Origin of the sequence: Pseudomonas sp. MWU13-2105 (assembly GCF_023242315.1) — a bacterium.
Classification (GTDB): domain Bacteria; phylum Pseudomonadota; class Gammaproteobacteria; order Pseudomonadales; family Pseudomonadaceae; genus Aquipseudomonas.
Genome location: NZ_JALLIY010000001.1, coordinates 397,012 through 508,544, shown reverse-complemented (window position 1 = coordinate 508,544; position 111,533 = coordinate 397,012). Strand labels below are relative to the sequence as shown.

General features: G+C 62.8%; 110 protein-coding genes, 1 tRNA gene and 2 pseudogenes (1 of these 113 running past the window's edge). 54 read left to right on the top strand and 59 right to left on the bottom strand.

The genetic code is table 11. From position 1 onward, the window contains the following. Positions 1 to 155: the 3' portion of a GGDEF domain-containing protein gene (locus M5B96_RS02400; RefSeq protein WP_248794894.1), read on the top strand. Its footprint begins 895 nt before the window's first position; 155 of the gene's 1,050 nt are visible here — the last part of the coding sequence; its start codon lies beyond the left edge, outside the window; the stop codon is at positions 153 to 155. Between the two features lie 94 nt (positions 156 to 249). Here M5B96_RS02400 and M5B96_RS02395 read toward each other — a convergent pair whose 3' ends face one another. The 3 genes and pseudogenes from M5B96_RS02395 to M5B96_RS02385 form a co-directional block, all read right to left on the bottom strand. Beyond that, positions 250 to 456 (bottom strand): hypothetical protein, encoded by a 207-nt coding sequence (locus M5B96_RS02395; RefSeq protein WP_248794893.1) that lies wholly within the window; start codon positions 454 to 456, stop codon positions 250 to 252. Next, positions 453 to 1,076: a Fic family protein gene (locus M5B96_RS02390; RefSeq protein ID WP_248794892.1), complete on the bottom strand. Its 624-nt coding sequence runs from the start codon at positions 1,074 to 1,076 to the stop codon at positions 453 to 455. The genes M5B96_RS02395 and M5B96_RS02390 overlap by 4 nt, the downstream gene beginning before the upstream one ends. Before the next feature lie 403 nt (positions 1,077 to 1,479). Continuing rightward, positions 1,480 to 1,611: pseudogene (locus M5B96_RS02385) on the bottom strand (DUF3077 domain-containing protein); the annotation flags it as partial. Positions 1,612 to 1,715: 104 nt separating this feature from the next. Between M5B96_RS02385 and M5B96_RS02380 the strand changes: the two are divergent. Further along, positions 1,716 to 2,159: a DUF3592 domain-containing protein gene (locus tag M5B96_RS02380; RefSeq protein ID WP_248794891.1), complete on the top strand. Its 444-nt coding sequence runs from the start codon at positions 1,716 to 1,718 to the stop codon at positions 2,157 to 2,159. A 3-nt stretch (positions 2,160 to 2,162) separates the two neighbouring features. Further along, a complete protein-coding gene (locus M5B96_RS02375) occupies positions 2,163 to 2,750 on the top strand; it encodes a hypothetical protein (RefSeq protein WP_248794890.1) in 588 nt (195 codons plus the stop codon). Positions 2,751 to 2,823: 73 nt separating this feature from the next. On the opposite strand, the gene ychF is transcribed toward M5B96_RS02375, so the two are convergent. From ychF to M5B96_RS02335, 8 genes are all read right to left on the bottom strand, one after another. Then, on the bottom strand, positions 2,824 to 3,924 hold the full coding sequence (gene ychF / locus M5B96_RS02370; RefSeq protein ID WP_248794889.1) for a redox-regulated ATPase YchF: 1,101 nt from the start codon (positions 3,922 to 3,924) through the stop codon (positions 2,824 to 2,826). Positions 3,925 to 3,946: 22 nt separating this feature from the next. After that, entirely contained in the window at positions 3,947 to 4,531 is a 585-nt protein-coding gene (pth, locus tag M5B96_RS02365) for an aminoacyl-tRNA hydrolase (RefSeq protein ID WP_100942297.1), read from the bottom strand. A 169-nt stretch (positions 4,532 to 4,700) separates the two neighbouring features. Continuing rightward, positions 4,701 to 5,294, bottom strand: a complete 594-nt coding sequence (locus tag M5B96_RS02360; RefSeq protein WP_248794888.1) for a 50S ribosomal protein L25/general stress protein Ctc — start codon at positions 5,292 to 5,294, stop codon at positions 4,701 to 4,703. Positions 5,295 to 5,432: 138 nt separating this feature from the next. Continuing rightward, positions 5,433 to 6,374 carry a ribose-phosphate pyrophosphokinase gene (locus tag M5B96_RS02355; RefSeq protein WP_003171603.1) on the bottom strand — a complete coding sequence of 314 codons (942 nt, stop codon included), beginning with the start codon at positions 6,372 to 6,374 and terminating at the stop codon, positions 5,433 to 5,435. 46 nt (positions 6,375 to 6,420) lie between these two features. Next, a tRNA-Gln gene (locus M5B96_RS02350) sits at positions 6,421 to 6,495 on the bottom strand. Positions 6,496 to 6,529: 34 nt separating this feature from the next. Beyond that, on the bottom strand, positions 6,530 to 7,381 hold the full coding sequence (gene ispE / locus M5B96_RS02345) for a 4-(cytidine 5'-diphospho)-2-C-methyl-D-erythritol kinase (protein WP_248794887.1): 852 nt from the start codon (positions 7,379 to 7,381) through the stop codon (positions 6,530 to 6,532). A gap of 1 nt (position 7,382) precedes the next feature. Then, positions 7,383 to 8,000, bottom strand: a complete 618-nt coding sequence (gene lolB / locus M5B96_RS02340; protein WP_248794886.1) for a lipoprotein insertase outer membrane protein LolB — start codon at positions 7,998 to 8,000, stop codon at positions 7,383 to 7,385. A 4-nt stretch (positions 8,001 to 8,004) separates the two neighbouring features. Next, positions 8,005 to 9,729 (bottom strand): tetratricopeptide repeat protein, encoded by a 1,725-nt coding sequence (locus M5B96_RS02335; RefSeq protein ID WP_248794885.1) that lies wholly within the window; start codon positions 9,727 to 9,729, stop codon positions 8,005 to 8,007. 184 nt (positions 9,730 to 9,913) lie between these two features. Here M5B96_RS02335 and hemA point away from each other — a divergent pair, with 184 nt between their 5' ends. The 6 genes from hemA (at position 9,914) to M5B96_RS02305 (ending at position 15,274) form a co-directional block, all read left to right on the top strand. Then, entirely contained in the window at positions 9,914 to 11,203 is a 1,290-nt protein-coding gene (gene hemA, locus M5B96_RS02330; RefSeq protein ID WP_248794884.1) for a glutamyl-tRNA reductase, read from the top strand. Next, on the top strand, positions 11,200 to 12,282 hold the full coding sequence (gene prfA, locus M5B96_RS02325; RefSeq protein ID WP_248794883.1) for a peptide chain release factor 1: 1,083 nt from the start codon (positions 11,200 to 11,202) through the stop codon (positions 12,280 to 12,282). Before hemA ends, prfA begins: the two co-directional genes overlap by 4 nt. Beyond that, a complete protein-coding gene (gene prmC / locus M5B96_RS02320) occupies positions 12,283 to 13,113 on the top strand; it encodes a peptide chain release factor N(5)-glutamine methyltransferase (protein WP_248794882.1) in 831 nt (276 codons plus the stop codon). Further along, positions 13,107 to 13,862, top strand: coding sequence for a molybdopterin-synthase adenylyltransferase MoeB (locus tag M5B96_RS02315; RefSeq protein ID WP_248794881.1), 756 nt, complete (start codon positions 13,107 to 13,109; stop codon positions 13,860 to 13,862). Before prmC ends, M5B96_RS02315 begins: the two co-directional genes overlap by 7 nt. After that, on the top strand, positions 13,855 to 14,646 hold the full coding sequence (gene murI, locus M5B96_RS02310) for a glutamate racemase (RefSeq protein ID WP_248794880.1): 792 nt from the start codon (positions 13,855 to 13,857) through the stop codon (positions 14,644 to 14,646). The genes M5B96_RS02315 and murI overlap by 8 nt, the downstream gene beginning before the upstream one ends. Positions 14,647 to 14,755: 109 nt before the next feature. Further along, complete coding sequence (locus M5B96_RS02305; RefSeq protein ID WP_248794879.1) at positions 14,756 to 15,274, top strand: acyloxyacyl hydrolase; 519 nt, start codon at positions 14,756 to 14,758, stop codon at positions 15,272 to 15,274. A gap of 17 nt (positions 15,275 to 15,291) precedes the next feature. Here M5B96_RS02305 and M5B96_RS02300 read toward each other — a convergent pair whose 3' ends face one another. The 12 genes from M5B96_RS02300 to M5B96_RS02245 form a co-directional block, all read right to left on the bottom strand. Continuing rightward, positions 15,292 to 21,474, bottom strand: coding sequence for a TcdA/TcdB pore-forming domain-containing protein (locus M5B96_RS02300; RefSeq protein ID WP_248794878.1), 6,183 nt, complete (start codon positions 21,472 to 21,474; stop codon positions 15,292 to 15,294). A gap of 262 nt (positions 21,475 to 21,736) precedes the next feature. After that, positions 21,737 to 22,042 (bottom strand): YkgJ family cysteine cluster protein, encoded by a 306-nt coding sequence (locus tag M5B96_RS02295; RefSeq protein WP_248794877.1) that lies wholly within the window; start codon positions 22,040 to 22,042, stop codon positions 21,737 to 21,739. 135 nt (positions 22,043 to 22,177) lie between these two features. Further along, positions 22,178 to 23,449: an SAM-dependent methyltransferase gene (locus M5B96_RS02290; RefSeq protein ID WP_248794962.1), complete on the bottom strand. Its 1,272-nt coding sequence runs from the start codon at positions 23,447 to 23,449 to the stop codon at positions 22,178 to 22,180. Then, positions 23,436 to 24,248: a DUF1365 domain-containing protein gene (locus M5B96_RS02285; protein WP_248794875.1), complete on the bottom strand. Its 813-nt coding sequence runs from the start codon at positions 24,246 to 24,248 to the stop codon at positions 23,436 to 23,438. The genes M5B96_RS02290 and M5B96_RS02285 overlap by 14 nt, the downstream gene beginning before the upstream one ends. Further along, complete coding sequence (locus M5B96_RS02280) at positions 24,245 to 25,492, bottom strand: NAD(P)/FAD-dependent oxidoreductase (RefSeq protein ID WP_248794874.1); 1,248 nt, start codon at positions 25,490 to 25,492, stop codon at positions 24,245 to 24,247. The genes M5B96_RS02285 and M5B96_RS02280 overlap by 4 nt, the downstream gene beginning before the upstream one ends. Further along, complete coding sequence (locus M5B96_RS02275; RefSeq protein ID WP_248794873.1) at positions 25,489 to 26,271, bottom strand: SDR family NAD(P)-dependent oxidoreductase; 783 nt, start codon at positions 26,269 to 26,271, stop codon at positions 25,489 to 25,491. The genes M5B96_RS02280 and M5B96_RS02275 overlap by 4 nt, the downstream gene beginning before the upstream one ends. Then, complete coding sequence (locus tag M5B96_RS02270; protein WP_248794872.1) at positions 26,268 to 26,690, bottom strand: nuclear transport factor 2 family protein; 423 nt, start codon at positions 26,688 to 26,690, stop codon at positions 26,268 to 26,270. The genes M5B96_RS02275 and M5B96_RS02270 overlap by 4 nt, the downstream gene beginning before the upstream one ends. Continuing rightward, entirely contained in the window at positions 26,683 to 28,128 is a 1,446-nt protein-coding gene (gene phrB, locus M5B96_RS02265; RefSeq protein WP_248794871.1) for a deoxyribodipyrimidine photo-lyase, read from the bottom strand. Before phrB ends, M5B96_RS02270 begins: the two co-directional genes overlap by 8 nt. A 29-nt stretch (positions 28,129 to 28,157) precedes the next feature. Then, positions 28,158 to 29,081: a MerR family transcriptional regulator gene (locus tag M5B96_RS02260; RefSeq protein ID WP_248794870.1), complete on the bottom strand. Its 924-nt coding sequence runs from the start codon at positions 29,079 to 29,081 to the stop codon at positions 28,158 to 28,160. 1 nt (position 29,082) lies between these two features. Next, positions 29,083 to 30,048 (bottom strand): YbgA family protein, encoded by a 966-nt coding sequence (locus tag M5B96_RS02255; RefSeq protein ID WP_248794869.1) that lies wholly within the window; start codon positions 30,046 to 30,048, stop codon positions 29,083 to 29,085. 115 nt (positions 30,049 to 30,163) lie between these two features. Continuing rightward, positions 30,164 to 30,379, bottom strand: coding sequence for a TIGR02450 family Trp-rich protein (locus tag M5B96_RS02250; protein ID WP_248794868.1), 216 nt, complete (start codon positions 30,377 to 30,379; stop codon positions 30,164 to 30,166). Beyond that, complete coding sequence (locus M5B96_RS02245) at positions 30,376 to 31,362, bottom strand: NAD(P)/FAD-dependent oxidoreductase (protein WP_248794867.1); 987 nt, start codon at positions 31,360 to 31,362, stop codon at positions 30,376 to 30,378. Before M5B96_RS02245 ends, M5B96_RS02250 begins: the two co-directional genes overlap by 4 nt. 195 nt (positions 31,363 to 31,557) lie before the next feature. On the opposite strand from M5B96_RS02245, the gene M5B96_RS02240 reads away from it, so the two are divergent. After that, a complete protein-coding gene (locus M5B96_RS02240) occupies positions 31,558 to 32,460 on the top strand; it encodes a TIGR01777 family oxidoreductase (protein ID WP_248794866.1) in 903 nt (300 codons plus the stop codon). 13 nt (positions 32,461 to 32,473) lie between these two features. Then, on the top strand, positions 32,474 to 33,499 hold the full coding sequence (gene hemH, locus M5B96_RS02235; protein WP_248794865.1) for a ferrochelatase: 1,026 nt from the start codon (positions 32,474 to 32,476) through the stop codon (positions 33,497 to 33,499). A 209-nt stretch (positions 33,500 to 33,708) separates the two neighbouring features. Here the strand turns inward: hemH and M5B96_RS02230 are convergent, their stop codons facing one another. After that, on the bottom strand, positions 33,709 to 34,983 hold the full coding sequence (locus tag M5B96_RS02230) for a uracil-xanthine permease family protein (protein ID WP_103496445.1): 1,275 nt from the start codon (positions 34,981 to 34,983) through the stop codon (positions 33,709 to 33,711). A gap of 1 nt (position 34,984) precedes the next feature. Beyond that, positions 34,985 to 35,623: a uracil phosphoribosyltransferase gene (upp, locus tag M5B96_RS02225; protein WP_248794864.1), complete on the bottom strand. Its 639-nt coding sequence runs from the start codon at positions 35,621 to 35,623 to the stop codon at positions 34,985 to 34,987. A gap of 162 nt (positions 35,624 to 35,785) precedes the next feature. On the opposite strand from upp, the gene M5B96_RS02220 reads away from it, so the two are divergent. From M5B96_RS02220 to M5B96_RS02210, 3 genes are all read left to right on the top strand, one after another. Continuing rightward, positions 35,786 to 36,343, top strand: a complete 558-nt coding sequence (locus tag M5B96_RS02220) for a hypoxanthine-guanine phosphoribosyltransferase (protein ID WP_248794863.1) — start codon at positions 35,786 to 35,788, stop codon at positions 36,341 to 36,343. Positions 36,344 to 36,346: 3 nt separating this feature from the next. Next, positions 36,347 to 36,820: a WbuC family cupin fold metalloprotein gene (locus tag M5B96_RS02215; protein ID WP_248794862.1), complete on the top strand. Its 474-nt coding sequence runs from the start codon at positions 36,347 to 36,349 to the stop codon at positions 36,818 to 36,820. A gap of 95 nt (positions 36,821 to 36,915) precedes the next feature. Then, positions 36,916 to 37,857 (top strand): AEC family transporter, encoded by a 942-nt coding sequence (locus tag M5B96_RS02210; RefSeq protein WP_248794861.1) that lies wholly within the window; start codon positions 36,916 to 36,918, stop codon positions 37,855 to 37,857. Between the two features lie 191 nt (positions 37,858 to 38,048). Here M5B96_RS02210 and M5B96_RS02205 read toward each other — a convergent pair whose 3' ends face one another. The 6 genes from M5B96_RS02205 to gatC form a co-directional block, all read right to left on the bottom strand. Beyond that, a complete protein-coding gene (locus M5B96_RS02205; RefSeq protein WP_040064245.1) occupies positions 38,049 to 38,429 on the bottom strand; it encodes a carboxymuconolactone decarboxylase family protein in 381 nt (126 codons plus the stop codon). Positions 38,430 to 38,440: 11 nt separating this feature from the next. Then, complete coding sequence (locus tag M5B96_RS02200) at positions 38,441 to 39,478, bottom strand: calcium/sodium antiporter (RefSeq protein WP_412548573.1); 1,038 nt, start codon at positions 39,476 to 39,478, stop codon at positions 38,441 to 38,443. A 52-nt stretch (positions 39,479 to 39,530) separates the two neighbouring features. Continuing rightward, on the bottom strand, positions 39,531 to 39,902 hold the full coding sequence (locus tag M5B96_RS02195) for a septal ring lytic transglycosylase RlpA family protein (RefSeq protein WP_248794860.1): 372 nt from the start codon (positions 39,900 to 39,902) through the stop codon (positions 39,531 to 39,533). Positions 39,903 to 40,076: 174 nt separating this feature from the next. Further along, a complete protein-coding gene (gene gatB, locus M5B96_RS02190; protein WP_248794859.1) occupies positions 40,077 to 41,522 on the bottom strand; it encodes an Asp-tRNA(Asn)/Glu-tRNA(Gln) amidotransferase subunit GatB in 1,446 nt (481 codons plus the stop codon). Positions 41,523 to 41,532: 10 nt separating this feature from the next. Further along, complete coding sequence (gene gatA / locus M5B96_RS02185; protein ID WP_248794858.1) at positions 41,533 to 42,984, bottom strand: Asp-tRNA(Asn)/Glu-tRNA(Gln) amidotransferase subunit GatA; 1,452 nt, start codon at positions 42,982 to 42,984, stop codon at positions 41,533 to 41,535. A 16-nt stretch (positions 42,985 to 43,000) separates the two neighbouring features. Then, the gene (gene gatC / locus M5B96_RS02180) at positions 43,001 to 43,288 is read right to left on the bottom strand and encodes an Asp-tRNA(Asn)/Glu-tRNA(Gln) amidotransferase subunit GatC (protein WP_191485694.1); all 288 of its coding nucleotides are present in this window, start codon (positions 43,286 to 43,288) and stop codon (positions 43,001 to 43,003) included. A 256-nt stretch (positions 43,289 to 43,544) separates the two neighbouring features. Here gatC and mreB point away from each other — a divergent pair, with 256 nt between their 5' ends. From mreB to tldD, 8 genes are all read left to right on the top strand, one after another. Then, positions 43,545 to 44,582, top strand: a complete 1,038-nt coding sequence (gene mreB, locus M5B96_RS02175) for a rod shape-determining protein MreB (RefSeq protein WP_002555108.1) — start codon at positions 43,545 to 43,547, stop codon at positions 44,580 to 44,582. 278 nt (positions 44,583 to 44,860) lie between these two features. After that, entirely contained in the window at positions 44,861 to 45,949 is a 1,089-nt protein-coding gene (mreC, locus tag M5B96_RS02170; RefSeq protein WP_318654823.1) for a rod shape-determining protein MreC, read from the top strand. Next, on the top strand, positions 45,949 to 46,437 hold the full coding sequence (mreD, locus tag M5B96_RS02165) for a rod shape-determining protein MreD (protein ID WP_218223558.1): 489 nt from the start codon (positions 45,949 to 45,951) through the stop codon (positions 46,435 to 46,437). Before mreC ends, mreD begins: the two co-directional genes overlap by 1 nt. An 83-nt stretch (positions 46,438 to 46,520) precedes the next feature. Next, positions 46,521 to 47,126: a Maf family protein gene (locus tag M5B96_RS02160; protein ID WP_248794856.1), complete on the top strand. Its 606-nt coding sequence runs from the start codon at positions 46,521 to 46,523 to the stop codon at positions 47,124 to 47,126. Positions 47,127 to 47,185: 59 nt separating this feature from the next. Further along, positions 47,186 to 48,643 (top strand): ribonuclease G, encoded by a 1,458-nt coding sequence (rng, locus tag M5B96_RS02155; protein WP_248794855.1) that lies wholly within the window; start codon positions 47,186 to 47,188, stop codon positions 48,641 to 48,643. A 76-nt stretch (positions 48,644 to 48,719) separates the two neighbouring features. Continuing rightward, positions 48,720 to 52,535: a YhdP family protein gene (locus M5B96_RS02150; RefSeq protein WP_248794854.1), complete on the top strand. Its 3,816-nt coding sequence runs from the start codon at positions 48,720 to 48,722 to the stop codon at positions 52,533 to 52,535. A gap of 92 nt (positions 52,536 to 52,627) precedes the next feature. Next, on the top strand, positions 52,628 to 53,473 hold the full coding sequence (locus M5B96_RS02145; RefSeq protein WP_248794853.1) for a carbon-nitrogen hydrolase family protein: 846 nt from the start codon (positions 52,628 to 52,630) through the stop codon (positions 53,471 to 53,473). Positions 53,474 to 53,492: 19 nt separating this feature from the next. Continuing rightward, positions 53,493 to 54,935 carry a metalloprotease TldD gene (gene tldD, locus M5B96_RS02140; RefSeq protein ID WP_100942256.1) on the top strand — a complete coding sequence of 481 codons (1,443 nt, stop codon included), beginning with the start codon at positions 53,493 to 53,495 and terminating at the stop codon, positions 54,933 to 54,935. Positions 54,936 to 54,986: 51 nt separating this feature from the next. Here tldD and yjgA read toward each other — a convergent pair whose 3' ends face one another. Further along, entirely contained in the window at positions 54,987 to 55,508 is a 522-nt protein-coding gene (gene yjgA / locus M5B96_RS02135; RefSeq protein ID WP_248794852.1) for a ribosome biogenesis factor YjgA, read from the bottom strand. A 108-nt stretch (positions 55,509 to 55,616) separates the two neighbouring features. Here yjgA and pmbA point away from each other — a divergent pair, with 108 nt between their 5' ends. Continuing rightward, the gene (gene pmbA / locus M5B96_RS02130) at positions 55,617 to 56,963 is read left to right on the top strand and encodes a metalloprotease PmbA (RefSeq protein WP_248794851.1); all 1,347 of its coding nucleotides are present in this window, start codon (positions 55,617 to 55,619) and stop codon (positions 56,961 to 56,963) included. Between the two features lie 74 nt (positions 56,964 to 57,037). On the opposite strand, the gene M5B96_RS02125 is transcribed toward pmbA, so the two are convergent. The 10 genes from M5B96_RS02125 to M5B96_RS02080 form a co-directional block, all read right to left on the bottom strand. After that, positions 57,038 to 57,310 carry an HPr family phosphocarrier protein gene (locus tag M5B96_RS02125; RefSeq protein ID WP_248794850.1) on the bottom strand — a complete coding sequence of 91 codons (273 nt, stop codon included), beginning with the start codon at positions 57,308 to 57,310 and terminating at the stop codon, positions 57,038 to 57,040. Positions 57,311 to 57,326: 16 nt separating this feature from the next. Beyond that, positions 57,327 to 58,184 carry an RNase adapter RapZ gene (gene rapZ / locus M5B96_RS02120; protein WP_248794849.1) on the bottom strand — a complete coding sequence of 286 codons (858 nt, stop codon included), beginning with the start codon at positions 58,182 to 58,184 and terminating at the stop codon, positions 57,327 to 57,329. A gap of 2 nt (positions 58,185 to 58,186) precedes the next feature. Continuing rightward, positions 58,187 to 58,651 (bottom strand): PTS IIA-like nitrogen regulatory protein PtsN, encoded by a 465-nt coding sequence (ptsN, locus tag M5B96_RS02115; protein WP_248794848.1) that lies wholly within the window; start codon positions 58,649 to 58,651, stop codon positions 58,187 to 58,189. Between the two features lie 9 nt (positions 58,652 to 58,660). Continuing rightward, complete coding sequence (gene hpf / locus M5B96_RS02110; RefSeq protein WP_017126531.1) at positions 58,661 to 58,966, bottom strand: ribosome hibernation-promoting factor, HPF/YfiA family; 306 nt, start codon at positions 58,964 to 58,966, stop codon at positions 58,661 to 58,663. A gap of 117 nt (positions 58,967 to 59,083) precedes the next feature. After that, positions 59,084 to 60,580 carry an RNA polymerase factor sigma-54 gene (locus tag M5B96_RS02105; protein ID WP_248794847.1) on the bottom strand — a complete coding sequence of 499 codons (1,497 nt, stop codon included), beginning with the start codon at positions 60,578 to 60,580 and terminating at the stop codon, positions 59,084 to 59,086. A 187-nt stretch (positions 60,581 to 60,767) separates the two neighbouring features. After that, the gene (gene lptB, locus M5B96_RS02100; RefSeq protein WP_248794846.1) at positions 60,768 to 61,493 is read right to left on the bottom strand and encodes an LPS export ABC transporter ATP-binding protein; all 726 of its coding nucleotides are present in this window, start codon (positions 61,491 to 61,493) and stop codon (positions 60,768 to 60,770) included. Next, complete coding sequence (gene lptA, locus M5B96_RS02095) at positions 61,493 to 62,038, bottom strand: lipopolysaccharide transport periplasmic protein LptA (RefSeq protein ID WP_248794845.1); 546 nt, start codon at positions 62,036 to 62,038, stop codon at positions 61,493 to 61,495. The genes lptB and lptA overlap by 1 nt, the downstream gene beginning before the upstream one ends. Further along, positions 62,025 to 62,597: an LPS export ABC transporter periplasmic protein LptC gene (gene lptC, locus M5B96_RS02090; RefSeq protein WP_248794844.1), complete on the bottom strand. Its 573-nt coding sequence runs from the start codon at positions 62,595 to 62,597 to the stop codon at positions 62,025 to 62,027. The genes lptA and lptC overlap by 14 nt, the downstream gene beginning before the upstream one ends. Before the next feature lie 8 nt (positions 62,598 to 62,605). Further along, on the bottom strand, positions 62,606 to 63,130 hold the full coding sequence (locus tag M5B96_RS02085) for a KdsC family phosphatase (protein ID WP_248794843.1): 525 nt from the start codon (positions 63,128 to 63,130) through the stop codon (positions 62,606 to 62,608). Then, entirely contained in the window at positions 63,131 to 64,105 is a 975-nt protein-coding gene (locus M5B96_RS02080) for a KpsF/GutQ family sugar-phosphate isomerase (RefSeq protein WP_248794842.1), read from the bottom strand. 290 nt (positions 64,106 to 64,395) lie between these two features. Here M5B96_RS02080 and M5B96_RS02075 point away from each other — a divergent pair, with 290 nt between their 5' ends. The 12 genes from M5B96_RS02075 (at position 64,396) to M5B96_RS02020 (ending at position 73,533) form a co-directional block, all read left to right on the top strand. Then, a complete protein-coding gene (locus M5B96_RS02075; RefSeq protein WP_248794841.1) occupies positions 64,396 to 65,205 on the top strand; it encodes an ATP-binding cassette domain-containing protein in 810 nt (269 codons plus the stop codon). 2 nt (positions 65,206 to 65,207) lie between these two features. After that, entirely contained in the window at positions 65,208 to 66,005 is a 798-nt protein-coding gene (gene mlaE, locus M5B96_RS02070; protein WP_248794840.1) for a lipid asymmetry maintenance ABC transporter permease subunit MlaE, read from the top strand. Beyond that, complete coding sequence (gene mlaD / locus M5B96_RS02065; protein ID WP_177093199.1) at positions 66,005 to 66,472, top strand: outer membrane lipid asymmetry maintenance protein MlaD; 468 nt, start codon at positions 66,005 to 66,007, stop codon at positions 66,470 to 66,472. Before mlaE ends, mlaD begins: the two co-directional genes overlap by 1 nt. A gap of 11 nt (positions 66,473 to 66,483) precedes the next feature. Beyond that, the gene (locus M5B96_RS02060; protein WP_248794839.1) at positions 66,484 to 67,143 is read left to right on the top strand and encodes a phospholipid-binding protein MlaC; all 660 of its coding nucleotides are present in this window, start codon (positions 66,484 to 66,486) and stop codon (positions 67,141 to 67,143) included. Next, positions 67,136 to 67,441, top strand: coding sequence for a lipid asymmetry maintenance protein MlaB (locus tag M5B96_RS02055; RefSeq protein ID WP_248794838.1), 306 nt, complete (start codon positions 67,136 to 67,138; stop codon positions 67,439 to 67,441). Before M5B96_RS02060 ends, M5B96_RS02055 begins: the two co-directional genes overlap by 8 nt. A 116-nt stretch (positions 67,442 to 67,557) precedes the next feature. Continuing rightward, positions 67,558 to 67,809: a BolA family protein gene (locus M5B96_RS02050; RefSeq protein ID WP_248794837.1), complete on the top strand. Its 252-nt coding sequence runs from the start codon at positions 67,558 to 67,560 to the stop codon at positions 67,807 to 67,809. A 24-nt stretch (positions 67,810 to 67,833) separates the two neighbouring features. Beyond that, positions 67,834 to 69,099 carry a UDP-N-acetylglucosamine 1-carboxyvinyltransferase gene (gene murA, locus M5B96_RS02045; RefSeq protein WP_191485670.1) on the top strand — a complete coding sequence of 422 codons (1,266 nt, stop codon included), beginning with the start codon at positions 67,834 to 67,836 and terminating at the stop codon, positions 69,097 to 69,099. Between the two features lie 88 nt (positions 69,100 to 69,187). Continuing rightward, positions 69,188 to 69,823, top strand: a complete 636-nt coding sequence (gene hisG, locus M5B96_RS02040) for an ATP phosphoribosyltransferase (RefSeq protein ID WP_248794836.1) — start codon at positions 69,188 to 69,190, stop codon at positions 69,821 to 69,823. A 173-nt stretch (positions 69,824 to 69,996) separates the two neighbouring features. After that, on the top strand, positions 69,997 to 71,331 hold the full coding sequence (gene hisD, locus M5B96_RS02035; RefSeq protein ID WP_248794835.1) for a histidinol dehydrogenase: 1,335 nt from the start codon (positions 69,997 to 69,999) through the stop codon (positions 71,329 to 71,331). Next, entirely contained in the window at positions 71,328 to 72,380 is a 1,053-nt protein-coding gene (hisC, locus tag M5B96_RS02030) for a histidinol-phosphate transaminase (RefSeq protein ID WP_248794834.1), read from the top strand. Before hisD ends, hisC begins: the two co-directional genes overlap by 4 nt. 118 nt (positions 72,381 to 72,498) lie before the next feature. Continuing rightward, positions 72,499 to 72,654 (top strand): hypothetical protein, encoded by a 156-nt coding sequence (locus tag M5B96_RS02025; RefSeq protein ID WP_248794833.1) that lies wholly within the window; start codon positions 72,499 to 72,501, stop codon positions 72,652 to 72,654. 63 nt (positions 72,655 to 72,717) lie between these two features. Next, the gene (locus M5B96_RS02020) at positions 72,718 to 73,533 is read left to right on the top strand and encodes a hypothetical protein (protein ID WP_248794832.1); all 816 of its coding nucleotides are present in this window, start codon (positions 72,718 to 72,720) and stop codon (positions 73,531 to 73,533) included. A gap of 133 nt (positions 73,534 to 73,666) precedes the next feature. Here the strand turns inward: M5B96_RS02020 and algW are convergent, their stop codons facing one another. Continuing rightward, positions 73,667 to 74,824, bottom strand: coding sequence for a Do family serine endopeptidase AlgW (gene algW, locus M5B96_RS02015; RefSeq protein WP_248794831.1), 1,158 nt, complete (start codon positions 74,822 to 74,824; stop codon positions 73,667 to 73,669). Positions 74,825 to 74,926: 102 nt separating this feature from the next. On the opposite strand from algW, the gene M5B96_RS02010 reads away from it, so the two are divergent. The 3 genes from M5B96_RS02010 (at position 74,927) to cysN (ending at position 78,768) form a co-directional block, all read left to right on the top strand. Continuing rightward, positions 74,927 to 75,685 carry a Nif3-like dinuclear metal center hexameric protein gene (locus M5B96_RS02010; RefSeq protein ID WP_248794830.1) on the top strand — a complete coding sequence of 253 codons (759 nt, stop codon included), beginning with the start codon at positions 74,927 to 74,929 and terminating at the stop codon, positions 75,683 to 75,685. Between the two features lie 253 nt (positions 75,686 to 75,938). After that, positions 75,939 to 76,856 carry a sulfate adenylyltransferase subunit CysD gene (gene cysD, locus M5B96_RS02005; RefSeq protein ID WP_248794828.1) on the top strand — a complete coding sequence of 306 codons (918 nt, stop codon included), beginning with the start codon at positions 75,939 to 75,941 and terminating at the stop codon, positions 76,854 to 76,856. Between the two features lie 13 nt (positions 76,857 to 76,869). After that, entirely contained in the window at positions 76,870 to 78,768 is a 1,899-nt protein-coding gene (cysN, locus tag M5B96_RS02000) for a sulfate adenylyltransferase subunit CysN (RefSeq protein ID WP_248794827.1), read from the top strand. A 223-nt stretch (positions 78,769 to 78,991) separates the two neighbouring features. Here cysN and M5B96_RS01995 read toward each other — a convergent pair whose 3' ends face one another. From M5B96_RS01995 to M5B96_RS01985, 3 genes and pseudogenes are all read right to left on the bottom strand, one after another. Then, complete coding sequence (locus tag M5B96_RS01995) at positions 78,992 to 79,897, bottom strand: acyltransferase (protein ID WP_248794826.1); 906 nt, start codon at positions 79,895 to 79,897, stop codon at positions 78,992 to 78,994. Further along, positions 79,898 to 81,997, bottom strand: coding sequence for a phosphate acetyltransferase (pta, locus tag M5B96_RS01990; protein WP_248794825.1), 2,100 nt, complete (start codon positions 81,995 to 81,997; stop codon positions 79,898 to 79,900). 57 nt (positions 81,998 to 82,054) lie between these two features. Then, positions 82,055 to 82,394: pseudogene (locus tag M5B96_RS01985) on the bottom strand (DUF3565 domain-containing protein). Between M5B96_RS01985 and M5B96_RS01980 the strand changes: the two are divergent. The 3 genes from M5B96_RS01980 to M5B96_RS01970 all read left to right on the top strand — a co-directional run bounded on the left by M5B96_RS01980 (position 82,369) and on the right by M5B96_RS01970 (position 84,885). Next, positions 82,369 to 82,848, top strand: a complete 480-nt coding sequence (locus M5B96_RS01980) for an FKBP-type peptidyl-prolyl cis-trans isomerase (protein ID WP_248794960.1) — start codon at positions 82,369 to 82,371, stop codon at positions 82,846 to 82,848. The pseudogene M5B96_RS01985 and the gene M5B96_RS01980 overlap by 26 nt on opposite strands. 137 nt (positions 82,849 to 82,985) lie before the next feature. Further along, the gene (locus M5B96_RS01975) at positions 82,986 to 83,468 is read left to right on the top strand and encodes a glutathione peroxidase (RefSeq protein WP_248794824.1); all 483 of its coding nucleotides are present in this window, start codon (positions 82,986 to 82,988) and stop codon (positions 83,466 to 83,468) included. A gap of 313 nt (positions 83,469 to 83,781) precedes the next feature. Continuing rightward, on the top strand, positions 83,782 to 84,885 hold the full coding sequence (locus M5B96_RS01970; RefSeq protein WP_248794823.1) for an NADH:flavin oxidoreductase: 1,104 nt from the start codon (positions 83,782 to 83,784) through the stop codon (positions 84,883 to 84,885). 174 nt (positions 84,886 to 85,059) lie between these two features. Here the strand turns inward: M5B96_RS01970 and M5B96_RS01965 are convergent, their stop codons facing one another. Both M5B96_RS01965 and cysZ read right to left on the bottom strand, forming a co-directional pair. Beyond that, positions 85,060 to 86,283, bottom strand: coding sequence for a glycosyltransferase family 4 protein (locus tag M5B96_RS01965; RefSeq protein ID WP_248794822.1), 1,224 nt, complete (start codon positions 86,281 to 86,283; stop codon positions 85,060 to 85,062). Positions 86,284 to 86,362: 79 nt separating this feature from the next. After that, positions 86,363 to 87,118, bottom strand: coding sequence for a sulfate transporter CysZ (gene cysZ, locus M5B96_RS01960; RefSeq protein WP_247263312.1), 756 nt, complete (start codon positions 87,116 to 87,118; stop codon positions 86,363 to 86,365). Positions 87,119 to 87,419: 301 nt separating this feature from the next. On the opposite strand from cysZ, the gene trxB reads away from it, so the two are divergent. Then, positions 87,420 to 88,376, top strand: a complete 957-nt coding sequence (trxB, locus tag M5B96_RS01955; RefSeq protein WP_248794821.1) for a thioredoxin-disulfide reductase — start codon at positions 87,420 to 87,422, stop codon at positions 88,374 to 88,376. A gap of 159 nt (positions 88,377 to 88,535) precedes the next feature. Here trxB and M5B96_RS01950 read toward each other — a convergent pair whose 3' ends face one another. The 7 genes from M5B96_RS01950 to M5B96_RS01920 form a co-directional block, all read right to left on the bottom strand. Further along, positions 88,536 to 89,786, bottom strand: a complete 1,251-nt coding sequence (locus M5B96_RS01950; protein ID WP_248794820.1) for an aspartate aminotransferase family protein — start codon at positions 89,784 to 89,786, stop codon at positions 88,536 to 88,538. A gap of 123 nt (positions 89,787 to 89,909) precedes the next feature. Further along, positions 89,910 to 90,248, bottom strand: coding sequence for a HopJ type III effector protein (locus M5B96_RS01945; protein WP_248794819.1), 339 nt, complete (start codon positions 90,246 to 90,248; stop codon positions 89,910 to 89,912). Further along, positions 90,241 to 90,537: a DUF1244 domain-containing protein gene (locus M5B96_RS01940; RefSeq protein ID WP_248794818.1), complete on the bottom strand. Its 297-nt coding sequence runs from the start codon at positions 90,535 to 90,537 to the stop codon at positions 90,241 to 90,243. Before M5B96_RS01940 ends, M5B96_RS01945 begins: the two co-directional genes overlap by 8 nt. Before the next feature lie 74 nt (positions 90,538 to 90,611). Then, on the bottom strand, positions 90,612 to 90,983 hold the full coding sequence (gene folX, locus M5B96_RS01935) for a dihydroneopterin triphosphate 2'-epimerase (RefSeq protein WP_248794817.1): 372 nt from the start codon (positions 90,981 to 90,983) through the stop codon (positions 90,612 to 90,614). Between the two features lie 2 nt (positions 90,984 to 90,985). Beyond that, entirely contained in the window at positions 90,986 to 91,546 is a 561-nt protein-coding gene (folE, locus tag M5B96_RS01930) for a GTP cyclohydrolase I FolE (protein ID WP_248794816.1), read from the bottom strand. Between the two features lie 24 nt (positions 91,547 to 91,570). Further along, positions 91,571 to 92,281: a dihydromonapterin reductase gene (folM, locus tag M5B96_RS01925; RefSeq protein WP_248794815.1), complete on the bottom strand. Its 711-nt coding sequence runs from the start codon at positions 92,279 to 92,281 to the stop codon at positions 91,571 to 91,573. Positions 92,282 to 92,509: 228 nt separating this feature from the next. Then, positions 92,510 to 93,079, bottom strand: a complete 570-nt coding sequence (locus tag M5B96_RS01920; RefSeq protein WP_248794814.1) for an antibiotic biosynthesis monooxygenase — start codon at positions 93,077 to 93,079, stop codon at positions 92,510 to 92,512. Positions 93,080 to 93,290: 211 nt separating this feature from the next. On the opposite strand from M5B96_RS01920, the gene M5B96_RS01915 reads away from it, so the two are divergent. Beyond that, positions 93,291 to 94,262, top strand: coding sequence for a MerR family transcriptional regulator (locus M5B96_RS01915; RefSeq protein ID WP_248794813.1), 972 nt, complete (start codon positions 93,291 to 93,293; stop codon positions 94,260 to 94,262). A 46-nt stretch (positions 94,263 to 94,308) separates the two neighbouring features. On the opposite strand, the gene M5B96_RS01910 is transcribed toward M5B96_RS01915, so the two are convergent. Beyond that, positions 94,309 to 94,773, bottom strand: coding sequence for a PAS domain-containing protein (locus M5B96_RS01910; protein ID WP_248794812.1), 465 nt, complete (start codon positions 94,771 to 94,773; stop codon positions 94,309 to 94,311). 157 nt (positions 94,774 to 94,930) lie between these two features. Here M5B96_RS01910 and M5B96_RS01905 point away from each other — a divergent pair, with 157 nt between their 5' ends. Further along, positions 94,931 to 95,383: a flavodoxin gene (locus M5B96_RS01905; RefSeq protein ID WP_248794811.1), complete on the top strand. Its 453-nt coding sequence runs from the start codon at positions 94,931 to 94,933 to the stop codon at positions 95,381 to 95,383. Here the strand turns inward: M5B96_RS01905 and M5B96_RS01900 are convergent. Beyond that, positions 95,367 to 96,263 carry a LysR family transcriptional regulator gene (locus M5B96_RS01900; RefSeq protein ID WP_248794810.1) on the bottom strand — a complete coding sequence of 299 codons (897 nt, stop codon included), beginning with the start codon at positions 96,261 to 96,263 and terminating at the stop codon, positions 95,367 to 95,369. The two genes, M5B96_RS01905 and M5B96_RS01900, sit on opposite strands and share 17 nt — an antisense overlap. 97 nt (positions 96,264 to 96,360) lie before the next feature. On the opposite strand from M5B96_RS01900, the gene M5B96_RS01895 reads away from it, so the two are divergent. The 7 genes from M5B96_RS01895 to M5B96_RS01865 all read left to right on the top strand — a co-directional run bounded on the left by M5B96_RS01895 (position 96,361) and on the right by M5B96_RS01865 (position 106,144). Next, positions 96,361 to 96,747: a CidA/LrgA family protein gene (locus tag M5B96_RS01895; RefSeq protein WP_248794809.1), complete on the top strand. Its 387-nt coding sequence runs from the start codon at positions 96,361 to 96,363 to the stop codon at positions 96,745 to 96,747. Next, the gene (locus tag M5B96_RS01890; protein WP_248794808.1) at positions 96,737 to 97,423 is read left to right on the top strand and encodes an LrgB family protein; all 687 of its coding nucleotides are present in this window, start codon (positions 96,737 to 96,739) and stop codon (positions 97,421 to 97,423) included. Before M5B96_RS01895 ends, M5B96_RS01890 begins: the two co-directional genes overlap by 11 nt. A gap of 131 nt (positions 97,424 to 97,554) precedes the next feature. Continuing rightward, positions 97,555 to 98,337 (top strand): class II aldolase/adducin family protein, encoded by a 783-nt coding sequence (locus M5B96_RS01885; protein ID WP_248794807.1) that lies wholly within the window; start codon positions 97,555 to 97,557, stop codon positions 98,335 to 98,337. Between the two features lie 175 nt (positions 98,338 to 98,512). After that, the gene (locus M5B96_RS01880) at positions 98,513 to 99,424 is read left to right on the top strand and encodes an SDR family oxidoreductase (RefSeq protein ID WP_248794806.1); all 912 of its coding nucleotides are present in this window, start codon (positions 98,513 to 98,515) and stop codon (positions 99,422 to 99,424) included. A 746-nt stretch (positions 99,425 to 100,170) separates the two neighbouring features. Beyond that, positions 100,171 to 101,964 (top strand): DUF1302 domain-containing protein, encoded by a 1,794-nt coding sequence (locus M5B96_RS01875; RefSeq protein WP_248794805.1) that lies wholly within the window; start codon positions 100,171 to 100,173, stop codon positions 101,962 to 101,964. A 24-nt stretch (positions 101,965 to 101,988) separates the two neighbouring features. After that, positions 101,989 to 103,356 (top strand): DUF1329 domain-containing protein, encoded by a 1,368-nt coding sequence (locus M5B96_RS01870; RefSeq protein ID WP_248794804.1) that lies wholly within the window; start codon positions 101,989 to 101,991, stop codon positions 103,354 to 103,356. A 238-nt stretch (positions 103,357 to 103,594) separates the two neighbouring features. Beyond that, the gene (locus M5B96_RS01865; RefSeq protein WP_248794803.1) at positions 103,595 to 106,144 is read left to right on the top strand and encodes a LuxR C-terminal-related transcriptional regulator; all 2,550 of its coding nucleotides are present in this window, start codon (positions 103,595 to 103,597) and stop codon (positions 106,142 to 106,144) included. A 179-nt stretch (positions 106,145 to 106,323) separates the two neighbouring features. On the opposite strand, the gene M5B96_RS01860 is transcribed toward M5B96_RS01865, so the two are convergent. Then, the gene (locus M5B96_RS01860; RefSeq protein WP_248794802.1) at positions 106,324 to 107,121 is read right to left on the bottom strand and encodes an IclR family transcriptional regulator; all 798 of its coding nucleotides are present in this window, start codon (positions 107,119 to 107,121) and stop codon (positions 106,324 to 106,326) included. 185 nt (positions 107,122 to 107,306) lie between these two features. Between M5B96_RS01860 and hmgA the strand changes: the two genes are divergently transcribed. Genes hmgA through maiA form a run of 3 tightly spaced genes read left to right on the top strand, consistent with a single transcriptional unit; the run spans position 107,307 to position 110,564 of the window. After that, complete coding sequence (gene hmgA, locus M5B96_RS01855) at positions 107,307 to 108,605, top strand: homogentisate 1,2-dioxygenase (protein WP_248794801.1); 1,299 nt, start codon at positions 107,307 to 107,309, stop codon at positions 108,603 to 108,605. Positions 108,606 to 108,608: 3 nt separating this feature from the next. Then, complete coding sequence (gene fahA, locus M5B96_RS01850; RefSeq protein ID WP_248794800.1) at positions 108,609 to 109,913, top strand: fumarylacetoacetase; 1,305 nt, start codon at positions 108,609 to 108,611, stop codon at positions 109,911 to 109,913. Positions 109,914 to 109,925: 12 nt separating this feature from the next. Beyond that, positions 109,926 to 110,564: a maleylacetoacetate isomerase gene (maiA, locus tag M5B96_RS01845; RefSeq protein ID WP_248794799.1), complete on the top strand. Its 639-nt coding sequence runs from the start codon at positions 109,926 to 109,928 to the stop codon at positions 110,562 to 110,564. A gap of 162 nt (positions 110,565 to 110,726) precedes the next feature. On the opposite strand, the gene M5B96_RS01840 is transcribed toward maiA, so the two are convergent. Continuing rightward, positions 110,727 to 111,530, bottom strand: coding sequence for a SirB1 family protein (locus M5B96_RS01840; RefSeq protein WP_248794798.1), 804 nt, complete (start codon positions 111,528 to 111,530; stop codon positions 110,727 to 110,729). Positions 111,531 to 111,533 lie beyond the last annotated feature (3 nt).

The following is a 111,533-nucleotide window of genomic DNA, read 5'->3' as shown; positions in this document are numbered from 1 at the left end:
ACAGTGACGAGCATAAAGTCAGCGTGACCCTGTCCATCGGCATTACGCAGTATCGCGCTCAAGAGGCGCTCAGTAACGCCATTGCCCGGGCCGATCGGGCGCTCTACGAGGGCAAGTCGGCCGGGCGCAACAGGGTGGAAGTGGCGTTGGCGTAATGGCGTCGGTTACGCCGACTGGTGGGGGGGGCGGATCGCGCTATGTATGCTGGTCCGTGCAACTGGCCGATCTCACTGGCTTGCGAGCTCGTCGTTACAAGGGGCGGCCGGCATTGATCCAGTTCTCGGTCTGCTTCATCGTGAACCGGTAGCGCGCGCAGTTGAAGACACCGAGCACCTTGAGTTCGTCCATCAGCAGCGGACGGAGTAGTTGCAGCTGATCAGGGGGCAGCGACAAGTCGGTGATTGCCTCTTCGCAAGTCTTGCCGTCACGCACAATGGCGCCAATGGATTCGTTCAACGCTTCCCTGAATTGCACCCTGACGGGGTCGGGCCTGCCCATGGCTTCCAGGGTCGCTTCGTATTTCCTGATCGAGCGGCGATAAACCCACTCGAACAGATCCGCGGCCAGTGATACTCCAGGTGTTCATAGACTCCCATCATGGTGTGCGCATAATCCGCCACATCCACATCCAGAAAGGACAATGGCGCGTTGTTGTACAGCATCAGCGGGACGTTGGCCGCCAGACGGCTGGTGCGTTTGTTGCCGTCGTCGAAAGGTTGCAGATAGGCCAGGTTGACCCACAGGAAGAAGGCGGACTCGACCGGGTTCTTGATTTGCCGGGCCTTCTCCAGGATGGATTCGAGCATTTCGCCGAGGGGGGAAGGGACCTGGCTGGGCAGGTAGGTGGTATCGCTGATATTGACGACTTTCTGGCGAATGCTGCCCAGGCTGCTGGAGTCGGCCAGCAGATCCTGCATCAGCAGTGCGTGCAGGTTCTGGATCACCGGAGTGGTCAAGCCGTAGGCGGGGACCGCATCGACCATGAACTCGATGGCTGTCTTGTGGTTGAGCAGCATCACGGCATCCAGGTCGCCACCGGTGGCGCCACTCTTGAACAGCTCCTCGGTGGCGAGCAATGAGTAGCGGTTGCCCTCCAGGCGCGAAGAGGACCAGGACAGCTCGATAAGCAGGGGTTCCAGGACCTTGCGCGCCTAGGTGCCTGCAGGTTGCTGGCCGCGCATGCGTCCTTCTTCCATCAGGGTCGTGGCGAGTGAGGTTGGTAGCAACGAGGTCTGGGAGCTGATCCAGGGATTGCGGCCTTGAAGGACAGCGATGAGATCGTCGGATGCGTTGGCCATGTGGGAGGTTCTGATATCAGCTCATAATGAGCTCATTTCAGCTAGCTACCAAACTATTCTGTCAGCGGTTATTCACGGTCACAGGGCGCCTGTTGGAAAGCACGTTCTCTGCGGTTGAAGTGGGCGCTGCGAGCCTGCCAACCCCCACCGCAAAACCGGCGCCATCCGGGATATCACCTGTTTACATTGACGCTCCGCGTAGCATTCCCTGTGTCAAGTCATCGATCAGCGCCTTGCCCATCTCACCCAGATAATGCGATGCCCAGGCGTAGCGTTCGCCATCGCTTTCCAACGCGGCATCAAGGGTGATGGCGTTATCGTCCGTACCGGGCGCATCGGTAAGTGGGGCAAAGCACTTACCCGAGCTTTCTTGCTATCCTGATCGCCCTCTTTCATGGACGAATACCGAGACAAGCCATGGCTAACCTCACCCCGTCACGCCTCGGGCAGATACTCCAGGGGCTGCTTTTTGCCCTGATTGGTATTGTCTTGTTGGGCATTGCCGTCAATCTCACGCTTGATCGACGCGTATTCCTCGCCCACGCACAGACCGCCGTTGGCATCGTCAGCCACTTGAATGCCGGTGGTTCGCATCCTGAGATCGCCTTCGCTACCCGCAGTGGGGAAAAGATTTCCTATCCCCAGGGCGGCTTTATCTTCGGCTATCAGAAGGATCAGCCGGTGCGGGTGTATTACCTGCCCGAGCAGCCGGCCAGTAGCGCCGTCGTCGATGACCCGGCCGCATTGTGGGCCACTCCCGGGGTACTGGGTGGTATCGGTCTGGTGTTCGTCATTGCCGGTCTGATGAGAGGCATCCGTCCGCGCGGTCGCGGCGCAGTTCATTTACAGAAAGGACTTTGAACGATGAGCTATAACATCCCGATTCCGCTCAATGAAAGTCGCTGGCAGTACCAGACCGCCAGCGGCGGCGGCCTGACCGTGGCCCTGGTGGCGGGCAGTGGCGGTTCGATCATCCTGCGTTCGCCCCAGGGCAAGGACGTCAGCTACCGCTACGGAGGCGTCGGGGTGGGTGTCGGATTTGGCGCGCGCCTGCCGCGCTTCGGCAAGATCAATATCCAGCTCAAGGGCAAGAGCGTGGGGGCAGCCGGTGCGGCGGAGGCTTTTCCCAGTACCGGCAAGGTGTTTGTCAGCGACGCCTTGCTCAGTCGTGACCTGACCGATGACGATATCACCGGGCCTTGCCTGTATACCGAGGTGGCGGCGGGTCTGGTGGTCGGCGGTTCGGCCACGGCCCTGCTGTTCGGGCTTGATCCCAAGCTGCTGGCATTGGCGGCGGTTCTGAGCGCCAACCCGGCAACCTCGTTCATTGCCTCCTCCACGGTCAACCGGCAGTTGCTGCAGTCGGCCAAGGGCGCGGTGGTCATGGCCGGCATGAACGCCGGGGTGCAGGCCGGTGGTGGTGCCGCGATCTACATGGGCTATCTGTTCTAGTCGAGTATGGCGGGTCGATATCAGACCCATAAAAAGCCGCGAATCAACGCGGCTTTTTCGATTCCATCAACGCTTACACGTTGAAACGGAAGTGCATCACATCACCGTCTTTAACGATGTATTCCTTGCCTTCCAGGCGCCATTTACCGGCTTCCTTGGTCCCGGCTTCGCCCTTGTACTGGATGAAGTCGTTGTAGGCGATCACTTCGGCGCGGATAAAGCCTTTCTCGAAGTCAGTGTGGATCACTCCGGCGGCCTGTGGCGCGGTCGCCCCGACACGCACGGTCCAGGCGCGGACTTCCTCGACACCGGCAGTGAAGTAGGTCTGCAGGTTGAGCATTTCGTAACCGGCGCGGATCACGCGGTTCAAGCCAGGCTCTTCAAGACCCAGGGCTTCAAGGAACATGTCCTTTTCTTCACCGTCGTCGAGCTCGGCGATTTCCGCTTCGATCTTGTTGCACACCGGCACCACGAACGCGCCTTCTTCCTCGGCAATGGCCTTGACCACGTCCAGCAGCGGGTTGTTCTCGAAGCCGTCTTCGGCGACGTTGGCGATGTACATCACCGGTTTGGTGGTCAGCAGGTGGAAACCACGGATCACCGCTTTTTCGTCGTCGCTCATGCTCTTCATCAGGCTGCGCGCCGGCTTGCCTTCGGTGAAGTGGGCAATCAACTGCTCCAGCAGGCCCTTTTGCACCACGGCGTCCTTGTCACCGCCCTTGGCGTTACGGGTGACTTTCTGCAGTTGCTTCTCGCAGCTGTCGAGGTCGGCGAAGATCAGTTCCAGGTCGATGATCTCGATGTCGCGCTTGGGGTCGACGCTGTTGGAGACGTGAATCACGTTCTCGTCTTCGAAGCAGCGGACCACGTGGGCGATGGCATCGGTTTCGCGGATGTTGGCGAGGAACTTGTTGCCCAGGCCTTCACCCTTCGAGGCGCCGGCGACGAGGCCGGCGATGTCGACGAATTCCATGGTGGTCGGCAGGATGCGCTTGGGCTTGACGATCTCGGCCAGGGCCTGCAGGCGCGGGTCGGGCATCGGCACGATACCGCTGTTCGGCTCGATGGTGCAGAAGGGGAAGTTCTCCGCCGCGATACCGGATTTGGTCAGGGCGTTGAACAAGGTGGATTTGCCGACGTTGGGCAGGCCGACGATGCCGCAGTTGAATCCCATGGTGTTTCCCCTCGGGTAAGAGTCAGGCCTTCTGGCTGTGCAGGTTTTTCATCGCGCGGTTCCATTCCCCGGCGAGGATATCCGGCAGCACGCCGAGGGCAAAATCGATGCTGGCATCGAGCTTTTCCTGTTCGGCGCGTGGCGCACGACCCAGGACGAAATTTGAAACCATACTGGCAACGCCCGGGTGGCCAATGCCAAGCCGCAGGCGGTGAAAGGTATTCTGGTTGCCGAGCTGCGCGATGATGTCGCGCAGGCCGTTGTGCCCGCCGTGTCCGCCACCCTGTTTAAGCTTGGCGACGCCGGGAGGCAAGTCCAGTTCGTCGTGGGCCACCAGGATTTCTTCAGGCGTGATGCGGAAGAATCCAGCCAATGCCGACACAGCCTGGCCGCTACGGTTCATGTAGGTGGTGGGGATCAACAGACGAACATCCTGACCCTGGTGACTGAAGCGCCCGGTCAGGCCGAAATATTTGCGATCGGCCACCAGGTTGACACCTTGGGCGTGGGCGATGCGCTCAACAAAAAGGGCCCCCGCGTTATGCCGGGTCTGTTCGTATTCGGTGCCTGGATTTCCCAGGCCAACGATCAGTTTGATGGCAGTCACGACAGGGGCCCTTCCTAGGAGTTGTGGATAACATCGCGGCTATTGAGGTCGCGGCGAAAGTGGACGAAACGCGCTCATTTACATGATGCAAACTTCGCGATCCCGCCCGCTTTACTCGCTACTTGCCAGCTCGCGATGTTTCCATGACTCCAACGTTACGGAGTAAATATTACTCGGCAGCGTCAGCTTCCGGTGCAACACGTGGCGCGTGAACGTTGGCAACAGCCAGGTCGTTACCGTGAGCCAGTGCAACGAACTCAACGCCTTTTGGCGCCTTGAGGTCCGACAGGTGAACGATCGAACCGACTTCGGCGTCAGCCAGGTCGACTTCGATGAACTCAGGCAGATCTTTCGGCAGGCAGCTGACTTCTACTTCAGCCACAACGTGGGAGATCTCGCCGCCTTTCTTGATCGCTGCGGCTTCGTTGACGAAGTGCACCGGTACGTGAGCGGACAGTTTCTGACCGGCAACCACGCGGACGAAGTCAGCGTGCATCACGTGGCCTTTGGACGGGTGACGTTGCAGCGCCTTGATGATCACGTTTTGCTTGTTGCCGCCAACGTTCAGCTCGATGATGTGGCTGTAAGCCGCTTCGTTTTCGAGCAGTTTGGCAACTTCCTTGGCCAGCATGCTGATGGATTCAGGGGCTTTTTCGCCACCGTAAACTACAGCTGGAACCAGGCTTGCGAGACGACGCAGGCGGCGGCTCGCACCTTTCCCCAGGTCGGAACGCAGTTCAGCATTCAAAGTAAATTCGTTCATGTTGACTCTCCAAATTAACCACATCCACCCCAGCGTTTGCGACCAGCGCTAAAGGCGGTATGGGCAAAAAAGCCCCGCCCCAACATGTGTTGGGGCGGGGCGCTTTTCGTCAGCGAGACATCCGAAAGGGCAGGGCCCTCAGCGGAACATCGCGCTGATCGATTCTTCGTTGCTGATGCGGCGAACCGCTTCGGCGACTACCGGTGCGATATCCAGTTGACGGATACGCGCACAGGCTTGTGCTGCAGCGGACAGCGGGATGGTGTTGGTCACCACCAGCTCGTCCAGCACGGAATTTTCAATGTTCTCGATCGCGCGACCCGACAGCACAGGGTGTGTGCAGTAGGCAAAGACCTTGGCAGCGCCATGTTCCTTGAGGGCTTTCGCCGCGTGGCACAGGGTGCCGGCGGTGTCGACCATGTCATCGACGAGAATACAGGTGCGGCCTTCGACGTCACCGATGATGTGCATCACTTCGGAGTGGTTGGCCTTCTCACGACGTTTGTCGATGATGCCCAGATCCACGCCCAGCGACTTGGCAACGGCCCGTGCACGCACGACGCCACCAATGTCCGGAGACACGATCATCAGATTTTCGAAGCGTTGGTCTTCGATGTCATCCACCAGTACGGGGGAGCCGTAGATGTTATCTACCGGAATATCGAAGAAGCCCTGGATTTGGTCTGCGTGCAGGTCAACCGTGAGAACACGGTCGATGCCGACGACGGTGAGCATGTCAGCGACGACTTTCGCGCTGATAGCCACACGCGCGGAACGCGGACGGCGATCCTGGCGGGCATAACCAAAGTAAGGGATCACCGCAGTGATTCGAGTGGCTGAGGAACGGCGGAAGGCATCAGCCATCACGACGAGTTCCATCAGGTTATCGTTGGTCGGAGCGCAAGTCGGCTGAATGATGAAGACGTCTTTACCGCGGACGTTTTCATTAATCTCAGCGGTAATTTCGCCGTCGGAAAACTTGCCGACAGAGATGTCACCGAGTGGGATATGCAGCTGACGTACGACACGTCGAGCCAGATCGGGGTTGGCGTTCCCCGTAAAGACCATCATCTTGGACACGCGCAGTACCTGAAGGCTGAGGGTAACCTGGATGAGTATAGGAAAATGGCAGGGGCGGCTGGATTCGAACCAACGCATGGCAGGATCAAAACCTGCTGCCTTACCGCTTGGCGACGCCCCTGTATCTGTTGCAACGAGTACCCAGTACTCGATTCCTAGAGCAGACTCTGCAGCTTGCGATGCAACATCGAAACGTTGCTTCCCTTTGCCACAAACCCTGTTTGGGTCTCTGTAAGAAGGGCCGAGACTTTATCAGCTTCAGCTTTGTTTGGGAAGGCCCCAAACACACAACTTCCAGTTCCGGTTAACTTTGCTTCGGTAAATTTACCTAACAAATTCAAAGCGTTACGTACCTCTGGATAACGCCTTGCGACAACCGGCAAGCAGTCATTACGACTGTTTCCCTTGGGAACGGGGCGCACTTTAATGGGCGCGGAGTCACGTGTCAACAGCGGATCCGAAAAAATTTCTGCTGTACTAACAGAGACTTGCGGAACCAGCACGACATACCAGGGTTCTTCGGGGTCTACCGGGGTGAGTTTTTCCCCGACGCCCTCGGCGAAAGCCGCGTGGCCACGGACGAAAACCGGCACGTCGGCGCCCAGTGTCAGGCCCAGCGCGGCCAGGCGATCCTCGTCCCAATCCAGTTGCCAGAGGTGGTTGAGGCCGAGCAGGGTGGTCGCGGCATTCGAGCTGCCGCCACCGATGCCACCGCCCATGGGCAGGATTTTCTCAATCCAGATATCCACGCCCAGCGGGCAACCCGATTGTTCCTGGAGTTTTTTTGCGGCGCGCACGATCAGGTTGCTGTCGTGGGGCACACCATCGAACTCGGTATGCAACTGGATTACGCCGTCGTCACGCACGGCGAAGCTCAGCTCGTCGCCGTAGTCGAGAAACTGAAACAGCGTCTGCAACTCGTGATAGCCGTCTTCACGGCGACCGAGGATATGCAACATCAGGTTGAGCTTGGCCGGCGAGGGCAGCGTCAGGCGGGCGGCGCTCATCTCACTGCCCCAGCTGGCGCGGCTGCCAGTCCTTGATCACCAGGGTCACGTCGAGGTCGCGACCGTGCAGCTTGAGGCGCTCGGGCAGCCAGTAACCGTTCTGCTCGCTGTAGCTCAGGTATTCGACCTGCCAGCCATCCTGTTCCAGGGACGCCAGGCGGCTGTCGCTGTCCAGGCTCAGGCGGCTCTTGCTGTCCGGCGCGGGGAGGCCACGGACCCACCAGACCAGATGGGACACCGGCAGCTCCCAGCCCAGTTGCTCCTGGAGCAGGGCCTCGGGGCTGGTGGCGGCATAGCGGCCCTGGTTGGCGACCTCCAGGCTCACCTGGCCGGGACGCCCGGTCAGGCGCGCGGCACCGCGACCCAGCGGGCCGGACAGGCGAATGTCGTAGTAATCCTGGCGTTGCAGCCAGAACAGGGTACCGCTGCCGGAATCCTTCGGCGCGCGGATACCGACCTTGCCATTGATCTGCCAGCCGTCGAGGCTGCTCAATTGCTGTTTGTGCTTGGCCCAGAGGGCCGGGTCGCCGTGGCCTTCGACGGACTCACGGGCGCCGAAGCCCGCGCAACCGGCGAGCAGGGCGATCAGGCTGAAAACAACGAGGTGGCGCAAAAACATAAGCTTAAAGAGTCTCGGAACCGGTCAGGCGCTTGATGGTGCTGCGCAGGAGTGGGCTGTCGGGCTGGTCCTTGAGGAACTTGCCCCAGATTTGCTTGGCTTCGCGTTGCTTGCCATTGGCCCACAGGACTTCGCCCAGGTGCGCCGCGACTTCCTGGTCGGGGAAGCGTTCCAGGGCCTGGCGCAGCAGGCGTTCGGCTTCGTCGAGGTGGCCCAGGCGGAAGTTCACCCAGCCGAGACTGTCGAGCACGGCAGGATCTTCCGGATTCAGCTGGTGGGCCTTCTCGATCAGTTCCTTGGCTTCGGCATAGCGGGTGGTGCGGTCCGACAAGGTGTAGCCGAGGGCGTTCAGCGCCATGGCATTGTCCGGTTCGCGCTTGAGGATGGCGCGCAGGTCTTTCTCCATTTGCGCCAGGTCGTCGCGCTTTTCCGCCTGCATGGCACGGGTATAAAGCAGGTTCAGGTCGTCCGGGAACTGCAACAGGGCCTGCTGCAGGACACTCCAGGCGCGATCGCCCTGATGGTTGGCGGAGAGGATCTCAGCCTCGATCAGATAGAGCTGGATCGCGTAGTCCGGCTGCTCGTCGCGGGCGGTCTTGAGTTTGCTCGAAGCCTCGGCGCCGCGCCCGGTGGTGACCAGGATATCGGTCTGGCGCAGTTGCGCCGGCAGGTAATCGTTACCCGGCCCGACTTGCCCGTATTCATCCAGGGCGGCCTGCAGGTCGTTGTGCTCTTCGGCGATGCGGCCCAGGTTCAGGTGCGCCGAGTCGACGTGGCTGTCGCGGGCGATCAGTTCTTCCAGGTAGCCCTTGGCTTCATCCCAGGCCTTGGCCTCAAGGCAGACGAGTGCCAGGGAGAAGCGCAGTTCGTCATCTTCCGGGTATTGCTGCACCAGGCTGGAGAACTGGGTCTTGGCATCGGCCATGCGGTCCTGTTCCACCAGCATGCGCGCATAGGTCAGGCGCAGACGCTTGTCGTCCGGGTACTGCTTGATGCTTTTTTCCAGGATCGGCAAGGCTTCCTTGCCGCGGTTCAGCGCTTGCAGCAAGCGCGCGCGCAGCAGGATCGGGGCGATTTCGCCGTCTTCCGGCGGATTTTTCTCCAGCAGTGTCAAGGCGCCCTGGGTGTCGCCATCCTGTTGCAGCAACAGGGCCTTGCCGAAAATCAGCTGGCTGTTCTTCGGGTGCTTGAGCAACAGGCGATCAAAACTTTTCTTCAGGCCGTTGCGGGTGTCCTGGTCGGTGTCGGCGGCCGACAGGGCGAGAAAGTCGAAATGGGTGTCGCCCTTGCCTTGCAGGACCTTCTCCATATAGACCATGGAGTCGTCATAACGCCCGCCGCGGGCCAGCTGGATCGCCGCCGCGCGTTGCGCCTCGAGGTCGGTCGGGGCGTTTTTCGCCCAGATCAGCGAGGTGTCGAGGGCGGCCTGGTCGGCCCCCAGGTACTCGGCAATACGGAAGGCCCGCTCGGAAATCCCCGGATCCTGGGTGTTGATCGCCTGGGTCACGTAGTTGTCCAGCGCGATATCGAAACGATTTCGCTGTCCGGCGAGCTCCGCGCTCAACAGGCTGAACACCGTATCTTCGGTGAACGAGCTGTAGACCTTGGGCTTTTCCGGGGCCGGGGTGGTGTCTTCAGCCGGCGGCGTACGCCCCGGCGACACGGGTGCCAAGGCCTGGCAGCCGCTGAGGAAGACAAAAGCGAGGAGCAACGCGGAGGATCTATTCATATAGGAGAAGGACGACTTACCTGCGGGTCGGGGCATCATGACACAAGCGACGGGCAGAACCATACCCGAGACGCTCACCAGACACTTATAGCAACGTTACATTGGGACAATAGTCGGCAATGGTTGTTCTGAATCAGTCTAAGGTGGACAATTGTCGGCTTCTCGACATCATCAGCGACCCTGAATGGCCTTCCTCGCACTCGGCATCAACCACAAGACGGCGTCCGTAGACGTGCGCGAGCGCGTGGCTTTTACCCCCGAGCAATTGGTGGAGGCCCTGCAGCAGCTGTGTCGCCTCACCGACAGCCGTGAAGCCGCGATCCTCTCGACCTGCAACCGCAGTGAACTGTATATCGAGCAAGACCACATTACCGCGGACTCGGTCCTGCGCTGGCTGGCCGATTATCACCACCTGAGCCTCGAAGAACTGCGCGCTTGCGCCTATGTGCATGAAGACGATGCCGCCGTTCGTCATATGATGCGCGTGGCCTCGGGGCTGGATTCGCTGGTCCTGGGCGAGCCGCAGATTCTCGGCCAGATGAAATCGGCCTATGCCGTGGCGCGCGAGGCGGGAACCATCGGTCCGTTGCTCGGACGCCTGTTCCAGGCCACGTTCAGCGCCGCCAAGCAGGTGCGCACTGACACCGCCATCGGTGAAAACCCGGTGTCGGTGGCCTTTGCCGCCGTCAGCCTGGCGAAACAGATTTTCAGCGATCTGCAGCGCAGCAGCGCGTTGCTGATCGGTGCCGGCGAAACCATCACCCTGGTTGCCCGCCACCTGCACGAGCAGGGCGTCAAGCGTATCGTGGTGGCCAACCGGACCCTGGAGCGGGCCAAGATCCTCGCCGAAGAGTTCGGTGCCCATGCGGTATTGTTGTCCGACATCCCCCAGGAGCTGGTGCACAGCGACATCGTCATCAGTTCCACCGCGAGCCAGTTGCCGATCCTCGGCAAGGGCGCGGTGGAAAGTGCCTTGAAGCTGCGCAAGCACAAGCCGATCTTCATGGTGGACATTGCCGTTCCCCGGGATATCGAGCCGGAAGTCGGCGAGTTGGACGACGTTTACCTCTATAGCGTCGACGATCTCCACGAAGTGGTCGCCGAGAACCTGAAGAGCCGCCAGGGCGCCGCGCAAGCCGCCGAAGAACTGGTGAGCAGCGGTGTCGACGACTTTATGGCGCGCCTGCGCGAGCTGGCCGCGGTGGATGTATTGCGCGCCTACCGCCAGCAGAGCGAGCGCCTGCGCGACGAAGAATTGCAAAAGGCCCAGCGTCTGCTGGCCAACGGCGGCAGCGCCGAAGAGGTGCTGGTGCAACTGGCCCGCGGCCTGACCAACAAGTTGATGCATGCGCCCAGCGTGCAACTGAAAAAGTTGTCCGCCGAAGGCCGCCTCGATGCGTTGGCCATGGCCCAGGAACTTTTTGCCCTCAGTGAGGGCTCATCGGATAGCTTTTCGGATAAGAAACCGCAATGAAAGCGTCACTGCTCAATAAGCTGGACATCCTCCAGGACCGTTTCGAGGAACTGACCGCCTTGCTTGGCGACGGTGAAGTCATTTCCGATCAGCACAAGTTCCGCGCCTATTCCAAGGAGTATGCCGAAGTAGAGCCGATTGTCGCGGCCTACAAGCTGGTGTTGAAGGTCCAGTCCGATCTCGAGGGCGCCCAGGCGCTGCTCAAGGACAGCGACCCGGACATGCGTGAAATGGCTGTCGAGGAAGTCCGCGAGGCCAAGGAACAACTGGTCGAACTTGAGGGCAACCTGCAACGCATGCTGCTACCCAAGGATCCCAACGACGGCCGCAACGTGTTTCTCGAAATCCGCGCCGGCACTGGCGGCGACGAGGCGGCGATCTTCTCCGGCGACCTGTTCCGCATGTATTCGCGCTATGCCGAGCGGCGCGGCTGGCGCCTGGAGATCCTCTCGGAAAACGTCGGTGAGCATGGCGGCTATAAAGAAGTCATTGCCCGGGTCGAAGGCGACAACGTCTACGGCAAGCTGAAGTTCGAATCCGGTGCCCACCGTGTCCAGCGCGTGCCGGCCACCGAATCCCAGGGCCGTATCCACACCTCGGCGTGCACGGTCGCGGTGTTGCCCGAGCCGGACGAACAGGAAGCCATCGAGATCAACCCGGCGGACCTGCGCATCGACACCTACCGCTCCTCCGGCGCCGGTGGCCAGCACGTGAACAAGACCGATTCGGCGATCCGCATCACCCACTTGCCTTCGGGGATCGTGGTCGAATGCCAGGAAGAGCGTTCCCAGCACAAGAACCGCGCGCGTGCCATGTCCTGGCTGTCGGCCAAGCTCAACGACCAGCAGGCCAGCGCCGCGGCCAATGCCATCGCCAGCGAGCGCAAGCTGCTGGTCGGCTCGGGCGACCGTTCCGAACGTATCCGTACCTACAACTTCCCCCAGGGCCGGGTCACCGACCATCGGGTCAACCTGACCCTGTATTCCCTGGATGAAGTCCTGGCCGGGGGGGTGGAAGCCGTTATCGAACCGCTGTTGGCCGAATACCAGGCCGATCAACTGGCCGCCTTGGGTGATTGAATGACCATTATTGCCAGTCTGCTACGCGCCGCCGAACTGCCTGACTCGCCGACCGCGCGCCTGGACGCTGAACTGCTGTTGGCGGCGGCCCTGGGCAAGTCCCGCAGCTACCTGCACACCTGGCCGGAAAAGATTGTCAGCAGCGAGGCCGCGCTGGCCTTTTCCGACTTCCTGCTGCGCCGCCGTGGTGGCGAGCCGGTGGCTTACATTCTCGGCCAACAGGGCTTCTGGAAGCTGGACCTGGAGGTCGCGCCGCATACCCTGATTCCCCGTCCGGACACCGAGCTGCTGGTGGAGGCCGCCCTTGAGCTGCTGCCGGCGACCCCGGCCCGGGTGCTCGACCTGGGCACCGGCAGCGGCGCGATTGCCCTGGCCCTGGCCAACGAGCGCCCGGCCTGGCAAGTCACGGCGGTGGACCGCGTGCCGGAAGCCGTGGCCCTGGCCGAGCGCAATCGCCAGCGCCTGGGCCTGGACAACGCCACGGTATTGAGCAGCCATTGGTTCAGCGCCGTGGACGCTCAGCGTTTCCAGCTGATCATCAGCAACCCGCCATACATTGCCGCGAGCGACCCGCACCTGGCCCAGGGCGATGTGCGTTTCGAACCCGCCAGTGCCCTGGTGGCCGGTGCCGATGGCCTGGACGACCTGCGCCTGATCATCGCCCAGGCGCCGGCACACCTGGAGGCCGATGGCTGGTTGATGCTCGAACACGGTTACGACCAGGCCGAAGCCGTCCGCGAGCTGCTCTCGGCGCAAGGTTTCAGCGACGTTCACAGCCGCACTGACCTGGGCGGCCATCAACGCATCAGTCTGGGGCGCCTATCGTGCTGAGCGACCAGGAGCTGTTGCGCTATAGCCGGCAGATCCTGTTGCAACAGGTCGATATCGACGGCCAGTTGCGCCTGAAAAACAGCCGGGTGCTGATCGTCGGTCTTGGTGGCCTCGGCGCTCCGGTGGCGCTTTACCTGGCGGCTGCCGGGGTCGGCGAACTGCACCTGGCGGATTTCGACAGGGTCGAGCTGACCAACCTGCAACGCCAGATCATCCACGACACTGCCAGCATCGGTACGAGCAAGGTCGATTCGGCACTGCGGCGGTTGGCGGCGATCAATCCTGAAGTGACCCTGGTCGCCCATCGCCAGGCCCTCGACGCCGACTCCCTTGGTCTTGCGGTGGCGGCGGTGGACCTGGTGCTCGATTGCAGCGACAACTTCAGTACCCGCGAGGCGGTCAACGCCGCCTGTGTCGCCGCCGGCAAGCCGTTGGTCAGCGGCGCGGCGATTCGTCTCGAAGGGCAACTCTCGGTGTTCGACCCGCGTCGCCCGGAAAGCCCTTGCTACCACTGCTTGTACGGACACGGCAGCGAAGCCGAACTGACCTGTAGTGAAGCCGGCGTCATCGGTCCGCTGGTGGGCCTGGTCGGTAGCCTGCAAGCCCTTGAAGCCTTGAAGCTGCTGGCCGGTTTCGGCGAGCCGCTGGTGGGCCGCTTGCTGCTGATCGATGCCCTGGGTACAAAGTTCCGCGAGCTGCGGGTCAAGCGCGATCCGCAATGCCGCGTCTGTGGAGGTGGCGATGCGTGATGCGCCGGTCGCGGTAATCGACTCTGGCGTCGGCGGCTTGTCGGTGCTCAAGGAGATCCAGGCCCTGCTGCCCAATGAGTCGCTGTTCTATGTCGCCGACTGCGGGCATATCCCCTACGGCGAAAAAAGCCCGGAGTACATTCGCCAGCGCTGCGCGGTGATCTCCGACTTCTGTCGCGAGCAAGGCGCCAAGGCGCTGGTGATTGCCTGTAATACCGCCACCGTGGCCGCAGCCGCCGATTTGCGCCAGCGTTACCCGGACTGGCCGCTGGTGGCCATGGAGCCGGCGGTCAAACCCGCGGCGGCGGCCACCCGCAGCGGTGTGGTCGGCGTGCTGGCGACCACCGGGACCTTGCAAAGCGCCAAGTTCGCCGCCTTGCTCGACCGTTTTGCCAACGATGTGCAGGTGATCACCCAGCCTTGTCCCGGGCTGGTGGAAATGATCGAAGACGGCGATTTGCACAGCGACGCCTTGCGCCAGTTGCTGCGCAGCTATGTCGACCCTTTGCTGGCGGCGGGCTGCGACACCATTATCCTCGGCTGCACCCACTATCCCTTCCTCAAGCCGCTGTTGCTGGAGATGATTCCGGCATCCATCAGCCTGATCGACACCGGTGCCGCCGTGGCCCGGCAGCTCCAACGGCTGCTGGAAGCGCGCGATCTGCTGTCCGCGGGACCGGCGCGTGATGCGCAGTTCTGGACCAGTGCCGATCCGGATCATTTCAGGAAAATTCTGCCGATGCTCTGGCAGAAGTCCGGGATTGTGCAAAGCTTCAAAGGGTAAACGTCGTCTTAGAACGGCGAATCCTCGTGAACTCAGGTTTGACGCCAGGCTCCTCTTGCGGGGAGCTGTTGGGTCGCGCCTGAAATGCATTGGAAATAGGATATTTCTCATGAAGCGAATGTTCTGCTTGGCTGCGCTTGCGGCCGTCACCCTGGGGTATGGCGCCATGGCGCAAGCGACCGGCGTCGAATTCTCCGTTGGCCAGACCAGCGACTCGACCCGCAGCTATCGCCTGGGCCTGCAATCGAACTGGGACAAGAGCTGGCTGCAAAGCGATGTGGGTCGCCTTACCGGCTACTGGAGCGGTGCCTACACCTACTGGGAAGGCGACAAGAGCCCGAGCAATCACAGCTTGTCGTTCTCCCCTGTGTTCGTCTACGAGTTTTCCGGGGCATCGATCAAGCCCTATATCGAGGCGGGGATCGGTGTCGCGCTGTTTGCCCACACCGAAGTGGAAGGCAACAAGCTGGGTTCGGCCTTCCTCTTCGAGGACCGCGTGGGCTTCGGCCTGCGCTTCGCCGGCGGACAGGAAGTGGGTGTTCGCGCCTCCCACTACTCCAACGCCGGTATCCGCACGCCGAACGAAGGCATCGAAAGCTACGCCCTGCACTACACGATGCCGTTGTAATAGCCGTTCGCCGAGTGTCAGCCGCCTTCGCTGCGGCGTTTGAGGCTGGCCAGGGCGGCAAAAACATCCTCGTCAGCGATGGGGCTGCGGTCGATCTGGATCAGGCTCCAGTCGCCACTGTCGCCGATCTTTTCCAGGGCTTCGTCGGTTCCCATATAGCCCCAGAGCGCACTGTGGTTGCTGGCGCGGTAGCGGCGCGGGAAGTGTTCCCGCAGCGCCTGGCGTGTTGCATCTGCGGCAGCCAACCGTTGCACGCAGGCCTTGAGGTCGCTGACACCATTGCACACGGTCAATGCCGGCTTTGACTCCGGTACGTACAACAGCAGCGTTCCCTGCCGTGGATCGCCGAGGATCAGCACATCGTCGGCGGGGTAGCCGTTGATGTTGAGCCGGTGCACCGCGACCAGCCGTTTGCCCTGGGACGAGCGGTCTCGTTCGGGGTCGGGCAGCAATTGCAGCATCATCTGGCAGGCGCTGTCGGCGTAGCCACTGCTGTGCAGGCGCGCGCGCTGGACCTCCAGGCGATATTGCGCGCGCAAGAAATCACCATAGAACTTCTCGTTGCCGGGCAGCCCCTCGGCGGGATGAGCGCTCCAGAATCCCGCCGAACGCCCGCCGAACTGCTGATATTGGGCGTTCATGTAGACGCGCATGGCGGCCAGTGTCGCTGCGGCCTCCTGGATCTTCTCGCGCTGCGGGCTGGGGAGGATGACCAATGCTTCGCCCGGCAGCGGGATCTGGTAAAGCTCCTGGCCGTGATCTTCGCCGTCCACGGGAATGGCCACGAAGCCGCCGTCGGCGGGTCGATAGTAAATACCGCGGCCCGGGTGATCGGGCGTCGACAGGTCTTCGATGTGCACCGAGGCGTCCAGTCGTTGTCGGCCCCGCAGTGCTTGCAAGTGCTGCACCAGCGCGCCGACGTTCTCGTAATCCCCGGCAGCCAGCGTCACCAGCGTGTACCGGCCGGCGGCCGGATCCAGCCGGTACGCCTCGCTGGCCCGGTTGACCACATACACGGTCGCCTTGTCCTCGACCTGCACCACCACGCCCCCGATCGTCAGCCGGCCGGCCTCGAACCGGATATCCTCCGGGCGACTCAGGTGATCGCTGTGCAGCACCCAGGTACTGGGCCGCGAGGTGGTGCAACTGGACAGATTGAGCCGGGCGCCCTCGTTCAGATAAAGGTCGTATCGGCTGCCCTGGCCTTCGATGTCATAGCTCAGGTACTGGCCCAGCTCGCCCAGTGCATCCATGACCAGAGGCGGCGCCTCGAGCCCCAGGCTGACCCGGATGCGCGTGGGGTGGTAGCGAGGCAGCAGTTTTTCCACGACCTTCTGGAACACCGCGATCCATTCGGCCTCGATGAACCGGCCCTGGGTCTTTTGTTCGAGCACCTTGAACAGCTGCAATTGCGCGTCATTGCGCTGGGTGGCACCGACCAGCCAGGCGTATTGCGGCAGGTAACTGTGCTCGGGCGTGGCCGGTAGATAGAGGGCACGGGCGGTGTTCGAAACGGGCAGCGTCATTTGCCTGGGAAGTTCCAGTACCTGGCCGACATCAATCGCCTGGCGTTCATCGACTATCACTTGGGGATCGCCCGAATGCGAATTGTCGACGGCGTAGATCTTCGGGCTGCCCAGATAGACCTGGCCGTTGCGCTGATCCAGATGGGTGACGATCACCGGACCGCTCATCTGCAGTCCATGGGTTTCAGGATCCTCGACATAACCGCTGCGATAGGCCTGGATCTCCCGGGTGAAGTGTTCGCCCGTGGCGAGGACCTTGTGGGCCTTGGCAAAGAACACCGACACCAGGCTGCTGACGCCCAGGCCCAGGCCGGCCAGGGGGATCGACAGCGGCCCGAGGAATTCGGCACCCTCGGCGAAACCGGCCAGCACCGTGCCCAGCGCGAGGCTGTCGAGCCCCACGTTGGTGCCGTAGACGGCCTTGTCCTCGGCGGTCCGGGCATGGGCGAGCAGGTAGCTGTCGAGCCCCAGGCTGGCCAGGACCAGCAGGGCGCTGCCGGCGGCCAAGAGTCCGCCCAGGGTCAGTGTCTTGCTCCCCAGGGTGATACCTCGGCCGGCCTTGTCCAGCAGGCGGATCGTCTCCGTGCCCAGGTGCCCGGCATCCTTCAGGCCGAGGTAAATCGCCTGGGCCAGTATTTTCGCATCGATCGCCACGCCGATGATCACCAGGGCCAGTTGGGTTTGGAACTGCACCTGGACCGCACTGGCCAGCTCCGCTGACAAGGCGGAGTGCTTGGCGCTACTGAGCAACAACAGCGCGAAGCCGGTATTCAGGCTGTTCAGGCCATCGAGTTGGGCCAGGCCATGGATCACCTCGTGGTGGGTTACGCCCGGACGTGGCAGCAGTTGACCGTTCTCGAACGCGAAGTGCTGGTGGACTGCGCTGATGGTCGCGCGGATGCGTGTCGAGAGCCTGGCCAGGGCGCTGGATTTCTCCAGTGTCAGGTGTTGTTGTGGTGCGCCGTTCGCGTCGATGAGTGGCATCGTGTAGCCGTTGGGGGTGGCTTCGATGGCGTTCAGATCGGCGACCCGAGTGGACACGGCCGGGTCTGCGCCGAGTTGTTGCCACTCTTGTTGCGCGGCCTGGCCCAGGCTGGCGAATTCGTCGCGTTGCGCCCGGGATTGCTCGGCAATGGAAGGCCGGGGCCGGCGCACATCGCCGCCGAGGCCCGGGGCGTCCATCAGTTGCCAGGTACCATCGGCACGGCGTCGCACTTCATAGGTCACGCGCCTGAAACCGTCGATGGCATGGACGATCCGGATCCGATTGCCGAAACTGCGGACCTCGTAGTGCAGGCCTTCGTAGACGATGCATAGCTTGCCGTCCGGGGCCTGATAGAAGCCTCGCGCATCCGGTCCCGAGAGTGCCGGTGTCGAACCGCCGGGCAGCTCGTACCCTCTCAGATAGGCCGGTTGTGGGCGTGTCGGGGTGGCGCTTGCGGCTTGTGCCGAAGTGCTCGGAAGCTCCTCGCTCAGCGCCATGTCCAGCCGCAGCAGGCTGCCGAGGGCCTGACGCGGATCGGCAAGAGCGCGTCGAACCCTGGCTTCGTCAAAGATCGCACTGGTCAGCCGTCGCCACATATTGGCGGCCACTCGACCCGAGCGTTGCCTGAGCAAGTTGAACAGCCTGGGGGTATCGAGCAGCAGTTTGAGCCTGGCATTGGCGAGTGCGGCCGATTGAAACTGGTGCGGATTCCATGAGTAAGTCTGGACTTCGAATGGGATCAGCATGGACCTGATGTCCTGGGGACCCATGTGCACCGCCAGTGCTTGCAGTTGCTGTCGATGTTCAAGAAGCTGGTACACCACTTCATCGCTCAGTGACCTGATCGTGTCGGCGTTGTCGAGCAGGTTGATCCGGACGATGCCCGCGTCCGCGCAACGGGCGATCAGGCGCAATCTGGTCGTTGAAATGTGTGGATCGCGCAGCAGGTTGGCGATTTGATTGACGTTGAGTCCATCGCCCATGGGCGGGGTCAAGGTCGCCGAGCTGAAAATGATGTCGAGCCGCTCAAGCAGGGCCGGGAAGCGCTCGATCACCGCCCTCAGCAAGTCACGTCGCGCGGTGATCTGATTGCCCGCGTGCTGGGTTGCGTATTGGCGCAACTGGGCGGCTGTCACCCCATACTCCAGCGTCATATGCCGGATGTTGTGATCAAACAGGAAGGTCCGATCGACCAGGTAGTCGATGTCCGCTGCTTGTGAGGGCCCCACCAGCAGTGTCTCCAGCAGTGCCCTGCGGTTGGCGCGGTCGACCAGCAGGGACAATGTCGGCCGCGGCGCCGCGTCAATGTAACCATCGATGATCTCGCGTATTTCCGCGGGTAGCGCGCGCAGCCCATGGGTCTCATAGACGCTATTGAATACTTGATCGACAGCGTTGCCGAGCCTCGGCAAGTGGGACGGCAGGGTCGCATCCAGGTAACGGATGGCCGGCTGGAAGAGGCCGTACGGGTTGGGCGTGCCCTTGAGGATGGCCGTCAACTCCCGAAAGACGTCATCGCCCAGCCAGATATTCAGTTCCGTGCAATGCTCAAGCGCCCGGGCATAGAGGGGCAAATACTCGGCCGTCACGAAAGGCACGACCTGTGGATTGCGTTCGATATGATCGGCGACCGCATTGCGCAGGCGTTCGACCGTGAACGTGGCGGCCTCATGCCCTTGGTTCAGTGCCTGGGCCACGGCATGAAAGAAGCTGTCTTCACCGGCGGGGACGTCCACCGAGTTGCCATTGAGGCGGACGCGGTAATGATTCGGGCTGGATCGGTACAGCACCACATCATGGCGGGCGCTGAACATATCCGGGTTCACCCGGTATCCATAGGTGTCTTCGCGCAGCCCCGGTCGGTAGCGTACCGACCAACCAAACCCCGGTTCGCGGGAGTCGATAATCACCAGGTTGCTGCCCTGCGGCCAGTCCGGCAGGTTGGTCATGAGGGGCGGCACGATGTCCATGACCTGCGGGTTCCAGGACCCCAGGCGAACCAGGCCGGCGATTGCCGAAGGCCGTTGCGGCGCACCGCCCAGCAGTCGCAGGCGCGTGGCGCCGAACCCGCCGTTCGCCGGCTGAGGAGCTGGCGCAGTTTTCCAGGGCGGCGGCTCGGGCGTGAGCGCCGGCATGGCAGTGAGCCCGGTGGTGTCGGAGAGATTGTGCCGGGCCTGTTCGATCAGCCTGTCACGTTGTACTTCGTAGAGGCTCTGGTGCAGGTTGCCGGGGATCGGGACCCGCTGGAAGCGGACGCGGGTTCCGGGTTTCAGCAAGCGGGCCGCTGCGTTGCCCGATGGGCTCAGCCGAGCGGCGAAATAGTCTGTCCAGGCGGGCTCCAGGGCGCGTTGGTCGAGTTCGTGAAGCTGGCCGAACTCTTCAAGGCTGCCGCAACCGGGCGAGTCCGGGGTGTAGAGCACGACGCCAGTGTCGCTCGGGTCTGCGCTGGTGATCGCCAGCACGCCACCACTGATGATCGGCATAGCGTCCTGGGGATCCTGGGGCGGCGCGTGCAAGCCCAGGGCATTGGCGATGATGGCGTGGCCGCCGAGCGTGGGCCGGGTGGCCGGGTCCGGATAGTCGAGTAGCACCTCGATCCACTGGCGGCGGCGTGCACCGATCCGGCCGTGAAGCCTGGCTTCCAGGGCCGCCAGTTGCAGCCTGGCGGCATTGGCGTATTGCCAGGTGCCGGCTATCGCCTGCGCCGCCTTGGTCAAGGCCAGTGCCAGCGCCAACTGGCCGGTCTGCACTTGCCAGGCCAGTGTCCGATAGCGTTGCCAGTCAGGCCGGCTGGCATCCTTGAAGGTCTGCTGCCAGGTCTTGTATTCCAGCGTTTGTAAACGATCGCTCTCGCGAGGACCGGTATCGAGGACGTCGCGCAGGTCGGCGGCGGCCTTGATGCGCGCCAGCAGTGCTTCTGGCGTGTCCGGCTCAAGGTTGGCAAAGGTATCGGCCAGGCGCTTTTGCTGGAGCCCGCGCAGTGCCCGGACCTGCCAGGCGAAGAGGCTTTCGTTCTTGTCGTCGCAGGCGCTGAAACGCTGGGCGATGGCTTGCCCGATCCGCGCTTGCAGCGTTGTGTGCAGGTGCTTGAGCGAGGCAAAGGTTTCGAGACCGGACTCCAGGCTGTACAGAATGGCCCGGCCCAGATCGCTCTTGATGTCGACCGTGGTCTTGCCCTTAAAATGCTTCGGGTCTGGATCGCGACCTTGCAGGACGGCACCGTCGCGGCTGCAGATCACGTAGGCGCCCGGCCATGGCGTGGTGTCCGAGGCGTTTTCCCGCAGGAAGGCAATGCCGTACACCCCGGGTCGATAGACCGTGGGCAGCATCGGCAAAGTGCTCTCCCGTTGGGCGCGAGTGGGGTGGTTGAGCACCTGGTCGATCAGTTGCCTGTCGTCGGCGGTCAGCGTTCCATCGAGGCTGCGCAGTTGCGCTTCAATCCTCAGCTGCGACTTCAGGGTCAGCGCGAGCCATTGATCGGCGGGCTGGCCAGCGGTGGCGCAATGAGGCTGTGTCCAGAACTGCTGCAGGCGTAGCAGATAGCTTGGCTGCAGTTGGCGTATCTGCTCGTACATATGCATCGCCGCTTGCCTGTCGTGGCCGGCGGGAAGCGGCTCCGGCAGGGCGTTGAGCAACGCCGTCACCTGCGCATTGCTGGTCTTGAGCTCCAGCAACTTGCGCGATTGCAACTGCGCCGTGTCGGTCGTTGGCCGAGCGCTGTCGGTTACGCAGGGGGGGGAATGGTTGGGTGGGGATGAGAAAGTGGGTGGGGAGGTGTTCATGGGCCAGTGGTCTCAGGGTCCGGGGGGCAACTCTCGAGCTGCCCGCTGCTTGTGACGCGTTCGTCGCAAGTGTGGATTGAGTGGGTTCACCGGATATATGGGACGCGTCCTTGACTCGGGAATGAAAGCGCCCTGATTCGCTCCCCCCGTTTTCTACTCCCGCTTCGGTTCAGCGATACGCCGTGGCGATCCCTCGGCGTTCTTCCAGGCAGTCGTGCGAGCCGGTTTCGAACTCCCGGCAGATCAGCGGACGTTTCTCGTAGATGGTGCAGCGCATGCTGTCGCGATCCAGCGCCGCGCACCAGCCGTCGTCCAGGCGCAACATCACTTCACCGCCCCAATCGTCGATGTCGATGTAGCGCTCGGGGACACCGGTATCGGTGATCAACATCACTTCCAGGCGACAGCAACAGGCCGCGCAGGTAGAGCAGGTGATCGCCGGTTCGGCGAGGTCGGTCAGGGGAATCGTGGTCATGGGCGCCAGTGTATGCCAGCGCCATGGCGCTGTATGCCTGAAGCGGCAGTCCGGCGATAGCCGGGTATCACAAGGCCGTGCGGTACCAAGCCCGAACGCCTGGCCAATCAGCTCGAGGAATGCCAGGCGCGTGGCTCAAGCATCGAAGCGCCCGAGCAGTGGCTGCGGTTGTGCCGCCGGTTTGGCCAGCAGCAGTTGGGCGGTGCCGATGCTGCGTTCGAGGAAACCACCCTCGCAGTAGCACAGGTAGAACTCCCACAGGCGCAGGAAATAGTCGTCATAACCCAGTTCGCCCAGGCGCCCATGGGCGCGGCGAAAGTTCTCGTGCCACAGGCGCAGGGTGCGTGCGTAATGCAGGCCGAAGTCCTCCATGTGCAGCAGGTTCATGTCGGTTTCGCGGCTGACCACCTCGAGCATCTTCTGCACGCTGGGCAAGGCGCCGCCGGGGAAGATATAACGCTGGATGAAGTCGACATTGTTCTTCGCCTGCTCATAGCGCTGCTCGCGGATGGTGATGGCTTGCAGCAGCATCAGGCCGTTGCTCTTGAGCAGGTGCGCGCATTGCCGGAAATAATCGGCCAGGAACTGATGGCCGACCGCCTCGATCATTTCGATGGATACCAGCTTGTCGTATTGGCCGGTGAGGTCGCGGTAGTCTTCGAGCAGCAGGGTGACCTGGTCCTGCAGGCCCAGGGCTTCAACGCGCTGTCGGGTATAGGCGAACTGTTCCCGCGACAGCGTGGTGGTGGTGACCTTGCAGCCATAGTGCTGCGCGGCATGGATCGCCATGCTGCCCCAGCCGGTGCCGATCTCCAGCAGATGGTCGCCCGGTTGCAGGTCGAGCTTCTGGCAGATGCGCTCCAGCTTGTTCAACTGGGCCTGTTCCAGGCTGTCGTCGGCGCTGAGGAACTGGGCGGCGGAATACATCATGGTCGGGTCGAGGAACTGTTCGAACAGCTCGTTGCCGAGGTCGTAATGCGCTTCGATATTTTTCCGCGAGCCCTTGCGGGTGTTACGGTTGAGCCAATGCAGGGCCTGGATGAACGGCCGTCCGAGCCGCGCCAGGCCATTCTCCATGGCATCGAGGACGTCCAGGTTGCTGACGAATACCCGGACCACCGCGGTCAGGTCCGGGCTGCTCCAGTAGCCATGGATAAAGGCTTCGCCGGCACCGATGGAACCGTTGCCGGCGACCAGGCCCCAGGCCGCCGGGTCCTGGATATGAATTTCCCCTTGCAGGCTGGCGCCGGCCTGGCCGAACAGTTGTCGCTCGCCGTCTTCGACCAGCAGCAGCTGGCCATGGCGCAGTTGGCTCAACTGGCGCAGCACGCCCCGGCGCAAGACGGCGGTGGACAGGCTGTTGGCACTGAACCGATTGGCCCGGGTCGCCAGGCTAGAACTTTTCAGGGCGTTGCTCATGGTGTCGCTCCTGGGGTTGCGTGGCGGCAAGGCTGAAGGTGCCGTCGGCGGCCTGGTGGGAGAAGATCGGTAGGCGTTTGAGAAACAGGCGCAGGGCTTGCCAGTAGATCGCCAGGCAGGTCTTGGCGGTCATCCAGGGAAAGCGCCGCAGGTAGCGGTGCAGGCTGGCGCGATCGAGGACTTCGCGCCGCAGGTTGAGGGTCGCGTCGAAGAGCTTGAGGTCGCCCCGCCAGTCGGCCATGTGCACGCCGAGTCGTTCGGCGGGCGGGCTGAAACTGATGCGGTATTCCAGGTCCCGGGGCAGGAACGGCGAGACATGGAAGGCCTTGGCCACGCTGACTTGCTGGTGGCCGTTGTCCTCGGCGGGCAGCACATAGTGGTAGTGCTCGCCCCAGGGGGTGTTGGTGACTTCGCAGAGAATCGCCAGCAGTTTGCCGTCGATGTCATGGCAGTAGAAGAAACTCACCGGGTTGAACGCCAGGCCCCAACTGCGTGCCTGGGTCAGCAAGCGGATCGGCCCTTGCGGGGGGTGCCCCAGGGCTGCGCCGACCTGCTGGCGGACCGCGTCGATCAGGCGCATGCCCCGGCGTGTGAAGTTGCGCAGGTAATCGGTCTCGCGAAAGGCGAAGGGTGCCAGGCGTTGTCTGCCGGCCAGTGGCGACAGTCCGAGCACGGCGTCTTGTTCGTCGAGGTCCAGGTACAGCAGGCCGATCCGGTAGCGAAACGCGTGGACCCGTGGCGAAAAACGCCGGTGGCTGATCCAGCCGCTGTACAGGGCGCTGTTCACAGCTGTTCCCCAAAGGCGGCGCTCACCCGCAGGGCGCTGGTCACCCCGTCTTCGTGGAAGCCATTGGCCCAATAGGCGCCGCAATAGTAGGTATGTTGCTCGCCATATAATTCTTTCCAGCGATTTTGCGCGGCGACGGCCGTCAGGCTGTACTGCGGGTGAGCATAGGTGTAGCGGGCGAGGATTTTCAGCGGATTGATCTGCGTGCCCTGGTTGAGGCTGACACAGAAGGTGCTGTCGCTCTCGATGCCCTGCAGGATATTCATGTTGTAGGTAACGGCGGCCAGGCGCTGGCCTTCGCCACCGAGGCGATAGTTCCAACTGGCCCAGGCCAGCCGGCGATCCGGCAGCAGGCGGGTGTCGGTGTGCAGCACCACCTCGTTTTCCGCGTAGGGCAGGGCGCCGAGGATCTGCCGTTCGGCCTCGCTGGGGGTGGCGAGCAGGCGCAGCGCCTGGTCGCTGTGGCAAGCGAAGATCACTTTGTCGAAGCGCTCGCTGCCGGCGCTGCTGTGGATGGTCACACCGCGTTGATCGCGCTCGACCCGGCTTACCGGGCAGTTGAGGCGGATATGCTGGCGAAATCCGGCGACCAGCGGTTCGATGTATTGGCGCGAACCGCCTTCGATAACCCGCCATTGCGGGCGATTGTTCAGCGACAGCAGGCCGTGGTTCTTGAAGAAACGCACAAACAATTGCAATGGGAAACCGAGCATGTCCGCCAGCGACATCGACCAGATCGCCGCACCCATGGGTACGATGTAGTGCTGGATGAAGCGCTGGCCGTAGCCGCCGCTGCGCAGGTAGTCGCCAAGGGTGGTGTGGCTGGCGATACGCTGCTGTTCGAGGTCATCGAGGGCCTGGCGATTGAACCGCAGGATGTCGCGCAGCATGCTCCAGAAGCCCGGCGACCACAGGTTGCGCCGCTGGGCGAACAGGCTGTTGAGGTTGTTGCCGTTGTATTCCAGGTTGGTGGCCGGGTCGCGTACCGAGAAACTCATTTCGGTGGCTTTGTGGCTCACGCCCAGGCTGCTCAGCAGGCGGATGAAGTTCGGGTAGGTCCAGTCGTTGAACACGATGAAACCGGTGTCCACGGCGTGGCATTGGCCATTCACCGTCACGTCGACGGTATGGGTGTGGCCGCCGATCCAGTCGGCGGCTTCGAACAGGGTGATCTGGTGCTGGCGGCTCAACAGGTAGCCACAGGTCAGCCCCGAGATACCGCTGCCGATCAGGGCGATTTTCATGGTTTGCCCTTGTTGGGGGCCGAGGTGCGGGCCATGCGCCTGCCGATGGCCAGTTGCAGCCGTTTGGGCAGGCGCGAGAGGGGCCAGAGCCCGGCCATGAACAGCGCCGGGAAGGCAATTTCCAGGGGCCGCTGCTGGAGTTTTTCGCAGATATGCTCGGCGGCTTTCTCGGCCGACCAGCGCAGCGGCATGGGGAAGTCGTTTTTCTCGGTCAGTGGGGTGTCGACGAAACCAGGGCTGACCACGGTGACCGTGATGCCTTCGTGGGCCAGGTCGATACGCAGGGATTCGAACAGATAACGCATCCCGGCTTTTGATGCGCCGTAGGCTTCGGCCCGCGGCAGTGGCAGGAAGGTCACCGAACTGGCGATACCTACCAGATGCGGCTGCTGGCCGGCGCGTAGCAGCGGCAAGGCCGCTTCGATACAGTAGCTGCTGGCCAGCAGGTTGGTCCGCACCACCCGCTCGATGATCGAGGCATCGAAGGCCTGGGCATCGACATACTCACAGGTGCCGGCGTTGAGAATCACCGTGTCCAGGGCGCCCCAGGCCTGGGTGATGCACTCGCCGATTTCGCGGACCTGCTGGCTGTCGGTAAGGTCGCCGGGCACCAGCAGCACTTGCTCGGGATAACGTTCAGCCAGGCTTTGCAACGGTTCGAGACCGCGGGCGCTGACGGCCAGTCGCACACCGCTGTTGAGCAGGACTTCGGCGATGGCCGCACCGATACCGCTGCTGGCGCCCGTGAGCCAGATACGTCGTGGAGGTGTAATGCTCATCCCAGTCTCCTTTTCAACCAGGCCGTTGCCTGGCCCAGTAGCGGCACGTGGTCATACAACAAGGCCCCGGCATCGAAGTAATCGCGATGCCGATAGACTTTGTCGAACCACAACAGATGCGAACAACCGTCGACGTGAACAGGCCTTCCCCTGGCCAGTCTTGGATGACGATAGCTCATGTGCCAGCGCAGATAACCTTCGCCTTCACGGACCTGATCGAGGCCATGAATGTTGTATTGCAGCTCGCTGATCGAGGCATACATCCGTGCGAAATAGTGCTGCAGGTCCGCCAGGCCGGTGATTTCGTGCAGCGGGTCGGTGAACAGCACGTCGTCGCTGTAGAGTTCGCCGAGGCGCGGCAGGTTGTCCTTGTCCAGCAGGACGAACTGCCGGGCGAAATGCTGGAGGAATTCACTCACGGGCACCTCCCGCCTCTTGCCGTTGTGGCAGGTTCCTGAAGGCGGCGAGGGCACGCTCGCGACTGTGGCCCAGGTCGACCATGGGCTGTGGATAACTTGCCGGGCCGAACAGGCCGCCGAATGCCGCCGGGTTATGCACGGCCTTTTGGTCCAGGCCGGCCAGTTCCGGTAGCCAGTGCTTGATGAACAGCCCTTCGCGGTCGAATTTTTCCGATTGGCTCAGCGGGTTGAAAATCCGGAAGTAGGGCGCCGCGTCGGTGCCAGTGGAGGCGCTCCATTGCCAGCCGCCGTTGTTGGCGGCCAGGTCGCCGTCGATCAGGTGGCGCATGAAGAAACGTTCGCCTTCGCGCCAGTCGATCAGCAGGTTCTTGGTCAGGAACATCGCCACCACCATGCGCAGGCGGTTGTGCATCCAGCCGGTTGCGCGCAACTGGCGCATGGCCGCGTCGATGATCGGCAGGCCGGTGCGCGCCTCCTGCCAGGCCGCCAGTTCTTCCGGCACCTGGCGCCAGGCCAGGTCTTCGGTTTCCGGGCGGAAGGCGCGCTGCTTCGAGACCCGGGGATAACCCACGAGGATGTGTTTGTAGAACTCGCGCCAGAGCAGTTCGTTGATCCAGGTGACCGCGCCGGCACTGCCACTTTCGAATTCGCCCTGGTTGCTTTGCAGCGCCGCGTGCAGGCACTGGCGCGGCGAGATCACGCCGGCGGCGAGGTAGGCGGAGAGTTGGCTGGTGCCGGGCTTGGCCGGGAAATCCCGTTCGCTCTGGTAGTAGTCGATCTGCTGCTCGGCGAAGCTTGCCAGGCGCCGGCGGGCTTCCTCCTCGCCGGCCGGCCAGAGGTCGCGCAGGGCCTGGCTGGGACGCGTGAAGCCGGCGACGTCGGTGGGCACCGGATCGGCTTTGAGCGCCAGCACTGCCTGGGCTTTGGGGGTTGCGATCAGGCGTGGCAGGGCGCCGTGCAGGCGGCTGTAGCAGACCTTGCGGAACTGGCTGAAAACCTGGAAGTAAGTACCGGTGCGGGTCAGTACGCTGCCGGGCTTGAAGAACAGTTGATCCAGGTGGCTGTGAAAGCTCACGCCCTGGGTTTCGAGGGCGCGGGCCACCGCCTGGTCGCGACGGCTTTCGTGAACGCCGTACTCTTCGTTGACGTGTACGGCGCTGATCTTCAGTGACTGGCACAGGGTGCCGAGCACCGCGGGCAGTTGCTCCCAGGTCTGGGCGTGGCGGATCAGCAGCGGGATATTCAGGGCCGCCAGGGCCTCGCTCAGTGCTTGCAGGTTGCGCAGCCAGAAATCGACCTTGCACGCGGCATCGTCGTGCAGCTGCCATTGCCCGGGCGTCACCAGATACACGGCGACCGTCGGCCCTTGCCCGGCGGCCGCGGCCAGGGCGGTGTTGTCATGCAGGCGCAGGTCGGTGCGCAGCCAGAGCAGTTGCATAGCCATTCCTTGAGTCATGGGCGAGGGCGCTAGATCAGTCCGAGCCGGGTCAGGCTCTGGTACGCGGACAACGGGTCTTCGGCCAGGGTCATGCCAGCGCTCTCCTGGGTACTTACGGACAACTCGGCGAAATGGATGCATACCGTTGGTCCGGCAATCAGGATCGGGCATTGGATACCGCCGAGCAGCCTGGGCAGGGCCGCCAGGTTCATGGCCTTGCTCGAATACAGCAGCACCGCGCGGCTTTCCAGGTGCTCGCTGGCCAGGGCCAGCTCGTTGGGCGGCAAGGGCCAGTCGAAGACTTCCACCGGGCAGTCGGCGCTGCTCACCAGCCAGGCGGTCAGCCACAGGTGCGGCTCCATCGGCAGGTCCGACTGGTTGACCAGCAACACCGGCGCGCCCTTGAGTTGCCGGTTGTTGTGGTAGACCCGCGCGCCCAGCTTGCTGCGCAGCCAACTGTAGAAGAACGTGCGCTCCATCTGCCCGCCGAACTGGCCGTGCCAACGTTGTTCGAGCTCGGCCAGCAACGGCAGCAGCAGCTGCTCGCACAAGGTCCGCGGCGGGTACAGCGACATGGCCTGGTTGAAACGGTCGTCGACCTGGCGCTCGGCCAATTGGCTGATGGCCTGGACCAGATCCTGGCGCAAGGCCTGCCAGTCGTTGGCGGCCGGTTCGGCCGGGGCCGGGCCGCTGTCGAGCAGTTGCTTGATCTGGCTGACCGCGACCCCGCGATTGAGCCAGGTGACGATGGCCTGGATGCGTTGCACGTGCTCGGCGGAAAACAGCCGATGGCCCTTGGGCGTGCGGTGCGGCACCACCAGGCCATAGCGGCGTTCCCAGGCGCGCAGGGTCACGGCGTTGACCCCGGTTTGCCGGGCCACTTCGCGAATCGGCAACCAGCCCTGTTCCAGTGCGCTGAGGTAATCGACGGGCGCCGCAAGGGAGTCGCTCATGTCAGATGGCATTCCGCAGGCTGAGGTTTTCCGGGTGTGGCTGCAGGTACACCTGCTGGGCGATATAGGGATCGGGGTGTTGTCGGAAGTGGTGCTTGAGCAGGGTCAAGGGCACTACCAGTGGCACGATGCCCTGGTGGTACTGGCAGATGACCTGCAACACTTCCTGTTTGTCTTCGGCGCTGATGGATTGCTTCAGGTAGCCGGTGAGGTGTTGCAGGACATTGGTGTGGGTGCGGCGGGTCGCGCATTTTTTCAGCGCGACCATCAACTGGCTGAAATAGCGTGGTCCGACGCTTTCGGCATCGGCGCTGCCCATGCTGCCGAGCAGCTTGCCGAGTACCTTGTACTGCAACGGGTTATGGGCCATCAGCAGGTATTTGTAGCGGGCGTGGAACTCGGTCAGGGCGCGTCGCGTGAGGCCGGCCTGGCACAGCTCCTGCCAGGCCGCGTAGGCGAAGACCCGGGTCAGGAAGTTTTCCCGCAACACCGCGTCGTTCAGCCGACCGTCCTCTTCCACCGGCAAGTCGGGGTGTCGTGCGCAAAACGCCTGGGCATAGATGCCGCGTCCGTCTTCGGCGGGCCTGCCGTCGTGCTGGTAGACCTTGACCCGCTCCAGTCCGCAGGAGGGTGACTTCTGCATGAAGATGTAGCCGCAGATATCGCCAAGTTCGGCGGCCATCTGATGGCCGTAGTCGGCCAGTGGCTGGGTCACATCGGTCTCGGCGTGCACGCTGCCCACCGCCCGTGGATGCAGGGCATCACCCACCAGGCGAATCGGTTCGCGGGGGATGCCCAGGCCGATGGCCGCTTCCGGGCACAATGGAATGAAATCGAAATACTGGCTGAGGGTGTGGCTGCACAGTCGCGATTCCTTGTGCCCACCGTTGTAGCGCACCTCAATGCCCATCAGGCAGGCGCTGATGGCGATTCTGGGCTTGCGCGACAACTCGATGGTGGCGGACATGGGCGAACCTCACGGGAAATACTTGTACAGGCAGGCATGCTTGTACAACTATCGATCATGATAGGTCTTGTGTTGTACAAGTCAAATTATTTGTACAGGTTTTCCTGGGCTGCGCTTACTGCCAGCCCATTCGCCAGGTATCGGTATCTTTCAGGTGGGTCCAGCTGATGCGCTGGTTGCGTAGGCTCATCAGCGCTTGCAGCTCGACTTCGAGCACGCTGCCTTGTTCATCGCGAAACAGTTCGGTGACCAGGAAATGCTTTTCCCGGTTCAGGGGCTGGACTGCTGTCCATTTCGACAGCAGCAGCTTGCGCGGATTGATGCGGTTCAACCCAGGTGTTCCATCAGTCGCCGGGCGGCTTCCTGGCCGCTGAGCCAGGCGCCTTCGACGCGTCCGGACAGGCACCAGTCGCCACAGACGTACAGGCCCAGGTCGGCATCCGCCAGCGCCCCCCATTCCCGTGCACCCGCCGGGCGGGCATAGAGCCAGCGGTGGGCGAGGGTGAAGACCGGGGCCGGCATGCTGGCGTGCAACAGCTCGGCGAAGGCGCCGTGCAACTGCTCGATCACGGCTTCCTTGGACAGGTCCAGGTGCTGCTTGCTCCAGGTGCTGGTGGCGTGCAGGACCCAGGTGTCGAGCTGGTTGTCGCGCGCCGGCTTGCTGCGGTTGCGGGCCAGCCAATCGAGCGGGCTGTCCTGCACGAAGCAGCCTTCCATCGGCGTATCCAGCGGCGTGTCGAAGGCCAGGGCAATGGCCCAGGTCGGCTCCATCTGCACCCCGGCGGCGGCCCCGGCGAGTTTCGGCGCGGCGGCCAGTAGGGCGGTGGCCTGCGGTGCGGGCGTGGCAATGATGACCTGGCTGAACGGACCGTGGGTATAGCCTTCGGCATCCTGCAGGTGCCAATGCTGTTCGCCGCGGAACACCTCGGTGATCCGACAGCTGAAATGCGCCTGGAGTTTGCCGAGCAAGCCACGGGTAATCGAGCTCATGCGTGGCGTGCCGACCCAGCGGGTCTGCTCGTCCGGCGACAGGCTCAGTTGGCCGTTCTGGAAGTTGTAGAGCTGCGGGTCCCATTCGGCAACCCAGCCTTCGCCCTGCCAGCGTTGGACCTCCTTGGCGAAGCGGCGGTCGCGGGCGGTGAAGTACTGCGCACCCAGGTCCAGCGCACCGGCATCGCTGCGCTTGCTGGACATGCGCCCGCCACTGCCGCGACTCTTGTCGAAGATTTCGATGGAATGCCCGGCGTCGTGCAACGCCCGGGCAGCCGATAGTCCGGCGATGCCGGCACCGATTATTGCGATAGGTACAGTCATGGGTGGGCCTCGTTACCTGTAAGCACAGACTACGCCGTCAGCAAAACCTGTACAATCTTGTTTTTTGGTATAAGTTGCGACCTGCCTGTCGGTTCACTCTGTCCTATTGTTAAAACATATTTCGGTCGAGAGAAAAGAGCCCTGCTTTAAAAATAGACTAACGCTCTCGACAAAACGTTACGCGAGGACGCACTCATGCACATATTGCTGACCGGCGGTACTGGTTTGATCGGGCGCCAACTGTGCGCGTACTGGTCGACGCAGGGGCATCGGCTGACGGTGTGGAGCCGTCGCCCGGAACAGGTGGCGCGTTTGTGTGGTGCCCAGGTGCGCGGTGTGCGGCATCTCGAGGAGCTGGCCGGTGAGCCGCTGGATGCGGTGATCAACCTGGCCGGCGCGCCGATCGCCGACCGGCTCTGGACCCACAAGCGCAAGGCCTTGCTCTGGAGCAGCCGGATCCAGTTGACCGAAACCCTGCTGGCCTGGCTGGAGGGGCGCGAGCAGCGTCCCGCGGTATTGATTTCCGGTTCGGCGGTGGGCTGGTATGGCGACGGCGGCGAGCGTGAACTGACCGAGGACTCGCCGCCGGTGAGCGAGGATTTCGCCAGCCGCCTGGCGATTGCCTGGGAAGAAACCGCGCAGCGCGCCGAGGCCCTGGGCATTCGTGTGGTGCTGGTGCGCACCGGCCTGGTGCTGGCGGCCGAGGGCGGCTTTTTGTCGCGCCTGCTGCTGCCGTTCAAACTGGGGCTGGGCGGCCCGATCGGCAACGGTCGGCAGTGGATGCCATGGATTCATGTGCGCGATCAAATCGCCGCGATTGATTTTCTTCTGCATCGCAGTGATGCCCGCGGTCCCTATAATGCCTGCGCGCCACAGCCGGTGCGCAACAAGACCTTCGCCCAGGCGTTGGGCAAGGTCCTGCATCGCCCGGCGCTGGTTCCCTTGCCGGCCTTTGTCCTGCGCCTGGGCCTGGGTGAGCTGGCCTTGCTGCTGCTCGGCGGCCAACGGGTGACGCCGGCCCGGTTGTTGGCGGCGGGATTTGTTTTTCAGTTTAACGATCTGCCCGCGGCCCTCGACGATCTCTCGGGCCGCCTCTGAAATAGGACGTTGCATGACCGATCACGCCTTGCTTCTGGTCAACCTGGGCTCCCCGGCTTCCACTTCGGTCGCGGACGTGCGCAGCTACCTCAACCAATTCCTCATGGACCCTTATGTGATCGACCTGCCCTGGCCGGTCCGGCGCTTGCTGGTGTCGCTGATCCTGATCAAGCGCCCGGAGCAGTCGGCGCATGCCTATGCCTCGATCTGGTGGGAGGAGGGCTCGCCGCTGGTAGTACTCAGTCGTCGTTTGCAGCAGCAGATGACCACGCAGTGGACCCAGGGCCCGGTGGAACTGGCGATGCGTTACGGCGAGCCGTCGCTTGAGACGGTGCTGACCCGCCTGGCCAAGCAAGGCATCCGCAAGGTGACCTTGGCGCCGCTGTATCCGCAGTTCGCCGACAGCACCGTGACCACGGTGATCGAGGAAGCCCGGCGAGTGGTGCGCGAGCGCAAGCTCGATGTGCAGTTCTCCATCCTGCAACCCTTCTACGATCAGCCGGAATATCTGGAGGCCCTGGTGGCCAGTGTCAGGCCGCATCTGGCCCAGGGTTTCGATCACTTGTTGCTGAGTTTCCACGGTTTGCCGGAGCGGCATCTGACCAAGCTCGACCCCACCGGCAGTCATTGTTTCAAGGACGCCGACTGCTGCAGGAACGCCTCTCCGGCGGTACTTGCCACTTGCTACCGCGCCCAGTGCCTGCGCACGGCGTCGGCGTTTGCCGAGCGCATGGGCTTGGCGGACGGGCAATGGTCGGTATCATTCCAGTCGCGCTTGGGTCGGGCGAAGTGGATCGAGCCCTACACCGAGGCGCGGTTGGATGAGTTGGCCAAGGCCGGGGTGAAGAAGCTGCTGGTGATGTGCCCGGCGTTTGTCGCCGATTGCATCGAGACGCTGGAGGAGATCGGTGATCGCGGACGCGAGCAGTTTGTTGCGGCGGGGGGCGGGGAGTTGGTGCTGGTGCCGTGTCTGAACGATGAGCCGCAGTGGGCGGCGGCGTTGAATACCCTGTGCGAGCGAGCCCCGTTGGCCTTATAGATTTAACGTCTGGTGCATTTTTGTGGCAGGTGGGCTTGTGTGGCGAGCGGGCTTGCCCGCGCTGGGCTGCGAAGCGGCCCTAAAATCAGCGACTTCATTGTGTCAGACGGAACGCAATCACAGGTTTTACGGCTGCTGCGCAGCCGAGCGCGGGCAAGCCCGCTCGCCACAAGTGTGCATCCGCGCCCTGTGGGGAGCGAGCGCGAGCGTTACAACAACGGCTCGTCCGCCTTCTTGTTTTTCCAACCGTCATTACCCGGCAACAGCAGGTTCAGCGCAATCGCCACCACGGCGCACAGCGCAATGCCCTTGAGGCCGAAGTCATCCGGCCCGGTACCCGTTCCCACCAGCACGCCACCAATACCGAACACCAGCGTCACCGAAACAATCACCAGGTTGCGCGCCTCGCCCAGATCGATCTTGTGACGGATCAGGGTATTCATCCCCACCGCGGCAATCGAGCCGAACAGCAGGCACAGAATTCCGCCCATCACCGGCACCGGAATGCTCTGCAACAAGGCGCCGAACTTGCCGATAAACGCCAGGCTGATAGCAAAGATTGCCGCCCAGGTCATGATTTTCGGGTTGTAGTTCTTGGTCAGCATCACCGCGCCGGTCACTTCGGCATAGGTGGTGTTGGGTGGACCGCCGAACAGGCCGGCCGCCGTGGTCGCGATACCGTCACCCAGCAAAGTGCGATGCAGGCCCGGCTTCTTCAGATAATCGCGACCGGTCACGCTGCCCACTGCGATCACTCCGCCGATATGCTCGATGGCCGGCGCCAGCGCCACCGGGACAATAAACAGGATCGCCTGCCAGTTGAATTCCGGTGCCGTGAAGTGCGGCAGGGCGAACCAGGGCGCGGCGGCGATCTTCGCCGTGTCGACCACGCCGAAATAGAACGACATGGCAAACCCCACGAATACCCCGGAGATGATCGGCACCAGGCGGAAAATGCCCTTGCCGAACACGGCCACGATCAGGGTGGTCAGCAGCGCCGGCATTGAGATCAGCATGGCGGTCTGGTAGTGAATCAGCTCGGAACCGTCACCGGCCTTGCCCATCGCCATGTTCGCGGCAATCGGCGCCATGGCCAGACCGATGGAGATGATCACCGGACCGATCACCACCGGCGGCAGCAGCCGGTCGATAAAGCCGGTGCCCTTGATCTTCACCGCCAGGCCCAGGAAGGTGTAGACGAAGCCGGCCGCCATCACCCCACCCATGGTCGCCGCCAGGCCGAACTGGCCCTTGGCGAGGATGATCGGGGTGATAAAGGCAAAGCTCGAAGCGAGGAACACCGGCACCTGACGCCCGGTGACCACCTGGAACAAGAGAGTCCCCAGGCCCGCCGTGAACAGCGCGACATTCGGGTCGAGGCCGGTAATCAGCGGCATCAACACCAGGGCGCCAAAGGCCACGAACAGCATTTGCGCGCCCGACAGCACCGTGCGCCAGAGCGGGTCATTGAACTCATCCTGCATATCAGCCGTCCTTCTGTTTGGTGCCGAAGATCTTGTCGCCGGCATCGCCCAGGCCCGGAATGATGTAGCCGTGTTCGTTGAGTTTCTCGTCGATGGAGGCGGTGTAGATGGTCACTTCCGGGTGGGCTTTCTCGACCGCGGCGATGCCTTCCGGTGCCGCCACCAGGACCATCGCGCGGATGTCCTTGCAGCCGGCTTTCTTCAGCAGGTCGATGGTCGCGACCATCGAGCCGCCGGTGGCGAGCATCGGGTCGATGATCATCGCCAGGCGTTCGTCGATTTCCGGGACCAGCTTTTCCAGGTAGGTGTGGGCTTCGAGGGTTTCCTCGTTGCGGGCCACGCCGACCGCGCTGACCTTGGCGCCCGGGATCAGGCTGAGCACGCCTTCGAGCATGCCGATACCGGCGCGCAGGATCGGCACCACGGTAATCTTCTTGCCGGCGATCTTCTCGACCTGGACGGTGCCGCACCAGCCCTGGATATCGTAGGTTTCCAGGGGCAGGTCCTTGGTCGCCTCGTAGGTCAGCAACGCTCCGACTTCCTGAGCGAGCTCACGGAAGTTCTTCGTGCTAATGTCAGCGCGGCGCATCAGGCCGAGCTTGTGGCGGATCAGCGGGTGGCGGATCTCACGGATGGGCATGGGAATAGGCTCCGACGGCGGGCAAAAAACGGCTTAGATTAATCTATCCGCAGTTGTTGTCCTATAGACCAGCAGTACGTTAGTCCAGAAACCCTTGATCTGGTCGCGCCGGGTGCGTACCTTTGCCCGCTTTTCTTGCATAAGCCCCTTTTGGAGAGCGTCATGTCCGCTGATCTCGAGCATATCCGTCAAGTCATGCGCGAAGCCGACTGCCTGTACACCAACGCTGAAGTCGAAGCGGCCATCGCCCGTGTCGGCGCGCAGATCAACGCCGAGCTGGCCGAGAGCAACCCGGTGCTGTTCTGCGTGATGAACGGCGGCCTGATCTTCTGCGGCAAGCTGATGACCCACCTGAACTTCCCGTTGGAGGCTTCCTACCTGCACGCGACCCGCTACCGCAACGAAACCAGCGGCGGCGAACTGTTCTGGAAGGCCAAGCCGGAAGTCTCGTTCATCGACCGCGATGTGCTGATCATCGACGACATCCTCGACGAAGGCCACACCCTGGGCGCGATCATCGACTTCTGCAAACACGCCGGGGCGCGCCGGGTGCACACCGCCGTGCTGATCGACAAGGAGCACGACCGCAAGGCCCGTCCGGACCTCAAGGCGGACTACGTCGGCCTGCCGTGCATCGACCGCTACATCTTCGGTTACGGCATGGATTACAAGGGCTACTGGCGCAATGCCGCCGGCATCTACGCCGTCAAGGGGATGTAAGGGATGGGCGCGCCGAGCTTTCTCGATACAACCTTGTTCGCCGAATTGGCCGAGAAGGCCGCGGCGAGCCCCCGTGGCCGGGTCCATCACAACTTTCACCAGATGGACGAGCCATGCCATCGCCTGGCGGTCGGGCTGCAGCCCAGTACCTATATAGCCCCGCATCGGCACCTGAGTGCCGACAAGGCGGAAACCCTGCTGGTGCTCAAGGGCCGCCTCGGCCTGCTGGTGTTCGATGAGGCGGGTCAGTTGCTGACCAGGCGCGTGTTGCAGGCAGGCGGTGAGTGCCCGGGTGTCGACCTGCCTGCCGGGGTGTTTCATGGCTTGGTGGTGCTGGAAGCCGACAGCGTGATGTTCGAATGCAAGGCCGGCCCTTATCGCCCGGTGGGCGAGGGGGAACTGGCCGACTGGGCGCCGCGTGAAGGTGACGCCGAGGTAGCCGCATACCAGGCCTGGATGCGCGCGCAGTTCGATTGACCCTGTGGCTTTCGATTGAGCGTGGGCCTATGGAGGGGCAGGAAGGCAACTTTGCCGTATCATTAGCCACCTGACGACAGGCAACGGGTTCCCGCATGCTGGCCATCTTTCTCGGTATCTTGACCATCACCGCGCCCGTCTTCGCCATGTTGTTCCTGGGCGTGGCGCTCAAGCGCGTGGGCTGGATCAACGACAGCTTTATCCACACGGCTTCGGCACTGGTGTTCAACGTCACCATGCCGGCGCTGTTGTTCCTCGGCATCCTCCATGCCGACCTGCATGCGGCACTGCAGCCCAAGGTGCTGGGCTATTTTGCCCTCGCCACCCTGGTGGGCTTTGTCGGCTGCTGGGGCTGGGCGATCTGGCGCTGCCCCGAGATCGATCGCGGGATCTATACCCAGGGCGCCTTTCGCGGTAACAACGGGGTGATCGGCCTGGCCCTGGCCGCCAGCATGTATGGCAGCTACGGGATTTCCCTGGGGGCGATTCTCGCGGCCTTGGTGATCCTGTTCTACAACACCCTGTCGACCATTGTCCTGGCGGTCTACAGCCCGGTGATCAAGTCCGATCCCTGGAGCATCTTCAAGAGTGTGCTGAGTAATCCGCTGATCATCAGCGTGATCGCGGCGGCGCCCTTTGCCTATTTCAAGATCGGCTTGCCTGGCTGGCTGGAGACCTCCGGCAATTACCTGGCGCAGATGACCCTGCCGCTGGCACTGATCTGTATCGGCGGCACCCTGTCCCTGGCGGCGTTGCGCAAAAGCGGCGACCTGGCGTTGAGTGCGAGCCTGGTGAAGATGGTCGGCATGCCCCTGCTGTCGACGCTGGGGGCCTGGCTCTGTGGTTTTCGCGGGGCGGAGTTGGGGATTCTGTTCCTGTATTTCGGCAGCCCGACGGCTGCGGCCAGCTTCGTCATGGCCCGGGCGGCCAACGGCAATCACGAACTGGCGGCGGCGATCATCGTGATCACCACCCTGATGGCAGCGATCACGACTAATATCGGGATCTTCGTGTTGCAGTGGGGCGGTTGGATCTGACGTTGTTTTGTGGGAAACCCTAATGCCTGTCAGTTAAGGGCAATCCTCAGCCTGGCCGATCTTTGTGGCGAGCGGGCTTGCCCGCGCTGGGCCGCGAAGCGGCCCTAAAACCAGCGAATCCGATGCGTCAGGTAGACCGAGGTGGTCGGTTTTGCGACTGCTGCGCAGCCGAGGCCACCGTCCGCCATCAGTCAGTCGGCCTTCTGGTAGGCGTCGATCACTTCCTGGGCCGCGCGGAACGCATCGATGGCCGCCGGCACCCCGGCATATACTGCGCAATGCAGCAGTGCCTCGCGGATCTCTTCCACCGTGCAGCCGTTGTTCAAGGCGCCGCGCACATGGCCTTTCAACTCCTGCGGGCACTTGAGCGCGGTGAGCGCCGCCAGGGTGATCAGGCTGCGGGTCTTGAGCGGCAACCCTTCGCGGTTCCAGACACTGCCCCAGGCATGTTCATTGACGAAATCCTGTAGCGGCTGGCTGAATTCAGTGGCATTGCCCAGGGCGCGGTCGACGAACGCATCGCCCATGACCTGGCGACGCATCTCGACACCGGGTTTCTTCTGATCGGTCATTGCAGCAGCTCCTATGAGTGTTGGCGACGCCAGGCCCTGAGCGTACTGAACAGCAGGTACGCGAGGAGCGCCGGCAGGATGAAAAACAGCATCAGGCGTTCCAGTTTGTCCGCCATCGGCATGCCGGTGGTGAACCACACCACGTGCAGGCCGTAGGCCAGGTACAAACCGAGAAACAACAGGCCCTCGGCGCGGGTGATGCGGTAACCGGAATAGAACACCGGCCAGCACAGCATGGCCACGCCAAGCATCACCGGCAGGTCGAAGGCCAGGGCGTTGGGCGACACCGACAGCGGCGCGGGGGCGAGCAGCGCGGTGAGGCCGAGTACCCCCAGCAGGTTGAACAGGTTGCCGCCGATCACATTGCCCACGGCAATGTCCCGCTGGCCGCGCACGGCGGCGATCAGCGAGGTGGCCAGTTGCGGCAGCGAGGTGCCGACCGCCACTACGGTCAGGCCGATAATGCGTTCGGACAGGCCCAGTTCGGTGGCCACGTCCACGGCGGCGTCGAGCAGCAGGTGCCCGGCCAGCACCAGCAGCGCCAGGCCCAGGCCCATCCAGGCCAGGCTGCTCAGCCAGGGCGCGGGTCCGGATGTGGCGGCGGGGGCGCGGTGCTGATGGCGGGACTGGCGCAGCAGCAGGCCGAGGTACAGCGTGAAGGCGCCCAGCATCACCAGACCGTCGAGGCGTCCCAGTTCCTCATTGAACGCCAGGCCGAACACCAGCAGGCTGGCGAGGATCATCAGCGGGATGTCCAGGCGGATCAGCTGGCGAGAAACCCGCAACGGTATGATCAGTGCCGAGAGGCCGAGGGTGACCAGGGTATTGAAGATATTGCCGCCGATCACGCTGCCCACCGCGATATCGGCATTCTCGGCGGCGGCCGCTTGCACGCTGACCGCCAACTGCGGCGCGCTGCTGCCGAAGGCGACCACGCTGAGGCCGATCAGCAGCGGCCTGACACCCAGGCTCGCGGCCAGGCGCACGGCGGCCCGCACCAGCAGTTCGGCGCCGCCGATCAGCAGCAGCAGGCCGCCGCCCAGTTGCATCAGGCTTAGCCAGGGAAGGGTGGTCAATCCGAAAATGGCGGGGCTCCAGCGGTCAGTCGTCGAGGCTTTGGATGCGTACGCGGGCAGTGCCGCCTTGCAGCATACCCAATTGGGCGGCTGCTTCGCGTGAAAGATCGATCAGGCGCCCACGAGTGTGCGGGCCGCGATCATTGACCCGCACTATGACCGATTTGTCATTGGCCAGGTTGGTGACTTTCACCCGGGTGCCGAAGGGCAGTTGGCGGTGGGCGGCGGTCATTGCGTGTTGGTCGAAGGGTTCGCCGCTGGCAGTGCGTTTGCCCTGGTGTTTGGCACCGTAATACGAAGCCATGCCGGTTTCGTCGTAGCCGCGCGGGTTGATATCGTGGCTGGCGCAGCCGGCTAGCAGGCTGAGGAGGGCAAAGGCGGCGAGCAGACGCTTCATCGGATGTCCTCTAACGGTTGGCCTGGGAAGCTACTGGTGATCTTGAGGGCTTCTTGGCTGGCAAGCCAGACTCCTACAGGATCGTGTCGTACGCAAGATTTGTGTTCGACGATAAACCTGTGGGAGCGGAGCTTGCCCGCGAAGCTTTTAACACTCTTGAGAGCCTGGCCGTTATCAGCCTTCGAGCTTGTTTTTCAGCAGTTCGTTGACCTGTTGCGGGTTGGCCTTGCCCTTGGAGGCCTTCATCGCCTGGCCGACAAAGAAGCCGAACATCTTGCCGCGCTTGGCCTCATCCGCCGCCCTATACTGTTCGACCTGCTCGGCATTGGCCGCCAGCACTTCGTCCAGCACTTTCTCGATGGCGCCGCTGTCCGTGACCTGCTTCAACCCACGGGCCTCGATCACTTCGTCCGCGCTGCCTTCGCCGTTGGCCATGGCCTCGAAGACCATCTTGGCGATCTTGCCGGAGATGGTGTTGTCGCTGATCCGCAGCAGCATGCCGCCCAGTTGCTCGGCACTGACCGGCGCCTGGTCGATGTCCACGCCCAGCTTGTTCAGCAGGCTGCCCAGTTCGACCATGACCCAGTTGGCCGCCAGCTTGGCGTCGCCGCCGATGCTCACGACTTTCTCGAAGTAGTCCGCCTGCTCGCGGCTGGAAGCCAGCACGCTGGCGTCATAAACCGACAGGCCGAACTGGGCCTGGAAACGCTCGCGTTTTTGCGGTGGCAGCTCCGGCAACTGCGCGCGGACTTCATCGAGGAACGCGTCCTCGATCACTACCGGCAACAGGTCCGGATCGGGGAAGTAACGGTAGTCGTTGGCTTCCTCCTTGCTGCGCATGGCGCGGGTCTCGTCCTTGTTCGGGTCGTACAGGCGGGTCTGCTGGATCACCCGGCCGCCGTCCTCGATCAGTTCGATCTGGCGCTGCACTTCGGTGTTGATCGCCTTCTCGATAAAACGGAACGAGTTGACGTTCTTGATCTCGCAGCGGGTGCCGAACTCGACCTGGCCCTTGGGCCGGACCGAGACGTTGCAGTCGCAACGCAGCGAGCCTTCGGCCATGTTGCCGTCGCAGATGCCCAGGTAGCGCACCAGCGCATGGATCGCCTTGACGTAGGCCACGGCTTCCTTGGCGTTGCGCATGTCCGGTTCGGAAACGATTTCCAGCAGCGGCGTGCCGGCCCGATTCAGGTCGATGCCGGTGGCACCACTGAAATCCTCGTGCAGGCTCTTGCCGGCGTCTTCTTCCAGGTGCGCCCGGGTAATCCCGACGCGCTTGACCGTGCCGTCTTCCAGGGTGATGTCCAAATGGCCCTTGCCGACAATCGGCAGTTCCATCTGGCTGATCTGGTAGCCCTTGGGCAGATCCGGATAGAAGTAGTTCTTGCGCGCGAATACGTTGTGCTGGCCGATCTCGGCATCGATCGCCAGACCGAATTTCACCGCCATGCGCACCGCTTCCTGGTTCAGCACCGGCAGGACGCCGGGCATGCCCAGGTCCACCAGGCTCGCCTGGGTGTTCGGCTCGGAACCGAAGGTGGTGGCACTACCGGAGAAAATCTTCGATTGGGTGGCGAGCTGGGTATGAATCTCCAGCCCGATCACGACTTCCCATTGCATGTGTTTCTCCTCAGAAGCCTTCAGGTGTGCGGGTGTGCCAGTCAGTGTTGAGCTGATACTGGTGCGCAACGTTGAGCAGATGGCCTTCCTGGAAATACGGGGCCAGCAGTTGTACGCCAACTGGCAGGCCGTCGACGAAACCGGCCGGCATCGACAGGCCCGGCAGGCCGGCGAGGTTGGCGGTGATGGTGTAGACGTCTTCCAGGTATGCGGCGACCGGGTCGCTGCTCTTCGCGCCGATCTTCCACGCCGGGTTCGGCGTGGTCGGGCCGAGGATGATGTCGACCTCGTTGAAGGCGGCCATGAAGTCGTTCTTGATCAGGCGGCGGATCTTCTGTGCCTGCAGGTAGTAGGCGTCGTAGTAGCCGGCCGACAGCGCGTAGGCGCCGACCAGGATGCGGCGCTGGACTTCCGCGCCGAAACCTTCGCCACGGGAACGCTTGTACAGGTCGGTGAGGTCTTTCGGGTCTGCGCAGCGATAGCCGAAACGCACGCCATCGAAGCGCGACAGGTTCGACGAGGCTTCCGCCGGGGCGATCACGTAGTACGCGGGAATCGCGTGCTGCATGTTCGGCAGGCTGATTTCCTTGATGATCGCGCCCAGTTTCTCAAGCTCCTTGATGCTTGCCTGGATCAGTTCGGCAATGCGCGGGTCGAGGCCGGCGCTGAAGTATTCCTTAGGTACGCCGATACGCAGGCCCTGGATCGAGGTGCCGAGGCCGGCGGAGTAGTCCGGTACCGGCTCATCGATGCTGGTGGAGTCCTGCGGGTCGAAGCCGGCCATGCCTTGCAGCAGCAGGGCGCAGTCTTCGGCGGTGCGCGCCAGCGGGCCGGCCTGGTCGAGGCTGGAGGCGTAGGCGATCATGCCCCAGCGCGAGACGCGACCATAGGTCGGCTTCAGCCCGGTGAGGTTGGTCAGCGCCGCCGGCTGGCGGATCGAACCGCCGGTATCGGTGCCGGTGGCCGCCGGCAGCAGGCGCGCGGCAACCGCCGCAGCCGAACCGCCGGACGAACCACCGGGGACGTGTTCCAGGTTCCACGGGTTTTTCGCCGGGCCGTAGTAGCTCGACTCGTTACCCGAGCCCATGGCGAATTCGTCCATGTTGGTCTTGCCCAGCGTCACGGTGCCGGCGGCGGCCAGCTTGGCGACCACGGTGGCATCGTAGGGCGCCTTGAAGTTGTCGAGCATCTTCGAGCCGCAACTGGTGCGGATGCCCAGGGTGCAGAACAGGTCCTTGTGGGCGATCGGCGCGCCGAGCAGGGCGCCGTTCTCGCCGGCGGCACGACGCACGTCGGCGGCTTTGGCCTGGCTCAGGGCCAGGTCCTCGGTGCGGCTGATGAAGCTGTTGAGTTGCGGGTCGAGCTGGGCGATACGCGCCAGCAGGGTCCGGGTCAGCTCTTCGGAGGAGAATTTCTTGTCGGCGAGGCCACGGGCGATCTCGGCCAGGGTCATCTGATGCATTGCAGGCTCTTTCCCTTTAGTCGATGACTTTCGGAACCAGGTACAGGCCGTTTTCGACCGCTGGCGCGATGGACTGATAAGCCTCGCGGTGATTTCGCTCGGTGACGACGTCGGCGCGCAGGCGCTGATTCGCTTCCAGAGGGTGGGCAAGCGGTTCGATGCCGCTGGTATCGACAGCCTGCATCTGGTCGACCAGGCCCAGAATGCTGTTCAGGGCCTCGGTGGTGCGTGGAAGATCGGCTTCGACCAGGCCCAGGCGGGCCAGGTGAGCGATTTTTTCCACGTCGGAGCGTTCAAGCGCCATGGGGATCTCCAGTGGAAAACCGGACGGAAGGGGTCCGTTCGGTTAGGCAATACACAATAAAGAGTGTCAATAAGTGCGGGCGCGACTTACGATTGTCGGAACACTACCGCATTTCTACGGTCACATGGCCGCGATTGTATGGGATGGTGCTCGGAAAAACGCCTAATTTAACATATTGGCGCCTTGCCCAAAATCCCCGTCGTTGTTAGAGTTTGCCGCACTTTTTTACCCACGCGTTGCCCAGGGTCCCTTTCCAATGTTCAAGAAACTGCGTGGCATGTTTTCCAGCGATCTCTCCATCGACCTGGGCACAGCCAACACCCTTATCTACGTGCGCGAGCGCGGTATCGTCCTGAATGAGCCATCGGTTGTTGCGATTCGCACCCATGGCAACCAGAAAAGCGTCGTCGCCGTCGGCACCGAGGCCAAGCGCATGCTCGGCCGTACGCCGGGCAACATCGCGGCCATTCGTCCGATGAAGGACGGCGTGATCGCCGACTTCAGCGTCTGCGAAAAGATGCTGCAGTACTTCATCAACAAGGTGCATGAAAACAGCTTCCTGCAGCCCAGCCCCCGGGTGCTGATCTGCGTACCGTGCAAATCGACCCAGGTCGAGCGTCGTGCCATCCGTGAATCGGCCCTTGGTGCCGGTGCCCGGGAAGTGTTCCTGATCGAGGAACCGATGGCCGCCGCGATCGGTGCCGGCCTGCCGGTGGAAGAAGCCCGCGGTTCGATGGTCGTCGATATCGGTGGCGGTACCACTGAAATCGCGCTGATCTCCCTGAACGGCGTGGTCTATGCCGAATCCGTACGGGTCGGCGGCGACCGCTTCGACGAAGCGATCATCACCTACGTGCGTCGCAACTACGGCAGCCTGATCGGTGAATCCACCGCCGAGCGCATCAAGCAGGAAATCGGCACTGCCTACCCGGGCGGCGAAGTGCGTGAAGTCGACGTGCGCGGCCGTAACCTGGCCGAAGGCGTACCACGGGCCTTCACCCTGAACTCCAACGAAGTCCTGGAAGCCCTGCAGGAATCCCTGGCGACCATCGTCCAGGCGGTGAAAAGCGCCCTGGAGCAGTCGCCTCCGGAACTGGCTTCGGACATCGCCGAACGTGGCCTGGTACTGACCGGTGGTGGCGCCTTGCTGCGTGACCTCGACAAGCTGCTGGCCCAGGAAACCGGTCTGCCGGTGATCGTCGCCGAAGACCCGCTGACCTGCGTCGCCCGTGGCGGCGGTCGTGCCCTGGAAATGATGGATAAGCACACCATGGATCTGCTTTCCAGCGAGTAAGTTCGCCGGATGATTGGGTCCGTACGAAAGCTCGCCGAGCGGCGATCAGGCGAGGTAAAAACAGGCGGGGAAGCGGAGTTGACTGTTGTCAATGAGCATTCCGAGCCTGTTTTTAACGCAGCATGATCGTTGCGCAGGCAGCTTTCGTACGGCCTATGCTGTTTCGCTCGCAGGCAGCACTTGCAGTGCTGCCTGTTGCGTTTATCTTCTGTCAACTTCATCCAGGCCGGTGTGATGCCGTATGAATAAAATGACTCATTGCCTGGGAGGAGCGGCTCATTAAACCGCTTTTTGCCAAAGGCCCCTCATTGGGCGTGCGCTTGTTGGTGCTGGTCGTGCTATCGGTCGCGCTGATGGTGGTCGATGCCCGTTTCACGCTGCTCAAGCCGGTGCGCAGCCAGATGTCGCTGGTGCTGATGCAGTCGTACTGGATCACCGACCTGCCGCAACGCTTGTGGCAAGGCGTGGCCAGTCAGTTCGGCAGTCGTACCGAGCTGGTCGCCGAAAACGAAAAACTCCAGACTGAAAACCTGCTGTTGCAAGGGCGCCTGCAAAAACTCGCGGCCTTGACCGAGCAGAACGTACGCCTGCGCGAATTGCTCAACTCCTCGGCGCTGGTCAACGAGAAGGTCGAAGTGGCCGAACTGATCGGCATGGACCCCAACCCCTTTACCCATCGCATCATCATCAACAAGGGTGAACGGGACGGCGTGGTCCTTGGCCAACCGGTGCTCGATGCCCGTGGCCTGATGGGCCAGGTGGTCGAGTTGATGCCCTACACCTCGCGCGTGCTGCTGCTCACCGACACCACCCACAGCATTCCGGTGCAGGTCAACCGCAACGGCCTGCGGGCGATTGCCAGCGGTACCGGCAATCCCGAGCGCCTGGAACTGCGCCACGTCGCCGACACCGCCGATATCAAGGAAGGCGACCTGCTGGTCAGTTCCGGCCTGGGCCAGCGGTTCCCGGCCGGTTACCCGGTGGCGACGGTCAAGGAAGTTATCCACGATTCCGGCCAGCCGTTCGCCATTGTCCGCGCCGTGCCGACCGCCGCGTTGAACCGCAGCCGTTACCTGTTGCTGGTATTCAGCGACAGCCGCACTCCGGAAGAACGGGCCAACGAAGCCGCCCAGGCCCAGGAAGCTGATCGCCAGGGTGGTGATGGCGCGCCAGTGGTCCCGGCCACGGTGCCCAAGCCTGGCGCCACGCCCGCGACACCGGCCAAGCCGGTCGCCCCGGCGCCTGCCGCCGCCGCACCGACGACCCCGGCCAAGCCGGCGGCCCATGTCGTCAAGCCCACCGCTGCCAAACCCGCCGCGAGCAAACCGCCGGCGACGACACGGGCAGCCCCCCGGACGGAGGAATAATGGCCGGTACTTTTTCCCGCAATGGCTGGATCGTCTGGCTGACCTTCGCCATCGGCCTGTTGCTCAGTGTTTCGCCGTTGCCACAGTTCATGGAAATCCTGCGCCCGCTGTGGCTGGCGCTGTTGCTGGCATTCTGGGCGCTGTACCTGCCGCACAAGATCGGCATGGTCACCGCGTTCCTGCTGGGCCTGGCCGAAGACGTGCTCTACGGCACCCTGCTGGGGCAGAACGCGTTGATCCTGACCCTCATCACCTTCCTCGTGCTGTCGCTGCAACAACGCCTGCGGATGTTCCCGATGTGGCAACAGAGCCTGGTGCTCCTGGTGATCTTCGGCCTCGCGCAGTTGGTGCAACTCTGGCTCAGCGCCTTGACCGGCAACCGCCAGCCGACCCTGGCGCTGGTGCTGCCGGCGCTGGTCAGCGCCTTGCTCTGGCCTTGGGTCAGCTTCGGTCTGCGCGGGCTGCGCCGACGCTACAAAATCAACTGACGGGATTTCGCCGGCCATTTGCGGGTGAGCTGCCGATTCTGCTGACATAGCTTCTAAAAGAGCCCCGACACGGAGATGTCTCGATGACCTCGCTCTACCTGGCTTCCGGCTCACCGCGTCGGCGTGAACTGCTGACACAGATCGGCGTGCCGTTCAGCGTCATCAGTGCCGAGATCGACGAGACCCCATTGCTTGATGAAAGCCCGTTGGCCTACGTCGAGCGTCTGGCGCGGGGCAAGGCCACGGCCGGTCGCGCGCGTCTCGGGGCCGGGCAGGCGGCGGCCGGCACCTGCGTGCTGGGGGCCGACACCGCCGTGGTCCTGGACGGTCGGATTCTCGGCAAGCCGCTGGATGAAGCGGATGCGCTGGCTATGCTGCTGGCCTTGTCCGATCGCGAACACGAAGTGCTGACTGCCATTGCCGTGCTCGACGGCGAGCGCTGCGAGTCGCGGGTGGTACGCAGTCTGGTGAAATTTCGCGCAATAAACTCAGAAGAAGCTCATCTCTACTGGTCCAGCGGTGAGCCACGGGACAAGGCGGGCGCCTATGCTATTCAAGGCTTGGCGGCGGTGTTCGTGGCTGGGCTGAATGGCAGTTATTCCGGCGTGGTCGGCCTGCCCGTGTGCGAAACCGCAGAACTGCTCGGCCATTTCGGCATACCCTGTTGGCAAAACCTTGTCGTGCGCTGATTGCCGCACGCCCGCGATACGGCAATTTTATTGTGAATACGCCTGAACGAGACCCAGCCATGAGTGAAGAGATCCTGATCAACATCACGCCGATGGAATCGCGCGTGGCGGTGGTAGAGAACGGCGTGTTGCAAGAGGTTCATGTCGAGCGAACGCAGAAACGCGGAATCGTCGGCAATATCTACAAAGGCAAGGTGGTGCGGGTGTTGCCGGGCATGCAGGCGGCCTTCGTCGATATCGGCCTGGACCGGGCGGCGTTTATCCACGCCTCGGAAATCTCCATGCGCGAAGGGCCGGCGGTGGAGAGCATCAGTGCGCTGGTGCACGAAGGGCAGAGCCTGGTGGTGCAAGTCACCAAGGACCCCATCGGCACCAAGGGCGCGCGCCTGACCACGCAACTGTCGATCCCCTCGCGTTACCTGGTGTACATGCCGCGTACCGCGCATGTCGGCATTTCCCTGAAAATCGAGGACGAAGCCGAGCGCGAGCGCCTCAAGCAGGTGGTCAGCGATTGCGTGGCCCGCGAAGGCATCACCGAAGCCGGCGGCTTTATCCTGCGCACCGCGGCCGAGGGCGCCGGGGCCGACGAGATCATGATGGACATCCGCTACCTGCGGCGTCTCTGGGACCAGATCGGCGCGCAGATCAAGACCATCGGCGCCCCCAGCGTGATCTACGAGGACCTCGGCCTGGCCCTGCGCACCCTGCGTGACCTGGTCAGCCCGAAGATCGAGAAGATTCGCATCGACTCGCGGGAAACCTTCCAGAAGACCACGCAGTTCGTCGCCGAACTGATGCCGGAAATCGCCGACCGCCTGGAGCACTACCCCGGCGAGCGGCCGATCTTCGACCTGTATGGCGTCGAGGACGAGATCCAGAAGGCCCTGGAACGCAAGGTGCCGCTCAAGTCCGGCGGCTATCTGGTGGTCGACCCGGCCGAAGCCATGAGTACCATCGACGTCAACACCGGGGCCTTTGTCGGCCATCGCAATCTCGAAGAAACCATCTTCAAGACCAACCTCGAGGCGGCCACCGCGATTGCCCGGCAGCTGCGCCTGCGCAACCTGGGCGGGATCATCATCATCGACTTCATCGACATGGAAGACGAGGAGCACCAGCGCCAGGTCCTGCGGACCCTGGAAAAGCAGCTGGAGCGCGATCACGCCAAGACCAACATCATCGGCATCACCGAACTGGGCCTGGTGCAGATGACCCGCAAGCGCACCCGCGAAAGCCTCGAACAGGTGCTGTGCGAGCCTTGCAACAGCTGCCAGGGCCGCGGCAAATTGAAGACCCCGGAAACGGTTTGCTACGAGATTTTTCGTGAAATTTTGCGTGAGGCCCGCGCCTACCAGGCCGAAGGTTATAGAGTGTTGGCCAACCAGAAGGTCGTCGACCGCCTGCTGGACGAGGAGTCCGGTAATGTCGCAGAGCTGGAAGGCTTTATCGGCCGCACCATCCGTTTCCAGGTCGAGACCATGTATTCCCAGGAACAATATGACGTGGTGCTGCTCTGATTTCCTGTACTGAGAACCTGCAAGCCCGGTCCAGCGTCGGCCTGTTCATTGAACCTTGCCTCAAGGGGGCACTGACATGGAGCGTCTGACACGCTTTGTTGCCGGCTTGACCCGTTGGAGCATGGGCCTCTGTGCGTTGTTGCTGGTGCTGGTGGCGTTGTATATCAGCCTGGGCCGGCAACTGGTGCCGCTGGTGGCCGAGTATCGCGCCGAGATCGAAAGCAAGGCCCAGGCCGTGGTGGGGCTGCCGCTGTCCATCGGCAGCCTGGAAGGGCGCTGGCACGGCCTGGCCCCGGTGCTCCTGGCCCACGACGTGAAGGTCGGCCAGGGCGCTTCGGCGCTGTTGCTGGACAAGGTCCAGGTGATCCCTGATCTCTGGGCCAGCCTGCGGGCCCGCGAAGTGCGGATCGCCCATCTCGAACTGGGTGGCCTGCAACTGAGCCTGAAAGAAGACCAGGACGGCCACTGGGCCCTCCAGGGCTTGCCGGTCCAGGGCGATCAGCCGCTGGACCCCGCGCAGTTGCTGACGAGCTCGCAGATGGTCAAGCAGCTGTCGGTGCTCGACAGCCAGGTGACCTTGCAGCCCTTCGGCGAGTCACCGCTGACCTTGACTTACGTCGGTCTCAACCTGGAAAGCGGTGTTTCCCGCCAGCGCCTCGACCTGCGCCTGAATTTGCCCGACGGCCAGCCCCTGGCCCTGAACCTGAAAACCCGTCTGCGCGCCAGCGACTGGCGCAACGGCAGCGCGCAAGCCTACCTGAGCCTGCCGCAAAGCGACTGGGCGCGGTGGCTGCCGGCGCGACTGAGCGGGCAAATGAAAATCACCGAGCTCAAGGCCGGCGGCGAGTTCTGGTTGAACTGGGCCAATGGCACGGTGCAGAACGCCGTGGTCCGGCTCAATGCACCGCAATTGCGTGGCGCCTATGCCGAGCGCAAGGCGGTGAACATCGACAACCTGGCCCTCAACGCCTATGTCCAGCACACCGGGCAGGGTTTTGACGTGCAGCTCAATTCCCTGGCCATGAGCCTGGGGCAGACGCGCTGGGAAAGTCATCTGCAGTTGCAGCAACTCGCGGCCACCGACAAGGAATCGGCACGTTGGCAGCTGCAGGCCGACCGCCTCGACCTGACGCCGATCACCCCTTTGCTCGACGCCCTGGCGCCCTTGCCCGAGGGCCTGGCCACGGCCCTTGATCACCTGAAAGTCAGTGGCACGCTGCGTAACGTGCTGCTGGATTACCGCCCCGAGGAAATCGGCGATCAAAAGCTGAGCTTCGCCGCGAACCTGGAGCGGGTCGGTTTTGACGCCTACCATGGCGCCCCGGCGGCGCGAAATGTCAGTGGCAGCATCAGCGGCGACCTTGGCCAGGGCGAGCTGCGTATGGACAGCAAGGATTTCTCCCTGCACCTGTACCCGATCTTCAACAAACCCTGGCAATACCTGCAAGCCAACGCACGGCTGACCTGGCGCCTGGACCAGGAAGGTTTCACCCTGATCGCGCCCTACATCAAGGTGCTTGGGGAAGAGGGCAAGATCGCCGCCGACTTCCTGATTCGCCTGCACTTTGCCCAAGGCACCGAAGACTACATGGACCTGCGGGTCGGCCTGGTGGATGGCGAGGGGCGGTTCACGCCCAAGTATTTGCCGGCGGCGTTGAGCCCGGCGCTGGACGAGTGGCTGCGCAGCTCGATCCTGCATGGCGCGGTGGAGCAGGGCTTCTTCCAGTACCAGGGCTCGTTGAACCACGACGCCTCGGCGGCGGCGCGCAATATCAGCCTGTTCTTCAAGGTGCATGATACGGAGCTGGCGTTCCAGCCGGGCTGGCCGCATGTCAGCAAGGTCAAGGGCGATGTCTTCATCGAGGACAGCGGCGTGCGGATCAAGGCCAGCGAAGGCCAGTTGCTCGACACCCAGGTCCGCGACATCGTGGTCAATATTCCTCATGTGCCCAGCGGGCAGCACAGCCGCCTGTTGCTTGATGGCAATTTTGCCGGCGGGCTGGGTGACGGCCTGAAGATTCTCCAGGAGGCGCCGATCGGCACCGCCGCGACCTTTGCCGGCTGGCAGGCCACGGGTGACCTGACGGGCAAGGTGAGCCTCGATGTGCCGCTGGTCAAGGCCGAGGAACCGAAGATCCTGGTGGATTTCAAGACCGACAAGGCCAGTCTCAAACTGCCTGATCCGGCCTTGGAACTGAACCAGCTCAAGGGCGATTTCCGCTTCGACAGCGCCAAGGGCCTGAGCGCCACGAACATCACGGCCCAGGCGTTCGAACGGCCCATCACCGCGCAGATTTTCGCCGATGGCAAACCGGGTAGCCTCAATACCCGGGTGGTGGCCAAGGGGCAGGTGGCGCTCAAGAAACTCAGCGATTGGCTGAATGTCAGCCAGCCGTTGCCGGTCTCGGGTGACCTGCCTTACCAGTTGCAACTGACCCTGGACGGTCCCGACAGCCAGTTGATGATCAACTCCAGCCTCAAGGGCGTTGCGGTCGACTTGCCGGCGCCGTTCGGCATGCCGGCCAGCCAGGGCCGTGATAGCGTGTTCCGCATGACCTTGCAAGGTGCCGAGCGACGTTACTGGTTCGATTACGGCAACTTGGCCAACTTCACCTTTGCCGCGCCGAGCGGCAGGTTCGGCGAAGGCCGTGGCGAATTGTTCCTCGGCGACGGCGACGCGCAACTGCCGACGACCCAGGGCCTGCGCATCCGCGGGGTGTTGTCGGAGCTGGACCTGGAACCGTGGAAAACCGTCGCCGACCGTTATGCCGGCCAGGATCCGGGCGGCAGTGCCAAGCAGTTGCTCAGCGGCGCGGACTTCAAGGTTGGCAAGCTCAGCGCGTTCGGCAGCCAGTTCGATCAGGTCAGTTTACTGATGGCCCGCAGCGCCAATGCCTGGGGCTTGCAGATCGACAGCCAGCAGGCCAAGGGAAGCGTGACCTTGCCGGACACCAAGGGGGTGCCGATTGGCATCAAGCTGGCCTATGTGCGTTTGCCGGCCCCGGATCCGAGCGTGGTGGCTGATGAGAATGCCCCGGACCCATTGGCGTCGGTCGATCCCCGGCAGATTCCGGCGGTCGACGTGAGCATCGAGCAACTGTTCCAGGGCAAGGACCTGGTCGGTGCCTGGTCGCTCAAGGCGCGGCCGACCCCCAAGGGCATCAAGCTCAATGACCTCAACCTCGGTCTCAAGGGCCTGCAACTGCAAGGCTCCGGTGGCTGGGAAGGGCTACCTGGCAGCAGCGGCAGTTGGTTCAACGGACGCCTGGAAGGCAAGAACCTGGCGGACGTGCTCAAGGCCTGGAGCTTTGCCCCCACCGTCACCAGTGAGGATTTCCACGTCGACGTCGACGGTCGTTGGCCCGGCTCGCCGGCCTGGGTCGGACCCAAGCGCTTCTCGGGCAGTATCGACGCGACCCTGAACAAGGGCCAGTTTGTCGAGGCCGACGGTGGTGCCCAGGCGCTGCGGGTGTTCGGCCTGCTGAACTTCAACTCCATCGGCCGGCGCCTGCGCCTGGACTTTTCCGACCTGCTGGGCAAAGGCCTGAGCTACGACCAGGTCAAGGGCCTGCTGGTGGCCAGCGATGGCGTGTATGTGACGCGCAAGCCGATCACCCTGACCGGGCCTTCGAGCAACCTGGAGCTCAACGGCACCCTTGATCTGGTCGGTGACCGGGTCGATGCCAAGCTGCTGGTGACCTTGCCGGTGACCAACAACCTGCCGATTGCCGCGCTGATCGTCGGCGCACCGGCCATCGGCGGTGCGCTGTTCCTGATCGACAAGCTGATCGGCGACCGGGTGGCGCGCTTCGCCAGCGTCAAATACAGCGTCACCGGCCCCTGGAAAGAACCGAAGATCACTTTCGACAAGCCGTTTGATAAGTCGAAGTAAGACCCGGCGCGACCCCGTTGCGCCGACATTTTTCGTACTGGGCGTGCAGCTGCATGGAGTAGCATGACGCTATGTCTTTGAAGGAGTGCGCCATGACCTTTTCCGTCATCCAGATGGTCAGCCAGAGCGATGTCCTGGCCAACCTGGCCCAGGCGCGCGCGTTGCTGGAGCAGGCGGCCGAGGGCGGCGCGCGGCTGGCCGTGCTGCCGGAAAACTTCGCCGCCATGGGCCGTCGCGACGTCGCCGCAATCGGCCGCGCCGAAGCCTTGGGCGAAGGACCGATCCTGCCCTGGTTGAAACAGGCCGCTCGCGACCTCAAGTTATGGATAGTGGCGGGCACTTTGCCGTTGCCGCCCGTCGACCAGCCGCATGCCAAGGCCAACGCCTGCTCGCTGTTGCTCGACGAGCAGGGCGAGACGGTGGCGCGTTACGACAAGCTGCATTTGTTCGATGTGGACGTGGCGGACACGCGCGGGCGCTATCGCGAATCCGATGACTATGCTTATGGCAGCCAGGTGGTGGTGGCCGATACTCCGGTCGGGCGCCTGGGCTTGAGCGTGTGCTACGACCTGCGCTTTCCCGAGCTCTACAGCGAATTGCGCAAGGCCGGCGCCGAATTGATCAGCGCGCCCTCGGCCTTTACTGCCGTGACCGGCGCGGCGCACTGGGAAGTGCTGATTCGCGCCCGGGCCATCGAGACCCAGTGCTACCTGCTGGCGGCGGCCCAGGGCGGGGTGCATCCGGGGCCACGGGAAACCTTTGGCCATGCGGCGATTGTCGACCCCTGGGGGCGCATCGTCGCCGAACAGGATCAAGGCGAAGCGGTATTGCTGGCCGAACGCGACAGTAACGAACAGGCGTCCATCCGGGCGCGGATGCCGGTGGCGAGCCATCGGCGCTTTTTCTCGCAGGGCGCGCAGCGACCTGCATCGGAATGACGAAATAAGGCGCAAAACTATGAGCGAGTTGTTGTCCTCAGTCAGCGAACACCTGTTGGCGCCGGGTGGCGTGACCATCGAAAGCCTGCAAGCGGTGCTGGGCGACCTGGCCGGGCCGGGCATCGATGCCGCCGACCTGTATTTCCAGGGGCAGATTTCCGAGTCCTGGGCCCTGGAAGACGGCATCGTCAAGGAAGGCAGTTTCAACCTTGACCAGGGGGTCGGCGTGCGCGCGCAGTCCGGCGAAAAAACCGGTTTTGCCTACAGCAATGCGATCACCCTCGAAGCCCTGGGCTCGGCGGCGCGGGCCGCGCGCTCGATTTCCCGGGCCGGACAGCATGGCAAGGTGCAGGTGTTCAGCAGCCAGGAAGTCACGCAGTTGTATGCGCCGGACAACCCGCTGGACGTCATGAGCCGGGCCGAGAAGGTCGAGTTGCTCAAGCGTGTCGATGTCGCCACCCGTGCCCTGGATCCGCGGATCCAGCAGGTTTCGGTGAGCATGGCGGGGGTCTGGGAGCGGATTCTGGTGGCCTCCACCGACGGCGGCCTGGCGGCGGATGTGCGGCCGCTGGTGCGCTTCAATGTCAGTGTGATCGTCGAGCAGAACGGCCGTCGCGAACGCGGCGGCCACGGCGGCGGCGGGCGTACCGACTATCGTTATTTCCTCACCGAAGACCGGGCCATGGGCTATGCCCGCGAGGCCTTGCGCCAGGCGTTGGTCAACCTGGAAGCGATTCCCGCGCCGGCCGGTACCTTGCCGGTGGTGCTCGGTTCCGGCTGGTCCGGGGTGCTGCTGCACGAAGCGGTCGGCCACGGCCTGGAAGGCGACTTCAACCGCAAGGGCAGTTCGGCCTACAGCGGGCGGATGGGCGAGATGGTCGCCTCCAAACTTTGCACCATCGTCGATGATGGCACCCTGGCCGGTCGGCGCGGTTCCCTGAGCGTCGACGACGAAGGCACGCCGACCGAGTGCACCACGCTGATCGAAAACGGCGTGCTCAAAGGTTATATGCAGGACAAGCTCAATGCTCGGCTGATGGGCGTGGCGCGCACCGGCAACGGCCGTCGCGAGTCCTATGCGCACCTGCCGATGCCACGGATGACCAACACCTACATGCTCGGTGGCGAAAGCGATCCGGCGGAAATCATCGCCTCGGTGAAACGCGGTATCTACTGCGCCAACCTCGGCGGCGGCCAGGTCGATATCACCAGCGGCAAGTTCGTGTTCTCCACCAGCGAGGCCTATCTGATCGAAGACGGCAAGATCACCGCGCCGGTCAAGGGCGCGACCCTGATCGGTAACGGTCCGGAAGCCATGAGTCGGGTGTCGATGGTCGGCAACGACCTGGCGCTGGACAGCGGCGTGGGTACCTGCGGCAAGGACGGGCAGTCGGTACCGGTGGGTGTCGGCCAGCCGACCTTGAAAATCGATGCGATCACCGTGGGTGGCACGGGGTCGTAGGAAGAGGTGGAGCGTCGGGTGAGCGCCAAGGCGACTCACCCGGGGCGAAGATCAGCGCAGACCGCGTTGAGTTTCGTCCAGCTCACGGATGTACTTGAAGATTTTACGGCTGGCGGCCGGCGCCTTGTTCTGCGCAAGCTCGTGTTGAGCCTGGCGGATCAGGGAGCGCAGCTGCTGGCGATCGGCGTCCGGGTAGTCGATGACGAATTTTTCCAGGACATCGTCGGCGCCTGCGATCAGGCGATCGCGCCAGCGTTCGAGATTGTGGAAACGTTCGTTGTATTGCCGGGTGGAGGCATCGAGTTGGTCCAGCAACATCAGGATGGCGTCAGTGTCCTGGTCGCGCATCAGCCTGCCGATGAACTGGATATGCCGTTTCCGCGCGATATTCGCGGTGTGCTTCGGCGCTTCGGCCAGGGCACGGCGCAAGCCGTCGGTCAGTGGCAGTTTTGCCACCAAGTCGGGCTTGAGTGTTGTCAGGCGCTCGCCGAGATCAACCAGAGCATGCAGCTCGCGTTTGACCTGGGTTTTGCTTTTCTCCCCATCGAGGGAGTCGTCGTAAGAATCAACCATGGTGGCAGTCCGCAAAGAAACGCCGTCATGATAACCAGTCGGGGGCCGCTTGTCCGGCCCGGTCGCTCGAAGACCTTGACCGAAAGCAGAATTTGAGTGGAGAAAGCCATGAGTTCAGCACAAAGCGTCGGCCCGCAGGCGTTGCCGGTCCTGCAGGAGCAGGTCGAGCAGATTCTCGCCGAAGCCAAACGCCAGGGCGCCAGTGCCTGTGAAGTGGCGGTATCCCTGGAGCAGGGGCTGTCGACTTCGGTGCGCCAGCGGGAAGTGGAAACCGTCGAGTTCAACCGCGACCAGGGCTTCGGCATCACCTTGTACGTGGGTCAGCGCAAGGGGTCGGCCAGCACCTCGGCCAGTGGCCCGGAAGCGATTCGCGAAACCGTGGCGGCGGCCCTGGCCATCGCCAAGCACACCTCGGAAGACGAGCATTCGGGCCTGGCCGACGCTGCCCTGATGGCCAAGGAGCTCAAGGATTTCGACCTGTTCCATGCCTGGGACATCAGCCCCGAGCAGGCCATCGAACGGGCGCTGATCTGCGAGGCGGCGGCGTTTGATGCCGACAGCCGGATCAAGAATGCCGACGGCACCACCCTGAGCACCTCCCAGGGGTGCCGCGTGTATGGCAACAGCCATGGTTTTATCGGCGGTTCGGCCTCGACCCGGCACAGCCTCAGTTGCGTGATGATCGCCGAAGGTGACGGCCAGATGCAGCGCGATTACTGGTATGACGTCAATCGCCAGGGCGAACTGCTCGCGGATGCCTCAAGTATTGGCCGCAAGGCCGCGCAACGGGCGGCCAGCCGCCTGGGCGCGCGGCCGGTACCGACCTGTGAAGTGCCGGTGCTGTTCTCGGCGGAATTGGCCGGTGGTCTGTTCGGCAGCTTCCTCTCGGCGATCTCCGGCGGCAACCTGTACCGCAAGTCTTCGTTCCTTGAAGGGGCGATGGGCCAACGCCTGTTCCCGGAATGGCTGACCCTCGACGAGCGTCCGCACCTGATGCAGGGCATGGGCAGTTCGGCCTTTGACGGTGATGGCCTGGCGACCTATGCCAAGCCGTTCGTCGAAAATGGCACCCTGGTCTCCTACGTGCTGGGCACTTACTCGGGACGCAAGCTGGGCCTGCCGAGCACGGCCAACGCCGGTGGCGTGCACAACCTGTTCGTCACCCATGGGGTCGAGGACCAGGATGCGTTGATCCGGCGCATGGGCCGCGGCCTGCTGGTGACCGAGTTGATGGGCCAAGGCCTGAACATGGTCACCGGCGATTATTCGCGCGGGGCGGCGGGCTTCTGGGTCGAGAATGGCGAAATCCAGTTCCCGGTCCAGGAAGTGACCATTGCCGGCAATATGCGCGACATGTTCAAGCAGATCGTCGCCGTGGGCAGTGATCTTGAACTGCGCAGCCATATCCGTACCGGTTCGGTGCTGATCGAGCGGATGACCGTCGCCGGTAGCTGACCGCACTGATAAAAAAAGGCGCGTCATCCGCTGGATGGCGCGCCTTTTTTATTGATCGGTAGGACAGTCCGGCGTTATTCGCCTTCGTCGAAATAGTTGTTGATCAGCTTGACCAGCGCGGCCATGGCCTCGTCTTCCTGCTCACCCTCGGTTTTCAGATGAATCCGGGTGCCCTTGCCGGCGGCCAGCATCATCATGGCCATGATGCTCTTGCCGTCGACCATGCTTTCCGGTGTACGCCCGGCGCGGATCTGGCAAGGGAACTGGCCGGCTACGCCGACGAACTTCGCCGAAGCGCGGGCATGCAGGCCCAGTTTGTTGATGATTTCAATTTCCAGAGCGGGCATCGCGGTGGTGGTCCTTTCAGCTAAGGTCGCGGTGGCGGACCTGGACGTTCTTCAGGGATTGTTGCAGGGCCTTGCCCAAGCGTTCGGTGAGGTAGACGGAGCGGTGATGCCCGCCCGTGCAGCCGATGGCAATAGTGACATAAGCCCGGTTGCTGGCGGCAAAACGCGGCAACCATTTGAGTAAATAACTGGAAATATCCTGATACATCTCTTCGACGTCCGGCTGTGCGGCCAGGTACTCGGCCACCGCCTGGTCGAGCCCGGACTGCTCACGCAGTTCCGGTTTCCAGTAGGGGTTGGGCAGGCAGCGTACGTCGAACACCAGGTCGGCATCCACCGGCATCCCGCGCTTGAAGCCGAACGATTCGACCAGGAAGGCGGTGCCCGGTTCCGGTTGGTTCAACAGGCGCAGTTTAATGGTGTCGCGCAACTGGTAGAGGTTCAGGTGGGTGGTATTGACCTTGAGGTCGGCCAGGTCCGAGATCGGTCCCAGCAGGTTGCTTTCGTCGCGGATGGCTTCGGCCAACGAGCGATTGGCACTGCTCAGTGGGTGGCGCCGACGGGTTTCGGAAAAGCGTTTGAGCAGGGTTTCCTCGTCGGCATCCAGGTACAGCACATCACAGTGGATATGCCGGCTGCGCACTTCATCGAGCAGTTCCGGGAAGCGCGACAGGTGGCTGGGCAGGTTGCGTGCGTCAATGGAGACGGCGACCAGCGGCTGCGCCAGCTCGGTGTGGATCAGTGCGCGCTCGGCCAGTTCCGGCAGCAGGCCGGCCGGCAGGTTGTCGATGCAGTAGTAGCCGTTGTCCTCGAGAACATCGAGGGCGGTACTTTTGCCCGAGCCGGAGCGGCCGCTGACGATGATCAAGCGCATGCTCAGTGACCGCTCTGTTGGTCCAGGACCACCTGATACAGGGCCTGGTTGGAGCTCGCACCGCGCAGCTTGTCACGCACGTCCTTGCGGTCGAGCATGCTGGCAATCTGCCGTAACAGCTCCAGGTGGGCATCGGTGGCGGCTTCCGGGACCAGCAGGACGAACAGCAGGTCAACCGGCGCGCCGTCGATGGCGTCGAAATCGATGGGGGCGTCCAGGTGCATCAGGGCGCTGATGGGGGACACGCAACCCTTCAGGCGACAGTGAGGGATGGCAATGCCATTGCCGAAACCGGTCGAGCCGAGTTTCTCCCGTGCGACCAGGCTGTCGAAGACATCCTGCATGGCCAGGTAGGGAACTTCGTGGCTGATCAGGTTGGCAATTTGCTCGAGGGCTTTCTTTTTACTGCCACCCGGCACGTTCACCAGGGAACGGCCGGGGGTCAGGATACTTTCAAGTCGGATCATGGATGGGTGTCAGCGACCTGTACCTTGGAGCAGGTGCAGGTTCTTTTCCTTATGCTTTTTCAGTTGTCGGTCCAACTTGTCGGTGAGCAGGTCGATCGCCGCGTACATGTCGTCATGCTCGGCGTTGGCGACCACTTCACCGCCGTGGATATGCAAGGTGGCTTCGATTTTCTGCTTCAGTTTTTCGACCGCCATGGTCACCTGTACGTTGGTGATCTTGTCGAAATGACGCTCCAGTCGGTCGAGCTTCTCGCCGATGTAAGCACGCAGGGGTTCGGTCACTTCCAGTTGGTGTCCACTGATATTGACTTGCATACAGCCTCTCCTTCGTTGCCAGTGCATAACGCGGCAGGCGATTGCCTGCCACAGAGCACGCTCTGAAACTTACCGGTTTCAGAACGCAGCCCAGACGCTGTAACGGGGCCCTGTCTACTACATCAATCGCTTCCGTTCGCTGGAGGGGGCAATCCCCAGGGACTCACGGTATTTGGCGACGGTACGACGGGCCACCTGAATGCCTTGTGCCTCCAGTAAACCAGCGATCTTGCTGTCACTCAACGGCTTTTTCTGATTTTCCGCCGCAACCAGTTTCTTGATGATCGCGCGGATCGCCGTGGACGAGCATTCGCCGCCTTCGGAGGTGCTGACGTGGCTGGAGAAAAAGTATTTCAGTTCATAGATACCGCGAGGGGTATGCATGAATTTTTGCGTGGTGACCCGGGAAATCGTCGACTCGTGCATGCCCACCGCTTCGGCGATGTCATGCAGGACCAGCGGTTTCATCGCCTCGTCGCCGTACTCGAGGAAGCCTCGCTGGTGCTCGACGATCTGGGTGGCGACCTTCATCAGGGTTTCGTTGCGGCTCTGCAGGCTCTTGATGAACCAGCGGGCTTCCTGCAACTGGTTGCGCATGAAGGTGTTGTCGGCGCTGGTGTCGGCGCGGCGGACGAAACCGGCGTACTGCGGGTTGACCCGCAGGCGCGGCACCGATTCCTGATTCAGCTCCACCAGCCAGCGCTCGTTGTCCTTGCGCACGATCACGTCGGGGACGACGTATTCGGCTTCGCTGGACTCGATTTGCGAGCCCGGGCGCGGGTTGAGGCTCTGCACCAGTTCGATGACCTGGCGCAGTTCGTCTTCCTTGAGTTTCATGCGCCGCATCAACTGGCTGTAGTCGCGGCTGCCGAGCAGGTCGATGTAGTCGCTGACCAGGCGCTGGGCTTCAGCCAGCCAAGGCGTACGGGCTGGCAGCTGGCGCAGTTGCAGCAACAGGCATTCGCCGAGGTTGCGCGCGCCGATGCCGGCCGGCTCGAATTGCTGGATGCGATGCAGTACCGCTTCGATCTCGTCCAGCTCGATATCCAGCTCCGGGTCGAAAGCGTCGAGGATTTCCTCGAGGGTCTCGTCCAGGTAGCCCTGATTGTTGATGCAGTCGATCAGGGTCACGGCGATCAGGCGGTCGGTGTCGGACATCGGCGCCAGGTTCAGTTGCCAGAGCAGATGGCTCTGCAGGCTTTCGCCGGCCGAGGTGCGGGTGGTGAAGTCCCACTCGTCGTCATCGTTGCTCGGCAGGCTGCTCGCGCTGGTCTGGTAGACATCTTCCCAGGCGGTGTCGACGGGCAACTCGTTGGGAATGCGCTCGTTCCAGTCGCCTTCCTCGAGGTTGTCCACCGTCGGCGCGGTTTCCTGCTGGTAGGACGGTTCCTGGATCTCGGTATTGGGTTTGTGCTCGGCGTTGTCGGCCAACGGATCAGTATTGTCGAAGTCGTCGCCTTCTTCCTGGCGTTCGAGCATCGGATTGGACTCCAGGGCCTCCTGGATTTCCTGCTGAAGGTCCAGGGTCGACAATTGGAGCAGGCGGATGGCCTGTTGCAGCTGCGGTGTCATCGTCAGCTGCTGGCCCATTCTCAGGACTAGCGATGGTTTCATGGCAGGGGCTTAACACCTTATTCGCCGGCGCGCATGCGCCATCCACTCTACAGGGCGCCGGGGCGCCAAACATAAGCAAATTATATGCCTGAAACCCGGGCCTTTGCCTAGAGCGCTGTAACAATAAAAAACATGTGGTTTTTATTGAACAGGGCACGCTCTGGCACTTGATCCTTTGCCTCGATGTCTACAGGCGGAACTCGTGGCCCAGGTAGACTTCCTTGACCAGTTCGTTGGCCAGGATGGTGGCCGAATCACCTTCAGCAATAAGCTGTCCATCGTTGACGATATAGGCGGTTTCGCAGATGTCCAAGGTCTCGCGGACGTTGTGGTCGGTGATCAGTACGCCGATGCCCTTGGCTTTGAGGTGATAGATGATCTGTTTGATATCGCCTACGGAAATCGGGTCGACCCCGGCGAAGGGTTCGTCGAGCAGGATGAATTTCGGCGCGGTGGCCAGGGCGCGGGCAATTTCCACGCGACGCCGCTCGCCACCAGACAGGCTCATGCCGAGGTTGTCGCGAATGTGGCTGATGTGGAACTCCTGCAACAGGCTTTCCAGTTCCTTGCGGCGGCTGTTCTTGTCGAGGTCCTTGCGGGTCTCGAGGATCGCCATGATGTTGTCCGCCACCGACAGCTTGCGGAAAATCGATGCTTCCTGGGGCAGGTAGCCGATCCCGGCGCGCGCCCGACCGTGCATCGGCTGGTGGCTGACGTCCTGGTCGTCGATCAGCACGCGACCCTGGTCGGCCTGGACCAGGCCGACGATCATGTAGAAGCAGGTGGTCTTGCCGGCACCGTTGGGGCCGAGCAAACCGACGATCTGCCCGCTGTCGATCGACAGGCTGACATCACGCACCACCTGGCGACTTTTGTAGGCCTTGGCCAGATGCTGGGCTTTCAGGGTTGCCATTACTGCGCCTTCTGCTGTTCGGTTTTCTGCTTCGGCTGGATGACCATGTCGATGCGTGGGCGCGGTGCGGTGATGGCGCTACCGTTGGCGCGACCGGCCTGGGCGATCTGCTTCACCGTGTCGTAGACGATTTTCTCGCCTTCGGTGGTGTTGCCGTCGTTGATCACCTTGGCCTTGTCGATCAGGATGATGCGGTTCTGCTGGGCGTGGTACTGGATGGTCACGCCATAGCCTTGCACCGGTTTCGGGTCGCCGACTTTCTGCAGTTGCTCGAAGTAGGCCAGGTTGCCCACCGAGGTCACCACGTCGATGGCGCCGTCCTTGGTCCGGGTCAGCGTCACGGTATTGCCCTTGACGATCATCGAGCCTTGGGTAATGACCACATCGCCCTTGTAGGTGGCAATGCCTTGCTTGTCGTCCAGTTGAGCGTCGTCGGCCTGGATGCGGATGGGCTGCTGGCTGTCGGTCGGCAGTGCCCAGGCGCTCACGCTTCCCAGTGCCGCACCCAGGCCAAGCAAAATAGGGAGGGTTTTAACGAGACTCATACTGTCCTCTTACATTGGACAGCAGGTGTATCCGGCTGTCGTTCAAATACGCTTTCATTCCCTTGCCAGTGGTCACGCCGTCGGCGCCGTCGATTCTAACGGCTTGCTCGGTCTGCGCATATTGCTTCTGTGGGAATACTGTCATTCGACTGCTGGTAATGGTCACTTCCCGCTGTAGTTCGTCGGTGCGTGCCACCCGTACCGAGTCGATCAGTTCGATCTCGGTACCGTCCGGGTTGACCTCGGCGTGCTCGCTCTGCACATGCCAGGGATAGACCGTGCCACGGTAGATGTGCATATCGGGCTTGGTCACCAGGGTCACGTCCGAAGCCTTGAGGTGTTCGACCTTGTCACCGGTCAGGTCGTACTGCACCCGGCCGTCGGGCATGTACTGAATGCTCCGGGCGTTAATAGCGTAGTAGTCGATCTGGGTTTCATCGACCTGCGCCACCGGGCGCTCGAGAAAACGCTCCGGGCTGATGTTCCAGTAGCCAACGGCCGCGAAAATGGCGGCAATGACGGCGAACAGCAGAATATTGCGAATTTTCTTGCTCAGCATAAATAGCTCTACAGGTAGGCGGCGTGAGCCGCTTCAAGACTGTCCTGGGCTTGCAGGATCAGCTCGCAGAATTCGCGGGCGGCGCCTTCGCCGCCCCTGGCCCGGGTAATCCCGTGGGCGTGTTCGCGGACGAAGCTGGCGGCGTTGGCTACGGCCATGCCCAGGCCGACGCGGCGGATCACCGGCAGGTCCGGCAGGTCGTCCCCCAGGTAGGCGACCTGTTCATAACTCAGGTTGAGCTGGGCGAGCAGGGCGTCGAGCACCACCAGCTTGTCCTCGCGGCCCTGGTAGACGTGGGGAATACCGAGGTTCTGCGCGCGGCGTTCGACCAGCGCGGTTTTGCGGCCGCTGATAATAGCGGTTTGCACGCCGGCGGCCATCAGCATCTTGATGCCCTGGCCGTCGAGGGTACTGAACGACTTGAATTCGCTGCCGTCTTCGAGGAAGTACAGGCGGCCGTCGGTCAGTACGCCATCGACGTCGAAGACCGCCAGCTTGATGGCTTTGCCGCGTTGTAGCAGCTCGTCGTTCATTTACATCACTCCCGCGCGCAGCAGATCGTGCATGTTCAGGGCGCCCACCGGGCGATCCTCGCTGTCGACCACTACCAGCGCGCTGATCTTGTGGTCTTCCATGATTTTCAGGGCTTCGGCGGCGAGCATCTCGGCCCGCGCGGTCTTGCCGTGGGGGGTCATGACGTCTTCGATCCGGGCCGTGTGGATGTCGATGGTGCGGTCCAGGGTCCGGCGCAGGTCGCCGTCGGTGAAGATCCCGGCCAGGCGCCCATCGGCTTCGGCGATCACGGTCATGCCGAGGCCTTTGCGAGTCATTTCCATCAGCGCGTCTTTCAGCAGGGTGCCGCGCAGGACCTGCGGCAGCTCGTCACCGGCATGCATGACATTTTCCACTTTCAGCAGCAGTCGACGACCCAGGGCACCGCCCGGGTGGGAAAAGGCGAAGTCCTCGGCGGTGAAGCCGCGGGCTTCGAGCAGGGCCACGGCCAGGGCATCGCCCATTACCAGGGCGGCGGTAGTCGAGGAGGTCGGTGCCAGGTTCAGCGGGCAGGCCTCATGCTCGACATGCACGTTGAGGTTGACTTCGGCGGCCTTGGCCAGCGGCGAGTCGGGGTTGCCGGTCAGGCTGATCAGCTGGATGCCCAGGCGCTTGATCAAGGGCAGCAGGGTGACGATTTCCGCGGTGGAGCCGGAGTTGGACAGGGCCAGGATGATGTCGTCCCGGGTGATCATGCCCATGTCGCCATGGCTGGCCTCGGCGGGGTGGACAAAAAACGCCGTGGTGCCGGTGCTGGCCAGGGTCGCGGCGATCTTGTTGCCGATGTGCCCGGACTTGCCCATGCCGACCACGACCACACGGCCCTTGCTGGCCAGAATCATTTCGCAAGCGCGTACGAAATCTGCGTCGATATGGGTCAGCAAGCCTTCTACGGCTTCACGTTCGAGGCGGATGGTGCGTTGTGCTGATTGAATCAGGTCGCTGGATTGGCTCATGTCAGAAATCGTATAGCCTGATGAAAAGGCGCGATTATAGCGGTAATGGCTTCTTCACTCACACTAGATCATTGCGTTTTGCGTGGCGCTGTAGGACTTTGCCTTCGGTTTTTATCTCGCAAGCTGTCAAGCCCGGCTGCATTTATCCTGAACAAGGGTGGCTTCGGCCTTGGGCGGCTCGTATCAGCGGTGATATAGTTCGCGGCTAGTTCGGCCCGCTCAGGAGTATGCGCCTCTTTATAAAGAGGGGCCTGGTGTCCGAGTCCGAGGCTGCATCGCAAGGAGTTTTGATGAGCGCCGATAACGCCTACGCGGTCGAGCTGAAGGGTGTGACCTTCAAGCGCGGTGCGCGCAGCATCTTCAATAATGTCGACATTCGTATCCCGCGAGGAAAGGTCACCGGCATCATGGGGCCTTCCGGGTGTGGCAAGACCACCCTGTTGCGGCTGATGGGCGCGCAACTGCGGCCCAACGGTGGCGAAGTCTGGGTCAACGGTCAGAATCTCCCCACCTTGTCGCGCGGCGATCTGTTCGACGCGCGCAAGCACATGGGCGTGTTGTTCCAGAGCGGTGCGCTGTTCACCGACCTGGACGTTTTCGAGAACGTCGCTTTTCCGCTGCGGGTTCACACCGAACTGCCGGAAGAAATGATTCGGGACATTGTTCTGCTCAAATTGCAGGCGGTGGGCCTGCGCGGTGCGGTCGACCTGATGCCCGACGAGTTGTCCGGCGGCATGAAGCGTCGTGTGGCCCTGGCCCGGGCGATTGCCCTGGACCCGCAGATCCTCATGTACGATGAACCGTTCGTCGGCCAGGACCCGATCGCCATGGGCGTACTCGTGCGCCTGATCCGTCTGCTCAATGACGCCCTGGGCATCACCAGCATCGTGGTTTCCCACGACCTGGCCGAAACCGCCAGCATCGCCGACTACCTTTATGTGGTCGGTGACGGCGAGGTGCTCGGGCAAGGTACGCCCGAGGAACTGATGAACGCCGATAACCCGCGTATCCGCCAGTTCATGAAGGGTGATCCCGACGGTCCCGTACCGTTCCACTTTCCGGCGCCGGACTACCGCACCGACCTGTTGGGGAAGCGCTGACAATGCGCAAGAAATCCATTATCGAGAGAGTGCGTCTGTTCGGCCGTTCGGGCCTGGATGTGCTCGCCGTGCTCGGTCGTTCGACCCTGTTCCTCTCCCATGTGCTGTTCGGCCGTGGCGGCATCGGCGGCGGCTTCGGGCTGCTGGTCAAGCAGTTGCATTCCGTGGGCGTGATGAGCCTGGTGATCATTGTCGTCTCCGGGGTCTTCATCGGCATGGTCCTGGCCCTGCAGGGCTTCAATATCCTTTCCAGCTACGGTTCCGAGCAGGCGGTGGGGCAGATGGTCGCCCTGACGCTGTTGCGTGAACTCGGGCCGGTGGTCACCGCGCTGCTGTTCGCCGGGCGGGCCGGTTCGGCGCTGACCGCCGAAATCGGCAACATGAAGTCCACCGAGCAACTGTCCAGCCTGGAGATGATCGGTGTCGATCCGCTCAAGTACATTGTCGCGCCGCGGCTGTGGGCCGGCTTCATTTCCCTGCCGCTGCTGGCAATGATCTTCAGCGTGGTCGGGATCTGGGGCGGTTCATGGGTCGCGGTGGACTGGCTGGGGGTCTATGACGGCTCCTACTGGGCCAACATGCAGAACAGCGTGACGTTCAACAGTGATGTGCTGAACGGCATCATCAAAAGTATCGTGTTCGCCTTCGTGGTGACCTGGATTGCCGTGTTTCAAGGCTACGACTGCGAACCCACTTCCGAAGGGATCAGCCGTGCCACGACCAAGACCGTGGTCTATGCCTCCCTGGCAGTGCTGGGCCTTGACTTTATTCTGACCGCCTTGATGTTTGGAGATTTCTGATGCAAAACCGCACCCTGGAAATCGGTGTCGGCCTTTTTCTGCTGGCTGGCATCCTGGCTTTGCTGCTGCTTGCGTTGCGGGTCAGTGGACTGTCCCCAACGACAAACACGGAAACGTATAAATTATATGCGTACTTCGACAATATCGCCGGTTTGACTGTCAGAGCTAAAGTCACCATGGCCGGTGTCACCATCGGCAAGGTGACGGCGATCGATCTGGACCATGACAGTTTCACCGGTCGGGTGACCATGCAAGTTGAGAAGCGCGTGAACAACCTGCCGACTGATTCCACTGCGTCTATCCTCACGGCGGGCTTGCTCGGTGAGAAGTACATCGGCCTCAGCGTGGGCGGGGAAGACACCCTGCTCAAGGATGGTGGGACTATCCACGACACCCAGTCGTCGCTGGTGCTGGAAGATCTGATCGGTAAATTCCTGCTCAATACCGTGAACAAAGACGCCAAATGAGGAGTTTTTCCATGATCTCGATGTTGCGACGTAGCCTGCTGGTGCTGCTGGCGACCTTGCCCCTGATGGGCAACGCCCTGGCGGATACGTCGGCCCACGATCTGGTCAAGAGCACCACCGACCGGATGCTGGCCGACCTGACCGCCAACAAGGCCCAGTACAAGCAGAACCCCAAGGCCTTCTACGATGCGCTGAACACCATCGTCGGCCCGGTAGTGGACGCGGAGGGTATTTCCAAGAGCATCATGACGGTCAAGTACTCGCGCAAGGCCACGCCCGAGCAGATGAAAACCTTCGAGGAGAACTTCAAGAAGGGGCTGTTCCAGTTCTACGGCAACGCCTTGCTGGAGTACAACAACCAGGGCATCACCGTCGATGCGCCCAAGGATGAGTCGGGTGATCGCACCAGCGTTGGCATGACAGTCAAAGGCAACAATGGCGCCATCTATCCGGTTTCCTACACCCTTGAGAAAATCAATGGCGAGTGGAAACTGCGTAACGTCATCATCAACGGCATCAATATCGGCAAGCTGTTCCGCGATCAGTTCGCCGATGCCATGCAGCGTAACGGCAATAACCTGGACCTTACCATCAACAACTGGGCCGGCGAAGTGGAGAAGGCCAAGGCCGAGTCCGAGAAGAACCCGCAGAAGGCCGCGCAGAATGAGTGAAGCCAGCGTTCGCGCCGGTGAGGCAGGTGAAGTGCTGCTGGCCGGCGTGATCGACTACAGCACCGGGCCGGCCTTGCGCAAGGACGGGCAGGCGTTGATCAAGGCCTGCACTGCGTCGGCCGTGGTGGTCGACTGCGCCGCCGTGGAGAAATCCAGCAGTGTCGGCCTGGCCTTGCTGCTGGCGTTCATGCGTGATGCCGCCGAGGGCGGCAAAGCCCTGAGCATTCGTGCCATGCCGCAAGACATGCGCGAAATCGCCGAGGTTTCCGAGTTGACGGAGATCCTCGGCGTTCATTGACAGTGCCATGAATAAAGAAGCCCCCCGTCAGCGTCCTGCAATGCGGGGTTCGCAGGCGCGGGGCTTTTTTGTATGATGGCCGACCCGCGCGCGTTGGGCGCCGATTGAGGTTGAGCATGCAGGCCTACGAAGTAAAGAGCTTCCTTGAAGAACAGCTGTCAGGCACTCTTTCACAGGTGCAGGTTGAAGTTGAAGGCGAAGGCTGCAATTTCCAACTGAACGTGATTAGCGACGAACTGGTGGCCCTGAGCCCGGTGAAGCGTCAGCAGAGCATCTATGCCCATTTGAACCCGTGGATCGCCGATGGCAGCATCCATGCGGTCACTATGAAATTTTTCAGCCGCGCGGCCTGGGCCGAGCGCACCTGAGCCTGAATTGGCGTCGAGACCCTTATGGACAAACTGATTATTACTGGCGGCGTTCGTCTTGATGGCGAAATCCGCATTTCCGGGGCGAAGAACTCCGCCCTGCCGATCCTGGCCGCGACCTTGCTCTGCGATGGCCCGGTGACCGTGGCCAACCTGCCGCACCTGCACGACATCACCACCATGATCGAGCTGTTCGGGCGCATGGGCATCGAGCCGGTGATCGACGAGAAGCTCAGCGTGGAAATCGACCCGCGCACCATCAAGACCCTGATCGCGCCTTATGAGCTGGTGAAAACCATGCGCGCCTCGATCCTGGTGCTGGGGCCGATGGTCGCCCGTTTCGGCGAAGCCGAAGTCGCCCTGCCTGGCGGTTGCGCCATCGGCTCGCGTCCGGTTGACCTGCACATCCGCGGCCTGGAAGCCATGGGCGCGGTGATCGACGTCGAAGGCGGCTACATCAAGGCCAAGGCGCCGGAAGGCGGCCTGCGCGGGGCGAACTTCTTCTTCGATACCGTCTCCGTGACCGGTACCGAGAACATCATGATGGCGGCTTCCCTGGCCCGTGGCCGCAGCGTGCTGCAAAACGCCGCGCGCGAGCCGGAAGTGGTCGACCTGGCGAACTTCCTCAACGCCATGGGCGCCAAGGTCAGCGGTGCCGGTAGCGACACCATCACCATCGACGGTGTCGAGCGCCTGCACTCGGCCACCTACAAGGTGATGCCCGACCGTATCGAGACCGGTACCTACCTGGTGGCCGCGGCCGCCACCGGTGGCCGGGTCAAGGTCAAGGACACCGATCCGACCATTCTCGAAGCCGTGCTGGAGAAGCTGAAGGAATCCGGTGCTGAAATCACCACCGGTGAAGACTGGATCGAGCTGAACATGCATGGCAAGCGTCCGAAGGCCGTCAACGTGCGCACCGCGCCGTACCCGGCATTCCCGACCGATATGCAGGCCCAGTTCATTTCACTCAATGCCATCGCTGAAGGCACCGGCGCGGTGATCGAAACGATTTTCGAAAACCGCTTCATGCACGTGTACGAACTGCATCGTATGGGCGCTAAAATCCAGGTCGAAGGCAACACCGCCATCGTTACCGGTACCGAACGCCTGAAAGGCGCGCCGGTCATGGCCACCGACCTGCGGGCTTCGGCCAGCCTGGTGATTTCGGCGCTGACCGCCGAAGGCGACACACTGATCGACCGCATCTACCACATCGACCGTGGTTATGAGTGCATCGAAGAGAAGTTGCAGATGCTCGGTGCCAAGATCCGCCGCGTTCCGGGCTAGTGTTGTCCCCCTTTGCCGGTGCGAGCCTGCTCGCGCCGACAAGGGAGAATGAGCCTTACTGATACAGGTTGAAGGACTTAGTTTCCCCATGCTGACCATTGCACTGTCCAAGGGCCGCATTCTCGATGACACCCTGCCGCTGCTCGCTGAAGCGGGCATCGTGCCGACCGAGAATCCGGACAAGAGCCGCAAGCTGATCATCCCCACGACCCAGGACGACGTCCGTCTGCTGATCGTGCGGGCCACCGACGTACCGACCTATGTCGAGCATGGCGCGGCCGACCTCGGTGTGGCCGGTAAAGATGTGCTGATGGAATACGGCGGCCAGGGTCTGTACGAACCCCTGGACCTGCAGATCGCCCAGTGCCGGCTGATGACCGCCGGTGCTATCGGTGCCATCGAGCCCAAGGGCCGCCTGCGGGTGGCGACCAAGTTCGTCAATGTCGCCAAGCGCTACTATGCCGAACAGGGCCGTCAGGTCGATATCATCAAGCTCTATGGCTCGATGGAACTGGCACCGCTGATCGGCCTGGCCGACAAGATCATCGACGTCGTCGACACCGGCAATACCCTGCGGGCCAACGGCCTGGAACCCCAGGAACTGATCGCGACCATCAGCTCCCGCCTGGTGGTGAACAAGGCGTCGATGAAAATGCAGCACGCCCGTATCCAGTCCCTGATCGACACCCTGCGCAAGGCAGTGGAGTCGCGACACCGCAGCTGATTCAATTGCGCGGCCTTGAGCCGCGCCCATCTATCCGCGTCATAGCCAGAATTCTCAGGTGCCCGCGCGGATGGCTTGGTAGGCTGGGGGCGCGATCGTTATTGAACGTCAGCGCGCCCCGGCGCCTGAGATCTGCTGTTCCCAAGCATTCGCCAATTATTGAGGCCCACGCTATGACCACGTCCAACGCAATTCGCCGACTCAACGCTGCCGATCCTGACTTCGCTCATCATCTGGATCATCTGCTGAGCTGGGAAAGTGTGTCCGACGACTCGGTCAACCAGCGGGTGCTCGACATCATCAAGGCCGTGCGCGAGCGCGGCGATGCGGCGCTGGTGGAGTTCACCCAGCGCTTCGACGGCCTGGAAGTCGCTTCCATGGCCGAGCTGATCCTGCCCCGTGAGCGCCTCGAACTGGCGCTGACGCGGATTACCGCGCCACAGCGCGAGGCCCTGGAAAAAGCCGCCGAGCGCGTGCGCAGCTACCACGAAAAGCAGAAGCAGGACTCCTGGAGCTACACCGAGGCCGATGGCACGGTGCTCGGCCAGAAGGTCACGCCGCTGGATCGTGCCGGCCTGTACGTGCCGGGGGGCAAGGCGTCCTATCCGTCTTCGGTGCTGATGAACGCGATTCCGGCCAAGGTGGCGGGGGTGGCCGAAGTGGTGATGGTGGTGCCGACCCCGCGTGGTGAAATCAACGAACTGGTACTGGCGGCGGCGTGCATCGCCGGGGTCGACCGGGTGTTCACCATCGGCGGCGCCCAGGCGGTTGCGGCCCTGGCCTATGGCACCGAGAGCGTGCCCAAGGTCGACAAGGTGGTCGGCCCGGGCAATATCTATGTGGCCACGGCCAAGCGCCACGTGTTCGGCCAGGTCGGTATCGACATGATCGCCGGACCCTCGGAGATCCTCGTGGTCTGCGACGGTCAGACCGACCCGGACTGGATCGCCATGGACCTGTTCTCCCAGGCTGAGCACGACGAAGATGCCCAGGCCATCCTGGTCAGCCCGGATGCCGCGTTCCTCGACCAGGTCGCCGCGAGTATTGCCAAGCTGCTGCCGACCATGGAACGCGCGGCGATCATCGAGACATCGATCAACGGCCGCGGTGCGCTGATCCAGGTGCGAGATATGCAGCAGGCCATTGACGTGGCCAACCGCATCGCCCCGGAGCACCTCGAACTGTCGGTCGCCGACCCGCAGGCTTGGCTACCGCAGATCCGTCACGCCGGGGCGATCTTCATGGGCCGCCATACCTCCGAGGCCCTCGGCGACTACTGCGCCGGTCCCAACCACGTGTTGCCGACCTCCGGCACCGCACGCTTCTCGTCGCCGCTGGGTGTGTATGACTTCCAGAAACGTTCGTCGATCATTTTCTGCTCGGAGCAGGGCGCGTCCGAACTGGGCAAGACCGCTTCGGTACTGGCCCGTGGCGAGTCGCTGAGCGCTCACGCCCGCAGTGCGGAATATCGGATCGTCGCTGATAAGGAACAGGGGAAACAAGCATGAGCAAGTTCTGGAGCAAGTTCGTCAAGGACCTGGTGCCCTATGTACCGGGTGAACAACCTAAGCTGAGCAAGCTGGTCAAGCTCAATACCAACGAGAATCCCTACGGCCCGTCGCCCAAGGCCCTGGCGGCGATGAAGGCCGAAGTCAGCGACGACCTGCGCCTGTACCCGGACCCCAACGGCGACCTGCTCAAGCATGCCGTGGCCGAGTACTACGGGGTGAAGACCAACCAGGTGTTTCTCGGCAACGGTTCCGACGAAGTCCTGGCGCACATCTTCTACGGTCTGTTCCAACAGGATCGACCACTGTTGTTCCCGGATATCAGCTACAGCTTCTACCCGGTGTACTGCGGCCTCTACGGGATCACGTTCGAGGCCTTGCCACTGGACGAGCAGTTCCAGATCCGTGTGGCGGACTATGCGCGGCCAAACGGCGGGATCATTTTCCCCAACCCGAACGCGCCGACCGGTTGCCTGCTGGCGCTGGACGCGGTGGAGCAGATACTCAAGGCCAGTCCGGATTCGGTGGTGGTGGTCGACGAGGCGTATATCGACTTCGGCGGCGAAACGGCCATCGGCCTGGTTGATCGTTACCCGAACCTGCTGGTGACCCAGACCCTGTCCAAGTCGCGTTCCCTGGCGGGGTTGCGGGTCGGCCTGGCGGTGGGGCATGCGGACCTGATCGAGGCCCTGGAGCGGATCAAGAACAGCTTCAACTCCTACCCTCTGGATCGCATGGCGATTGCCGGCGCGGCGGCGGCGTTCGCGGACCGGGCCTATTTCGAAGAGACCTGCCGCAAGGTCATCGAGAGTCGCGAGTGGCTGGTGGCGCAGTTGCAGGCCAAGGGGTTTGAGGTGCTGCCGTCGGCGGCGAACTTCATCTTCGCCCGTCACCCGCAACACGATGCGGCGGCGCTGGCGGCCAAGGTCCGCGAGCAGGGAGTGATCGTGCGGCACTTCAAGCAGGAGCGTATTGCCCAGTTCCTGCGCATCACTATCGGCGCGCCGGAGCAGAACCAGGCCCTGGTCGACGCCCTGGGCGATCTCTGATGTCCTGCCTGTGAAGTAAGCTTGCAACCTGAGTTATAGCTGTGGTCAGTCAGCGCTTGGACTGACCGCAGACTCCCCCAAGGCAGATCCGGCGCTCCCCCCCCATATTGATTGAACGATGAGCCTGGTCCCGGTCGATGCTGTCGCATTGCTGAACGGGCCTCATATTCATGACGTCGACGAAATCATCAGCTCACTTGAGCGCATTGCCAAATGGCACAATGACATGAGCCTTCGCGTACTTGGCTGTTTTGTTTCGAATGGCGGTTCATGAGTTCGGTTGTGCAAGTTGGAGTGGGCTTACACACCCCAAGCCTGGGGTTGGCAGCTGTTCGGGATGCTCGTGTCGCTATCGGCAGGAGTCACTCGCGTCACACGTTTGGTGAGTCCCAAGGACTTGCCGGGTCAGACATTCAGGGAAAATGTGATGCTTAAAACACTATCTGCCGCTGTGCTTGGTTTGATGTGCGGTTCGGCGTATGCCCGATCGATCGATGCGCCGTCCTTGAAGGCCGGGGATAGCTGGGTCTATGCCGAAACAGTGGAAACCGGGCCGCAAGGTTTTTCGAGCAAGAACATCGTGATGACGGTCGAGCGCGTCAGTAGCCAGAGCATGCTGGTCAGCACCAAGCAGGACGGGTCCAACCAACCGCCGGTTGAAAGCCTGGTGGGGCTGGACTGGAGTCGTTCCCGTGATATCAACGGCAAGCAACAAGTGGTCAATCGCCCGCTGGAGTTTCCCTTGAGCGAGGGCAAGAAGTGGACGGTCGAATACACCGAGCGGAACCCTAACCGCCTGCACACCAGCGAGAGCTTTCATAACGACTACGTCGTCAGCGGTTGGGAAGATGTCCAGGTGCCCGCAGGCAAGTTCAAGGCGCTGAAGATCGAAGCTGAAGGCCAGTGGTCGGCGATGCTGGCGCCCGTCACGGTAGGCGGTGCGCAGGCGGTCGCGACACCCGGTCAGGTAACGACGGTCTCCAATGCTCAACGCGCGGCGGCGCGTCCTGCCAGTGGCCGCTTGTACAAGGCGTTCTGGTATGTGCCGGAGGAAAAGCGCTTTGTAAAGTCGGTTGAAGAGTATTACGACAACAAAGGTGTGCGTTCCCAGCGCTTCAGTGAGGAGCTGAAGTCGTCGAAGATGGCCGGCTGATACTGGGTCATTGCGCTGAGACGCCGACCTCCAGACCTCGGCTTGTCGCGGGCGGCGTTCCGACGATAGCGTTCTGACAGGCAATGCGGTATTTGCAGAAGCGGGGCCAAGCCTCGCTTCTGCAAATCTTGCCTTACTCCTCTTCCTGCGGCGGCGTCTGCTGCGGTGGGCGCAGGCCGATTTCGGCCATCAGCTTGAGTTCCTTGCCGTTGCGCAGCACCTGGATGGCCACCTTGTCGGCCGGCTTGATCCGCGCTACCTGGTTCATCGAACGACGACCGTCCGTAGCCGGCTCGCCATCGATACTGAGAATCACATCCCCGAGCTGCAAGCCGGCCTTCTGCGCCGGACCGTCACGGAACACGCCCGCCACCACGATACCCGGACGACCGCTGAGGCCGAATGACTCCGCCAGGTCCTGGGTCAGGGGCTGTACCTCGATCCCCAGCCAGCCGCGAATCACCTGGCCGTGCTCGATGATCGCCTTCATTACCTCCACCGCCAGGTTGATCGGAATCGCAAAGCCGATGCCCTGGGAACCGCCGGATTTGGAGAAGATCGCGGTGTTGATCCCGGTCAGGTTGCCATTGGCGTCCACCAGCGCGCCGCCGGAGTTGCCGGGGTTGATGGCCGCGTCGGTCTGGATGAAGTCTTCATAGTTGTTCAGGCCCAGCTGGTTCCGCCCGGTGGCGCTGATAATGCCCATGGTGGTGGTCTGGCCGACCCCGAACGGGTTGCCGATGGCCAGGGCGATATCGCCGATACGGATCTGGTCCGAGCGACCGATGGTGATCGACGGCAGGTTCGGCAGATCGATCTTGAGCACCGCCAGGTCGGTTTCCGGGTCGCTGCCGACCACCTTGGCCAGGGTTTCGCGACCGTCCTTGAGCGCCACCACTATCTGGTCGGCGCCGGCGGTCACGTGGTTGTTGGTCAGCAGGTAGCCGGTGGAACTCATGATCACCGCCGAGCCCAGGCTCGACTCCATGCGCTTCTGCTTGGGCAGGTTGTCGCCGAAGAAGCGCCGGAACTGCGGGTCCTCGAACAGCGGATGAGTGTTCTTGTTGACCATCTTGGTGGTGTACAGGTTGGCCACCGCCGGTGCGGCGAGGGTCACCGCGTCGGCATAGGAGGCCGGGCCTTGCTGGTTGAGCGTGGTCTGCGGCGCCTGTTGCAGGTTCACATCGAGGTTGGGCAGGCCGACCCATTGCGGGTAGCGCTGGATGATCAGCAAAGCTACCAGCACACCGGCCAGCAGCGGCCAGCCAAAGAAACGCAGAGCCTTGAGCATTGAGCAAAGTCCTGGAAGGTTGCAGGCCATGTCGGACGGCCCATAATGTGGCGCATTATACGAGGCCGCGGGCGCCTCCGAATGGGATATTCAGGAGTTTTTATGGCGGTTTCATTGAATACGCTGGTCGAGGAAGCGGATCGCTTTCTGAACAGCGCGCGGATTGCCGATTATTGCCCCAACGGCCTGCAGGTCGAGGGCCGGCCCCAGGTGACGCGTATCGTCAGCGGCGTGACCGCCAGCCAGGCGCTGCTGGATGCCGCCGTCGAGGCCCAGGCCGACCTGATTCTGGTGCATCACGGTTATTTCTGGAAGGGCGAGGACCCTTGTATCACCGGAATGAAGCAACGTCGGCTGAAGACCCTGCTCAAGCACGACATCAGCCTGCTGGCCTATCACCTGCCATTGGACCTGCATCCGGAGGTCGGTAACAACGTGCAACTGGCGCGGCAGTTGGAGATCACCGTGGAAGGCCCGCTGGATCCGGACAATCCGAAGATAGTCGGCCTGGTGGGCTCGCTGAGCGAGCCGCTGACCGCCCGTGACTTCGCGCGCAAGGTCCAGGAAGTGCTGGGTCGCGAGCCGTTGCTGATCGAAGGCACCGACATGATCCGCCGGGTCGGCTGGTGCACCGGCGGTGGCCAGGGCTATATCGACCAGGCGGTGCTGGCCGGCGTGGACCTGTACCTGAGTGGCGAGGCGTCGGAACAGACCTTCCACAGTGCCCGCGAGAACGGCATCAGCTTTATCGCCGCCGGTCATCACGCCACTGAGCGTTATGGCGTGCAGGCGTTGGGTGACTACCTGGCGCGGCGTTTCGCCCTGGAGCACCTGTTTATCGATTGCCCGAATCCGATCTAGCAATTGCCGACTGGCCCTTGTGGGAGCGGAGCTTGCCCGCGAAGCTTTGAGCGTTCTCGCGGTCCCTTTCGCGGGCAAGCTCCGCTCCCACAAGGACGGCGCTCCCACAGGTCCGATCGGGCCAAACAGGGGGGTATATTCATATACCGTTTCGATCTAGCCGGCCCCCTCAATAGAATAGGGTGCTGTGCTAGCATGCCTCGCTCGAACACGGCCCGCTGGCCGTCCATAAGAACGCTTTTCGTGAGTAGCCATGGTCGACAAACTGACGCATCTGAAACAGCTGGAGGCGGAAAGCATCCATATCATCCGCGAGGTGGCCGCCGAGTTCGATAACCCGGTGATGCTGTACTCCATCGGTAAAGACTCCGCCGTGATGCTGCATCTGGCGCGCAAGGCGTTTTTCCCGGGCAAGCTGCCGTTTCCGGTGATGCATGTCGATACCCGCTGGAAATTCCAGGAGATGTACAGCTTCCGCGACAAGATGGTTGCCGAGCTGGGCCTGGACCTGATCACCCACGTCAACCCGGAAGGTGTGGCGCAGGGCATCAACCCCTTCACCCACGGCAGTGCCAAGCACACCGACATCATGAAGACCGAGGGCCTCAAGCAGGCCCTGGACAAGTACGGCTTCGATGCGGCCTTCGGCGGCGCGCGGCGTGACGAAGAGAAGTCGCGGGCCAAGGAACGCGTCTACTCGTTCCGTGACAGCAAGCATCGCTGGGACCCGAAGAACCAGCGTCCGGAGTTGTGGAACGTCTACAACGGCAAGGTCAACAAGGGCGAGTCGATCCGGGTCTTCCCGCTGTCGAACTGGACCGAGCTGGATATCTGGCAGTACATCTACCTCGAAGGCATCCCGATCGTGCCGCTGTATTTCGCCGCCGAGCGCGACGTCATCGAGAAGAACGGCACCCTGATCATGATCGACGACGAGCGGATCCTCGAGCACCTGTCCGACGAGGACAAGGCGCGCATCGTCAAGAAGAAGGTGCGTTTCCGTACCCTTGGCTGCTACCCGTTGACGGGCGCGGTGGAGTCCGAGGCTGAAACCCTCACGGACATCATTCAGGAAATGCTCCTGACGCGTACTTCCGAGCGCCAGGGCCGGGTCATCGACCACGATGGTGCCGGTTCGATGGAAGACAAGAAACGTCAGGGCTATTTCTAAGTAGGGTCTAAGCATGTCGCATCAATCTGATTTGATCAGCGAGGACATCCTCGCCTACCTGGGCCAGCACGAGCGCAAGGAACTGCTGCGTTTCCTGACCTGCGGTAACGTCGACGACGGCAAGAGCACCCTGATCGGGCGCCTGCTGCACGACTCCAAGATGATCTACGAAGACCATCTGGAAGCCATCACCCGCGATTCGAAGAAAGTCGGCACCACCGGTGACGACATCGACCTGGCATTGCTGGTCGACGGCCTGCAGGCCGAGCGTGAGCAGGGCATCACCATCGATGTCGCCTACCGCTATTTCTCCACCGCCAAGCGCAAGTTCATCATCGCCGACACCCCCGGCCATGAGCAGTACACCCGCAACATGGCCACCGGTGCCTCCACCTGTGACCTGGCGATCATCCTGGTGGACGCCCGCTACGGCGTGCAGACCCAGACCCGTCGCCACAGCTTTATCGCCTCCTTGCTGGGGATCAAGCACATAGTCGTGGCCATCAACAAGATGGACCTCAAGGACTTCGACCAGGGCGTGTTCGAGTCGATCAAGGCCGACTACCTGAAGTTCGCCGAAGGCTTGAAGATGAAGCCGACCAGCATGCACTTCGTGCCGATGTCGGCCTTGAAGGGCGACAACGTGGTGAACAAGAGCGAGCGTTCGCCCTGGTACACCGGCCAGTCGCTGATGGAAATCCTCGAAACCGTGGAGGTGGCGGGCGACCGCAACTTCACCGACCTGCGTTTCCCGGTGCAGTACGTCAACCGGCCGAACCTGAACTTCCGTGGCTTTGCCGGCACCCTGGCGAGCGGCATCGTGAAGAAGGGCGACGACGTGGTGGTGTTGCCCTCGGGCAAGAGCAGCCGGGTCAAGTCCATTGTCACTTTCGAAGGTGAACTGGAGCATGCCGGTCCTGGTCAGGCGGTGACGCTGACCATGGAAGACGAAATCGATATCTCCCGTGGCGATCTGCTGGTGCACGCCGACAATGTGCCGCCGGTGACCGACAGCTTCGAGGCCATGCTGGTCTGGATGGCTGAAGAGCCGATGCTGCCGGGCAAGAAATACGACATCAAGCGCGCCACCAGCTACGTACCGGGCTCGATTGCCAGCATCGTCAACAAGGTCGATGTGAACACCCTCGAGGAAGGTCCGGCCAGCGCCCTGCAATTGAACGAGATCGGCAAGGTCAAGATCGCCCTGGATGCGCCGATTGCCCTGGACGGTTACGAGAGCAATCGCACCACTGGCTCGTTCATCATCATCGACCGCCTGACCAATGGCACTGTGGGCGCCGGCATGATCGTCGCCCAGCCACTGGCCCATGGCAGCGCCACCCATCACGGCAAGCTGGCCCATGTCGCCACCGAGGAGCGTGCCCAGCGTTTCGGCCAGCAACCGGCGACGGTGCTGTTCACCGGTTTGTCGGGCGCGGGCAAGAGCACCCTGGCTTACGCCGTGGAGCGCAAGTTGTTCGACCTGGGGCGTGCGGTATTCGTGCTGGATGGCCAGAACCTGCGTCATGACCTGAACAAGGGCTTGCCGCAGGATCGCACCGGGCGCACCGAGAACTGGCGGCGTGCCGCCCACGTGGCGCGTCAGTTCAACGAAGCGGGCCTGCTGACCTTGGCCGCGTTCGTGGCGCCGGATGCCGAAGGCCGTGAACAGGCCAAGGCGCTGATCGGTGCCGAGCGCATGTTGACGGTGTATGTCCAGGCTTCGCCGCAGGCTTGCCAGGCGCGTGATCCCCAGGGCCTGTATGCGGCCGGTGGCGATAACATTCCGGGCGAGTCGTTCCCCTACGACGTGCCGCTGAATGCCGACCTGGTGGTGGATACGCAGGCGTTGTCGTTGGACGATAGCGTGAAGAAAGTCCTGGAGCTGTTGCGCCAGCGCGGCGCGATCTAAGGATCAGCTGCATTGAAAAGCCCGCGGCCGAGTGATCGGCCGCGGGCTTTTTTGCACGTGTCGGGAAGCGACTTGTGGCGAGGGGGCTTGCCCCCGTTGGGGCGCGAAGCGGCCCTGAATTCAGGCACCGCATGCGTTCAGGCAAACCGCAGATATAGGGTTTGCGACCGCTTCGCGGCCGAACGGGGGCAAGCCCCCTCGCCACAAAGGTTTTCCAGGCGCCTCAAGACCTGGCGGGATACTCGCGGTGCATCTGCTCCAGCAACGCGTCCTTGTCTTCCCACAGCTGGTTGATCCAGCCCTGGAACGCCAGTCGGTACTCGCCGTCCTGGTCATAGTTCCTGCCGACGAACTGCGGCGGGACCTTCAGTTCCTGGAAATGCACCACCACATCGCGCACGTTGCCACACAGCAGATCCCAATACCCCGGCTTGCCGCCCGGATAGTGGATGGTCACGTTGACGATGGACTCCAGCTGCTCGCCCATGGCATCCAGCACAAAGGCGATGCCGCCGGCCTTGGGCTTCAACAGATAACGGAACGGCGACTGCTGCTGCGCATGCTTGGCCTTGGTAAAGCGCGTGCCCTCGGCGAAATTGAAAATACCCACCGGGTTGTCGCGAAACTTCGCGCAGGTCTTGCGGGTGGTTTCCAGGTCCTTGCCTTTCTTTTCCGGGTGCTTCTCCAGATACGCCTTGGAGTAGCGCTTCATAAAGGGAAAGCCCAGCGCCCACCAGGCCAGGCCGATCACCGGAACCCAGATCAACTCCTGCTTGAGAAAGAACTTCAATGGCTGGATCTTCCGGTTGAGCACGTACTGCAAGACCATGATGTCGACCCAGCTCTGGTGATTGCTGGTGACCAGGTAGGAATGCTGGTAGTCCAGGCCCTCCAGGCCGCTGAGGTGCCAGCGGGTGCGGCGGACCAGTTGCATCCAGGCCTTGTTGTTGCTGACCCAGGCCTCATGGGTATGGTTCATCAGCCAGTGGGTCAAACGCTGGGTCAACGCAAAGGGCAGCACCTTGAGCAGCGCCACGCAGAACAGGAACGAACACAGCAGCAAGGTATTCAGCGTCAACAGCAGCGAGGCGATCACGCCGCGCAGGGGCGCAGGGAGAAAGTCTAACATTCAGATATCCACAGGTCGGTTGGCGGCTTGGATCGCGGTGAGGGCGATGGTGTAGACGATGTCGTCCACCTGGGCGCCGCGCGGCAGGTCGTTGACCGGCTTGCGCAGGCCTTGCAGCATCGGCCCCAGGCTGACGCAGTCGGCGCTGCGTTGCACCGCCTTGTGGGTAGTGTTGCCGGTGTTCAGGTCGGGGAACACGAACACCGTGGCGCGTCCCGCCACCTGGCTGTTGGGCGCCAGTTGCCGGGCCACGGCTTCATTGGCCGCGGCGTCGTACTGCAACGGACCGTCGATCAGCAACGTGCTCTGGGACTCATGGGCCAGCAGGGTGGCTTCGCGGACTTTCTCCACCTCTTCGCCACTGGCCGATTCGCCGCTGGAGTAGCTGATCATCGCCACCCGTGGGGTGATGCCGAAAGCCTGGGCCGATTCGGCGCTTTGCAGGGCGATTTCCGCCAGCTCCGCCGCCGACGGATGCGGGTTCATCACGCAGTCGCCATAGACCAGCACCTGGTCCGGGAACAGCATGAAGAACACCGACGACACCAGGGTGCAACCCGGCGCGGTCTTGATCAGTTGCAGGGCCGGGCGGATGGTGTTGGCGGTGGAGTGGATCACCCCGGACACCAGCCCGTCGACCTCGTCCAGCGCCAGCATCATGGTGCCGATCACCACGGTGTCTTCCAGTTGCTGCTCGGCCATCGGCGTGTTCAGGCTCTTGCTCTTGCGCAGCGCCACCATCGGCTCGGCGTAGCGTCCGCGAATCAGGTCCGGGTCAAGGATCTCCAGCCCCGGCGGCAGTTCGAAACCATGGGCCCGGGCCACCGCCTCGACTTCCGCCGGCTTGGCCAGCAGCACGCAACGAGCAATGCCGCGGGCCTGGCAGATGGCGGCCGCCTGCACGGTCAGCGGTTCGCTGCCTTCGGGCAGGACGATGCGTTTGTTGGCTTCCTGGGCGCGCTGGATCAATTGGTAGCGGAACACCGCCGGGGTCAGGCGCATTTCCCGAGGCGTACCGCAGCGTTGGTGCAACCAGTGGGCGTCGAGGTGCCCGGCGACGAAATCGGTGATGATCTCCGCGCGCTCGCGGTCATCGATGGGGATTTCCTTGTTCAGGCCGTTGAGCTGGTTGGCGGTCTCGTAGGAGCCGGTGCTCACCGACAACACCGGCAGGCCCGCCGCCATCGCACCGCGACACAGCTCCATGATGCGTGGATCGGGCAGGGTGTCGCTGGTCAGCAACAGGCCGGCCAGCGGCACGCCATTCATCGCGGCGATGCTCACGGCGAGGATGATGTCGTCGCGATCGCCGGGAGTCACCACCAGCACGCCGGGCTTGAGCAGGTCGATGGTGTTGCGCACCGTGCGGGCGCAAATGATGATCTTGTTCATGCGCCGTTGCTCGTAGTCACCGGCGTTGAGCACCTGGGCGCCGAGCAGTTCGGCGACGTCGCGGGTGCGCGGGGCATTGAGGTCCGGCTGGAACGGAATGCAGCCGAGCAGGCGGAAATCGCCACTGCGTAGCAACGGCGAATGTTCCTTCAAACGGGCGGAGAAGTCGGCCATGCTCTCGTCGGTACGGACCTTGTTGAGGATCACCCCGAGCACTTTCGGGTCCTTGGGACCGCCGAACAGCTGCGCCTGCAATTCCACCCGGCCGGAGAGTTCGCTGAGCACTTCGTTTTCCGCCGCCGAGACCAGGATCACCTCGGCGTCCAGGCTCTTGGCCAGGTGCTGGTTGACCCGCGCGGCGTAGCTGGCGCTGCGGGTCGGGACCATGCCTTCGACGACCAGCACATCCTTGCCGACGGCGGCCTGCTGGTAGAGGGTGATGATTTCTTCCAGCAGCTCATCGAGCTGGCCGTCGCCGAGCATCCGCTCGACATGGGCCAGGCCCAGGGGCTGCGGCGGTTTCAGGCCATGGGTGCGGGCCACCAGTTCAGTCGAGCGCTCCGGGCCGAGGTCGCCGGGATGGGGCTGGGCGATGGGTTTGAAAAAGCCGACTTTCAGCCCGGCGCGTTCCAGTGTACGGACCAGCCCGAGGCTGATCGAGGTCAGACCCACACCAAAATCGGTGGGCGCGATAAAAAAAGTTTGCATGCGTATTCTCTTTAGGGAGCGCAAGTGCGACGGCCTATGGCTGGCCGTCTGCGAAGTTCAGTCGCCAAGGTTATCGTTAACCGAGCCTTGAGCGCACCAACCACATTCAAAGCCCTGAGCGATTTTTTCCGCCCGTTGCCGCGGGTCGAGTACCCAGGCACGCGATTGCCACGGGGGTTGATGGCGCAGGTGCTGGGTATGGCCACAGGAAAGCTCGGCGACCCAATGCCCTTCCTCGTCCTGATGAAAGCCGATAATAGTGACAGGCGCGGTCTTGCTCCGTCTGTCCGGGTTCAGTTCGCTTTCGGACGAATCCTTGTTTAGACTTGTCCGCTCTTTATTCCTATGCAAAAGGTCTCGCTCATATGACGATCGCTGCCAACAAGGCTGTCTCCATCGACTATACCCTTACCAACGATGCTGGTGAGGTCATCGACAGCTCTGCCGGCGGCGCCCCGCTGGTGTACCTGCACGGTGCCGGCAATATTATCCCAGGTCTGGAAAAGGCCCTGGAAGGCAAGAAGGTCGGCGACGAACTGAACGTGGCCGTCGAGCCGGAAGACGCCTACGGCGAATATTCCGCTGAGCTGGTCAGCACCCTGAGCCGCAGCATGTTCGAAGGTGTCGACGAGCTGGAAGTCGGCATGCAGTTCCATGCTTCGGCTCCGGACGGCCAGATGCAGATCGTCACCATTCGTGACCTGGACGGCGACGATGTCACCGTTGACGGCAACCACCCGTTGGCTGGCCAGCGCCTGAATTTCCAGGTCAAGATCATCGAAATCCGTGACGCCAGCCAGGAAGAAGTCGCCCATGGTCACGTCCATGGTGAAGGCGGCCATCACCACTGATTTCTGCTGCTAAGCTCTGGTAGTTGGAAGGCGCCCACGGGCGCCTTTTTTAGTCAGCCGCGGTTTTTAGCTGGAAACCGGTCAGGCTGTCAGGCAACAATGTTTGCGTATAAGTCCGGGAAAAACGGGAGTTCGTCATGAGTGCTTTTCACGATCTGACACTAAAAGCGCTGGATGGTCAGGAACTGCCGCTGGCGCCTTTCAAAGGGCAGGTAGTGCTGGTGGTCAACGTGGCTTCCAAGTGCGGCTTGACGCCCCAATATGCCGCCCTTGAGCAGCTCTATCAGCAATACAAGGCCCAGGGCTTCAGCGTGCTGGGCTTGCCGTGCAACCAGTTTGCCGGCCAGGAACCGGACTCCGAGGCGCAGATCCAGGCGTTCTGCAGCCTGAACTATGGCGTGAGCTTTCCGTTGAGCAGCAAGCTGGAGGTCAACGGTCATGACCGTCACCAACTGTACCGCCTGCTGGCGGGCGAGGGCGCGGAGTTCCCGGGCGATATCACCTGGAATTTCGAGAAGTTCCTGATGGGCAAGGACGGTCGCGTCCTGGCGCGTTTCTCGCCACGTACCGCTCCGGATGACCCGGCGGTGATCCATGCGATCGAAAAAGCCCTGGCTTGAGCCTGGCACTCAGATGGGATGGCTCTATTCCTGTGGGAGCGGAGCTTGTCGGGGCGCCGCGTCGCCGCGAATAGCGATGACGCGGTGTCACTGAAAAACTGCGGTGCCTTCTTCGCGGGCAAGCTGTGCTCCCACAAAGCCAACTTCCACTGCACCGGTTTCCACAAACCAGCCCTCACAAAGTCCGCTGGCGCAACCAGGCCGCTCCTGGCACTTCTAAAGCTTAATCACTCAGATCAATAGTGCTGGGCGCTGCGTTCACGGCGGAATATTATCCTGATCATAAATTCCCCTTGCGCCGTGGAGTGCTCCCATGCCCGTTAAAGCCCTGTTCCGTCCTTTCCATCTTGGCGCGCTGGAGTTGCCGACCCGTGTGGTGATGGCGCCGATGACCCGTTCGTTTTCCCCGGGCGGGGTGCCCAATTCGAAAGTTATCGAGTACTACCGCAAGCGTGCGGCGGCCGGTGTCGGCCTGATCGTCACCGAAGGCACCACCGTCGGTCACCCGGCATCCAATGGTTATCCGAATGTGCCGCATTTCTATGGCGAAGCGGCCCTGGCCGGCTGGAAAAAAGTCGTCGATGCGGTGCACGCCGAAGGTGGCAAGATCGTTCCGCAGCTTTGGCACGTGGGTAACGTGCGGCGCCTGGGCACCGAGCCGGACGCCAGCGTGCCGGGCTATGGCCCGAGCGAGAAGCTCAAGGACGGCCAGGTCGTGGTGCACGGCATGACCAAACAGGACATCGACGAGGTGATCGCGGCATTTGCCCAGGCTGCCCGTGATGCCCAAAGCATCGGCATGGACGGTGTCGAGATCCATGGTGCCCACGGCTACCTGATCGACCAGTTCTTCTGGGACGGCACCAACCAACGCACCGACGAATACGGTGGCAGCCTGGCCAACCGTTCGCGTTTTGCCATCGAGCTGATCCAGGCCGTGCGCGCGGCGGTGGGCCCGGACTTCCCGATCATCTTCCGTTTTTCCCAATGGAAACAGCAGGACTACAGCGCCCGCCTGGTACAGACGCCGGAGGCCCTGGGCGAGTTCCTCAAACCATTGTCCGACGCCGGAGTGGATATTTTCCACTGCTCCACGCGGCGTTTCTGGGAACCGGAGTTCGAGGGTTCCGAACTCAACCTGGCGGGCTGGACCCGCAAGCTGACCGGCAAGCCGACCATCACCGTGGGCAGCGTCGGCCTGGACGGCGAGTTCCTGCAGTTCATGGTCAACACCGACAAGGTCGCACAACCGGCGAGCCTGGAGAACCTGCTGCAGCGCCTGGGCAACGACGAGTTCGACCTGGTGGCCGTGGGTCGTGCCTTGCTGGTGGACCCGGATTGGGCGGTGAAAGTGCGCGACGGTCGTGAGCAGGACATCCTGCCGTTCAGCCGTGAGGCGCTGATGAGCCTGGCATAAGCGCGCCGCGCCGACGAGGCTGAATGTTTGATCGCCATCGCCGGCAAGCCGGCTGCTACAAGGTCCCGGGCCTGACGGTATTCACTGTCCTGTAGGAGCCCGGCTTGCCAGCGAAGAGGCCCGTGAGGCCGCCCAAGGCTTCGCGGGCAAGCCGGGACGCCGGACCGCCTGCTCCTACAGGTTTTGTGGTGTTTTCAGGACGGCGGTTGTCGCCACGGTATCCGCCGGCAGGGCTGGAACGCGTTGTGCCAGCGGCGGCGCGTCGCAGGCCCCGCGCAATTGCTTCTCGAACTGCTCGACAATCGCCCCCCAACCTTGTCGGCTGGCATGCTGGCGGGCGTTGAGGCGAACATTGCGCAAGGTCTCCCGGCCTTCCAGCAACCAACAGGCGGCATCGCAGAACGCCTCCTCGTCGCCGGGCATGGCCAGCACGCCGTTGTAACCATGGCGGATATGCTGGGCCGCCGCGGCCTCATCGTAAGCCACCACCCCCAGCCCGGAAGCCAGCGCCTCAAGCACCACATTACCGAAGGTTTCGGTAAGGCTCGGGAACAGGAACAGATCCGCCGACGCATAGTGGCAGGCCAACGCCTCGCCGCGCTGCGTGCCGCAGAAAATCGCCTCGGGCAGTTCCTTTTCCAGCACGCCGCGTTGCGGGCCATCGCCAACCACGATCAGCTTCATCCGCCGCTGTGGATAAGTTTCCCGCAGGCGTTCGAAGGTCTGCTTGAGCAAACCGAGGTTTTTCTCGGTCGCCAGCCGCCCGACATACAGCAAGGCGATATCGCCGTCCGCCAGCCCCCAGCTGTCGCGCAGGGCGCTCAAGCGCTTGGCCGGATGGAACAACTGGCTGTCGACGCCGCGGGAAAGCAGTTCCAGGCGCTCGAAATGCCGCCGTTCCAGTTCCAAGCGCTGGCTGACGCTGGGCACCAGGGTCAGCTTGGAACGGTTGTGGAACCAGCGCAGGTAGTGGGTCAGTAGCCGTGTCAGCAAACCCATGCCGTATTGATGGGAATACTGCTGGAAGTTGGTGTGAAAACCGCTGACCACCGAAATCCCCAGGCGCCTGGCCGCGCGCAGGGCGGACAAGCCGAGCGGGCCTTCGGTGGCGATATACAGCACGTCCGGACGTTGGCTCTTCCAGCGTCGCAGCAACTTGTGCATCGACGACTGCCCCCATTGCAGGCCGGGATAGCCGGGCAGCGGCCAGCCCCGGCAGAGCAGCAGTTCGGTATCGCTGGGGCGGGACTGGTCGCAGCTCTGGCGCGGGCGCACCAGTTCGATCTGATGCCCGCGGGCGCGCAGTCCGTCGCACAAGCGGCCAAGGGTATTGGCCACGCCATTGATTTCCGGTGGGAAGGTTTCGGTGATCAGGGTGATATGCAGAGCTGTCGTCATGTTTACAGTGTCGCCCCGGGCGGTTGCGACACTGTGGCTGTTTGATGATGGATTTGTGACGGACAGCGTTGCCAATACCTCAGCGCTTCTCGCCGGCCACCGCCTCGTCGCCGCGCTCACGGACCCAGAACAAGGTCGCCCCGGCCACCGCCGCCGGCATCATCAGCAGGTTGACCACCGGCACCAGCAGCACCAGGTAGACGATCCCGCCAAAGCTCATGCACTGCCAGCGTTTCTGCCGCAGCCAGGCGAGCATGCCCTGCCAGCTCAGCTTGTGGTTGTCCGCCGGGTAGTCGATGTACTGGATCGCCATCATCCACACCCCGAACAGCAGCCATAGCGGCGCGGCGATGATATTCACCACCGGAATGAACGACAGTACCAACAGCGCGATCGCCCGCGGCAGGAAGTAACCCAGCTTGCGCATTTCCCGCGCCAGGGTGCGCGGAATCATCGCCAGCAGTTCAGCCCAGCTGAAGGCCGGGAAATTGTCGGTGCCGCGCACCACCACTTCGACCTTTTCCGCGAGAAAACCGTTGAAGGGCGCGGCGATCACGTTGGCGATCATGGTGAAGGTGAAAAACACCATCAGCACCACCAGCGCCACGAACAGCGGCCAGAGGATGTAGTTGAGGAAACTCAGCCAGCCGGGCAGGGTCGGCATCAGGGTATCGACCCAGAGACTGAAATAGTGCCCGGCCAGGTAGATCAAACCGACGAACAGCACCAGGTTGATCGCCAGCGGCAGCAGGACGAACAGGCGCAGGCCCGGGCTCAGGACCAGTTTCAGGCCCTCGCGCAGATATTGCGGGCCGGACAGGACGGGTGCGGGCATAACGTGCTCCGAAAGAAGGAAAACGCGCCGACCTTACCGACTTTGCAGGTGCGGTGAAAGGGCCGACATTTGCAGTAACAAAGGCGTCCCGAAGAGCGCCGTTGAGGATAGAGACCCGCTATGAGCTGGATTGTTATTGCGTATTTCCTTAATCTTCGCCTCCTCGATACGCTGCACCTCATTATTTTTCAGGACTGTGTGCTACAAGCCTTCCCCAAGTGCTGTCGCAGTCCTTTTTTATTCCAGCCGGTCCGCCGGCGCTCCGCACCGGTAGCTGACGGGCGGTCGATAGGAGTGAGTCATGTCTGAAGTACGTCATTCGCGAGTGATTATTCTCGGTTCCGGCCCTGCCGGTTACAGCGCCGCGGTCTATGCCGCGCGCGCCAACCTCAAGCCGCTGCTGATCACCGGCATGCAGGCCGGCGGCCAGTTGACCACCACTACCGAAGTCGACAACTGGCCCGGCGACGTGCACGGCCTGACCGGTCCGGCGCTGATGGAGCGGATGAAAGAGCACGCCGAGCGTTTCGAAACCGAAATCATCTTCGACCACATCAATGCGGTGGACCTGGCGAAAAAGCCCTACACCCTGGTGGGCGACAGCGGCACCTTCACCTGTGACGCGTTGATCATCGCCACCGGCGCCAGCGCCCGTTACCTGGGCCTGCCATCGGAAGAGACGTTCATGGGCAAGGGCGTTTCCGCCTGTGCCACCTGCGACGGTTTCTTCTATCGCAACAAGGAAGTCGCCGTGGTCGGTGGCGGTAACACCGCCGTGGAAGAGGCGCTGTACCTGGCCAATATCGCCAGCAAGGTGACCCTGGTGCACCGTCGCGAGACCTTCCGCGCCGAGAAGATCCTGATCGACAAGCTGCATGCCCGCGTCGCCGAGGGCAAGATCGTCCTCAAGCTCAACGCCACCCTGGACGAAGTCCTGGGCGACAACATGGGTGTGACCGGTGCTCGCCTGAAGAACAACGACGGCAGTTTCGACGAGCTGAAAGTCGACGGCGTGTTCATCGCCATCGGCCATACCCCGAACACTTCGCTGTTCGAAGGTCAGCTGACCTTGAAAGACGGCTACATGGTGGTACAAGGCGGTCGTGACGGCAATGCCACCGCGACCAGCGTCGAAGGCGTGTTTGCCGCCGGTGACGTGGCTGACCACGTTTACCGTCAAGCCATCACCTCGGCCGGCGCCGGCTGCATGGCGGCACTGGACGCCGAGCGTTACCTCGACGACCTGCAGAACGCTTGATCCTGACTGTGTGGGAGCGGTGCTTGTCGGATCGCCGCACCGCCGCGAACAGGCCCCTCAGGGCGCTAAAAAGCTTTGCGGGCAAGCACCGCTCCCACGTCAGCTATTGTGTGGTAATGAAAAAACCGGCCGAGGCCGTTTTTTTTCTGCCCGCGGGTTTCAGGCCAGCCTGGCCAGGCTGGCCTCAAGGATATCCAATCCTTCCTCCAGCACCGCCGCCTCGGTGGTCAAGGGCGCCAGCAGGCGAATGATGTGTCGCGACTTGCCGCTCGGCATCAGCAGCAAACCGGCCTCGCGGGCCAGGGCCAGCAATTGCGTCAACTGTGCCGACGCAGGGCTGCCGTCAGGGTTGATCAATTCGATGCCGCGCATGGCGCCGATGCCGGTCAAACGCCCCAGGTAGGGTGACAGCTGCTTGGCACGCCAAGCCTGGTGACGGCTGACAATCGCCTCTTCCTGTTGCGCGCCCCAGGCCTGCAAGTGGGTGTCGGTCATTTCGTCCAGGGTCGCCAATGCCGCTGCACAAGCAATCGGGTTACCTGAATAGGTGCCGCCCAGTCCGCCTTTGGGCAAGTTGTCGAGCAGCGCCTTGCGCCCGACCACCGCGCCCAGCGGTACCCCGCCGGCAATGCTCTTGCCGAGCAGGATCAGGTCCGGCTCGATCCCCAGGCGCGAGAACGCAAAGCGCTGCCCGGTGCGGCCGAAGCCGGACTGGATTTCATCGGCGATCAGCAGGATGTTTTTCTCATCGCAGAAACGCCGCAGTGCCTGGGCGAACTCCACGTCCAGGGCCAGGAAGCCCGCTTCGCCCTGCACCGGTTCAAGGATAAAACAGGCAATGTCCGCGACGTCGATCTCGACACTGAACAGCCGCTCCATTGCCTTCAAGGCCTCGGCGCAGGTCACGCCGTTGTCTTTGCTGGGGAAGGGCTGGTGATACACCGGCCCCGGCAGCACCCCGACTTTCTGTTTGTAGGGGGCCACCTTGCCGTTGAGGTTGAGAGTGGCGAGGGTGCGGCCGTGGAAGGCGCCGTCAAAGGCGATCACGGCGCTGCGCCCGGTGGCGCCACGGACGATCTTCAGGGCATTTTCCGCCGCTTCCGCGCCGCTGTTGGTGAGCATGCCGCTGACCGGGTAGGTCACCGGAATAAACGCCGTCAGGCGCTCCATCAGTTCGAGGTAGGGCGCATGGGGCGCGGCGTTGAAGGCGTAGTGGGTCAGCCGGGTGGCTTGTTCGCGAATGGCCTCGACGATGCGCGGGTGGCAATGGCCGAGGTTGAGTACGCCGATGCCGCCGACAAAATCGATATAGCGCTTGCCGGTGGTGTCCCAGACCTCGGCGTTCTTGCCATGGCTGAGGCTGATCGGGTGAACGATGGAAATCGACTGGCTGATGGTTTCGCTGCTCATGAAGACCTGGCTCGGAAGAAGGAAGACTTCTTTTTATCTAAGCCGTGAGCAGCGCTCCCCGGCAAACGAAATAAAGTCGCCGGGTCAATCTTAAAAGTCGCGATGTGTTGGCCGGACCTTGAATCAGCGCCGGGTCAGCGGCGCCTGGGTGAACTTCACGGCGGCCAGGCCATGGGTCATCAACGCACGGATATTGCCGTGGTCGCTGCCTTCAGGGGTAGCCAGGACCGACCGGTAATGCTCGCCGAAGGCCAGCAAGGCTTCCTTATCGCTCAAGCCTTCCAGCAGCGCCAGGCCCAGGGTCTTGCACGAACCTTCGTTCTGCCCGGCGGCGTTTTCCACGCCACCGTTGGTGAAGGCTTGTGGCTGATAGTCGTAACCGGCGGCAACGAAGGCCAGGGTCTCGGCGAAAACATGTTCGCCGCTGTTGAGGCTGGCGCGCAGGGTGTTCAAATCACTCATGGGGTTTTCCTTTGGCGAACGCCGCCTGTTGTTCGGCGCTGGCTTCTTGCTGGTATTGGGTTTTCCACTCGGCATAGGGCATGCCGTAGACCACTTCACGGGCCTCGTCGAGGCTGACTGCGATCTGGCGTTCGTCGGCTTCGGCCTTGTACCACTTGGACAGGCAGTTGCGGCAGAACCCGGCGAGGTTCATCAGGTCGATGTTCTGCACATCCTTGCGGCTGTCCAGGTGGGCGACCAGCCGGCGAAAGGCGGCGGCTTCGAGTTCGAGGCGTTCTTGCTCGGTCATGATGGGCTCTGTACGGGTGAAGTAGGGCGCGATGATAAGAGCCTGGCGCAATGAACGCCAGGCGGCTCACTGGCTTAGCGGCTCGCCGCGAGCGTAATCGACACAGACTCGGCAAAGCGCAACGCGTGGGGCTTGTCGACTTCGACCTCGGCGTACAGCACCGCCTGGTTGCTCATCACCAGGTCCAGCAGCTCCTGGGTCAGGCGTTCGAGCAGGGCGAAGCGGTTGCCTTCCACATGCTGGATGATCGCCTTGGTGATGGTGCGGTAGTTCAGGGCGTGATCGATGTCGTTGTCGCGCACCGCTTCCTGGGCCGCATAGAGGATGCTCAGGTTGATCCGCACATCCTGCTTGTTGAGGATCTCGTCCTCGTTGATGCCGATAAAGGTACGCAGGCACAGGTCCTTGACCCGGATGCGCGCCATGCCTGGCTGAAGTTGTGGCATTGCTACTTGCTCCGTCCAATCAGTTGCAGGAACTCCATGCGCGTGCTGCTCGAGTCGCGCAGGGCGCCGAGCATCACCGAGGTGTTCATGGTCGAATTCTGTTTTTCCACGCCGCGCATCATCATGCACATGTGCTGGGCTTCGATCACCACCGCCACGCCGGCGGCCTGGGTCACTTGCTCGATGGCGTCGGCGATCTGCCGGGTGAGGTTTTCCTGGATCTGCAGGCGGCGGGCGAACATGTCGACGATCCGGGCGATCTTCGACAGCCCGAGGACCTTGCCGGTGGGCATGTAGGCGACATGGGCCTTGCCGATGAAGGGTAGCAGGTGATGTTCGCACAACGAGTACAACTCGATGTCCTTGACGATGACCATCTCGTCATTGTCGGAGGCGAACAGCGCGCCGTTGACCACCTCGTCGAGGCTCTGCTCATAGCCGTGACACAGGTACTGCATGGCCTTGGCGGCCCGCTTCGGGGTGTCCAGCAGGCCCTCGCGGTCGGGGTTTTCGCCCAGCCCCAGAAGGATCTCGCGGTAATGCTCGGGCAGTGTGGCACTCATGGAAAGGGTTCCTCGCGGGGCGGCTTATTTAAGGTGCCGGCCGCCGTTGACGGTCAAGGTTGTGCCGGTGACATAGGGGTTGTCCAGCAGGTAGCGCAGGCTCTGGTAGACCACCCCGGCTCCGGGTTCGATACCCAGGGCCGATTTGGCCAGGGTCCTGGCGCGGTACGCCGCGTCGTCGTCGGGGTTGAACATCAGCAGGGCCGGGGCGATGCCGTTGACCTTGATCCGTGGCGCGTAGCGGGCCGCGAAGGACAGGGTCAGGCTGTCCAGGCCGGCCTTGCTGGCGCAGTAGGCAATGTGCTGGCTGCTGCCCTTGCGGGTGACATCGTCGCTGATGTGCACGATATCGGCCATTGGCGAGCGCTCCAGCAACTCGGCGCAATGCAGGTTGATCAGATAAGGCGCAAGCATGTGCAGGCTGAACATCTGGGTAAAGGCCGCGGTTTCCTGACCGGGCGTTTCCGCCAGCCAGGCCGAGGCATTGTGGACGATCGCCCGCAGGCAGTCGGTGTGCTGCTTCAGCGTGTCGATAAAGGCCAGGATCCCGGCTTCGCTGGAGAAATCGGCGAACAGCGCGGTGGCACCGAGGTCGCGCAGGGCCTGGACGCCGGGCCGCTCGCTGCGATAGCTGACGATCACCGGGTAGCCGTCGGCCAGCAGCCGCTCTGCGCAGTGCAGGCCGACACGCTGGCCGGCGCCAGTAATCAGGATTGGAGCACAAGACGGTGGCATCGAAAGCTCGTGGCAAGCGGTGGAGGGGCGTCGGTTGACGTTGAAGTCAAAACTATACCAGCCACTGGGCTTGTACAACTGTTGCGAGTGGCGGCTGACGCGACCTGTCAATGAGAACGAGGTCTCCTGGGCAGCGCAACCTGCAGGAGTCTGGCTTGCCGGCGAAGAGGGCCTTGAGGGCGCCAAAAGCTTCGCGGGCGAGCCCGGCTCCTGCAGGACTGTGTGCTTTTAGTGCCTGGCAGGCGCGGTTTCGCCCGCCGACGCCTTGGCTGGGGCACTGTGCAACCAGCCCGCCAGCAGATGAGTCGACAACGGAATGAAAAAGTAGACCATCAGCGGGGTCAGCGCCAGGGTGCTGACCAGTACCCGTGGTAGCAGGCTCAGTTCGGCCAGCAACGGCGCGAGGCCGAAGTTGAACAGCAGCGACACCGGAAAGAACGCCAGCCAGATCGCCACCGCCTGTTTCCACCGTGGCGGCCGTCGGCCCACCGCACCGAACCAGCCGTCGATGCCGCTGACCCGCTGCTCGTGCGGTCCGGCGAACAGATCGCCGCCACGCGCCAACCAGGCCTTGCGCGAGGCGGAATGCTCCCAGGCGCCCAGGGTGATGGCATCGCTGAAGCGGAAAATCATCTGGAATTCGTTATCGCCGGGCGGCGGGGCGAGCACGCCGGAGCCCAGGTAACCAGGGAAGTCGGTGGCGAGCAATTCGCCTTCGTGCAACCAGGTGAGCATGTCCTGGTAGCGACCTTCGGCGACGCGCCGGGCAACCATCATGGTGACGGGTGAGGTAGACATCATGTATCTCCGTAAGACAAGCACGCCGCCCGGGTAGGGCAGATGCGCAACGCAGCGCCGGGGTGGTGGGCTGCGTGTTTGGACAGGCAAGAATTATTCCCTATTCCCAGGAAATGCACCAAACAAGTAAGTCGTATTGCGTATGATTTGCAGGGGGTTGGATCCAGTGGGCTAGAATATCTGCCAAATCCTATTCATAAATGTGTGACAGATGCCCGTCATGACCGAACTTGAACCTGCCGCGCCGCTGTTGCGAGCGTTGAAACAGGAAGAGTTGTTCCCCATTCGTGAAGTCTCGCGCCTCACCGGCGTCAACCCGGTCACCCTGCGGGCGTGGGAGCGGCGCTACGGTCTGATTCAACCGACGCGCACTGAAAGTGGGCATCGGCTCTATGCCATGAGCGATATCGAGACGGTCCGTACCATCATGGGCTGGATCGAGCGCGGCGTGGCAGTGAGCAAGGTCGGCAAGATCCTGGCGAAAACCGCCGTCCAGGCCGTGCCGATCCACACACCCACCGGTATTGCCGCGCAGTCGCTTGCCCAGACGGAATGGGACGACTGGCAGACGCAGCTGGCTGCGGCGGTCAGCGCTTTCGACGAGCCAGGCCTCGAGCGCCTCTATGGGCAGGTGTTTTCCAGTTATCCGCTGACCGTGGTGTTCCAGAATATCCTCCTGCCGCTGTGGCAGCGCCGGCAACTGCAGACCAACGAGTTCGGCCAGGTCAGTGAGTGGCTGTTCCTCGACGCGTTCTTGCGTACGCGGGTCCTGCAACGCCTGCATTCGGTCCGTGGGCTGCCCTCCCAGCGCATCGTGCTCGCCGCTTTACCGGATCAATGTCGAGAGCTCGAATTGCTGGTGGCGGGCCTGTTGCTGGGCGACGGCGACCGCTCGGTCAGCGTCCTGGCGATTGGCCAACCCTTCGATGAACTGACCCTGGTCTGTGAAAAGGTCCGGCCCGAGGCGTTGGTGCTGTACTCCAACCGCTCGCCGATGGCCGATCTGCCACGCCGGCTCAATCGCCTGGCGCTGTCGGTGGACTGTGCGGTGATGCTCGCCGGGGATGTTTCGGAGCTGTTGCAGGAACGCCTGGAAGGTTCGAGCATCGGCTGCCTGGGCAATGACGGCCGGCTGATGCGCCGGCGCTTGCAGCAGTTGCTCGCGGGCCGGCTCGACACCTGATCGCCGCCCAGGCGTCTTCCGCCGCCGGCCCGGGGATCGTCCTGGGTTATCGCGGCTTGCCGCCGGCGGCCTTGAGCGCATCCAGCTCGGCCTGGAGCTCGGCCAGTTGGGCTTCCAGTTGCAGCACCCGCTGTTGCGCCTTGACCTGCACCGTCACGTCTTTTTGCACGCCGATGAAGTAGGTCAGCTGGTCGCTTTCGTTGAACACCGGGGACAGCGACAGCTCGTTCCAGAAATGGCTGCCATCCTTGCGGTAGTTGCGCAGGATCTGGCGGCACGGCTGGCGCGTGTGCAGGGCTTCACGGATCAGTTCCAGCGCCGGCTGGTCGCGGTCACCCGACTGCAGGAAGCGACAGTCCTGATAGAGAATTTCTTCGTTGGTGTAGCCGGTCAGGCGTTCGAACGCCGGGTTGGCGTAGATCAGGATATGGTCTTCGCCTTCCTGTTCGGCTACCACGATGCCGTCGTTCGACGCGTCAATCACCAGTTGCAACAGTTTGGGATTTATCATGCTCAGGGCACCTGCAGTCCATTGACGTTGCTGCCGAAGTTTAAGGCATGGTCTTGAATATTCCATCCCATTTGCTTGCGGCGCGGAGCGGGTTTTGTGAGAAAGTCTCTCATCTGCTGGTATCCTGGGTTTTTTATCAAGCATCAGGATCAGATTGATGAAAGTCGCCATCCTTTCCGGCTCGGTCTACGGCACCGCCGAAGAAGTTGCCCGCCACGCTGAAAAAATCCTTCGTGACGCCGGTTTCGACGCCTGGCACAACGCGCGGGCGACCTTGGCCGATGTCCAGGCCTTCGCTCCGGAGGCCTTCCTGGCCGTGACCGCCACCACCGGCATGGGTGAGCTGCCGGACAATCTGCAACCGCTGTACCACGCCATCCGCGACCAGTTGCCGGCGGCGTGGCGTGGCTTGCCGGGCGGGGTGATCGGCCTCGGTGACTCCAGCTATGGCGATACTTTCTGCGGCGGCGGCGAACTGATGCGTGAGCTGTTCGCCGAGCTGGGGGTCCGGGAAGTCCAGGACATGCTGCGCCTGGATGCCAGCGAAAGCGTCACTCCGGAAACCGACGCCGAGCCATGGCTGGCCGAGTTCATCAGCGCGTTGCGCTAATCCCTGGTCGCTCACGCAACAACGCCAGCCAAGCCTGGGCGGCCTTCGATAGATAGGCACCGCGGCGCCAGATAAAAGCGATGTCCCAGCGCAGGTCAGTGGGTGAGCTCAAGGTCAGGCGCACCACGCCAGGCCGTATCAGCGAACGCGCGACCACGCTGGGCAGCAGCGCCACGCCCTGCCCGGCGGCCACCAGTGCGGCGAGAAAGTCCGCCTGGCCGCTGCGCCCGCTCTCCTTGGGCGTGAACCCGGCTTGCCGACAAGCCTCCATCAACCGGTGATTGAGCACGAAACTGCGCTGGTACAACAGGAACGGCGTATCGGCCAATTGCTCCAGGCGGATCGAGCCTTCCTCGGCCAGCGGATGATCGCTCGCCAGCAACACATCCAGTGGCTCGTCGCAAAACGGCTGGTAGTCGAACACCGGGTCGCTTGGCTTTAGGCTGCCGCCCAGCTCCAGTTCGCCGCTCAGCACCGCCGGCTCGATATTCAGGCTGCCACCTTCGAGCAGGTGGATGCTGATATTCGGGTAGCGCCGCCGGTACTCGGCGAAGAGGCTGGCGAACAAGGTCTCGCCACCCAGCTGCGGCAGGCCCAGGCGCAGTTCACCCCGGGCCAGTTGGCTCAGGTCATCCAGCTCGCTGAGCAGCCCGTCGCGCAGGCGCAGCATTTCTTCGGCCCGTTGCAACACGACGCTGCCGGCCGCTGTCAGCAGGACCCGCGAGCCCTGGCGATCGAACAATGGCGTCGCGAGGTCATGCTCGAGCTGGGCGACCTGCTTGCTGACCGCCGACTGGCTGATATGCAAGGTTTTCGCCGCCTGGGTGAAACCGCCTTGGCGGACCACTTCGATAAAACTGCGCAGTTGCTTGAATTCCATGGCCTGATTCCAAAGTGGAATGGCTTCCAGTCTAACAATTCGCTTTTGGGATGACAGCGACAACTTTAAAATCGTGTTCCTGAGAGGACTGAACCCGATGAACCGTCTTTTGCTGAAAAAATCCTGCCGCCTGCTCGCCGAACTGGCCGTGTTGCTGGGGCTCTATCAGTTGGGCACGCTGTTCGCCGCCTGGAGCCGCTGGCCGATCCCCGGCGGGGTAATCGGCCTGGCGCTGTTGCTGCTGGTCTTCGCCACCGGCTGGGTCAAGCCGGCCACCCTGCAACTGGGGGCCGGGCTGCTGATGGCGGAGATGTTGCTGTTCTTTATCCCGGCGTTGATGAGCCTGCTGGACTATGGCGCCATGGTCCGCCAGGACGGCTGGCGGATCCTGCTGGTGATCGGCGTCAGTACCCTGGCGGTGATGCTCGCGACCGCCTGCACCGTCGAATTCGTCTGTCGCTGGAGCGCCCGTCGTGAAGCTTGAATGGATGTCCCTGTTCTGGCTGGGGTTGACCCTGCTGGCCTATGTCTTCAGTCGCTGGGTGTATGGGCGTACTGGCCGTTACCTGCTGTCGCCGCTGATTCTGGTGCCGTTCATCTTGCTGGTGGTGGCGATGCCCTTGCACACCGCGTATGCCGAATACTCGCGCGATACCCACTGGCTGATGCTGGTCCTGGGGCCGGTCACGGTGGCCTTCGCAGTGCCGATCTGGCAGCAACGGCAGATGCTGGTGCGCCATGGCCCGGCATTGCTGTTGGGGATGCTTGCCGGTAGCGCGGCGTCCATCGGCACTTCCTACGGGTTGGCCAGGGCGCTGTCGCTGGATAACAGCCTGGCCCTGTCACTGGTGCCGCGCTCGATCACCACGCCCTTTGCCATGCCGCTGGCGCAGGACCTCGGCGGGGTGCCGGAGCTGACCGCGGTGTTCGTGATGGTCACCGGGGTGTTCGGGGCCTTTCTCGGCGGGCTGCTGCTCAAATGGTTGCCGCTGCGTAGCAGCCTGGCGCGCGGTGCGTTGTTCGGTGTCGGGGCGCATGGTGCCGGGGTCAGCCGCGCCCGGGAAGTGGGCGGCGAAGAGGGCTCGGTGGCGGGGCTGGTGATGGTGCTGACCGGCCTGCTGAATCTGTTTGCCGCGCCTCTGTTGGCGGCGCTGATCTGATTTTATCTTCGGCCGCCGTGCTGACTCGCTGAGTCATCAAGCTGGCTGGCAAGGCAACTCCGTTGCGGCAACCGGCTGCTCTAGACTGGTGGGGACTAGAATAAAAACCGCAAACCGCCGAGGTCAGTGCCGTGAACGCAGTCCCTGTTACCGCCGCAGCCGATGTGAAGAGCCAGGTCAGCGCCGCCGAATGGCAGGCCCGCGTGGACCTGGCGGCCTGTTATCGCCTGGTGGCGATGCACGGCTGGGACGACCTGATCTTCACCCATATCTCGGCCAAGGTGCCGGGCACCGAAGACTTCCTGATCAACCCCTACGGGCTGATGTTCCACGAGATCACCGCGTCGAGCCTGGTCAAGGTCGACCAGGCCGGCAACAAGCTGCTGGACAGCCCCTACGAGATCAACCCGGCCGGTTACACCATCCACAGCGCGATTCACGAGGTGCGGCACGACGTGACGTGCGTGCTGCACACCCACACCGCCGCCGGTGTCGCGGTCTCGGCGCAGCAACAGGGCGTGTTGCCGATCAGCCAGCAATCGTTGTTCGTGCTGTCGAGCCTGGCCTATCACGCCTACGAAGGGGTGGCCCTCAACCATGAGGAAAAAGCACGGTTGCAGGCCGATCTCGGTGAAAACAACTTTCTCATGCTGCACAACCACGGCCTGCTGACCTGTGGCTCGACCATCGCCGATACCTTCCTGATGATGTTTACCTTCCAGCGGGCCTGCGATATCCAGGTGCTGGCGCAAAATGGCGCGGCGCCACTGATCGTCATCGAGCCGCAGATTCTCGCCGGGGCCAAGGCCATGGTCGCCGCGGTGACCCGTAGCGCCCAGGGCATGGGCGGTGCGCTGGCCTGGCCGGCGCTGTTGCGCAAGCTGGACCAGCAGGACCCCGGATTCAGGCTCTGAGGCCTGCGTCCGGGATTGCCCGGGGAGTGGGCGTCAATGCGGGCAGTCGCGGCCAGGGCCGGACTATCCCGCTGCCTTATCGCACACCATTCAGCCCTGGCCGACTTTATTGTGACCAAAGGCCGGGTGTCCGACACTCGGCTTCTATTTCCATCGGCCCTGGCTGGAGACCTGTATGAGTGAGTCTGTGCGCTTCGAAGATAAAGTGGTGATCGTTACCGGCGCCGGTGGCGGCCTGGGGCGTGCCCATGCACTGCTGTTCGCCCGCCATGGGGCGAAAGTGGTGGTCAACGATCTCGGCGGCTCGGCCCACGGCGAAGGCGCCAATGCCTCGGCGGCGGACAAGGTGGTGGCCGAGATCCGCGAGGCCGGCGGTACCGCCGTGGCCAACCACGACTCGGTCACCGATGGCGACAAGATCGTGCAGAACGCCCTGGATGCCTTTGGCCGTATCGATGTGGTGGTGAACAACGCCGGGATCTTGCGGGACAAGACCTTCCTGAAGATGGAGGACGCCGACTGGGACCTGGTTTACCGGGTGCATGTCGAAGGTGCCTACAAAGTTACCCACGCGGCCTGGCCCCATATGCGCGAGCAGAACTACGGCCGGGTGATCTTCACCGCGTCGACGTCCGGCATCTATGGCAATTTCGGCCAGTCCAACTATGGCATGGCCAAGCTCGGCCTGTATGGCTTGACCCGGACCCTGGCCATCGAGGGTCGCAAGAACAATATCCTGGTCAATGCCATCGCGCCGACCGGCGGCACGCGCATGACCGAAGGCCTGATTCCGCCGCAGGTCTTCGAGCTGCTCAAGCCGGAGTTGATCAGCCCGCTGGTGGTGTTCCTCGGCAGTGAACAGTGCGATGAAACCGCCGGCCTGTTCGAGGTCGGTGGCGGCTGGATCGGCAAGACCCGCTGGGAGCGCAGCCTGGGCGCCGGCTTCGATCCGCACAACGGCTTTTCCGTGGAGGACGTGGCGGCCAGTTGGAAGCAGATCTGCGATTTCGAGGGTGCCGTGCATCCGAAGGACACGCCTGAAGCCCTGCGGGAAATGATGGCGAATCTGCAGAAGTACATGGCCTGAATAACTGCGCTGCCTGGCACAACGCGGCACCTGTGGGAGAGGCCCTTGAGGCCGTCGGAAGCAAAAGCTTCGCGGGCAAGCCAGCTCCTACAAGGTTTCGCGGTGTTTCCAATAAGCGCTATAGGGGCAAGCCCCGTGGCGGGTTTGCCTCAGTTGGCCTCGACTGACCCGCGGAAGTACCTTGCCGCCAGCGCTGCCGCGGTCCCGGCATCCAGCACCCCATCATAATTCGCCGCTCGGAAATGCATCTGGAATGTGTCTAGTCCTGACCAGTTGTTTGAAGGCCTTTTCCGTGTCGGCTCCCGTCACGTCATCCCCGTACTGCTTGAACCACGCCAATGTCATTGCCGCGGCGGCAGATACTCGCAGGCAAAAAAAAGGCCACTGCAAACGCAGTGGCCAAGGGAAGACGTTCGATCAAGGAGTGAATCCAACGTCGGCAATCAGTGGATGGACGCCATATTAACGGCCTGGCGCCCGGCTGAAAAAGCCCGCTTTGCGACAATCACCGTTACCGCTGGGGTAACAGTCGCTTTTCCAGTCGCTGCCTCCGCGGTCACCCCAGGCAACCCTCCATCCATGTGCGCTATGACAGGTTATCCATGGGTTCGATGGTCCGCTGCAAACCGTGCCCTGAGCATGCATTCATCCTTTCGAGGTACAGCACGAATACCTCCTTGGTGCGCTTATCGCTCCCGTTGGCGGTGGGTAGGGTGAAGCCTTCTGTCACACACCGGGGAAGACGCATGACAAAAACAACAATGCGCGCCATCTTCACGCCGCAGGCTCTGGCCATCGCGGTTGCCATGGGCGTCAGTGCGCAGGCGCAGGCTGTTTCGTTCAATATTGGGGAAATCGAAGGCAAATTCGACTCATCCCTGTCGGCCGGCGTGAGCTGGGGCATGCGCGATGCCGACAAGGGCCTGGTGGGAGTGGTCAACGGCGGCACCGGCCAGGCCTCCACCGGTGATGACGGACGCCTGAACTACAAGAAGGGCGAGGCCTTCTCGAAGATCATCAAGGGTATTCACGACCTGGAGTTGAAGTACGGCGATACCGGCGTGTTCGTCCGCGGCAAGTACTGGTACGACTTTGCCACGGCCGACGGCGGCCAGGACTTCAAGGACATCAGCGATCACCATCGTGATGAAGGCGCACGCTCTTCCGGCGCGCAAATCCTCGACGCCTTCGTCTACCACAACTACTCCATCGCCGACCTGCCAGGCACCGTGCGCCTGGGCAAGCAGGTGGTCAGTTGGGGGGAAAGTACCTTCATCGGCAACTCGATCAACAGCATCAACCCTATCGATGTATCGGCCTTCCGCCGGCCCGGTGCCGAGATCAAGGAAGGCCTGATCCCGGTCAACATGTTCTTCGCTTCCCAGAGCCTGACCGACCAACTGACGGTCGAAGGGTTCTATCAGTTGAACTGGGAAAACACCGTGGTGGATAACTGCGGGACTTTCTTCGGCAACGATGTGGTGCAGCACGGTTGCAACAACAACTACACCGTCGGCAGCCCGGCGATTGCGCCGCTGCAACCGGTTGCCGCCTTGTTCGGTCAGGGTTTTCAGGTGACTTCGGAGGGGGTCGTTGTACAGCGCGCCGATGACCGCGACGCCCGTGACGGCGGTCAATGGGGTATGGCCCTGCGCTGGCTGGGTAGCGATACCGAGTACGGCTTGTATTTCATGAATTATCACAGCCGTACGCCGACGGTGGGCACCATCACCGCCAATCAAAGCGCGATTAACAGCATCCCGGGTATTATTGCCACGGGTAATGCGGTGTCCCCTGGGAACGGGATAAACCTGGCCAGCAGCATGCTGCTCGGTCGCGGCCAGTACTACCTGGAGTATCCGGAAGACATCCATCTCTATGGTGCGAGCTTCTCTACCACCCTGCCCACCGGCACCGCCTGGAGTGGCGAGATCAGCTACCGGCCCAATGCGCCGGTGCAGCTCAACACCACTGACCTGACGCTGGCCCTGGTCAACCCGCTCAGCCGCGGCACCTCCTCGCCGATCCAGACTTCGGCCGGTGCCGACAACCCCGGCTACCGCCGCAAGGAAATCACCCAGATACAAAGCACCCTCACGCAGTTTTTCGACCAGGTCCTCGGTGCTGATCGACTGACACTGGTGGGCGAGGCGGGGATGACCTATGTCGGCGGCCTGGAGACCAAGGACAAGGCTCGTTACGGACGCGACTCGGTCTACGGCGCCTATGGCTTCCAGGGCGATACCGGCGGTTTTGTCACCGCGACCTCCTGGGGCTACCGTGCCCGGGCGATCCTCGACTACAGCAACGTGTTCGCCGGGGTCAACCTCAAGCCGAACCTGTCCTGGTCCCATGACGTCAAGGGTTACGGCCCCAACGGCCTGTTCAACGAAGGTGCCAAGGCGGTCAGCATCGGTGTGGATGCCGACTATCGCAACACCTACACCGCGAGCCTCAGCTACACCGACTTTTTCGGTGGCCGCTACAACACCCTGATTGACCGTGACTTCGTGGCGCTCAGCGTCGGCGCGAACTTCTGATCCAGGCTTGAGAAGGACAACTTTATGCGCAAGATGATTCTGCAATGTGGTGCCCTGGCCCTGAGCCTGCTGGCAGCCAACGTAATGGCGGCGGTTTCCCCGGAGGAAGCGGCCAAGCTCGGCACCAGCCTGACCGCCATCGGCGCGGAAAAGGCCGGCAACGCCGACGGCTCGATCCCGGCCTACACCGGCGGTATCCCGAAAAATGCCGGTGCGGTGGACAGCAAGGGCTTTCTGGCCGACCCGTTCGCCAACGAAAAACCGCTGTTCGTCATCACCGCCGCCACCGCCGAGCAGTACAAGGCCAAGCTCTCCGAAGGCCAGCTGGCGATGTTCAAGCGTTATCCGCAGACCTACAAGATCCCGGTCTATCCGACGCACCGTACCGTCGTCCTGCCGGACGCGGTCCTGGAGGCGGCCAAGCGCAGCGCCCTGAATGTCACGGCAATCAACGACGGTAACGGCCTGGCGAACTTCACCGGCACCCGTTACTACGCCTTCCCGATTCCGAAGAACGGTGTGGAAGTGCTGTGGAACCACATCACCCGTTATCACGGCGGCAACCTGCGCCGCACCATCACCCAGGCCACGCCGCAGACCGACGGCTCTTTCACCCCGATCACCTTCGAGGAAGAAGCCGCCGTGCCGTCGGAGATCCCTGATCTGGGGGCGGACAAAGGCGCCAACGTGCTGACCTTCTTCAAGCAGGAAGTGACCGCGCCGGCACGCCTGGCGGGCAACGTACTGCTGGTCCACGAAACCCTCGACCAGGTCAAGGAACCGCGCCTGGCCTGGGTCTACAACGCCGGCCAGCGTCGTGTGCGGCGCGCCCCGCAAGTGGCCTATGACGGCCCGGGTACCGCCGCCGACGGCCTGCGGACCTCGGACAACTTCGACATGTTCTCCGGCGCGCCGGACCGCTACGACTGGAAACTGATCGGCAAGAAGGAGATGTATATCCCCTACAACAGCTACAAGCTGGACTCGCCGACCCTCAAGTACACCGACGTGATCAAGGCCGGCCATATCAACCAGGACCTGACCCGTTACGAGTTGCACCGGGTCTGGGAAATCGAGGGCACGGTCAAGCCGAGCGAACGGCATATCTATGCCAAGCGCCATATGTACATCGACGAGGACAGCTGGCAGGTTGCGCTGGTGGATCACTACGACGGTCGCGGTCAATTGTGGCGGGTGGCTGAGGGGCATGCGCAGTTCTACTACGACCACCAGGTGCCGGCTTATACCGTTGAAACGCTGTATGACCTGATTGCCGGGCGTTATATCGCCCTGGGCATGAAGAACGAAGAGAAGCACAGCTTCCAGTTCGGTTTTGTCGGCAAGGCGGCGGATTACACGCCGGCGGCGCTGCGGGCGACCGGGGTGCGTTAAACCGCCCTAATCCTGTGGGAGCAGAGCTTGCTCGCGAAGAGATCCTTGGGGCCGCTGAAAGCTTCGCGGCGATCCGGCAAGCCCTGCTCCTACAGGTTCCGTGGCGTTTTCAAGAATCCATTCACTGGCCCCTCGGGGCCTGTTTTTTATGGGCGGCGATAAGTTTCCTGAATATTTGTTCATTTCCAGGCGCGAACAGGGCTAGGGTGATCGGATAAAATCAAGAAAGGCCGCCGCAATGACCGCCATGACCCCGCGTCTGGACCGTCCCGGGTTCCTGCCTCGTTTATCCTCCCGCCATTTGCCGCGTCCGCGGCTAAGCAGCCCCTTGATCGAATCCCAGGCTCGCGTCCGCCTGCTCTGCGCGCCCGCCGGCAGCGGCAAGAGCGCCTTGCTCGCCGAATGCCTGCTGCAAGCCCCGCCCAGCTGTGGGGTGTGCTGGCTGCCGCTGTCCGGGGTGAGCCTCACGAGCGAGGCCTTTTGCACGGCCCTGGCCCAGGCGTTGGGGCTGGACGAACCGCAGGACGAATCGAGCCTGTTGGCGCGGCTGGCGCGCTGGACCACGCCTACCTGGATTTTTCTCGACGACTATTGTCGGTTGCCCAACCCGGCGCTGGATCAACTGCTCGATCGCTTGCTGGCGGCCAGCAGTCCGGTTCTCAGTTGGTGGCTGGGCGTGCGGCGGCGCCCCCACTGCAACTGGCCGCGCCTGTTGCTCGAAGGCGAACTCTATGAAGTCGAGGGCCCGAGCCTGGCGTTCGAGCGCGGCGAAATCGAACGCTTGGTGAGCCACCCGTCGATCACCCTGACCCCGCAGTGCCTTGACCGGATGAGCCAGTACACCGCCGGTTGGTGCGCCGGGGTGCGGGTCGCCATGCTCGAGGCGCCGGCCTGGATCGCCAACCTTCCCGACGCCGGGTCGCGACGTTCGGCGACCCTGCTCGACTACCTGCAACATGAACTGTTCGATGCCCTGGCGCCGGAGCTGGCCGAGGCCTGGCGCGTGCTGGTGCATCTGCCACGTTTCAATGCCGACCTCTGCGAGCACCTGTTCGGCGCCGGGGAGGGCGCCCAGTGGATGCGTACCCTGCAGGAGCTGGGCTGTTTTATCGAACCCTGGGAAGACTCTTCGGAATGGCTGCGGGTGTTCGCCCCGCTGGCCCTGCTGCTGCGCGACGAACCCTGGCCGGCCGGGCGTTCCTGGCATCGGCGCGCCTGCCAGTGGTTCAGTGCCCGTGGCGACTGGCAGGCGGCGGTGGAACAGGCCCTGGCCGCCGAAGAGTTCGAAGTGGCCGCCAGCCTGTTGCACAACTTCACATTCGATTACTTGTTCCAGGAGCAGAACGTGGCGTTGCTGTTGCGCCTGCACGAGCAACAACCGGACGACCTGATGTTCGGCACGCCGCACCTGGTGGGCTTGATCACCACCGCGTTGCTGTTCGCCGGGCGTTTCGACGAGGCGGCCCACAGCATCGAGCAGATGGCGCGTTTCTCGCCGCAACCCTCGGCGGCGGCACAGCGACAGCTGGTGGCGCGCTGGCAGGCCCAGCAGGGCTGGTTGCTGCATCTGCAAGGGCAGGCGCAACAGGCGCGCGGGCATTTCCTCGAGGCGTTGCAGGAGCTGCCGGCGGCGGCCTGGCCGGCGCGGTTGTTCTGTCTGTCGGGGCTGACCCAGCAGGCGCTGCTCGAGGGCGAGTTGGAGCAGGCCCACGCCTTGAGCCGCGACGCCCTGTGCCTGGCGCGGGCACAAGGCTCGCTGCTGTTCGAGGCGCTGCTGGAACTTGACCATGCGCAGTTGCTGGAACAGCGTGGCGCCCTGCACCGCAGTGAGAGCCTGCTGGACAACATGCACGCCTTGTTATCGGCCAAGCGCCATCTGGCCGGGCCGCTGCTCGGGCGGATCGCCTTGCGCCAGGGACGGATCGCCCTGCGCCAGGGCCGCGATCAACAGGCGGCCGGGTATTTTCAGACAGGTCTGGATGAGTGCCTGCGCAGCCAGGATAAACAGGCCTTGTACGGCTTTCTCGGGCTGGCCTTGCTGGATGCCAACCACGGCGACTACGCCAAGGCGTTTGTGCGCCTGCGCGATGCCGAACGCCTGATGCAGCAACGGCATATTCCGGACGTGGTGTATCGCGCGGTACTGCTGATGGTCAGTTGCCATTTCTGGTTGCAGCAGGGGCGCCCGGAGCTGGCGGAAGAGGCGCTGACCCGGGTGTTGCGTCACTACAGCGGTGTGAGTGGGGTGCAGGCGCCGCCGGCGACGCTGGAGTTGATTCCGCGTCTTGAGTACCTGTTGGTGCTGGCGCAGGTTTATCTACACAAGGCCCAGACTCCCTTGGAAGCACTGGCGCTGTTGCTTGAGCAGGCCCAACGCCGGGGCATGCAGGGGATGGAAACCGAACTGCGCCTGGCGCTGGCGGAAGTGGCGTTCCTGCAGGGGCGAACGGCGTTGGCCAAGAGTCATCTGGAGGAGGGGCTGGCGCTGGTCAGCCGTTGCAACCTGCAACAGGCCTTGCGTGAGCTGCGCCTGCGCCAGCCGGGGATGCTGGGGCGCCTGGGGTTCGAGGAGGCGTTGATCGCCACGGGTGACAATCCGTTGAGCCAGCGTGAGCTGGAAGTGCTCAAGCTGATTGCCCTGGGCAGCTCCAATCTGCAGATCGCCGACCAGTTGTTTATTTCATTGCACACGGTGAAAACCCATGCGCGGCGGATTCACAGCAAGCTGGGGGTGGAGCGGCGGACCCAGGCGGTGGCCAAGGCCAAGGCCCTGGGGCTGATGGGGTAATTCCGCTGGAGAGGTAATCCCTGTGGCGAGCGGGCTTGCCCGCGCTGGGCAGCGAAGCGGCCCTGAAGTCAGCGACTTCATTGTGTCAGGCAGAGCGCATTCACAGGTTTTGCGACTGCTTCGCAGCTGAGCGCGGCGGTGCGGCGTTCCGACAAGCCCGCTCGCCACAAGAGGTATTTTCAGTCCTGCGGTTGATAACCCATCCGCCAGCTGACTGCCTCGCTCGCCGCCAGCAAGCGCTTGGCCGCCGGGCCGTCTTCATCGGCGTGGAACAACGAGGTCGGCCCCACCACCGTGAGCACCGCCACTACCTGGCCCAGGGCATTGAACACCGGCGCCGACAGGGCATCGACCCCCGGCATCAGCAGGCCATGGACGAAATGCAGTCCGCGGCGGCGGATCTGTTCGCAAGTCGCGGCATACGCGGCGGCATCCGCCAGCGGGTGCGGCTGGCCGGCCTTGAGTTCGGCTTTGCGCAGCTCGACCGTTTCCCGATCCGGCAGGAAGGCATTGAACACCAGCCCGGTGGACGAACTGAGCAACGGCAGCACCGACCCCAACTGCGTCACCACCGTCACCGCGCGCACCGCCGGTTCGATATGCACCACGGTCGCGCCATGGTTGCCCCATACCGCGAGGAAGCAGCTTTCATTCAGGTCGTCGCGCAGTTCCGCCAACGGCATGGCCGCCACGTGCAGTACCTCCATGCTGTTCAGCGCCGCGAGGCCGACCCGCAGCGCTTCGCGACCCAGGCCATAGTGGTTGGTCGCCGGGTTCTGCTCGGCGAAGCCGCTGGCGATCAAGGCCTGCAAATAACGGTGGACCTTGCTCGCCGGCATCTGCACATGCTCGGCCAGGCGTGATAGCGAGGTGCTGGGCGACAGTTCCGCCAGTGCCTTGAGGATGTCGGTACCGACCTCCGCCGAGCGGACTTTCTGTTTACCGTTGCTGTCGCTGGTAGGGCGCGGCTTTTCCATGGAGGCAATGTAATCCCGGGACGAATGGGCGTCTTTATAGCTTGACGGGCATCGTCAATCAAATTACGTTCTGCATAATTAAGTTACGTAATGCATAATTTCATCCCCATAAAAATAAACCGACCCGTGTTGCACTCCTCTTGAATCCGGAGGCAGCCCCAGGTCCACTCCCTCCAGGAGGCTCCATGAACCCCGATTCCACGGTGCTGGCCTATCAGTCCGGCTTCGGTAACGAATTCAGCAGCGAGGCCCTGCCCGGCGCGCTGCCGGTTGGTCAGAACTCCCCACAGAAAGCGCCGTATGGCCTGTATGCCGAGCTGTTTTCCGGTACGGCCTTCACCATGACCCGCAGCGAAGCACGGCGCACCTGGATGTATCGCATCCAGCCGTCGGCCCGGCACCCGGCGTTCGTCAAGCTGGAGCGGCAGTTGGCTGGCGGGCCGCTGGGTGCGGTGACCCCCAACCGCCTGCGCTGGAACCCGCTGGAGATCCCGGGCGAGCCGACGGATTTCCTCGACGGCCTGGTGAGCATGGCGGCCAACTCGGCGGCGGACAAACCGGCCGGCATCAGCCTCTACAGCTACCGCGCCAACCGCTCCATGGAGCGGGTGTTCTTCAATGCCGACGGTGAATGGCTGCTGGTCCCGGAACAGGGGCGGCTGCGCCTCGTCACCGAGCTGGGCGTGCTGGCGATCGAACCGCTGGAAATCGCGGTCCTGCCCCGTGGCCTGAAATTCCGCATCGAACTGCTCGATTCGCAAGCCCGTGGCTACCTCGCCGAAAACCATGGCGCGCCACTGCGCCTGCCGGACCTCGGGCCGATCGGCAGCAACGGCCTGGCCAACCCGCGGGACTTCCTGACCCCGGTCGCCCGGTACGAAGACCTACGGCAACCGACCAGCCTGGTGCAGAAGTTCCTCGGCGAACTCTGGGGGTGCGAGCTCGATCATTCACCGCTCAACGTGGTCGCCTGGCATGGCAACAATGTGCCGTACAAATACGATCTGCGCCGGTTCAACACCATCGGCACGGTCAGCTTCGATCACCCGGATCCATCGATCTTCACCGTGTTGACCTCGCCCAGCAGCGTGCCGGGCCTGGCCAACCTCGACTTCGTGATCTTCCCGCCGCGCTGGATGGTGGCCGAGAACACCTTCCGTCCGCCGTGGTTCCACCGCAACCTGATGAACGAGTTCATGGGCCTGATCCAGGGCGCCTACGACGCCAAGGCCGAAGGCTTCCTGCCCGGCGGCGCGTCGCTGCACAGTTGCATGAGCGCCCACGGCCCGGACGGCGAAACCTGCACCCGGGCGATTGCCGCCGAGCTCGCGCCGAGCAAGATCGACAACACCATGGCCTTCATGTTCGAGACCAGCCAGGTGCTGCGCCCGAGCCGTTTCGCCCTCGACTGCCCGCAGCTGCAGAAGGACTACGATACTTGCTGGGCCTCATTGCCCGTCACTTTCAACCCGAATCGGAGATAACCCATGACTCAGCCAACAATCCTTCGCAGCTGGGTTGCGTCCGCCAACGGCCATGCCGATTTCCCGTTGCAGAACCTGCCGCTAGGGGTGTTCAGCCACCAGGGCTCGACCCCGCGCAGTGGCGTGGCAATCGGCGAGCAGATCTTCGACCTGGAAGCGGCGCTGGAGCTCGGCCTGTTTGACGGCGCGGCCAAGGTCGCGGTCGAAGCGACCCGTGGTGGCCAGTTGAATGCTTTTTTCGAACTCGGCTCCGCGGCCCGCGTGGCCTTGCGCGCACGCCTGCTGGAACTGCTCGGCGAAGGCAGCAGCCTGCGCGGCAAGATCGAAGCCCAGGGCGCCAAGCTGCTGCACCTGGCTGCTGATTGCCAATTGCACCTGCCGGCCAGGATCGGCGACTACACCGATTTTTATGTCGGCATCGAGCATGCGCAGAATGTCGGCAAGCTGTTCCGGCCCGACAACCCGCTGCTGCCCAACTACAAGTATGTGCCCATCGGTTATCACGGCCGGGCTTCGACCGTGCGTGCGTCCGGTGCCGAGGTACGGCGGCCCAAGGGCCAGACCTTGCCTGCCGGGCAGACTGAGCCGACCTTCGGTCCCTGCGCACGGCTGGACTACGAACTGGAACTGGGCATCTGGATCGGCCAGGGCAACGCCCTGGGCGAGTCGATTGCCATCGGCGATGCCGCCGAGCATATCGCCGGTTTCTGCCTGCTCAACGATTGGTCGGCGCGGGATATCCAGGCCTGGGAATACCAGCCGCTGGGCCCGTTCCTGTCCAAGAGCTTCATCACCAGCGTCTCGCCCTGGGTGGTGACGGCCGAGGCCCTGGCGCCGTTCCGCCAGGCCCAGCCGGCGCGTCCGCAGGGCGATCCGCAGCCGTTGCCGTACCTGTTCGACGCGCGCGATCAGCAGGACGGTGCCTTCGATATCGAACTGGAAGTGCTGCTGCTGACCGAGGCCATGCGCGAGCAGAACCTGCCGGCCCAGCGCCTGACCCTGAGCAACACCCGGTACATGTACTGGACCGTGGCACAACTGGTTGCGCACCACAGTGTCAATGGCTGCCAGTTGCTGGCCGGCGACCTGTTCGGCTCGGGCACCTTGTCCGGTCCAGAAACCGGGCAGTTCGGCAGCCTGCTGGAGATCACCGAAGGCGGCAAGAAAACCGTGGAGCTGGCCTCGGGTGAGGTACGCAAGTTCCTTGAGGACGGTGATGAGATCATCCTGCGGGCGCGTTGCCGCCGTGAAGGCTTTGCTTCGATTGGCTTCGGCGAATGTCGCGGCAAGATTGTTCCGGCGCGTTGAGAGGAGAGGACCATGGAGCTTTACACCTATTACCGTTCGACCTCGTCCTACCGCGTGCGGATCGCCCTGGCCCTCAAGGGCCTGGACTACCACGCGCTGCCGATCAACCTGGTCGCCCCGGGCGGTGGCGAGCATCGCCAGGCGGCGTACCTGGCGGTCAACCCGCAGGGCCGGGTGCCGGCCTTGCGCACCGATGCCGGGGATGTGCTGACACAGTCGCCGGCGATCATCGAGTTTCTCGAAGAACGTTATCCACAGCCGCCGCTGCTGGCCTCGGACCTGCTGACCCGTGCCCGCGAGCGGGCGGTGGCGGCGCTGATCGGTTGCGATATTCATCCGTTGCACAACTCCGGCACCACCAACCTGCTGCGCCAGTGGGGGCATGACGACGCCCAGGTGCTGGAGTGGATCGGCCACTGGGTCAGCCAGGGGTTGGCGGCGGTGGAGCAGTTGATTGGCGAGGTCGGTTATTGCTTCGGCAAGGAGCCGGGGCTGGCGGATGTGTACCTGATTCCGCAGTTGTATGCGGCGCAGCGTTTCAAGGTGTCGCTGGAGGCTTATCCGCGTATCCGCCGGGTCGCAGCGCTGGCGGAACAGCATCCGGCGTTTATCAAGGCGCATCCGGCCAATCAGCCGGATACCCCTTTGTAAGGCACGCTGAACATCTTGTGGGAGCGGAGCTTGCCCGCGAAGCTTTTAGCGGCATCAGTGGCCCCTTCGTGGGCAAGCTCCGCTCCCACATGAAGATAGGTGTCTCACCATAAAGGTTTGCTGGGTCCACGATGCGACCGAAGCGGATCCTCTCGCAATTGCCTAATGCACCACCGCATTCGGTGGCAATTGCCCCAGTCGCTCCGTCAGCCGTAGTCGCTGGAGCGGGTCTTCGCTGAGCAACAGTGCCCGTTCCAGGTCATGGCGTTCGGCCCGCGGGCAATCGAGGCGCTGGTACAGGCTGGCGCGGGCCAGGTAGTCGCCGGCATTGGCCTGGCCCAGTTCCAGGACCCGTTCGGCATCTACCAGGGCGCCGAGGAAATCGTCGTTGGCCTGGTGCAATTGCCGCAGGTTGCGCGACAGGCGCTGGAGCATCTGTACTGGTGTGGCCGTGTGCATATGTTCGGCCTTCAGCACTGTGCTCGGACCATACTGGCGGGTCAGCAGCTCACGGCAGTCATTGGGATAAAGACGTCGTCCGCCGCACGGGTCGAGCAGATGGTCGGCCCCCGGCACCCGTAGCAGGAAATGCCCGGGGAAATTCACCCCCTCCAGCGGTATCTCCAACTGCCGGGCCAGTTCCAGGGCGATCAACGCGAGCACCAGCGGTTGCCCGCGTCGCCGCTGCAAGACCTTGTCGAGCAGCGCCGCGTGCGGACGCAGCGGGGTGAACTCGTCCTGCTGGAAGCCCAGGTCATTCAGCCGGCGCAACAGCGGCTGGCCCAACTCGCTGACGGGCAGCATCGGCAGGCCGGCGCTGACCCGCTGCTGCAGGTCGCGGAAATCCCGCAGCACGGCCTCGGGACGGACCTGCGGGTCATGTTCGGCGGCCACCCACAAGGCCGCTTCGAACACTGCGGGCGGAGTGCGTTGCAGGCAGGCGAAAAAGGCTTGGCGGGGGTTCATCGA

Bases quoted from the DNA above. Each gene is read 5' to 3' on its own strand.
- M5B96_RS02380 (WP_248794891.1), top strand. From the start codon at position 1,716: ATGGCTAACCTCACCCCGTCACGCCTCGGGCAGATACTCCAGGGGCTG.
- M5B96_RS02375 (WP_248794890.1), top strand. From the start codon at position 2,163: ATGAGCTATAACATCCCGATTCCGCTCAATGAAAGTCGCTGGCAGTAC.
- ychF (WP_248794889.1), bottom strand. From the start codon at position 3,924: ATGGGATTCAACTGCGGCATCGTCGGCCTGCCCAACGTCGGCAAATCC.
- M5B96_RS02360 (WP_248794888.1), bottom strand. From the start codon at position 5,294: ATGAACGAATTTACTTTGAATGCTGAACTGCGTTCCGACCTGGGGAAA.
- ispE (WP_248794887.1), bottom strand. From the start codon at position 7,381: ATGAGCGCCGCCCGCCTGACGCTGCCCTCGCCGGCCAAGCTCAACCTG.
- lolB (WP_248794886.1), bottom strand. From the start codon at position 8,000: ATGTTTTTGCGCCACCTCGTTGTTTTCAGCCTGATCGCCCTGCTCGCC.
- M5B96_RS02335 (WP_248794885.1), bottom strand. From the start codon at position 9,729: ATGAATAGATCCTCCGCGTTGCTCCTCGCTTTTGTCTTCCTCAGCGGC.
- hemA (WP_248794884.1), top strand. From the start codon at position 9,914: ATGGCCTTCCTCGCACTCGGCATCAACCACAAGACGGCGTCCGTAGAC.
- prfA (WP_248794883.1), top strand. From the start codon at position 11,200: ATGAAAGCGTCACTGCTCAATAAGCTGGACATCCTCCAGGACCGTTTC.
- prmC (WP_248794882.1), top strand. From the start codon at position 12,283: ATGACCATTATTGCCAGTCTGCTACGCGCCGCCGAACTGCCTGACTCG.
- murI (WP_248794880.1), top strand. From the start codon at position 13,855: ATGCGTGATGCGCCGGTCGCGGTAATCGACTCTGGCGTCGGCGGCTTG.
- M5B96_RS02305 (WP_248794879.1), top strand. From the start codon at position 14,756: ATGAAGCGAATGTTCTGCTTGGCTGCGCTTGCGGCCGTCACCCTGGGG.
- M5B96_RS02295 (WP_248794877.1), bottom strand. From the start codon at position 22,042: ATGACCACGATTCCCCTGACCGACCTCGCCGAACCGGCGATCACCTGC.
- M5B96_RS02280 (WP_248794874.1), bottom strand. From the start codon at position 25,492: ATGAAAATCGCCCTGATCGGCAGCGGTATCTCGGGGCTGACCTGTGGC.
- M5B96_RS02275 (WP_248794873.1), bottom strand. From the start codon at position 26,271: ATGAGCATTACACCTCCACGACGTATCTGGCTCACGGGCGCCAGCAGC.
- phrB (WP_248794871.1), bottom strand. From the start codon at position 28,128: ATGCAACTGCTCTGGCTGCGCACCGACCTGCGCCTGCATGACAACACC.
- M5B96_RS02260 (WP_248794870.1), bottom strand. From the start codon at position 29,081: ATGAGCGACTCCCTTGCGGCGCCCGTCGATTACCTCAGCGCACTGGAA.
- M5B96_RS02255 (WP_248794869.1), bottom strand. From the start codon at position 30,048: ATGTCCGCCACCATCGAGTTGTCGCGCAAGCCCAGAATCGCCATCAGC.
- M5B96_RS02245 (WP_248794867.1), bottom strand. From the start codon at position 31,362: ATGACTGTACCTATCGCAATAATCGGTGCCGGCATCGCCGGACTATCG.
- M5B96_RS02240 (WP_248794866.1), top strand. From the start codon at position 31,558: ATGCACATATTGCTGACCGGCGGTACTGGTTTGATCGGGCGCCAACTG.
- hemH (WP_248794865.1), top strand. From the start codon at position 32,474: ATGACCGATCACGCCTTGCTTCTGGTCAACCTGGGCTCCCCGGCTTCC.
- M5B96_RS02230 (WP_103496445.1), bottom strand. From the start codon at position 34,983: ATGCAGGATGAGTTCAATGACCCGCTCTGGCGCACGGTGCTGTCGGGC.
- upp (WP_248794864.1), bottom strand. From the start codon at position 35,623: ATGCCCATCCGTGAGATCCGCCACCCGCTGATCCGCCACAAGCTCGGC.
- M5B96_RS02220 (WP_248794863.1), top strand. From the start codon at position 35,786: ATGTCCGCTGATCTCGAGCATATCCGTCAAGTCATGCGCGAAGCCGAC.
- M5B96_RS02215 (WP_248794862.1), top strand. From the start codon at position 36,347: ATGGGCGCGCCGAGCTTTCTCGATACAACCTTGTTCGCCGAATTGGCC.
- M5B96_RS02210 (WP_248794861.1), top strand. From the start codon at position 36,916: ATGCTGGCCATCTTTCTCGGTATCTTGACCATCACCGCGCCCGTCTTC.
- M5B96_RS02205 (WP_040064245.1), bottom strand. From the start codon at position 38,429: ATGACCGATCAGAAGAAACCCGGTGTCGAGATGCGTCGCCAGGTCATG.
- M5B96_RS02200 (WP_412548573.1), bottom strand. From the start codon at position 39,478: ATGCAACTGGGCGGCGGCCTGCTGCTGCTGATCGGCGGCGCCGAACTG.
- M5B96_RS02195 (WP_248794860.1), bottom strand. From the start codon at position 39,902: ATGAAGCGTCTGCTCGCCGCCTTTGCCCTCCTCAGCCTGCTAGCCGGC.
- gatB (WP_248794859.1), bottom strand. From the start codon at position 41,522: ATGCAATGGGAAGTCGTGATCGGGCTGGAGATTCATACCCAGCTCGCC.
- gatA (WP_248794858.1), bottom strand. From the start codon at position 42,984: ATGCATCAGATGACCCTGGCCGAGATCGCCCGTGGCCTCGCCGACAAG.
- gatC (WP_191485694.1), bottom strand. From the start codon at position 43,288: ATGGCGCTTGAACGCTCCGACGTGGAAAAAATCGCTCACCTGGCCCGC.
- mreB (WP_002555108.1), top strand. From the start codon at position 43,545: ATGTTCAAGAAACTGCGTGGCATGTTTTCCAGCGATCTCTCCATCGAC.
- mreD (WP_218223558.1), top strand. From the start codon at position 45,949: ATGGCCGGTACTTTTTCCCGCAATGGCTGGATCGTCTGGCTGACCTTC.
- M5B96_RS02160 (WP_248794856.1), top strand. From the start codon at position 46,521: ATGACCTCGCTCTACCTGGCTTCCGGCTCACCGCGTCGGCGTGAACTG.
- rng (WP_248794855.1), top strand. From the start codon at position 47,186: ATGAGTGAAGAGATCCTGATCAACATCACGCCGATGGAATCGCGCGTG.
- M5B96_RS02150 (WP_248794854.1), top strand. From the start codon at position 48,720: ATGGAGCGTCTGACACGCTTTGTTGCCGGCTTGACCCGTTGGAGCATG.
- M5B96_RS02145 (WP_248794853.1), top strand. From the start codon at position 52,628: ATGACCTTTTCCGTCATCCAGATGGTCAGCCAGAGCGATGTCCTGGCC.
- tldD (WP_100942256.1), top strand. From the start codon at position 53,493: ATGAGCGAGTTGTTGTCCTCAGTCAGCGAACACCTGTTGGCGCCGGGT.
- yjgA (WP_248794852.1), bottom strand. From the start codon at position 55,508: ATGGTTGATTCTTACGACGACTCCCTCGATGGGGAGAAAAGCAAAACC.
- pmbA (WP_248794851.1), top strand. From the start codon at position 55,617: ATGAGTTCAGCACAAAGCGTCGGCCCGCAGGCGTTGCCGGTCCTGCAG.
- M5B96_RS02125 (WP_248794850.1), bottom strand. From the start codon at position 57,310: ATGCCCGCTCTGGAAATTGAAATCATCAACAAACTGGGCCTGCATGCC.
- rapZ (WP_248794849.1), bottom strand. From the start codon at position 58,184: ATGCGCTTGATCATCGTCAGCGGCCGCTCCGGCTCGGGCAAAAGTACC.
- ptsN (WP_248794848.1), bottom strand. From the start codon at position 58,651: ATGATCCGACTTGAAAGTATCCTGACCCCCGGCCGTTCCCTGGTGAAC.
- hpf (WP_017126531.1), bottom strand. From the start codon at position 58,966: ATGCAAGTCAATATCAGTGGACACCAACTGGAAGTGACCGAACCCCTG.
- M5B96_RS02105 (WP_248794847.1), bottom strand. From the start codon at position 60,580: ATGAAACCATCGCTAGTCCTGAGAATGGGCCAGCAGCTGACGATGACA.
- lptB (WP_248794846.1), bottom strand. From the start codon at position 61,493: ATGGCAACCCTGAAAGCCCAGCATCTGGCCAAGGCCTACAAAAGTCGC.
- lptA (WP_248794845.1), bottom strand. From the start codon at position 62,038: ATGAGTCTCGTTAAAACCCTCCCTATTTTGCTTGGCCTGGGTGCGGCA.
- lptC (WP_248794844.1), bottom strand. From the start codon at position 62,597: ATGCTGAGCAAGAAAATTCGCAATATTCTGCTGTTCGCCGTCATTGCC.
- M5B96_RS02085 (WP_248794843.1), bottom strand. From the start codon at position 63,130: ATGAACGACGAGCTGCTACAACGCGGCAAAGCCATCAAGCTGGCGGTC.
- M5B96_RS02080 (WP_248794842.1), bottom strand. From the start codon at position 64,105: ATGAGCCAATCCAGCGACCTGATTCAATCAGCACAACGCACCATCCGC.
- M5B96_RS02075 (WP_248794841.1), top strand. From the start codon at position 64,396: ATGAGCGCCGATAACGCCTACGCGGTCGAGCTGAAGGGTGTGACCTTC.
- mlaE (WP_248794840.1), top strand. From the start codon at position 65,208: ATGCGCAAGAAATCCATTATCGAGAGAGTGCGTCTGTTCGGCCGTTCG.
- mlaD (WP_177093199.1), top strand. From the start codon at position 66,005: ATGCAAAACCGCACCCTGGAAATCGGTGTCGGCCTTTTTCTGCTGGCT.
- M5B96_RS02060 (WP_248794839.1), top strand. From the start codon at position 66,484: ATGATCTCGATGTTGCGACGTAGCCTGCTGGTGCTGCTGGCGACCTTG.
- M5B96_RS02055 (WP_248794838.1), top strand. From the start codon at position 67,136: ATGAGTGAAGCCAGCGTTCGCGCCGGTGAGGCAGGTGAAGTGCTGCTG.
- M5B96_RS02050 (WP_248794837.1), top strand. From the start codon at position 67,558: ATGCAGGCCTACGAAGTAAAGAGCTTCCTTGAAGAACAGCTGTCAGGC.
- murA (WP_191485670.1), top strand. From the start codon at position 67,834: ATGGACAAACTGATTATTACTGGCGGCGTTCGTCTTGATGGCGAAATC.
- hisG (WP_248794836.1), top strand. From the start codon at position 69,188: ATGCTGACCATTGCACTGTCCAAGGGCCGCATTCTCGATGACACCCTG.
- hisD (WP_248794835.1), top strand. From the start codon at position 69,997: ATGACCACGTCCAACGCAATTCGCCGACTCAACGCTGCCGATCCTGAC.
- hisC (WP_248794834.1), top strand. From the start codon at position 71,328: ATGAGCAAGTTCTGGAGCAAGTTCGTCAAGGACCTGGTGCCCTATGTA.
- M5B96_RS02025 (WP_248794833.1), top strand. From the start codon at position 72,499: ATGAGCCTGGTCCCGGTCGATGCTGTCGCATTGCTGAACGGGCCTCAT.
- M5B96_RS02020 (WP_248794832.1), top strand. From the start codon at position 72,718: ATGCTCGTGTCGCTATCGGCAGGAGTCACTCGCGTCACACGTTTGGTG.
- algW (WP_248794831.1), bottom strand. From the start codon at position 74,824: ATGCTCAAGGCTCTGCGTTTCTTTGGCTGGCCGCTGCTGGCCGGTGTG.
- M5B96_RS02010 (WP_248794830.1), top strand. From the start codon at position 74,927: ATGGCGGTTTCATTGAATACGCTGGTCGAGGAAGCGGATCGCTTTCTG.
- cysD (WP_248794828.1), top strand. From the start codon at position 75,939: ATGGTCGACAAACTGACGCATCTGAAACAGCTGGAGGCGGAAAGCATC.
- cysN (WP_248794827.1), top strand. From the start codon at position 76,870: ATGTCGCATCAATCTGATTTGATCAGCGAGGACATCCTCGCCTACCTG.
- M5B96_RS01995 (WP_248794826.1), bottom strand. From the start codon at position 79,897: ATGTTAGACTTTCTCCCTGCGCCCCTGCGCGGCGTGATCGCCTCGCTG.
- pta (WP_248794825.1), bottom strand. From the start codon at position 81,997: ATGCAAACTTTTTTTATCGCGCCCACCGATTTTGGTGTGGGTCTGACC.
- M5B96_RS01975 (WP_248794824.1), top strand. From the start codon at position 82,986: ATGAGTGCTTTTCACGATCTGACACTAAAAGCGCTGGATGGTCAGGAA.
- M5B96_RS01970 (WP_248794823.1), top strand. From the start codon at position 83,782: ATGCCCGTTAAAGCCCTGTTCCGTCCTTTCCATCTTGGCGCGCTGGAG.
- M5B96_RS01965 (WP_248794822.1), bottom strand. From the start codon at position 86,283: ATGACGACAGCTCTGCATATCACCCTGATCACCGAAACCTTCCCACCG.
- cysZ (WP_247263312.1), bottom strand. From the start codon at position 87,118: ATGCCCGCACCCGTCCTGTCCGGCCCGCAATATCTGCGCGAGGGCCTG.
- trxB (WP_248794821.1), top strand. From the start codon at position 87,420: ATGTCTGAAGTACGTCATTCGCGAGTGATTATTCTCGGTTCCGGCCCT.
- M5B96_RS01950 (WP_248794820.1), bottom strand. From the start codon at position 89,786: ATGAGCAGCGAAACCATCAGCCAGTCGATTTCCATCGTTCACCCGATC.
- M5B96_RS01945 (WP_248794819.1), bottom strand. From the start codon at position 90,248: ATGAGTGATTTGAACACCCTGCGCGCCAGCCTCAACAGCGGCGAACAT.
- M5B96_RS01940 (WP_248794818.1), bottom strand. From the start codon at position 90,537: ATGACCGAGCAAGAACGCCTCGAACTCGAAGCCGCCGCCTTTCGCCGG.
- folX (WP_248794817.1), bottom strand. From the start codon at position 90,983: ATGCCACAACTTCAGCCAGGCATGGCGCGCATCCGGGTCAAGGACCTG.
- folE (WP_248794816.1), bottom strand. From the start codon at position 91,546: ATGAGTGCCACACTGCCCGAGCATTACCGCGAGATCCTTCTGGGGCTG.
- folM (WP_248794815.1), bottom strand. From the start codon at position 92,281: ATGCCACCGTCTTGTGCTCCAATCCTGATTACTGGCGCCGGCCAGCGT.
- M5B96_RS01920 (WP_248794814.1), bottom strand. From the start codon at position 93,079: ATGTCTACCTCACCCGTCACCATGATGGTTGCCCGGCGCGTCGCCGAA.
- M5B96_RS01915 (WP_248794813.1), top strand. From the start codon at position 93,291: ATGCCCGTCATGACCGAACTTGAACCTGCCGCGCCGCTGTTGCGAGCG.
- M5B96_RS01910 (WP_248794812.1), bottom strand. From the start codon at position 94,773: ATGATAAATCCCAAACTGTTGCAACTGGTGATTGACGCGTCGAACGAC.
- M5B96_RS01905 (WP_248794811.1), top strand. From the start codon at position 94,931: ATGAAAGTCGCCATCCTTTCCGGCTCGGTCTACGGCACCGCCGAAGAA.
- M5B96_RS01900 (WP_248794810.1), bottom strand. From the start codon at position 96,263: ATGGAATTCAAGCAACTGCGCAGTTTTATCGAAGTGGTCCGCCAAGGC.
- M5B96_RS01895 (WP_248794809.1), top strand. From the start codon at position 96,361: ATGAACCGTCTTTTGCTGAAAAAATCCTGCCGCCTGCTCGCCGAACTG.
- M5B96_RS01880 (WP_248794806.1), top strand. From the start codon at position 98,513: ATGAGTGAGTCTGTGCGCTTCGAAGATAAAGTGGTGATCGTTACCGGC.
- M5B96_RS01875 (WP_248794805.1), top strand. From the start codon at position 100,171: ATGACAAAAACAACAATGCGCGCCATCTTCACGCCGCAGGCTCTGGCC.
- M5B96_RS01870 (WP_248794804.1), top strand. From the start codon at position 101,989: ATGCGCAAGATGATTCTGCAATGTGGTGCCCTGGCCCTGAGCCTGCTG.
- M5B96_RS01865 (WP_248794803.1), top strand. From the start codon at position 103,595: ATGACCGCCATGACCCCGCGTCTGGACCGTCCCGGGTTCCTGCCTCGT.
- M5B96_RS01860 (WP_248794802.1), bottom strand. From the start codon at position 107,121: ATGGAAAAGCCGCGCCCTACCAGCGACAGCAACGGTAAACAGAAAGTC.
- hmgA (WP_248794801.1), top strand. From the start codon at position 107,307: ATGAACCCCGATTCCACGGTGCTGGCCTATCAGTCCGGCTTCGGTAAC.
- fahA (WP_248794800.1), top strand. From the start codon at position 108,609: ATGACTCAGCCAACAATCCTTCGCAGCTGGGTTGCGTCCGCCAACGGC.
- maiA (WP_248794799.1), top strand. From the start codon at position 109,926: ATGGAGCTTTACACCTATTACCGTTCGACCTCGTCCTACCGCGTGCGG.
- M5B96_RS01840 (WP_248794798.1), bottom strand. From the start codon at position 111,530: ATGAACCCCCGCCAAGCCTTTTTCGCCTGCCTGCAACGCACTCCGCCC.